Source organism: Bacteroides sp. 3_1_13, from assembly GCF_001185845.1.
Taxonomy (GTDB): domain Bacteria; phylum Bacteroidota; class Bacteroidia; order Bacteroidales; family Bacteroidaceae; genus Bacteroides; species Bacteroides xylanisolvens.
Genome location: NZ_KQ236955.1, coordinates 932,981 through 1,048,323 on the forward strand (window position 1 = coordinate 932,981; position 115,343 = coordinate 1,048,323).

Consider the following 115,343-nt stretch of genomic DNA (forward strand, 5'->3'; position numbering starts at 1 on the left):
GATTGAAAATATTCCTCCAAAAGGAGTGAGCTTCTCGGATTTTATTTGCATTTTTGCCATGCCTGATGAGGTTTTGTTTGATTATTTTTTTGCAACACTAAGTTAAGTGAATCCTCTGACATGGCAAAATCCTGAGCAACTTTTTGTTGCTCAGGTACTTAAAAAAAATATTTTATAATAGTGTTGCGGAATTAAGGTTTTAAAGTTACTAAAGATGCAGAACATCCTTTTATTGTAAAAACTGGAAATATACAGGTTCGCGTATTAGGAACGGAATTTAATGTGCGTAGCTACTCTCCTACTGACGTTCGTGTTACGCTCATTACAGGAAAAGTGGCTGTTAGCGATACTTGTGGAGTTCATAGTGTTGAAATGATGCCGGGACAAAGTGCACAACTTTCTTCTAACGGAACATTTGCTGTGAAAGAGGTGGATATTGAATCATTTTTATATTGGAAGGAAGGATTTTTCTATTTTGACGATGTTGCTCTGGTTGACATGATGAAAGAAATAGGGCGTTGGTATAATATAGATATTGAGTTCCGCAACAGCAAAATTATGGATCTTCGTATGCATTTCTTTGCAAATCGTCATCAAGACATCTTTCACTTGATTGAATTATTGAATCGAATGGAGAGAATACATGCTTATTTTGAAGCAGGAAAACTAATTATCGAATAAAAAGCAAGCAAAAAGATATAAATCTGAATAGAAATATATATTTCTGAAAAATAAATTCTTTTAAGGGTAACCATTCTTTTTTAAACTTCGTATATAATTAAAAGAATGAAATATTATTTAACTATTCGGGCTTATGAAAAAGAATCAAGCACAAAAGTTCATTGTCTTGTTCTTGTTTTTCCTTTTTGCCTATTCATGGCGTGTTGAAGCGCAAACAGGTAAGGAAAAGCAAATAACAATGGAGTTTAAAAATGAAGGATTACCCTCTATTTTTAAACGTTTTGAAAAAGTATCGGGATATAAAGTTCTTTTTATCTACGATGAAATCAGTTCTTATACTTCTACCGGAAAAGTAGAAAAAGCTACAGTCGATGAAGCATTGAAAGTGATTATCGGGAAAAATCCGTTGAAATACCACATTGACGGACAATTCATCAATATCACAAAAGAGGATTCTAAAAAGTTTTTTTCACAAGTAAAAGGAAAAGTTTTTTCCGAGGAAGACGGACTTCCTGTTATCGGTGCCACTATTATCGTAGAAGATGCCAATAATATTAGGGCTATCACGGACAATAATGGTAATTTTCAGCTTTCTAATGTTTCGAAAGATAGTCGGGTTAGAATATCGTATGTAGGTTTGGAGACTCAGTTCTTGAATCCTTCATCCTATATGTCGGTAGTGATGAAGTCTGATACAAAAGCACTCGATGAAGTGGTGGTGACAGGTATGTTTAATAGAAAGAAAGAGGGATTCACTGGTTCTGCTGTTACTATCAAGGGTGAAGAACTGAAAAAGTATAGTACGAATAATGTGGCTAAAGCGATAGCTGCTGTCGCTCCCGGGCTTCGTATCATGGATAATATCAATATGGGGTCTAATCCGAATAATCTGCCTGATATGCGTATGCGTGGCGGTGCAAATATGGATTTGAATGCACAGGCTACGGTAGATTTAAATTCTGCCAGTAATGATGTGCTGGCAGTTCAGGGCGAATATGAGACCTATGCCAATCAACCGCTGCTTATCATGGACGGATTTGAAATCAGTATACAGACACTTGCTGATATGGATCCCGACCGTGTTGCTTCCATCGTTGTGTTGAAAGATGCGGCAGCTACGGCTATTTATGGTTCGCGTGCGGCAAATGGAGTAATTGTTATCGAAAGCAAGACTCCCAAACCGGGACGGATTTGGGTGACTTATGGTGGGGAACTTCGTATTGAAGCTCCGGATATGACCGGGTATAACTTGATGAATGCAAGAGAGAAGATAGATGCAGAGTTGCAAAGCGGACTTTATACATACGGCGGCGAAACAGTTGAAAAATGGCAGCTCTATCAATCTAAATTGCGTGAAGTGCTGGCAGGAGTAAATACTTATTGGCTGGACAAGCCTTTGCAAACAGCTTTCCAACAACGACATACAGTTACGCTGGAAGGTGGTGATGAAGCCTTACGCTATCGGATGTATGTCGGATATAATAGTTCTCCGGGTGTGATGAAAGACAGCAAACGTGATGTACTGACCGGTTCACTTGATTTTCAGTATCGTCTGAAAAAGGTGTTGTTAAAGAATAGCATTACGTTGGATAATTCGGTGGCTAATGAGTCTCCGTGGGGAAGTTTTAGTGAATATACCCGCTTGAATCCTTATCTGCGTCCGTATGGAGAGAACGGAGAAATACAAAAACGGCTTGATAATTTTGAAGGAGTGGGTGGTGAGTCGAGCTACCTGAATCCGATGTACAATACGACATTCAACAGCAAAGATCAGAGTAAGAACTTCACAGTACGTGAACTTTTCAGGGTAGAATATAATCCTACTAATGAATTACGGTTTGAAGGAGCTTTTAATTTGTCCAAAAGTGTAGGACATCGTGATATTTTCCGTCCTGCACAACATACGCTTTTTGATAATGTGACCGATCCTACCTTAAGAGGTGATTACCGCAGAAGCCAGAGTGAAGCTGTCAGTTGGGGAATCGATTTGACAGGAAGCTGGAACAAGCAATTGAAAGACCATTATCTGACTGCTAATGCACGTATGAGTGTATTGGAGAATAATTCGGAGACTTATGGAAACTATGTGACTGGTTTCCCGAATGATAATATGGATAACTTGTTGTTTGGTAAGAAATATAATGAGAAGGTGACAGGAGATGAGAGGACAACGCGCTCCATTGGTTGGGTAGCTGCTGGAGGCTATTCTTATAAATATAAGTATTCGTTCGACTTTAATATACGCTTGGACGGTTCATCACAGTTTGGAAAAAATAACCGTTGGGCTCCTTTCTGGTCAACCGGATTACGTTGGGATTTGAAAAAAGAGAACTTTTTGAAAGATGTATCTTTTATTTCCGATTTCATTTTGAGGGGTACATACGGTACGACCGGTTCCCAAGGTTTTGATCCTTATCAGGCACATGGTTATTATACATATTCCAATTTACTGCTTCCTTATTACTCGTCGGATGCAACAGGTTCGGAAATCTTGGCTATGCATAATGAAAGTTTAAAATGGCAGACTACAAAAAGTACTAATCTTGCCTTGGAACTCGGGTTTTTCGATCAGCGTTTTACTGCACGTGTGGAATATTATCGGAAAATAACAGATAATATGGTTGCCAATATAAGTCTTGCTCCTTCTCTTGGTTTCAGCAGTTATCCGGAAAATCTGGGAAAGATAGAGAATAAGGGTTGGGAAATTTCTCTCTCGGCTATTCCTTATAAAAACACTGCTAAACAAGCTTATTGGACAATTACAGTAAACGGTTCTCATAATACTGACAAACTATTGAAAATATCGGAAGCGATGAAATACAGAAATGATAAAAGTGCATCAGATTTAAAAGATACGCCGTTGCCACGTTATGAAGAAGGTGAATCTCTTTCCCGTATCTGGGTAGTACGTTCATTAGGTATTGATCCGGCTTCCGGAGATGAAATATTATTGAAACGTAACGGGGAGATGACGAGTGCCGTTAACTGGAGTGCGAATGATGTAGTACCTATTGGTAATACAGAACCTAAATGGCAAGGATATATTAATTCTTCCTTTACATACAGAGGTTGGGGAGCAGATGTCAGCTTCAGGTATCAGTTTGGCGGTCAGGTATATAATCAGACCTTGCTTGACAAGGTGGAAAATGCTAATTTGAAATATAATGTAGATCGACGGGTAACTCAGCTACGTTGGGCGAAACCGGGTGATAAGGCACAGTTCCGTATTCTTAATCCTAACGGTTTGGAAACGAAAGCCACTTCCCGGTTTATAATGGATGAAAATATATTCCAGGGAAGTTCGTTGTCTGTTTACTATCGTATGGATCGTACTAATACAAAATTTATTAGTCATTGGGGATTGAGTTCCGCTAAAGTGACGTTTAATATGGAAGACTTTTTCTATTGGTCTACAGTGAAACGCGAAAGAGGTTTGTACTATCCGTATTCCCGTCAGTTTACATTTGCTCTGAATGTTGCTTTCTAATTAAAAACCTATTTGTATGAAACAGATAATATATATACTATTAACAACAACAATGCTGGGACTTATGTCTTGCAGCGACTGGTTGGATGTATCTCCGAAGACTTCTATTCCTACCGACAAGCAATTTGAGTCGGAATCAGGATTTAAGGATGCGCTTACAGGTATTTATTTGAAGTTGGGAACCACGACATTATATGCCGGAGACTTGACTTATGCTTATTTGGATGAGTTGGCAGGATTATATTCCGATTATCCGGGGTATAATACAAATGCTGTTTTCGACCAAAGTATCGTGTTCGATTATGAGAACATGTTTTTGAGTAAGAAGAATGGGATTTACTCAACGATGTATAACATCATAGCCAATATTAATAACTTCTTGGAGTACGTAGACAAAAATAAAGATGTTTTAGTTACCGAACGCTATTATGAAACTATGAAGGGAGAGGCACTCGGGCTTCGCGCTTTTCTTCACTTTGATTTGTTGCGTATGTTCGGTCCTGTTTATAAAGAACATCCTGCATCCAAAGCTATACCCTACCGTATTGCTTTTGATAAGGATGCCACTCCTGTTTTACCAGCCAGCGAAGTGGTTGACGCTATTCTCAAAGATTTGAATGACGCTGAAAAATTACTGAAAGAGAGTGATCCTCTTGATTTCTTTACCGATCAGACGGATGAAGATTTTATAGATAAAAATCATTTTCTTGTCAATCGTGAGTTTCGTATGAATCTATATGCGGTTAAAGCTATGCTGGCTCGTGTATATTGTTACAAAGGTGATGCGGAAAGTAAAGGATTGGCCACAGAGTACGCTAAACAAGTGATTGCTGCCTCTAAGTATTTTACATTGTATAAATCGCAGACTGCTTCCAATTACAATTCCATACGCTACGCAGAGCAAATCTTTGGAATAACAGTCAATGAATTCTCCAATTTGCTTATTGGAAATTATATGGATATGGAGAATACCAATACTCAGCAACATTTCTATCTGGATGGAGATAAATTTAAATTCTTCTATGAAACTGCCGATGCAGGGAATACTGACTGGAGAAAAAATACGGAAATGTTTGAGGTTATTAATGGGGCAAGTCGGACAGATGTTTTTTGTAGAAAATATAATCAGAAACCTTTGAATGGCGGATATGCTTATTCCGGTGCTGACGCTATCCCTTTGATACGCTTACCCGAAATGTATTATATTGTAGCAGAATGTGTTCCTTCTGCATCGGAAAGTGCTGACGCGTTAAATACCGTACGTTTTGCACGTGGTATCTCTTATAGTGATGAAATACCGACTACCGGATATGATGACCTTGATAATACTTCGGAAGAAGACAAAAACCAGACTAAACGTATTAATGAGATAATGAAAGAATATAGAAAAGAATATTTCGCGGAAGGTCAACTTTTCTATTTCTTGAAAGCGCATAATTATAGCACTTATTATGGTTGTGGGATTGAAACGATGACTGAAGCCCATTATCAGATGACGTTGCCGGATGACGAGTATATTTTTGGAAACAACTCTAAATGATGAAGCATTATGAAACGTATTATATATTTTGTTTTAGCTATTCTTGTTTGCGGCATTTATGTAGGATGCAGTGAAAACGAGATAGACTTATATGACCAGACACCTCGTATCAATTTCTATGGTAGCACTACGCATGTCCGTACTTTGGTTGATACGGATTATGTGAAGAAAGAACCTTATGCTGTAGACAGTTTCGAGGTAAGAATACAAGGAGATTTTTTGAAAGAGAATCGTGATTTCTGTGTGAAAGTAACTCCGAATAATGATTATCAGAATTCAGTGGATGTATTATTGGAAAGCAAGTATACATATACTGACCTTGATACAGTTTGCCAGATATTCTATTATAAAATAAATCGTCCGAAAGTAGAGGCAGGTAGAAATGTTTATGGTTGTTATCTGGAGTTTGATTTGAATAACCCTCTTCATCAGTTTGATAAAGGTCTGGTAGAAAAGAATCAAATCGTTTTAAATGTCAGATGGGAGTTGAAACCGACCGAATGGAGTGATTATGTGGGATTTGGCAGTTATAGCGATGCTAAATATATGTTTATTATGGATGTATGTCAACGTGTATGGGATGATTTGGAAGATGAAGATATTGATGTAATCAAGCAAGCTTATAGAGAATATAAGGAGGAGGGAAATCCACCGATTTTAGGTGAAGAGGGTGATGAAATAGAATATGAATAAGATTAAAAAGAAACGTTATGAGGAAATATATCATCTGTATAGTAAGTTTTATCGGAGCGGCTTTATTGCAAACAGGCTGTTACGATGACAAGGGAGATTACGATTATCATGATGTAAATACGATGGATATCGTAATACCTGAAACGAAGGTACGTATGCCTAAAGAGGAAGCAGTCGAAGTTTCAATTATACCCGAGATTTCTCAGACTTTGGAGCAAAATGAGAAAAACCTTGTATTTCAATGGAAGAAAACAATCGAAGGAAAGAAAGCGGGGTCGGACAGACTTAGTGATTATAAAGATTATTCCGTAGGCAAAGAATGTAAAGTAACAGTCGAGCCTTATGAATCCGAAAATATAGGTTTGATGTTGGTCATTACGGATAAAAAGAATGGAACAACCTGGTATCAGATAGGTGAAGTTGCAATTATTCGTCCTTTAAATCCTTGCTGGTTTGTATTGCAGGAAAAAGAAGGAAAGGGAGTATTAGGAGCGATAGAGGGTACTCCGGAAGGATATTATGTTTATCCGGATGTTTTTAAATCAGAATTGAATCAGTCATTTCCGTTAGAAGGAAAACCTTTGGCGGTAAGTGCAAGAAAAAACTATGGAGATTCGTTTTTAAGTAGTATGCTGGGTTTTTTTGGTTTTAAAGTAAGTCCGGCGTTAATGGTGGTAACCGATCGGGACTTGGCCTTGTTGACTCCAAGTACTTTAATAACGAGATATCCATCGAATAAAATACTTTTTGAACCGACTGGAAAAGGGGAACCGTTGAATATCGAGCTCTATAAGATGAGTACTCATGGTGAATTGTTTGTGAATAGTGGAAAAGCATATTGTGCTCCTATGGATGGATTTTGTGTACCATTCTCAGTAAAAAAGGAAAGTGAGTTTCCCGCCATTTCCGCTTATGGTTCGTATGGAGGAGGCTATTTGTTTTTTGATTCTGAAAATCATCGTTTTCTTGCTTCCTCTATTCTGGGTTTTAGCGATTATATGGTACCGAATTCGGCTACTCAAGATATACGTAATTATGGAACTAAATGGACTGATCAGAAACCTGTCAGGACATATTTAATGTCGTCTGATGAATCAAATGTCTTTGATCCAAATAAGATTGATCCGTCTTTAGAAGTGCATGACATTGTTACGGGAGGAAACGGGGGAAATTTTGCTTATGCAATTGCTGCTCCCCATAACGGAAAAGAGCTGACTGTGTTTAAATTCAGTGCGCAAGATGAAGATCCGATTTGTGCTGCCCGGTATACGATTGCTTTACCGTCCGAAGTAAATGTAGAAACAGCAAAATTTGCAGCTTCTTACGCGTATACGGCAAACCTTATATTTATGACATCGGGTAATAAATTATATCGCATTGATCTTGGTCGCGGAAGGGCAATTGAACTTTATACTTATGAAACTGATCCGTCAGCACAGATAGTTAGTTTTAAATTTAAGGACCCTGAAAGTGTGAGAGAGGAAGATGACGATGAGGAAATAGGCGAATATAAGGAGAAACTAGGTATGTCTCTCGGGTTGGGTATCAATACTGCTGACAAAGGTGTAGTTGTCGAATTGCAATTGACAGTGGCGGGCGATGTAGCTCGTGAAGAAAACAGCATTTGTGTTTACGAAGATCCCGATCAGCCTATTGGGAAGATTGTTGATATTAGCTATAATTATGAATAGTATAAACCGGTCTTTATGCTAAAAGGAATTATCGGTGCAGTATTTCTTGCTGTTGTCTGTACTTGTCTGTACGGGCAACAGCAAAGTATTACAACTTTTATTAAAGAAGAAGCACCAGTGGAAGTTATTCCCGGTATGTTTACTACCTACCGAAGTGATAAACATATCTATTGGGAAATCCCGGATTCATTGATTGGACGTGAGTTTGCCGTAACGACAACTATCCTGACAGCTCCTGCCCGTCCGGACCGGGATATGGAAAAGAAATTCGGATATGCGGGTGACATGATAGGTCCGGTATTTTTCAGTTTCCGTAAACAGGGTGACGAGTTGTGGATGATGGATCCACAATATGAGAGGGTGATAGAAAATCCTGAAGGAACGTATGCAAAAATCGCCGCCCAACGTGGGAATGAAAGGCTTTATAAAATATTACCGATTAAAGCTAGGAATCAGGGAAGCAGCCTGATAGAGATTGGTGAAGTATTAAAAGATTTTCCTTTGTTTACTCTTGATATTGTATCTTTTGATTTATTGATAGGTACGCGTTTAAGAGAGAAAGATTATATCAAGGAAATTAAAGGATATGACAACCGCTTGTTGATACACGCATCACGAGCTTATCGAAGTTCGTCAATGAAAATACCAGGTAAGCCTGTTGCACCTCCTTATATTGGAGACTGGGATACAGGTATCTGCATAAAATTACTGTCAAAAAGACCGTTGGAGGCAGTTGCTGCAAATACCGGAGCTTATTTTTCTATCAGCAAGGAGTGTTTTCAAGGGAATCAGCCTGCTATTCGGAAATCTGTTGTCAAACGATGGCGGCTGGAAATAAGGGCGGAAGATGAAGAAAGATACATGAGGGGGGAACTGGTAGAACCCATACAACCTATTATTTTTTATATAGATCGTAATACACCGGAAAAGTACATCGACTGTATCATTGAAGCGGTGCGTGACTGGCGTCCGGCTTTCGAGAAAGCTGGATTTAAGAACGCCATTGATGCGCGGCTGGCTCCTACCGTTGAGGAAGATTCTGATTTTAGTATTTATGACAGTACTTATCCGTTCATCTCATGGAAGATATCAGGACAAAATAACGCTTATGGACCGACTCCATGCGAACCCCGGTCCGGTGAGATTATAGCTTGCCACATCGGTATTTTTTGCAGTGTCTTGAATTTGGAACAGAAATGGTATTTTGCTCAATGTGGAGCGAATGATCCGCAGGCATGGAATATAGAGCTGCCGGACTCTTTGCAATACGAACAGATAAAACAAGTGCTGACACATGAAGTGGGTCATACATTAGGATTGGAACATAACTTTCTGGGTAGTTCTCATTACTCCATCGATCAATTACGTGATAATGACTTTTTAAGTCAATATAGTATTGGTAGTTCCATTATGGATTATGTGCGGTGTAATTATGCTTTGCGTCCTCAAGATAAAGTTGATTTGAGAAACAGGCGGGTACGTGTCGGCGAATATGATAAGTGGGCTATTGAATGGGGCTACCGTATATTTCCGGGTAAAGATGCTTCTGAAAGAGAAAAGAACAGGACCCTTTGGAATCAGGAAAAACAGAAAGATCCCTCATTACATTTTTCGGGCAGAATGGATGTACGGGCTCAGGCGGAAGATTTAGGTAATGACCATGTTATGGTTAATACACAGGGAATAGAGAATCTGAAATATTTGTGTGAACATCCGGATGTCTGGAATGTGACGGATAAAATGTCCTTGCGTGTATTACAGGGGCGTTATGAAGCGGTATTGGAGCATTATATGCAGTGGGTACAGCACGTTTTGTCTCATTTGGGTGGAAAGCGTCTTGCTGAGCCGGATGATGAGAATATTTACATACCCGAAAAAGCCGATTACAATAAGAAGGTTATGAGCTTTATACAGGCTTATATATTACAACCGCCTGTGTGGATGTTTGATGAAAAACTTACCGCTAAATTAGAAATAAACGGTAGTCGGGAGTTCGATCGCTTTTATGAAGAGCTGATGTCGGAAATGATTCGTTCCCTCCGGGAAGTGGAAAGAACGGAGAATGTTTGTGAGGATATGTTGTCTGTAGATGAGTTTTTGGAAAGCATACATAAAGAATTATTTGCCGAATGGGCTGACAATATTCCTGTAAGTGACGCCAAGTATAAAGTGCAGCTGCTTTATGTGAGTAAACTTGTTAAATTGTTGGATAGATCAGAAAAGATAACTTCGTCGAGATTATTGGTTTCCATTATGCAGGCTTTGAATAGAATAAAGGAGGAAAGTCTTGATTATAGCCATAAGATTACGGATCCGGTTACCAAAAAACGGGCAATGTTTCTTGTAGATAGTATTTTGTTTTAATGATGAAAAGTAAATAAAGAAATTCATGAAGAGAAGAAGATATGTGATTGGTATATTGTTGTGTGTCACAGCTTTGCTTCAGGCACAGGATTCCGTCAAGTCATTTGACGAGTTTTTTGTTGCCGGGATGGATAAGATCGACGGTGTGTTTCCTGTGTATGTAGCGGAAAAAGAAATCTATTTGGAAATACCCGAAAAATATATCGGGCGGGAAATTGAAGTCAGTGGACAGATAGACCGAGGGTTTGATTTGTTGAATCGTCCGGTTGACGGACTGGGAGTAGTGCGTATTATATCTCCGGATAAAGCTACAATTTGCTTTCAAAAACCGTTTTATACAGAGCGTATTTTAGATGAAAAAAGCACATATCAGCAATCTTTCTCGTTGTCAAATATGCAACCTGCCGGTAAAAGTTATCCAGTGGTGGCCTATTCAAAAGAGCAGGGAGCTATTATTCGGATAACAGAGTATCTGATGACTGGCGATGACTGGTTCAGCTATAATGATAGTTTTATTCGTTCCTTGGTTCCGGAACTGTCGGAAATAATGAAAATACATCCTTTTAAGGAAGGTGTGTCGTTTACGGTCAGGCGCTATCATGGAGTTGAAGCAGAAAGATATATGCTGTCCAGTTCTGCCGTTCTATTGCCTGAAGGTAGTATGCCTTTGGAAGTCACTTGTGCAGTACGCTTGCTACCTCTGAAAAAAGATCAGATCCGCCTGGCAGATTACAGAATACCCTACCGGACATTGAGTTTCAAAGATTACTCGCAAAATCCTTATTGTATGGTAGAAGATTCATTGATTCTTCGTTGGGATATGTCACAACCGCTTACTTTCTATGTAGATACCCTTTTTCCGAAGGAATATTTCCAGGCAGTAAAGGAAGGAGTGGAAGCATGGAATACCGCCTTCCATAAAGCAGGTATTCATGATGCTTTACAAGTAAGGTATGCAGACCGAAAGATAATTCCGGCGGAACAACGTGCTTTTATATCTTATGATTTAAGAATACCGGGGATCAAAAGTGACTTTATCTGTCATCCTCGTACCGGAGAAATACTTTCATGTCGTCTGAATATCGGACATGGATTCCTAAAAGGAAAATTAGACGACTATCTGTTAAGTTGCGGTGCCTCGGATTCGCGTATTCTGGCTGACCGTTATTCTAAAGAAGTGGAAAAAGAATTGTTGCAAAATGAAATAACGGAAGAAATTGGATATCTTTTAGGTTTGCGCAGAAGTTTATCGAAAAGTTCGTGTGGAAAGACTTTAAAAGTTGGAGATGATGATTGCCGGACTATTTATTTTGGTTATCATCCTTTCAAAGGAGACCAAAATTGTTATGATGAACGGGAGAAGCTCCGCCAATGGATAGATCATAATTTACCAGATCACATTCGTTTATTCCAACCATCAGGGAAGGAGAATTCTGATTCTTCATTTCCAGAAGATTATACGGTCAAAATATCGGATTTACAGACTGTAGTGAGTCGGTTGGACAAGATTGTGTATAAGGGGAAGAAATACGATAAAGGGAGTTCGCTCACTGATATATACAGAAAGGCTATTCGTCTGTATGGGAGTTATCTGATGGAAATGGCAAAGGTGGTGGGTAGTTCTCAACCGGCAGATGCGCAGCGTCAGGCAATGCTTGATTTGGACAACTATTTATTTCATTCTGTTAAAAAGATGGAATGTACCTATGTAAAAGAGAATTTGTTGGAAACAAGAAACAATCTTCTGTATCCGGAACTGGCGAAGTTGTTCAAACAATTGTTGAGTGTAAAGACAATTTCAGCTCTTCGATTGCAGGCGTTGCAGAGTGACCGGAAGGGGTATGACGATATTGATTTTTTCCGGGATCTTTATAAAGGATTGTTTAATGGTTTTGATCCGCAGTCTGCCGTTAGTTATGAACAGATGGATATTCAGCTGATATGTTTGGAAGCGTGGCTGGATATTATGCAGGAAGCTACTGAACATAATAGTATAAAGAAACGTTTAACGAACGAATTGCATAGTCTGCACGATAGACTGGAGGAGCTTAGCACGACACATTCCCAAAGGGAAGTACGTGATATGTATATTCTGCTTTTGAGAAGAATGGATCAATATTTCCGTGTGGTTTCTTGAGTGGCGTTAGAGTAATAATTTGTTTGGGATGATGAAAAAATGGTCGTACAGATAGAATAACCTATAAGTTTTGGGTTATCTTTGCTATGATTTATGAATAAATAATTAGAATAAGATGACTATTATTTTTCCTTCACCCATCTTCGGCCCTATTCATTCCCGCCGTTTGGGCGTTTCTTTGGGAATCAATTTATTGCCGGACGACGGTAAGGTTTGTTCATTCGACTGCATTTATTGTGAGTGTGGTTTCAATGCCGAACATCGTACGAAGAAACTTCTTCCTACCCGTGAAGAAGTCCGCACGGCTCTCGAAGAGAAACTGAAAGACATGCAGGCAAACGGCCCTGCTCCCGATGTACTGACATTTGCCGGAAACGGTGAACCGACTGCGCATCCCCATTTCCCGGAAATCATAGAAGATACACTTGCGCTTCGCGACAAGTATTTCCCAAAAGCAAAAGTAAGCGTATTGAGTAACTCTACATTTATCGACCGTCCTGCCGTATTCGAAGCACTGAACAAGATAGATAATAATATCCTGAAACTGGATACGGTGGATGAAGAATACATTCATCTGTTGGATCGTCCTAACGGAAAATATTCTGTTAAGAAGATCATCGAAAGAATGAAAGAGTTCAAAGGAAACTGTATCGTACAGACGATGTTTCTGAAAGGAGGTTATCAGGGAAAAGACATGGATAATACATCCGACAAGTATGTGCTCCCCTGGATAGAAGCAGTGAAAGAAATCGCTCCCCGTCAAGTGATGATTTATACGATTGACCGGGAGACTCCCGACCACGATTTGCAAAAGGCTACGCATGAAGAGTTAGACCGTATTGTGGCTTTATTGGAAAAGGAAGGTATTCCGGCAACAGCTTCTTATTAAAATATAATTTAAACAGGGATATATTTCTTCTTGATAATACGTAAGAAAATTAATATAAGAGGGCGAACCTATAGAATTCAGAAGTTTTATACTTCCTATTCTATTGCTCGCCCTTTTATTGGCTTCATGAGCTGTTTCAGCCTATTCTGACAAGGGTATATTCTCACTTCGATGAGAAAAAGTTCTCATTGCAGTGAGAGTTTTTTCTCATTATAATGAGTATTTTTTCTCATCGCAGTGAGAATGCTTGAGAATGTGTACTTCCCTGATAATGTTTCCTTTCTTCACATAATCTTTCGGCAATATCCCGAACTGCTTCTGAAAGCAACGGGCAAAGTACGAAGGATTATTGAATCCTACAATGAAACAAACCTCATTGATCCGGTATTTACGCCAAGTGTTATCTGCAAAACGTTCTTTATAAAGAACACTCTTTCCAGATTAAAGGGCTTATTTACCTAATTATGTTTCCTGTAAATACTCATTTTACCGAAACATAGTTAGGTAAACAAAATAAAGTTCTTATATTTGCATGAATTGAAGGTTATTAAAAAACTGATTTTGGTATGGAAAAGACCCTGATACGCCAGAATGCCCAATGGAATGGCAAAATGTTTGATCAATATGGGGAGCCGTTTTTCTATACCGGCTGTGGGTAAGGCACTGAAAAGCAATGAAAATACAGTTGCGTCCTATCTCAACTTTTTGTGTGACAGTTATATTTGCGTCGATGTACGTAACTTTTCTTATTCTTTGAAAGAGACTTCCCGTTCCCAGCATAAGTGTTATTTCATTGACAATGGCTTGGTTTCAGCCAATGTCTTTCGTTATTCTCCGCAAAGTGGTAGTGCCTTGGAGAATCTTGTTTATAATGAGCTGAGAAATAAAGGGTATATGAATATTTCATTCGACAATAGTAAGACGGAATGTGATTTTTTGGCGTATAAAAACGGGAAAGCTTATGGCTTTCAGGTTTGCTATGAACTGAATGACATGAACCTGAAACGTGAACTGTACGGATTCGAACTGGAAAATGTGATGCTCAAAAAGAAGATACTGCTTACTTACAACCAGAAGGAAACTTATGGGGATATTGAAGTTGTTCCCTTTTGGGAATGGGTTATGTCACCACCTTTCACATAATCTTTCGGCAATATCCCGAACTGCTTTTGAAAGCAACGGGCAAAGTACGAAGGATTATTGAATCCTACAATGAAACAAACCTCATTGATCCGGTATTCTCCTTCACGCAGCAGTTCTCCGGCTGTTTTGAGCCGTATCAACCGGATATAATCATTGGGTGGCATTCCGGTCAGCCCTTTCAATTTGCGCTGTAAGTTGGAACGGCTGATGGCCATTTCTTCCGCCATCTTGTCGATGGTAAATTCTTCGTTGGTGAAATTGCGGATAATGATTTCATTGATCGTGTTCAGCCATTTCACGTCTGTTTTGTTCATTAATGTCTGGTCGTATGACATATTCGGCACCGTTGAAAAGTGGTTGAACAGCATGCGCCGGTTTTCCAGCAGATTATTGATGGTGGCTTTCATGTGGCTTAGCGAGAAAGGCTTTTCTATATAAGCGTCCGCGCCATAGTCAAGACCCGCAATTTTTGAATCGATGCTGTCGAGTGCCGAAAGCAGGATAAACGGGATATGACAAAGCATATTGTCGGAACGGATGGACTTTAATAATTCGAATCCGTCCATGTGAGGCATGACGATGTCGCTGATAATAAGATCTACTGTTGTTGTCTCCAGACATTCCAAGGCTTCCTTGCCATTGGCGGCTGTATGGATGGTATAGGTATTTCCCAGATTCTTAGCCAGAAACTCCAGCATATCCGTCGTGTCTTCCACTACCAGAAGAGAGTAACCGGCGGGTTCGCTCTCTTCCTCCAGAGCGGGAACCTTGTTGGGCATGGAAGTAATGGAGGGGCTGACAGAGATGCTTTTCTCCAAATACGGAATTTCCACACATACTTCGCATCCTTCCGTATAGCCGGGATTGATATAAACCTTTCCTTTATGCTTTTCCACCAACAATTTGACGAGACTCAATCCGATTCCTACTCCCGAACCGTTGTTTCCTGTGTTTCCCACTTGATAAAACGGTTCGAAAACCTTGCTGCATTCCTCTTGCGGAATACCCGGACCGTCGTCGCGTACACACAAGAAGAGCGTACGCCCTTCTGCAGACAGATGTTCGTCCAAAATCACCATAATGCGGGTGCGGGCATATTTCATGGCATTCGTCAGCAGGTTGCTGACAATTTTAGTCAGCGCCTCCTGGTCTACATTATATTGCAGATGTTCTTTCGGCAGGGAGACACTGAAAGAGATTCCGGTCAGGGAGATGGCACGGAAACGGTCGATGATGTCCTCTATCATCCGGTTGATATCCACTTCATTGAATGAAAGCGTATAACCTTCCTTGTCCACTTTTCGGAAGTCGAGCAATTGTTTGATAAGCTCCATCAGCCGGTTGGTATTCTTTTGTATCACAGACAGGTTGCTTTCCACTTCACTGTTCCATTCATGTGTTTCCAAAATAGCTTCCAGCGGAGCTTTGATAAGACTAACCGGAGTCTTGATTTCATGTGCCACTTGGGTGAAGAATGTAATTTTCGACTGGAACAATTCCTGATTCTTGATTTGTTCCATCTCTTTCATCTTTCTTGCTTTCACAGCCTGCTGTTTACGCAAATAAAGCTGTATCAGGAAATATGCGAGGCCACACGCTATTAGTAAATAGAAAATCTTGGCATAAATGGTCTTCCAGGGTGGAGGAAGAATTTCAATATGCAGGCAACAGTCGTCATTGCTCCAATATTCATCGTTGTTACTGGCTTTCACACGGAAAGTATATTCACCCGGAGGCAGGTTGAGAAAAGATACGTTATGTTTATCCGTATATATCCATTCTTTGTGAATACCGTCCAGTTTGTAGGCATATAAATTCTTGCTGGGAGCCACATAACTAAGACTTTCGAATGCGATGTCGAACGATACCACCTGATAAGGAATCGTTACTTGTCCGCTAAGAGCAGGTATACGCTTGCTAAGGCTTACTTTGTCGTCGGGGCTGTGCATATATACCGCCGAAATAGACGCCGTAGGTCTTACCTTATTAATAGATAACTTGAACGGATAGAAACAATTAAACCCGTTCACCCCACCGAAATAGAATTTCCCGTCACTGGCTTGCAGGGAAGAGCGGAAATTGAATTGGTTGCTTTGCAATCCATCCTCGATGGTATAGAGTTGTGCCCGTTTGTTTTGCGGCTCATACCGGATCAGTCCCCTATTGGAAGAAAGCCAATAGTTACCCGATTGGTCGTCCAGTATGCCATAGATGATATTGTTTGGCAGATTCTCTTTGGTAGAGAAGTTTTCAAAACGGTCCTCCTGATAGTGATAACGGCAGATACCACCGCCTTCGGTACAGAACCATAGATGCTGTTTATGATCAATATACACACGGATTACCCAGTTGCTGCAAGGAGAATCAGGATTTGCCGGGTCGTTGCGATAGTTGTGCAATTTACCGGTTTGGCGGTTGTAACGCCAAATGCCGTCCCTTTTGCTTGCCAGCCACATGTCCCCATGTTGGTCTTCAACCATATCGTAGATAAAGATATGGCTTAAAGGTTCCAATGTTCGGAAAGAGTCACTTTCCGGGTCATACCGGCAGAATCCGGAAAGCGTTCCCAGATAAATGCTGCCATCCTTCGTTTGATAGATGGAGTAGATATGGTCGTTAGGAATTGAATGTGGGTTTGCGCGGTTATGGCGATAGTTTTTCATTTTTCCCGTTTGAGTATCCAGGATATATAATCCCCGTGAGAAACTGCCAATCCACAATTTTCCTTCATTGTATAGTAGTGCATGGATATTGTGATAACCGATGTTAGGGTTACTGCTTCTCAACAGATGGTTTTTGAACTTTTTCGTGCGGGGATCAAAGAGATTCAGCCCCCCGTCTTCGGTAGCAATCCAGATGTTACCGTCGGGATCTTCGCAGAATTGGCTGATTACATTTCCCGAAAGAGAATTTTCCGTACCATTGGGATAATACCACTCGATATCCTTATGCTTGGGAGACAGGTAACTCACTCCACTGAAATAAGTCCCGATCCAGATTCCCCCTTCCCTATCCTGATAACAGGCATAGATACTTTCTTTATTTTGTTCGTCGTCGGTAGGCAGACATTCTCCTGTCGTGGTGTTGAATGTATAAAGTCCGTCGTCGGAGCCGAGATAGAAAGAGTTGGCTGTTCGTTGAAACAAGGTGCGGATGCGCGGAATGGTAAGCGTGTCCCCTTCTCCGAAGTAATAGCGGAATTGCCCTGTCTCCTTATTGAACCGTGCCAGTCCCCCGTACCATGTACCCACCCATAATACTCCCTGCGAACTTTCCATCAAAGAGATAATCTCGTTGCAGGCAGGACGTCCGAAAGAAGTGTCCTCGGATATATACCCTGTGAAGTTGTCCGTGCGTTGGTTGTATTTCGCCAGCCCATTCCGGGTACCTATCCAGATAGTCCCGAACGAGTCGTTGTAAATCACCCATACGTGATTATCCGGCAATGAATGAGGATCGGAAAGAGAATGCAGATATTGCCTCAACGTACCTTTTTTCTCGTTGTAGACAAACAGCCCGTTGGTTGTTCCGATCCATAACTGCCCGTCATTGTCGTATGCCATTCCGAAGACGCTGTTGACTGACACCCCGTCTTCCGTCTGTTTATCGAATACGGAGAACTTCTCTTCCCACGAATCGAATAAATACAGCTTCTCCGTACTTGCCACCCAAATCTGATTGTTATCCTGATGGCGGCAAATCGTTACTATATTCATATAGCTGTTTCCGCCGTTTTCTGACGAATGTCCGTAGTTGGTGAACTCGATACCGTTGAAACGATTCAGCCCGTCCTGCGTTGCAAACCACATATAGCCGATGCTATCCTGAAGGATGCTCCGGACACAGTTGCCCGATAACCCCGATCTAACGTCATATTTCTTGTAGATATTGGCGAAGACCAGAGAAACCGATGCCAGCAGTATACATATAGATAAGATGGATCGTTTCATAATTTCCTTTCTTTATATCCCCTGTTTGCAGGAGCTATATATCCTGCGTAGTGGATCTATATGCCCAATACGTTGGATATATATACCCAACACGCTGGGCATATATGCCCAACAGATTGGATATATAGCTCCTGTAAACAGGGTAATTACCCTCTTTATAGAAGCCTTTATTTCACATCATCCCACGTATCTGTGCGGAACGGGAAAGCACTCAATCCGAAAGTATTCCGTAGCGTGATATTTCCCACATAATTACGGAAAGCATAGCGCACGGCAACCGGCTGGGCTACCTCTTCACTCCACACTTCTACTGTGTTGGTACGTCCTACAATCTTTGCTTTCGCCGGATAGAACTTCTTGTCCGCTCCCGCAATCTCAAATCCTTCCAGTTCGGAGAAAGTAGGGAACAACCCCGCAGGTGCATTATCGAATGTCACTATGGCCTTTTTGTCCGCATAGTCCACTTTGGTCATCATCGGGCCGTTGGATGGCAACCGGCGGATACCGTATGTCTTAGTCAGTGCAAGCGTAGCCAACCGAAGCCCTACTACATCCTTCTGTGGCGGATGGATGCAGAATTCATCACCGATATCCGTAGTGGGTACAATGCCCGAATTAGGGATTGTTTTCAGTGCTTCCACTTGTGCTTCACGCAGCAAGGCGGCACCTGTATTCCGGCTGTTTTCATATTTGTAAGGAGCAATCTGCACATAATAGAAAGGCATATCGGGCGCTTCCCACACATTTCTCCATAGTTGTACCATAGCAGTCATCATCGGAGCATAGAATTGATAATTGAAAATGTTCGATTCTCCTTGATACCAAAGAAATCCACGTGCTGTATAATTTTTGACAGGCCATAACATGATATCATACAGACACCCTAATCGATTACGTACATCCAGTTTAGAACTTTTGGCTGTCTCTATATCTATTCCTTGAATGGATGACAGTGTTTCTTCGGTCATCCAGGATTCAATTCGGGAACCTCCCCAGCTATTGATTACCAATCCTACCGGTAGATTTAGAGTTTCGGTAATTTGTTTGGCAAAAAAATAAGCTGTTGCACTGCAATCAATAGTTGTTTCAGGAGTGGAGACTTTCCATTTTTCTTTTTTAAAGTCCGCCCTTCGCTGTACATCTTTTATTCTTGGCACGGTGATAAACCGGATACGGTCACGGTAGTTACCTGCATTCAGCAGCGTTTCAAGTGAGTTGTCAATGGGTTGTGCCGTATTTCCCATCATACGCATTTCCATATTCGACTGTCCGGAGCAGATCCATACCTCTCCTATCAGTATATCCGAGAGAGTGACCGGAGTTCCGTCACTGATAGTAATGGAATAAGGAGTATACCCCCCTTCGGGAGTGTCTACTTTCACCAGCCAAGTCCCGTCTTTATCCGTAGATGCCTGATAGGTCCGGTTGTTCCACGAAGTGGTGACAGTTACTTTCTTACCGTCTGCCCAACCCCATAACTTAACGGAACTGTTCTGTTGAAGTACCATGTGATCTCCCATCATTGCAGGAAGTTTTACTTTGCCTTGTGCAATCGGCAGGAATAAAAGTGATAAAATAAGAAGTAGAAAATGTTTTTTCATACTGTTTTTATTAGATATTCGACGAATAGTTATTAGGTATCGGGCAAAAATACAACCTATTTTTAAATATGGAATAAAACTAGCTAGTCATTTTCTGATAAAAGCTGGTCGAAATCTTAAAAGCTTGTTTTTCCTTTTCATTCTCCGCCGAATTTTCTTAATTAGTGGCATCAATCGCCTAAACAGTATTATTAGATTGGCTAAATATCCCATTTCTTTGCAGGGTGAGTATTTAACAACCTAATTGTTTCATTAAATCTAATAAAATGAAAAAGAAGCATTATCTATTATTTTTATTGGCTTCGCTCTTTTTACTGACAGATGTGGTGTGGGCACAAACATCTGCCACGGTAAATGGAGTAGTGATCGATGAGAATGGAGAAACCCTGCCGGGTGTTTCCGTCGTCGAAGTAGGTACAACAAACGGTGTCCTGACAGACCTGAACGGACACTACACCTTAAAAACAACTTCTGCCAAACCTTCCGTTTCTTTCAGTTACATTGGTTATCAGACCACCACGCTTCCCCTGAACGGGCGTACGAAACTCGATGTACAGATGAAAGTGGAAACGAAAGTATTGGATGAAGTAGTGGTAGTGGGCTACGGTGTACAGAAGAAAGTGAATCTGACCGGCTCCGTGACTTCCATCAACTTTGCCGACCAGACGGAAGGACGACCCATCATGAGTGTTTCTTCCGCCCTTTCGGGACTCGCCGCCGGTATGAACGTCACACAAGCTTCGGGACAACCCGGCTCGGACGGTGCCACCATCCGCGTCCGCGGTAACGGTACGTTCAATACCAACTCCCCATTGGTCCTGGTGGACGGTATCGAATGGAGCATGGACAATGTGAACCCCAACGACATCGAAAGCATCTCCGTACTGAAAGACGCTGCCTCCACAGCTATTTATGGTACGCGCGCCGCCAACGGAGTCATCCTTATCACCACCAAAAACGGGAAAGGCAAACCGCAAATCTCCTATTCTTATTCGGGAGTCGTGCAGATGCCCTACAATAACCTCTCTTTCGTAAGCGACTATGCCCGTTATATGGGACTGGTGAACGAGGCTTGCGACAATGTGAATACCAAAGGTATCTTCTCACAGGAAAGCATCGACCGCTGGAGGGCTGCTTCTGCCGATCCGAACGGGTTGAACGAGTACGGAGTACCCAATTACGTGGCTTATCCCAACACCGATTGGTTCGACGAAGTATTCGACACCGGATATTCGCAAGAGCACAACCTGTCTGTCTCCGGCAGTTCGGAGAAAGTGAAATACATGCTTTCCTTAGGCTATCTCGACAATCAGGGAGTCATGAACCGCTGGAACCTCGACTCAAGTACGCAGAAAATCAATTTCCGTACCAACCTGGAAGCCAAGATAGTGAAATGGATGACCGTCGGCACCCGTCTCTACGGACAAAAGCAAGATTACGGGATGGCTAATATCAGCAACGGATTCAAGTATCTCTATCAGACCACTCCGGGTGTATACCCCGGCGAACCGAACTACTGGGGACGTGCCGCGCTGGCCAGCGAAGAATCTTCCAATGCCAATAATATCTTCGGTCAGATGGCAGGAGCTACCGGTTTCAATACCGTCTGGCGTCTCAACGCATCAGTCTACGGAATTATCACTCCCTATAAAGGGCTCAACATTGAAGGTACATTCAACTATTCGCCGACATTCACCGACAAGTCTTCTTATAGCCGCCAAAATGGTTATTGGGACTACGTCACCGACCAGCGTGTCAGCGAAAGCGCGTTGGAGAACGCTTCCATCACCAATACGAGCGCACGCACCTGGCGTCAGAGTGCCGAAATACTGGTACGCTACAATACAACCATCAAGAAAGACCACGACCTGGGCGCACTGCTCGGATATTCCGCACAGGAATATTACAGCAAGAGCTTTGCCGTTTCCCGTAAAGGCGCTACGGACTGGACGCTGAACGAATTAAGCACTTACGAGACGCTCGTCAGCTCTTCCAGCTCGGCACCCGCCAAATGGGGATTGCTCTCTTATTTCGGCCGTGTCAACTACGGATATAAAGGGCGTTATCTCTTCGAAGCCAACCTTCGTGCCGATGCCTCCTCCCGTTTCGGTGTGAACCAGCGTTGGGGATATTTCCCCTCGTTCTCCGGTGGATGGCGTATTTCGGAAGAATCGTTCATGCAGGGAGCATCGGACTATCTCTCTAACCTGAAACTCCGTGTTTCCTGGGGAAAGACAGGTAACAACTCAACGGGCAACTACGACTGGCAGGCAAACTACGCCACAGGCAATGTTGTAATCGACGGTGAAGGAACCAAAGGATTGGTACGCAAGAAACTAAGCAACGACAAGCTGCATTGGGAAAGTACCGCCACCACCGACATCGGACTTGATTTCGGCTTCTTCAACCACCGCCTGACGGGTGAGATAGACTATTATAATAAGTATACTTCGGACATTCTCTACCATCCCGAACTCTATCTTTCGATGGGTGTTGTAGGCTCTGCTCCCGAGAATTTGGGTGAAGTGCGCAACCGTGGTGTTGAATTTACCCTCAACTGGAACGACCGTATCGGAAAAGATTTCGAATACCGAGTGGGTATGAACTTCTCTTTCAACGCCAACAAAGTGATGAAGTTCAAAGGCGAACTCCAGAAATACTGGACGTATGATGCACAGGGAAACAAAGTGAGCTATGTCAACAACTTCAGTGATGTGTCTGAATCTGGTTTCGGAGGCTACATCTGCGAAGGCCGCCAACTGGGAGAAACCTATATGTATAAGGTGTACAGAGGTTCCGGCGAAGGCTATACCGGAGGTGCGGTGGATATCCATGCGGGACCGAAGGACGGAATGATACGTACGAAAGAAGATATGGTATGGGTGCAGGCCATGATTGACTCCGGTTATTCGTTCGGAGGAATGAAGACGGTTGCCAAAGACCAGCTTTGGTATGGTGACATACTCTATGCCGACAGCAACGGTGATATGAACTACGGCGATACCAACGACCGGGATTTCTCCGGACACACCAGTGTCCCCAAATTCAACCTGGGCTTCAACTGTGCCTTCTCTTACAAGAACATTGATTTCTCCATGTTATGGTCGGGAGCTTTCGGGCATTACCTCAACTGGAATACGGATTACTACAACTCGACACTGGTCAGCCACGGATATGGCATTATCGAGCATATTGCCGATAACCATTACTTCTTCGATCCTTCCAACCCGGACGATCCGCGTACCAATCAGTGGGGCAAATATCCCCGCCTGACATACGGTACTACCTATAATAACAGAATCCAGAGCAACTGGAACGAATATAAGGGCGACTACTTCAAGTTGAAGAATATCCAGATCGGCTATACGTTGCCGCAACGGATTTCCAGCAAGTTCTTTGTTAATAAGCTCCGTGCTTTCGTGTCGATGGACAATATCCTGACGATCACCAGTTATCCGGGACTCGATCCGGAAATAGGAACTGCTATCGGTTATCCGTTGATGCGTCAGATCTCTTTTGGCGGACAGATTACCTTTTAATGATGTAGAACTAAAAAAACAGAATCTGATATGAAAAAGATATTAATGATTTTAACGATGGCGCTGGCGGCTACCTCCTGCATGGATATTCTCGATGTGGCTCCGGAAGACCAGATTGCAAGTGAAAACATGTGGACCACGGAAGAGCTTGCCGACAAGGGAATGGCAGGACTCTACTTCCCGTTCTATGCCACCCAACTCTCCTCTACCCAGCTTCGCCGTGCCGACGGACTGAACCGTCAGGGAATCGAAGCTATGAGCTTTGCAACCGATTATTATTCCAACAACTATCCGGTGGAACTGCTTTCGCTGGCTACCAAGCCTGCCAATGACTTTCAGGTGTGGTATGAATGGAAGTTCTGTTACACCATCATCCATGCGTGTAACGATGCGATTGCCAATCTGCATAAAGCGGATATGAGCGCTGATAAACTGGCGCGTTACCAATGCGAAGCCCGCTTCCTTCGTGCCTGGGCGTACAATCGTCTGAATATGCTTTATCAGGGCGTCCCCGTTTATCTGGAACCCATCAATAACGAAGACTGTACCCGTGGTCAATCTTCGGTAGATGAGGTATGGCAAGTCATTCTGGATGATTTGACGTATTGCATCAACAATCCCGACTTCCCCAATAACACGCTGAATGAAAACTACGGCCGTCCTTCTAAAGGTGCCGCTTATGCCCTGCGTGGTATGGTATATATGTGGAAGAAGCAATACAAGGAAGCGGGCAACGATTTCAAAGAAGTGGAAACGTGTGGTTATGGTTTGTGGACAGGCGAATATGCCGATTTCTTCAAATATGAAAACGAAAAGGATAAAGAAATGATCTTCTCGCTCCAGTTCAGCGAAGAAACCGGTTATTGTGATAACATTCAGCAAATGACTGGCGCCCGCGATACGTATGATGGCTGGACGGAAATAAAACCTTCCGCAGACTTTGTAGATTACTATAAGAACGCAGACGGATCGGACTTCAAATGGTCGGAAGTAGACGGCCTGCAAGACTGGGACTTGCTGACTCCAAAACAGCGTGAAATCTTCTTCTGCCGTGACGGACTGGAATCCATGTCCTCACAAAAGAATGCGCTTATCAAACGGGTAGGCGAAGATATCTATCAGAAATATTACCTGAACAGCGGTAATGAAGCCCGCATCAAAAAGGCGTATGACAGTCGTGACCCGCGTCTGCAACAGACCGTCGTCACTCCTTATGTGCCAGTGGACTGCTACAAACCTAATTATGCAGGAGATGCCAACCAAATCGGTAAACAACTCCGTTGGCCGTTGAAGGAACAGGGCACGAATGGTGGAGACTTCTGGCTCGATAAACGTACTTCTGCTTTCTACTGCTATCGCAAGTACAATGAGTTTGAGAAAGGCCGTTTGATTAGCCGGAGCCGTTGCCATACCGACTGGCCGTTGATTCGCTATACCGATGTACTGTTGCAGTATGCCGAAGCATTGGCGCAGACCGATCAGTTGGGAGAAGCCATCCGCCTGGTGAATAAAGTGCGTACCCGTGCCCACATGCCTGCACTGACAGAGGGCGGAAGCGGCCCGTGCGCAGTGAACGGAAAGGAAGACATGCTCGAAAGGATACGTTATGAACGTCGCGTGGAATTCTGTCTGGAAGGAATCAATTTCTTCGATGAAGTACGTTGGGGAACCTACAAAGAAACCAAATTCCAGGGGAAAGACGTGAATGGCGGCAAGTCCTGGTGGGGTGATATGGTAGAGTATAACTGGTATTACACCGATTACATGTGGCCGTGGACTGCTCCTATCTCTGAAACGCAAAAGAACCCGAACCTGACTAAACGAAGCGGTTGGGCGTATTAATCATAAAGATTTGAATAAGGATGAAGAAAATACTTTTACTATTACTCATTTTTGTATCCGGTTGCACGGGTGTAGTTGCGCAACAGTTTGATTATGGCAAGATAGCGCCTCATCCCCGGTTGTTATTGCCGGCGGGAGGAGAAGAAGCCATCAGGAAAGCCATTGCGGAGTATCCCCCGTTGGCCACTGTTCACCAGCGGATCATGGAACTTTGCGACCGGACACTTACGGAACCACCTGTGGAACGTATCAAGGAGGGCAAACGCCTGCTGGCGATTTCGCGCATCGCATTGAAGCGTATCTATTACCTCTCATACGCTTACCGTATGACGGGAGATAAGAAATATGCTCACCGTGCGGAACAGGAGATGCTGGCCGTCAGTCGTTTCACCGACTGGAACCCCACTCATTTCCTGGATGTGGGTGAGATGGTAATGGCATTGGCTATCGGTTATGACTGGCTGTACGATTCTTTGCAGCCCGACACCCGCCGGGTAGTGCGCGAAGCAATCATCGCGAAAGGCTTCGACGCGGCAAAGAACACCCGTCATGCCTGGTTCTATACAGCTAAGAACAACTGGAATTCCGTATGTAATAGTGGATTGGCGTATGGCGCGCTGGCTCTTTTTGAAGAGATTCCGGAAGTATCGAAAGGCATCATAGAGAAATGCATGGAGACAAATCCGAAAGCGATGGTAGGTTATGGCCCCGACGGAGGTTATCCTGAAGGGTTCGGATATTGGGGGTACGGGACAAGTTTTCAGGTAATGCTCATTGCTGCGCTCGAAAGTGCTTTCGGCACAGACAATGGGCTCTCCCAAGCCCCCGGCTTCATGGAGTCTGCCCGTTTCATGCAGTATATGACGGCTCCGGGTGGAGACTGTTTCTGTTTCTCGGATTCTCCGGTAGAGGCGGAGTGCAACATGATGATGTTTTGGTTTGCAGGCAAAGCGAAAGACCTTTCCCTGTTGTGGATCGAACGTCAGTATCTCGACCGGCCGGATATGCCGTTTGCCGAAGACCGTTTACTGCCTAGCCTGATGGTGTTCTGTTCGCAGCTCGATTTGAAGAATACCGGCAAGCCGAAGAAAAACTTCTGGTTCAGTCGCGGAGATACGCCTGTGTTTATCTACCGTGGCGGATGGGACAGCAAGAAAGATACCTATCTGGGAGTGAAAGGCGGTTCGCCTTCTACCTCTCATGCGCACATGGATGCCGGTTCGTTTATCTTCGAGAGAGACGGGGTGCGTTGGGCGATGGACTTGGGTATGCAGAGTTACATCACGCTTGAAAGTAAGGGAGTAGACCTGTGGAATATGTCGCAGAACGGACAACGCTGGGAAGTATTCCGACTAAGCAATATCGCTCACAACACCCTGACGATTAACGGCGAACGCCATTTGGTAAAGAGTAATGCTCCGATCACCCGTACTTTCGAGTCGAAGAAACAGAAGGGGGCGGAAGTAGACCTGTCGAGTGTGTTTGCCAACAGCGTAAAGAAAGCCGTCCGCACCGTGATATTGGATAAGAAAGACCATCTGGAAGTAACCGACCGGTTGGAGACGGGGGACAAGGAAGCTGCCGTATCCTGGATCATGGTCACTCCGGCGGAAGCCAAAATTACAGGCAAGAACCGGATGGAATTAACCAAAGACGGACAACGGATGCTATTGACGGTAGATGCCGATACGGAAGTAGAAATGAAAACCTGGTCGAACGTGCCCCCGCATGAATATGATTTCCGCAATCCGGGAACCATCCGCGTGGGCTTTGAGACGGTGATTCCTGCCAATCGTGCCTCGCAACTGAAAGTACGACTTATTCCTTTGAAGTAGTAATACAAATAAATTCATTGAACCATGAAAACGATTCTTTTTAAAACAATCATCATAGCTTTCTTTGTAGGAACAGCCGTTAGTTGTTCCGATGAAGATGAGAACAGATTCCGTCCGGGATCTACCCATGAGAAACCGACTCCCACGGAGCCGGAGGGCGGACTGGATTATTCCAAACTGACTGCGGACAATCATCCCCGTCTGTTGATGAACGCCGAGGCCTTCACTGCGTTGAAAGCCAAAGTGGATGCCAATTCGAGTGCCAATCTGACCTTGCTCCATAATACCATTATGGGAGTGTGCAACAGCAAAGGGATGAATGCCACGGCACTGACTTATAAATTGGATGCCAGCAACAAACGTATTCTCGATGTATCCCGCGATGCGTTACTGCGTATTTTCACCTGCGCTTATGCCTACCGGATGACCGGCGATGCCAAATACCTGACTAAAGCGGAGACGGATATGAACGCTGTCTGCAACTTTCCCGACTGGAACTCGAAACGTCACTTTCTCGATGTAGGCGAAATGGCTACGGCTGTTGCGTTCGGCTACGACTGGCTCTACAACGAACTAAGTGCAGCCACCCGTACGAAAGCGGCCAACGCACTGTTGAAGTTTGCCTTCCAACAGGCGCAGAACAAGAACTGGAACCTCAACTTCTACGAAGCCACCAACAACTGGAACCAGGTTTGTAATGGCGGACTGGTCTGTGCGGCACTGGCTTCTTATGAAAACAATCCTTCCGAAGCAAAGGACATGATTGAAAAAGCATTGGAATCCAACAAACCTGCATTGGAAGTGATGTACTCTCCCGACGGCAACTATCCGGAGGGCAGCGGTTACTGGTGTTACGGCACGCTCTATCAGGTATTGATGCTTGCCGCCCTCAACAGTACGCTCGGCACGGATAACGGGCTTTCCGATACACCGGGATTCTCCAAGACGGCAGAGTATATGCTGTATATGACAGGCTTGAACAGCAAGTTCTTTAATTATTCCGACTGTGCTCCCTCTTCTACTGCGGCATTGGCTTCGTGGTGGTTTGCCGATAAATACAGTAATCCATCCTTATTATATAATGAGCTGAAAATGCTGAAGAACGGCGAATACGCTTCCTGTGCCGAAAACCGCCTGTTGCCGATGATTATGGCGTTTGCCAATAATCTGAATCTGGACGCAATCTCCGCTCCTTCCAATAAACTATGGAGTGGAAAAGGGGAAACGCCCGTAGTGATGGTACATACCGACTGGACGTACACCGATACGGATAAATACCTCGGAATCAAAGGTGGAAAGGCAGGTTCGAGCCACGGACACATGGATGCCGGTTCGTTTGTGTACGACGCATATGGAGTGCGCTGGTCGATGGATTTCGGTCTGCAAAGTTATACAACGCTCGAGTCGAAATTGTCAGCTTTGGGTGGTAATCTTTGGGATATGGGACAGAACTCGATGCGTTGGGATGTATTCCGCCTGAATAACTTGAATCATAGCACGATTTCAATCAACGACGCCCGTCACCGGGTAAATGGGGCGGCTACGCTGACTACTACCATCAATACCGCTACGGAGCTGGGAGCCACTTTCGATCTGACTGAAGTAGTGTCCGATCAGGCGGCGTCCGCTACCCGTACCGTGAAAATCGTGAACGATAAAGATTTAGTGGTTATGGATGAGATCAAGGCAAGAACGGATAAATCCGCCAAAGTGCGCTGGTGTATGGTGACGCCTGCCATTCCGACGGTGGAAAGTAACCGCATCGTACTAACGAACGGAAGCAAAGTGATGTATCTCACAGCCAGCGGAAGCGTGAAGCCTACCTACAAAACATGGAGTACCACCAGTGAGAACTCTTATGACCAGGCTAATCCGGGCACCTATATGGTCGGCTTTGAAGCAACGGTCACCGCCAATCAGACCGCCACATTTACCACAACCCTGTCCCCTAAATAAAAAGAATGGAACGTATGAGAATCCTATTAATATCTATACTCGGACTTTTGACATTGGCCTCCTGCACGAAGCAGGAGCCGATGGAGGCATTGATTGACCGTGTATTTACCGTTGCAGAGCAACAATACACGACTATGGACACCCGCTTGACAGAAAAGACACTTCCCCGCACGCTCTCTGCCGACGGTGAGTTTGTTCCCTCGAATATCTATTGGTGGTGCAGCGGCTTCTATCCCGGTTCCCTCTGGTATATCTACGAATATACCCGGAAGGACGCAGTGAAAACACTGGCCGAGAAGAACACGCTGAAACTCGACTCTATACAATACGTGACCAGGGACCACGATGTTGGTTTCCAGTTGAATTGCAGTTACGGGAATGCTTTCCGGCTGACAGGTAATGAGGCTTATAAACAAGTGCTCTATCAGGGAGCCAAATCCTTGTCAACCCGCTTCAATCCTGCTGTCGGTGTGATTCGTAGCTGGGACTTTGTGCGCAAAGGCTGCGACTGGAAGTTTCCGGTGATTATTGACAATATGATGAACCTTGAACTGCTGTTGTCCATGTCGAAAGCCTACGCCGACGATTCTTTGCAGAACATTGCCTGTACGCATGCCAATACCACTATCCAGCATCACTTCCGGGATGATTATTCCACGTATCATCTGGTGGATTATGACCCTGAAACGGGGGCAGTGCGCGGCAAGCAAACGGTGCAGGGCTTCTCGGACGATTCCTCCTGGAGTCGCGGACAGGCATGGGCCTTGTATAGCTATACGATGATGTTCCGCCTGACGGGATATCAGAATTATCTGTTGCAAGCCGGGCATATCGCCGATATGCTGCTCCGCCGTTTGCCTGCCGACGGTATTCCTTACTGGGATTTCGACGCTCCGGTAGAAGCACAGACCTATCGGGATGCTTCCGCTGCGGCTATCATGGCCTCCGCCTTTATCGAGCTAAGCCGTTATATCCCCGGCACGGAAGCCAAGGAATCTTATCTTGCCATGGCAGAAAAGCAACTCCGTACGCTTGCCTCGAAAGAGTATCTGGCAGAACCGGGTACGAACGAATGTTTCATCTTGAAGCACAGCGTGGGTGCACTTCCTGATAAAAGCGAAGTGGATGTCCCCCTGACGTATGCCGATTATTACTTTTTAGAAGCATTGCTGCGGTATAAGAATCTACAATAATAAAACTAATACAATATGATTATGAAGAACTTACATATAAATATGGCATTTATCTTCGTTCTACTGCTGATAACTGCCTCCTGTTCGGACAAGGATGATTCGGCTCCGCGTGTCATTCCCACCATGAACCTGACAGTTTCGGAGATTGCGGACAATACGGCTCTGATTACTTCCGAGCAGCAAACAGGAACTACGTTCGGAGCGAAAGTCATTGAATTCTATCCGGTGGCGGACATCGGCTTTGATTATAACATTGAAGTGAAGCTGGTGAAATTCGTAGAAGAGAACGGAGAACCCGTATCTCTGCCCTATACGCGTAAAATCACCGAAGGATTGCGTCCGGGAGTGAATTACATCAGTGCGATTATCGCCTATAATGCCGAAGGGCGTGCCGTGTGTTCTGCTTTCCAGACCTGGAAAGCATCAGGAACGGAAGGAGCATGGAGTGACGACGGTTCTGCCGGTGATCTGGAAGAGAATGAATGGTAAAAATGGTGTAACTCAAAAGAATGAATGGTATGAAAAATAGATTATTTGCAATAGGTGCAATGATTCTCATGATGACAAGTTGCATGCAGGACGAACTTATTTCGTCCGATAAGGGCAAAGAACCGGCAACGGCAGGTTCATGTCTGACATTGGTTGGGCTCTCGTCTCCGCAGACGCGTGTTTCTATCGGTGACAAAACAGGGGATGTTTATCCGGTGCTCTGGAGCGAAGGGGATGCCTTGGGCGTGTTCTCCCGTACGGCAGGTACTGACATCAATAATGTGCAGTCTTTATTAAGTGATGAGTCGATCGGACAAAACTCCGGTGTCTTTACTTCGGACGACGTGAAGATGGCGGAAGAAGGAGCTACGGAACTTCTTATTTACTATCCTTACCGGGCAAGTACGGAACTGGCTGAAAATGATAACAAGATAACTTCTACCCTGTCCGTTGAGCAGGAACAAAGCCGTCCCGGCGATAGCCATCATATTGGAAAGTATGGTTTTGCGTTTGCCAAGGCTACGGTAAGCGGTCCGGATATGCTTGCTAAATTTACGTTGAATCATGCGATGGCGTATGTGAAGTTCAGTATCTCGTCACAGGAGCTTTCTACGTACAAGCTCAAGAGTGTTTCTTTATATGACAAGGAGACAAAAACTCCTCTTTCCGGTGTGTTTACAGCTGATTTGGATACGGACGAACTGACCTACGGTACGGATGTGAAACCGTATGCCACTGTTTCACTGACTACTCCCGAACTGCTCGCTTCCGCACAGGATATATACCTGACTACATATCCTGCCGATTTAAGCGGCAAAGAAGTGTACATTGTCATCACTCTGGAGAATGACCGACAGACTGTTACAATTCCTATTCTCAAAGAAGGAAAGCAACTGAAAGCCAATGCTGTTAATACGATTGCTGTCAACAACTTGAAACTTTCGGATAACTCCTGCGAATGGTATGAGCCGGTAGAGACACGTTTATTGGCAGGAGGATGGGCTTATGGCGAGTCCAACTGTCTGTTGACGAATATTTCGACCAGTGGCGTGAGCAATACGATGAGCGTGAAAGCACGTGGTAACTTTATGGAAGTGGAAGAACCCAAGTATGCCAAGACTATTCTGGGTTGCGATTTGAACGTTAATCATAAGATGATTGCCGTGAATGGCTCTACTACGGACATCTCCCCGATTGGCAGTGATTACAATATTACGATCAATGCCTATAAAGTAAGCGGAGGCTATGACGGCGGTTGCGGTCAGGTGGCTATCTATGGAGCGGATCAGACTACCGTCATCTGGAGTTTTATTATCTGGATGACCCCTACTCCGGCAGAACATCCTTATGGTAATACGGGATATGTAGTGTTGGATCGTAATCTGGGTACTTATATGACGTGTGAAGGAGACAACTGGAAGCAAAACGGTGTTTACTTCCAATGGGGACGTCCTACGCCGGTCGGCTGGTCGGGAACCGTAGGTACTAATATACCTACCGAAGCCACCAACGTCCGCTTCTCTATAGAAAATCCCCGTGCGTTGCTTTATACCAATAATGTGGATAATACAAAATCCGACTGGTATCTGGGTGCATGGACCGGTGCACGTACCGATCGTAAAGATGACTTCTGGGGTAATCCGAACGAATCGAGCACTTATCTCAATCCTTCTGACGGTCATAAATCTATTTATGATCCTTGTCCGAAAGGCTACCGGGTTGTATCTCCCCGAGTATTGGATGAGATAGAGCAGAAAGGAGAATTTGTGAAACAGAGCGCAACTGCGGTATTTAAATATTGCTATGACGGTACGAATTACGCTTATTGGCCGTTGGCAGGTTGTAAGTGGGGTTCTAACGGCGGTAATAGTGGTAACAATACAGGATTGGATACCGCTAAGGGAGCCGCTTGTTATTGGTCTAACTCATCGGCAAGCAGTTATGGAAATGACAAGGATCAGGGAGCTACTTCTCTGTATTATAAAGTCTCCGATAAGACCTGGACACATTCCTCCGGTCGTTCCCATGCATTCTCCGTGCGTTGTATGAAAGATACCGAGAATCGTTGATTCTCTTCATGGATTCTCTTCATTGAGAATATGAAATAGAATTCCCCGTTATATGAAAGTTTCTGCCTGTCTCCGGATACAAGGTACTTTCATATAACGGGGAATCTGTTCTGTTTTTAAGAACTTCACAGAAAAAGGAAAGAAAGAAAAGGGCCAAATAGAAAATAAACTGCATGAACAATTGCAAGAATATGCATTATCTCTCTTTATCTTGTATTTATTTCCTTGAAATATGCACGATATGGTGTAACTAAACCATCCGTTTGCCGTAATCAAACCTTCCGTTTGGTTTAAACAAACCTTCCGTTTGCTATAATCAAACCATCGGTTTCTTTTAAAGGAAGCTGAATTGGGTTTTTGAAGAGGATATATTGAGCTACTTTGTCTTTTTCTACTGCCTATTTATAAATAGCAATCTGATATATCCTTTGTGATATGATAGCTATTTATGCTTTTGATTAACTGCTTTTATTGCAACTTGTTTGCTAATAATGCCTATTTTGTGTTATTTGCGAAATCTGTAACTCTAAATGGAGGGCGTTTTTCATGAAGTGCAAGGAAGGGCTCGAAATATAAAGAGCAGGATAGGTAAAATATACAATTCTTCATGTTGGCACTTCTTTCAGCAATCAATGTCTTTCCTTTATAAGCATGTATCTCTTTTAAATCACCATATATGGTGAAAAGCATGATAGTATGCTTTAATACTATGCTATTTATGTGCAAATTCACTGTATATGGTGAATTTACTTGTTTTTATACTAAAAAGATTCTATCTTTGTGAGAAAGTTTCTATATATGGTGAATTATGGATTTAATAGAGATAGGAAAACATATTCGCGAAAGGCGTAAGGAGTTGGGGTTGGATCAGTCTACGTTGGCCACTCTTGCAGGAATAGGGATTAACGCTTTGGTCCGCTTGGAACGTGGAAGTGGTAATCCCCGCTTCGATGTTCTTTTTAATGTCCTGAAAACTTTAGGACTTAGTATTCATATTCAATAATAGACACACATATGAGTCGATCTGCCAAAGTCTATATAAAAGGTATTTATGCCGGTCTGTTAACAGAAATAGATCGTGAACACTATTCATTCTGTTATGATACGGACTATTATAATAATCCACAACTCCCAGCTGTCTCACTGACCATGCCCAAGACACAGCAGGAATATACCTCTTCCTATCTTTTCCCTGTCTTTTTTAATATGACATCTGAAGGGGATAATCGGATTATTCAAGCTAGAAACCTGCATATTGATGAAGAGGATGATTTTGGTATTCTTCTGGCTACTGCCCATACAGATACAATCGGAGCAATAACAATTAAAAAAATGTGATAATGGAAACTGATATTCATATTTGTCCCTCACTTTTACGGGAGACTGGTGGAGAAAGCGGATATTCACCCAAAGCCTTGAAGCAGCTTTCTGATGGGAAAAATATATCTTGTGAATTACCTTACAGGCATTTTGACGATAATGTCGGTATTGATCTCTTCAATAACAATAGCAAACGCATATCCGTTTCTGGAGTCCAGATTAAGTATTCTTTAGTTGCCGATGACGGGATATTGCGATTGACCAAAGAGGGAGAACAGGGCGAATTCATATTAAAGCCTGTTCCCAATAATCTCCGTAACAAGGAGTTTTGTCCTGCCAACGAACATTTGACAATGCAGATAGCTGCGCAAGTATATGGGATTCCGACAGCTCCTAATGGATTATGCTTTTTTCAGGACGGAACCCCTGCTTATTTTGTACGACGTTTTGATTTGTCGGAGAAAGGAAAGTTACAAAAGGAGGATTTTGCTTCTTTAGCCGGGCTTACCAGGAAAAATGGAGGTTCCGATTATAAATATGACAATCTGGCCTATGAAGAGTTTGCAAGAATTATAGATAAATACAGCTCTGTCCCCCAAGTGGATAAATTGCGTTTTTTTGAACTTATCTTGTTCAACTTTGTCTATTCTAACGGCGATGCCCATTTAAAGAACTTTTCTTTATTGGAAGAGAAGAAAGGAAGATTCCGCCTATCTCCTGCTTACGATTTATTGAATACTCATCTCCATATAAACGATGGTATCTTTGCCATGAGCAAAGGTTTGTTTGTTAATCCTGAACCGGATTATTTCGGTGGTGCATCAGCGGTTACTGGGAAGACTTTTTATCACTTTGGCTTAAAAATAGGTCTACCCGAGCGTTTGGTAAACTCTTGTCTCGAAAAATATAGTAAGATATATGAATTGACTGATCAACTGATTGAACATTCTTTTCTCTCTAAAGAATTGAAAAAGCAATATAGACTTATGTATAAGTCAAGAGTCGGGAGCTATCTTAGTGTTATTGAGTAATAATGTGCACATTATTACTCTTTTTTTATATTAAGATGAACAAGATCCCCAAAAAGATTTGTCTAACATAAGAATCTGTTCTTTTTGTCATTCTTCTTTTCTGTTCCGATAATTGGCCGGTGATGTTCCCAAATGCGCTTTTACGTATTTCCCGAAAAAGGACTGATTGGGGAAGTTGAACTCTTCCGCAATTTCCTTGATAGACTTTTCCGAACGTTTTAATCGGTATTTGATATGCTCCACGGTAGTTTCGTTAATCAAATCCAACGGAGTTCTGCCACATGCCTGTTTGATGACTTTCGAGAAATGCTTCGGAGTGTAGCAAAGCTCGTTGGCAAAATAACTCACCGAACGGTGCATACCCTTGTCCTTCGATAACAGTTCCATGAACTTCCGCAAAATATAATTCACCTGTTTGATGCCTTCTTTCGAACCTTCCATGTTGCCGGAAGCTTCGATTTCCTTATGAAGCTGCCCCATCATTTCGCAAAAGATAGCGGAGAAGAGATGTTGTATCACTTCTTTGTGGTAACAATGAGGCTCATCGTTTATTTTCGCTATAATTAAATCCCGGTAGAATCCGAAGACTGTTTGATCCTCCCCGTTGTCAACCGACTTCACCGGATTGTTGTGGATATGAATGGCAGTATTCCACGTTTCCTTTTCCATTTTAATAATACGTTGCAGGAAACGGGTAGAGAATCCGGCAAGCCTGACCTTATATTTAGGACTTAGCATTGTATGGCTGATAATCGTGTTGGGTAGACCGAGCAGCAGCTCGCCCGCCTGCAACTTATAGGTCCGGTAGTTGACGTCTAACTGGATGCACCCTTCTATACAAACCGCGATGAGAAAACAATTCAGTTTGATTGTATCATTACTATAAGGAGTCCCCTCCAGACTGTTGACTATCGCAAAGTCATCATCGATATAATCAAGGACGTGCTGACTGTCCTTAAAATCCTCTATATCCACCGTAATAATGTTCTCTTTTTCCATGTTCTTTCCTTTTTTACTTTTTGCAAAGTTGGTGAATAATCGGGAAAACAGAATGTCCCATACTTCTTCAGATTTGTTTGATATGTCGTTTATTGCCAAATAGTTAGCTATAATAAACGTAAATGGCGAAAATAGGACATTTATGGAGGGAAATTGGTCACTCTTGCCTTGTTCTTTTCTCCTACTTTTGTCCAGGATTTAACAAAAGACCAAAAGAGAAAGTATGATTACAGTAAGCAAAAAATGGATACGGCTGATAGGGATTGTCGGTTGTACAGTGTGGATGGCATCTTGCAAGCAAGCATCGGATGCGGGAGTGAAATCTTCTTCTTATGCAGTAATGCAGATAGAAGCGGTGGATAAGGAATTTTCTTCTTCCTATTCGGCGAGCATACGTGGGCGGCAGGATATTGATATCTATCCGCAGGTGTCGGGAACGATTGAGAAACTCTGTGTGACCGAAGGACAAAAAGTGCGCCGCGGGCAATCGCTTTTCATTATCGACCAGGTGCCTTACAAGGCCGCACTCAAAACCGCCATTGCCAATGTGGAAGCAGCACGTGCCGCGCTGGGTACTGCCGAACTGACCTACAAGAGCAACAAAGAACTGTATGCGCAGAAAGTAGTTTCGGAATTCAGCCTGAAAACGGCCGAGAATTCTTATCTCACCGCCAAAGCTCAACTGTCGCAGGCCGAAGCACAAGAGATCAGTGCCCGCAACAATCTCTCTTATACCGAGGTGAAAAGTCCCAGTGACGGAGTCGTAGGTGCGTTGCCTTATCGTGCAGGCGCATTGGTAAGTGCCAATATGCCCTATCCGCTTACTACGGTCAGCGACAACTCGGATATGTATGTCTATTTCTCCATGACCGAGAATCAGTTGCTTGCCCTCACCCGCCAGTATGGCGACATGGACGAAGCGTTGAAGAACATGCCAGAAGTGGAATTACGCCTGAATGATAATTCGGTTTATAATAAGAAAGGTGTCATCGAATCCATCAGCGGCGTCATCGACCGGCAAACGGGTACTGTGGTGGCGCGCGTGGTGTTTCCCAACGAATCGCGGTTGCTTCATAGCGGAGCATCGGGCACGGTGGTAGTGCCGAGCATTTATAAAGACTGTATCGCCATTCCGCAGACGGCCACCGTGCGGATGCAGGATAAGACGATTGTATATAAGGTAGTGGACGGAAAGGCTGTATCTACCCTGATAACAGTGGCCGCAAACAATGACGGACGCGAATATGTGGTGCTGGACGGACTGAAAGCAGGTGATGAAATTGTATCGGAAGGCGCCGGACTGGTGCGCGAAGGCATGCAAGTTAAATAAGAAGGAGACTGATTATGAAAGGAAATATATTTATAAAACGGCCGGTGATGGCTATCTCCATCTCCGTACTGATTTTGGCCATAGGGCTTATTTCGCTCTTCACGCTGCCGGTGGAGCAATATCCTGACATTGCGCCTCCAACGGTATACGTAACTGCCAGTTATACGGGTGCCGATGCCGAGGCAGTGATGAACAGTGTCATCATGCCACTGGAGGAGAGTATCAACGGTGTGGAAGATATGATGTACATCAGTTCCAGTGCTTCCAATGCAGGTTTGGCTATTATACAGGTTTATTTCAAGCAGGGCACGGACCCCGATATGGCGGCAGTCAACGTGCAGAACCGTGTGGCGAAAGCACAGGGATTGCTTCCGGCTGAAGTAACGAAAGTCGGCGTCAGCACGATGAAGCGGCAGACCAGCTTCTTGCAGATTGGTGCTTTGGTCTGCACGGACGGTCGATACGACCAGACGTTCCTGGCCAATTATCTGGACATCAATGTCATTCCGCAGATTAAACGTATCGAAGGAGTGGGAGACGTGATGGAGCTGGGCGATACATACAGTATGCGTATCTGGCTGAAACCGGAACGGATGGCACAATACGGACTGGTTCCGTCGGACATAACCGCCGTGTTGGGTGAGCAGAACATTGAAGCTCCTACCGGTTCACTGGGCGAGAGCTCGAAGAATGTTTTCCAGTTTACGATGAAATATCGCGGACGCCTCAAAAGCGTAGAAGAATTCCGGAACACGGTTGTCCGTTCGCGGGAAGACGGTTCGATACTTCGCCTGCAAGATGTGGCAGAGGTGGAACTGGGTACGATGACGTATAGCTTCCGCAGTGAGATGGACAGTCAGCCTGCCGTTCTTTATATGATATTCCAGACAGCCGGTTCCAATGCTACCGCTGTCAACAAAGAAATCACTACGCAGATAGAGCGGATGGAGAAGAATCTGCCGGAAGGAACGGAGTTCGTCACGATGATGAGTTCCAATGACTTCCTTTTCGCTTCCATACACAATGTGGTGGAGACGCTGATTATTGCCATCATTCTGGTCATCCTCGTGGTCTATTTCTTCTTGCAGGATCTGAAGAGTACGCTGATTCCCTCCATCTCTATCATTGTGTCGTTGGTGGGTACGTTTGCCTGTCTGGTGGCTGCGGGTTTCAGTCTGAACATCCTGACACTGTTTGCGCTGGTGCTTGCCATCGGTACGGTGGTGGATGATGCCATTGTGGTGGTGGAAGCCGTGCAATCCAAGTTCGATGCCGGATATAAGTCTGCCTATCTTGCCACGAAAGACGCAATGGGCGACGTGACGATGGCTATTGTCTCCTGTACCTGTGTATTTATGGCTGTGTTTATTCCTGTAACCTTCATGGGAGGTACTTCGGGCGTGTTCTATACACAATTCGGTATCACGATGGCAACTGCCGTAGGTATTTCGATGATTTCGGCTTTGACGCTCTGTCCCGCTTTGTGCGCCATCATGATGCGTCCGTCGGACGGAACCAAGAGTGCCAAGAGTATCAACGGACGGGTACGTGCAGCTTACAATGCTTCGTTCAATGCCGTATTGGGTAAATATAAAAGAGGTGTGATGTTCTTCATCCGCCATCGCTGGATGGTGTGGACTTCACTGACTGTTGCCGTTGCCTTGCTGGTTTACCTGATGAGTACCACTAAAACGGGACTTGTGCCGCAGGAAGACCAAGGTGTCATTATGGTGAATGTCAGCATTTCACCGGGAAGTACGCTCGAAGAAACCACGAAAGTGATGGACCGCTTGGAAAATATCCTGAAAGATACACCCGAAATAGAACACTACGCCCGCGTAGCAGGATACGGACTGATATCCGGTCAGGGAACTTCGTACGGTACGATTATTATCCGTCTGAAAGACTGGAGCGAACGAAAGGGTAAGGAGCATAGCTCGGATGCTGTGGTGTCTCGCCTCAACGGACAATTCCAGTCTATAAAGGAAGCACAGGTATTCAGCTTCCAGCCTGCCATGATTCCGGGTTACGGTATGGGTAACTCCCTCGAACTGAACCTTCAGGACATGACGGGTGGAGAACTGGCTACGTTCTATGAAGCGGCTATACAGTTCCTCGGTGCTTTGAACGAGCGTCCGGAGGTAGCGATGGCGTATACATCGTATGCTATCAACTTCCCGCAGATATCGGTGGAAGTGGACGCTGCCAAATGTAAGCGTGCAGGAATTTCGCCGAGTGCAGTGCTCGATGCGGTGGGCAGTTATTGCGGTGGCGCGTATATCTCCAACTATAATCAGTATGGTAAAGTATATCGTGTGATGATGCAGGCTTCGCCTGAATACCGCCTCGACGAGCAGGCACTGAATAATATGTTTGTACGCAATGGTACGCAGATGGCTCCGGTGAGCCAGTTCGTGACGCTGAAGCAAGTGCTGGGACCGGAAACGGCCAACCGTTTCAATCTTTACAGCACCATCACCGCCAATGTGAATCCTGCCGACGGTTACTCCTCCGGCGAGGTGCAGAAAGTGATTGAAGAAGTGGCTGCACAGTCTTTGCCGGCAGGCTACGGATATGAATATGGTGGTATGGCACGCGAAGAAGCAAGTAGCGGTGGTGCGCAGACGGTTTTCATTTACGCCATCTGTATCTTCCTTATCTATCTGATTCTGGCCTGTCTTTATGAGAGTTTCCTCATACCGTTTGCCGTTATCTTCTCCGTGCCGTTCGGACTGATGGGGTCGTTCCTTTTCGCCAAAATACTCGGGTTGGAGAATAATATCTATCTGCAGACGGGTGTGATTATGTTGATCGGTTTGCTGGCTAAGACGGCCATTCTGATTACGGAGTACGCCATAGAACGTCGCCGCAAGGGAATGGGCATCGTAGAGTCTGCCTACTCTGCCGCACAAGTCCGCTTGCGTCCTATCCTGATGACGGTGTTGACAATGATCTTCGGTATGCTTCCGCTGATGTTTTCCTCCGGTGCAGGTGCCAATGGCAACAGTTCGTTGGGTACGGGTGTTGTGGGCGGTATGGCTGTCGGGACACTGGCATTGCTCTTTGTCGTTCCGGTTTTCTACATCATCTTTGAGTTTTTGCAGGAGAAAATCCGTAAACCGATGGAAGAGGAACCAGATGTGCAGGTGCTTTTAGAGAAAGAAAAGAGTGAAGTTGAACGCGAACGTAAATAAATGAAAGAAAGAATGAAGAAGAATATCATCACATTAGTTGCTATCAGTCTGTCGTTGAGCGGTTGTGGCATCTATACCAAATACGAACCCGCCACTGTCGTGCCCGACGATCTTTACGGCGGGGAAGTGGTGACCGAAGACACTGCCGGTCTGGGTAATATGGACTGGCGGGAACTCTTCACCGACCCTTATCTGCAATCCCTCATTGAAGTGGGATTGCAGACCAATACCGATTATCAGTCTGCCCAGCTCCGTGTGGAAGAAGCACAGGCCGTACTGATGTCCGCCAAACTTGCTTTTCTGCCCGCTTTTGCTCTTGCTCCGCAGGGAATAGTGAGCAGTTTCGATACGCAGAAGGCTACGCAGACTTATTCGTTGCCCGTTACTGCCAGTTGGGAGTTGGACGTTTTCGGGCGTATGCGCAACTCCAAGAAACAGGCGAAAGCGCTTTATGCTCAAAGCGAGGATTACCGTCAGGCAGTCCGTACGCAGTTGATAGCAGGTATCGCCAATACCTATTACACCCTGTTGATGCTGGACGAACAACTCGACATCTCCCGTCAGACGGAAGAGGCATGGAAAGAAACCGTTGCGTCTACCCGTGCATTGATGAATGCGGGACTGGCAAACGAATCGGCTGTGTCGCAGATGGAGGCGGCCTATTATCAGGTGCAGGGTTCGATCCTCGATTTGCAGCAGCAGATCAGTCAGGTGGAGAATAGTCTTGCCTTATTATTGGCGGAGACGCCACGCAACTATGAACGTGGGATGCTGGCAAAGCAGCAGTTTCCTGCTGACTTCTCGATAGGGATTCCTGTCCGGATGCTTTCTTCCCGTCCGGATGTCCGCTCGGCAGAGCGGACGCTGGAAGCGGCGTTCTATGGCACCAATGCGGCACGTTCGGCTTTCTATCCTTCCATCACTTTAGGCGGAAGCGCCGGATGGACAAACTCCGCCGGGGCGATGATTATCAATCCGGGCAAGTTTCTCGCGTCGGCGGTAGGTTCGCTTACGCAGCCGCTCTTTAACAGAGGACAGGTGGTGGCACAATACCGCATTGCCCGTGCGCAACAGGAAGAAGCGGCGCTCGGTTTTCAGCAAACGTTGCTCAATGCCGGTAGTGAGGTGAATGATGCGTTGATTGCCTATCAAACCAGTCAGGGAAAAAGAATCTTGTTGGATAAACAGATCACTTCCCTGCAAACGGCTTTGCGAAGCACTACTCTGTTGATGGAGCATGGTAATACAACCTATCTGGAAGTGCTTACCTCCCGGCAGTCGTTGCTTAGTGCGCAACTCTCGCAGACGGCCAATCATTTTACTGAAATACAAAGTTTAATTAACCTATACCGTGCTTTAGGAGGAGGTCAGGAATAAACTGTATCATACTCTCTGTTTTCTAATTTAATGAAAGAAGGGCTGCCGGAGAAGTGATTCTGTGGCAGCCCGTTTGTTAATCGGTCAATATGCGGCGAATTGGCTTGCAGCCGGAAACTTCAGCCAGCATAAAGAATAATGATGGTATTATTTATCAGCCAGACCTTTCTTTTTTCTTTCTTTATATTGACTGGGTGTTTCCCCGGTATATTGCTTGAAAGCCGTACTGAAATAACTCGGAGTGGTAAACCCTGTTTTCTCTGCAATTTCAGAGAAGGGCATATCCGTGCCGGATATCAATGTAATAGCTTTTTCTATACGGAGCTTACTGATATACTCGTTCGCTCCCATGCCTGTAAGTGCTTTCAGTTTGTTATAAAGCGAAGAACGGCCCAATCCTACTTCCTGGCAGATAAACTGGATGCCCAGGTTGGTATTATCTATATTTTCCTGGATGATACTATTCAGTTTAATCAGGAATGTTTCGTCTGTCAGGCTGATTGTACTTTCTTCCGGTGTGGGGATTAATCCTGCATTCAGATACCTTTTCTTGGTATATTCCCGGTTTTTCAACCGGTTGCGGATAAGTTCCATTAGCATTTCCACTTCGAAAGGTTTGCTTAAATATCCGTCCGCTCCATTCTTGTAACCGCTTATTTGGCTTTGCCTGTCATCTCTGGCAGTTAGCAGAATGACTGGGATGTGGCTGATATTGATATCCTCTTTAATCGTTTTACAAAGTTTATACCCGTTCATCCGGGGCATCATTACGTCACTGACTATAATATCAGGGACATGGCTTCTGACCAGTTGAAGGGCTTCCACCCCGTCTCCGGCGATAATTATCCGTTTGAAGTATCCTTCGAACGTTCTTTTCAGAAAGTCTGTCATATCCGGATTGTCATCCACTACGAGAATAGTGTATGGAGTGGTGTCGAATACCTCTTTCGCGGACGGCTGCCCGCTGTTATCATCCATCATCAATTCGTTCAGATAAGCCTTTGGCTCGCAGGTGACTTCTTCCGGTTCCTGCCTCAACGGCAACTCAAAGAAAAAGCTGGCTCCGGTTTCTTCATTATCCTGTGCGCCGATAGAGCCGCCGTGCAGTTCCACCAGAATCTTGGAGTAAGACAAGCCGATTCCTGTTCCGCTCTGTTCTCCCGTTCCTTGGTAGAAGCGGGTAAAGAGCTTGTGCGTATCCACTTGCTTCAGTCCGCATCCTTGGTCGATGACGGAGATACGCACCCGGTTTTCTTCAGGTAGCAGTTCCGAAGCAATCGTTATTTCCGTGTCCTGCGGACTGTGTTTCAAGGCATTGATAAGCAGGTTACTTAGGATAATCTCGCATTTGTCCTTATCGAAACTGACTTTCTCTATCCGTGGGTCGAGCTGATAGCGGATATGCACATTCTTTGCTTCCCCCTCACTGATAAAATCCTGCGAAACGTGTTCAATCCATTGATTGAGCGGATGAGGCTGAATTTGCAGTTTACTCTCCCCTACTTCCATTTTCCGCACGTCGAGCACCATATTAATCAAGTTCTTCATCCGTTGTGCCTGCCGGTAGATGGCTTTTAACGGCAGATATTGGCTGTCTCCGGAAGAGAGCGACTTCAAAATCTGATTGAGTGGCGCATGAATAAGCGTCAGCGGAGTCCGTAACTCGTGGCTGATATTGATAAGAAAGCGTACCTTTTCCTCGTACATCTGTTTCTCATGCTCTTTCATCGCCCATTTCAGTTTTTCCTGATTACGTTTCAATGTTCTGCGGAAAGTTTCGATGATTATGGTGGCAATGAGAATGGCACAACCGAGAATGAACCACCACGTGCGATACCACGGCGGGAGTACGGTTAGTTCCAGTATTTTCTGGTTGGGAATCCAACTGCCGTCTTTCACTGTGCATGAAGCCATAATTTTGTAATTGCCCGGTGGTAACGACCGGATTACCAATTCCGGCTGGTACGATTCGATATACTGGTCGTTCAATCCCTCTATCCGGTAGCGATAGACTTTCTTGCGGAAGATATCCTCTTCTTTCGACATGATTCGGATAGTGATATTGCTGTTCCACGGGACAGAGATTGCTGCCGGACGACTATATAGCTTGTTCTGTGCAGACTCACCGTTGACAATTATATCCAGCAGTTGTAGTTCCGGCATCTCCGATGTATTCAGCAGAAGTTGGCCGTCAATGCGCAGCATACCCTTTACGCCGCCGATATAGACATCCCCCTCATTGTTTACCAACCGGGCGTTGGGCAGATATTCGTTTTGGATAGCTCCGTTCGATTCTCCGAAAAGTACGAACTTCTGCTCCCGGATAAGCCAGGCAAAAAGCAGGTTATCTGCACCTATCCATACTTTGCCCCTTTGGTCGCATTGCACCATGTTGACTTCTGTAAACAAGTTGGTAGGGATGTGCGTCTGTTTTTGGGAAACGGGGTTGTAGTGGATAAGGCCGAAATTGCTTCCTATCCAGAAATCGCCGTGCTCGTCGTGTGATGCCGAATTGATTACGGTATCCTGATAACAAGCGAAGGTTGTTTTCAGCAAGGAATCCCCATCGTGCAGTTCGTAGATATGTTTGAAGTCGTTGATGTAAGTCCGGTTGTTCTCGTGCTTGAAGGGGACGAGCGTACCGACAATACTTTTCCCTTCTTCTCCGGTGACTTTGTCGAATTTCTTTTCTTTCAGGTGATACTGGTAGACATGGTCGCCCAGTAATAACACGGTGTTGGGGGTGTTCTGATATAAGTTGACCGATTTACCCCGGTTGCAAAGTTGTGTCGTAGTTTCTTTGTCGACAATGGTAAAAGGCTGTTTCTCCCCGGTTGCGGGGTTGAATATGAATACTCCTTTGGAGAAAAGGGAAATCAGTAGTTTTCCGGGAGTGAATCCGCTGATAAACGCTATTTTATCGTTCCAGGTAGAAAGATAATGGGTGAATTTCTCGGTACGCGGGTTAAAGAGGTTGATACCGCCGCCGTCCGTACCAATCCAGATACTGTCGGTCGATTGGCGGTAAAGGCTTCGCACGGTGCTGTTGCTTAGTCCGCGGTCGTTGCCGGGGACTACGTCGGTGTAGGTTTTCATGAACACTTCCCGGATGCTGATCAATCCGTTGCAGGTGCTTCCTGCCCATATATTGTTATTGTGGTCGTTGTGCAGGCAGAGAATGGAGTTGGCGGGGAGAGAGTAGTTTTCACGTCCCGGGATATATTCCAGTTGGGAGATTTCCCCGGTTTCGGGGGTGAGGATATTGATTCCGCCGCCATCCGTTCCTATCCACAGTTGCCCTTCCCTTTCAGCGAGGCTTAGGACGATGTCGTTGCTGAGGGCGGAGTTGCGGGTGGAGTACGAAGCCAGTAGTTTGCCGTCGTATGAATAGCAACGAAGTCCGCCGCTGTAAGGGGCAATCCATATTCTTTTCCGGCTGTCGGTCATCATGGTGGTAATTTCCGGCCCGCAGTCGAAAGGGGGGCGTCTGTGCTCTCCGGTATGCAGGTCTACGAGGTATATGCCTGTCCAACGACTGCAACAAAGCAACGTCTTTGAATCCCACATACTGAGAGCGTTGATTTTAAAAGAGTTGGCGTTGAAATATTGCAGAAGCCGGAGAGAAGAATCGTTATAACTATATTTGTAAATCCTGTCCTTGCCGCCAAAGAGGATTCCGTCCGGGACAAGGCAGAAGGAATAGGCGGTGATATTCTTCCCGTCCTCGTCCGTGGGGAACGTGAAGTCGTTGCTCTGCTGTTGGTAACGGGCAATACCTTTTTCAGTCAGTACCCAGATGTTGTGTTGCTTGTCTTCGGCAATCTGATAAATCAGGTTGTGGAGAAGCGAGTTCGGGTCGTTTGCCTGGTGTTTGTATCTTTTCAGTTCGTGCCCGTCGAACTTTCCCAGTCCCGATTTGGTACCTATCCATACGAAACCCTGCTCATCCCGGAGAATACAGCGCACGTTGGAAGGCAGCCCTTCTTTCAGAGAGATTTGTTTAAAGTAATAGTGTTCTGCCCGGAGAGGGAGAACACCGACTAACTGTATGATAAAGAAAAGGCTTGACAGAACAGCGTATTTGGTTTTCATGTAAAGCAGGTTTGTTTATGAGGACAGATGCCTTCTTTATAATACGGCTAACTTGTCCCCTTTTAAGGTGATTTCGTATTTTTTCCCTTTTACGGTCTTGAACTTGAGCGTCTTGTCTCCGTATCTTACGTTACAGGGGATTCCGGATTTGGAATGGATGATAGCTTTCTCCAGTTGTCCCTCTTTCCAGGAGATGGAAACCTCAAAATTTCCTTTGGCGCAGATTCCGCTTATTGAGCCGTTTGCCCATGCATCCGGCAAAGCGGGAAGAAGTTGGATGAATCCCATGTGGCTTTGCAATAACATCTCGGTTATTCCTGCCGTACCGCCGAAGTTTCCGTCTATCTGGAAAGGCGCATGGGTATCCCAGAGGTTGTCCAGTGTACCGTTTTTCAATAAGTTGCCGTATAGTTTATACGCATGGTTTCCGTCTTGCAGTCGTGCCCATTGGTTGAGCTTCCAACCCATGCTCCAACCGGTAGCGCCGTCTCCGCGATGTTCCAGTACCACTCTGGCTGCCTGTGCAAGTTCGGGGGTAGTCACGGGAGAGATGGTATGCCCCGGATGCAATCCGAACAGGTGGTTGACGTGGCGGTGTTCATCTTTCGGGTCGTCTATGTCGGTAGACCATTCCAACAACTGACCGTAGCGTCCTATACGGTACGGAACCAGTTTGGTCAGTACGTTTTCCCATTGTTTGCGTTCTTTGGCGTCCGTTCCGAGCACCTTGCTTGCCTGGATGGCGTCCAGTAATATTTCACGTACTACGGCATGCGCGAAAGTAACTCCCTCGTCCACCGGGCCGTGTTCGGGAGAAGTGGAAGGAGCGGCGGTGTAAGTCCCGTCGGGCTTGTGCCACAAGTGGTCTACCGCAAACTGTGCGCTGCTTTTGATAAGGTCGTAGCCGATTTCCTTTAAGAATTTCGTGTCACGGGTATAATCATAATACTCCCATATATGCGTTGCCAGCCACGGACCGGCGGTAGGATTCAGGTTCCATGCCATAGATTTGCTGGATAAGGGAGCTGTGAATCCGAAGATATTGGCAGAGATGGATGCTGTCCATCCGCGGGCGTTGAAATAGGCTTGTGCTGTCTTCTCGCCGGGTTTTACCAAGCTGCGTATAAAGTCAATCAAAGGCCATGTACATTCAGAGAGATTGGTGGGGCACGCAGGCCAGTAATTCATTTGAATGTTGATGTTATTGTGGTAATCTACCCGCCACGGGCCGTCGGTATTGTTGTGCCACAATCCTTGCAGGTTGGCTGGCATGTTGCCGGGGCGCGAACTGGCTATGAGCAGATAGCGTCCGAACTGATAGTACAATTGTTCGAGCTGATAGTCCGGCACGCCTTTCTTATAGCTAGCCAGTCGTTTGTAGGTCGGCAGGTTGGGAGTGCCGATTTCCGGATTGATTTCAAAACGTACCCGATTGAACAGCACGGTATAATCGGCTTCGTGATTACGATAAAGCTCGTCATAACCTTTTTTCAGGGCATTGTCCATCATAGCCAGAGTCGTTTGTGACGGGTCGTTGCCGACGTAGGCTTTCGGGTCTTTGAAGTCCGGGGCAAAGTTCATCTTATAATCGGTATCTGCCGTAAGCAGGAATACCACTTCGTCAGCATCCTTCACAATAATCCGGTCGTTTTCTGCTTTCAGTGTTCCCCCTTTGTGGATAGCTTTGATTCGGAAAGCGAATTTCATTCCGTTGTTATTGAGAACGCCGGTATATACTAATCCGTCGTTTCCATCTGCTTCCAGATGGCTTTTTGCTTCGTTGTTGGGACAATAGCTAAGTACAAGATTCTGTTTTCCGCCTTTGTCGGCAGTAAACTTCATGACCATAACGCTGTCCGGATAGGATATGAAGTATTTACGTTGATACCGTATCCCGTCTTTGTCAAATTGCACCACAGCCATCGCCGAATCCAACGACAGGATGCGGCGGTAATTGCTCATATTGATTTCGCTGAGTCCGGTTTCCACATAAAGCTCTCCCATCGTGGTAAAAGCGCCGAAGCGGAACGGAGTCTCGTCTTTTTCTTCATAAGCTCCCAGCCCGTTGAAGTTTTCCTGCGTGAGATACCCCGCCTTTTTAGAATCCCCGTCCAGGAAAGCCTGCCGGATTTCTTTCAGTATACCTGACGACTGTTTGTTTACGTTCCAATAATACTCGGCGCCTTTGGCGGTATTCGGCCCCCCTTTCCAGAGAGTTTTTTCATTCAGTGTGATTCGTTCTGCGGATATGGAGCCCATGATATTCGCTCCCAGGCTGCCATTCCCGATAGGTAGCGAACGGCTTTCCCATGCTTTGTCCGGATTCGCCCCTGTGCCGTTGGCACGTAGCCAGATAGCTTGTCCATCGAGATTGTTGGGAGTGTCGAACCATACGGAAAGCCCTTGAGTATAATCCACCGTCTCTATGGACGCTGCGGAAAGAGAAAAAAGTGTGCAAAGAATAAGAGGGCAGAGTTTTTTCATAATATGTGTTGTTTAAAGGAATGTGAGATACAAAGGTACTTGTTTTTTAAGATTCTGTCTAGCGGGTTGGTTTCAATTTTTACCAATAGGCTTTTAAAAATCGCTAAAAGTGCTTCTTTGTAGGTTTGGTAAGATGTTTCTAATGAAGAACCGGGTCTGGTTTACATTCAGTATATCCAACTTTCTAAGAAAAACACTCCGACGGATGATGTCCGGTCTGGAGATAAATACTACCTTTGTTTCCTATATAAAAACAAGTATGTATCTGACAGGTATGAGCCGGGAAGAATTATATGCCGAAGCATATAAGGACCTCATTGCAATATCGACCCAAATGAACATGTTTATAGATAAGGTGTGTAAGAAAGCAACGATGATGAGTCCATTTTGATCTATTGTTTCTTGCAGTACTCATGGAAGAGTATCAGGGCAGAGAACATTTTTAAAATCATTTGTTTGTGAAAGTAGCGGAAAGAGCGTATCTTTGTTTGCACTGATAAAAAGTGAACTCATAAATACACCGGATTATGGAATATGTATCATCAGAAAGAAAGTTGCTGCCATACGGCATGATGAACTTTGCGGATATTCGTCTTGATAATTATTATTACGTGGATAAAACCTCGTTCATCCCTGTAATAGAACAATCGGACAGATTCTTCTTTTTCATCCGCCCGCGCCGGTTCGGTAAGAGTCTTACGCTGAACATGTTGCAACACTATTATGATGTGCGTACACGTGACAAGTTCGATGCTCTGTTTGGCGACCTCTATATCGGAAAGCATCCCACACGAGACCGTAACAGTTATCTGGTGTTGTATCTCAATTTCTCAGGAATTAGTGGAGAGTTGCACAACTACCGTCAAGGGTTGGATGCACATTGCAATACCAGCTTCGATTATTTCTGTGATATTTATGCAGAATACCTGCCGAAAGGCATTAAGGAAGTCTTGAATGAAAAAGCAGGAGCTGTTGAGCAGTTGGATTATCTATATCATCAGTGTGAACTTGCCGGGCAGCAAATATATCTTTTCATTGACGAATATGACCACTTCACCAATGCCATCCTCTCGGATGCCGAAAGCATTCACCGATATACGGAAGAGACCCACAAGGAAGGCTACCTGCGCGCCTTCTTCAATAGGGTGAAAGCCGGAACCTATTCCAGCATCAAGCGTTGCTTCATCACCGGAGTGAGTCCCGTCACGATGGATGACCTCACCAGTGGATTTAATATTGGCACCAACTATTCCCTCACACCGAAATTCAACGCAATGATGGGTTTCACCGAGGACGAAGTCCGCGAAATGCTGACTTATTATTCTACTAAAGCTCCATTCCATCACACTGTAGATGAGTTGATAGAACTTATGAAACCGTGGTATGACAACTATTGCTTTGCGCAGGAGTGTTATGATCAGCCAACCTTGTACAACTCCAATATGGTGCTCTATTTCGTTAAGAACTATATTGATAATAACGGAAAGGCACCGCGAAATATGATAGAAAGTAACATTCGTATCGATTACGAGAAACTGCGTATGCTTATCCGCAAGGATAAAGAGTTTGCGCACGATGCCTCCATTATCCAGACTTTAGTGAGCCAGGGATACATCACCGGCGAGTTGAAAGACGGTTTCCCAGCTGCCAACATTGTAGATTCCGATAATTTCGTGAGCCTGCTCTATTACTTCGGCATGCTCACCGTGAGCGGAACGTACAAAGGTAAGACTAAACTTATCATTCCCAACCAAGTGGTGCGTGAACAACTCTATACTTATCTGCTGAATACATACAATGAAGCCGACCTCAGTTTCAACAACCATGAAAAAGATGAGTTATCCTCTGCTTTGGCTTACGATGGCGCATGGCAATCTTACTTCGACTACATCGCCGATTGCCTGAAACGCTACGCCTCTCAGCGCGACAAGCAGAAAGGAGAGTCCTTCGTACATGGCTTCACGCTTGCCATGACAGCGCAAAACCGTTTCTACCGTCCCATTTCCGAAGCAGACACGCAATCCGGATATGTTGACATTTTCCTGTCTCCCATGCTGGAGATTTACCCTGACATGAGCCATAGCTACATCATCGAGCTGAAGTATGCCAGATACAAAGACCCCGAAAGCCGGGTGGAGGAATTGCGGGCGGAAGCTATTGCCCAGACCAACCGCTATGCTGACACCGACAGGGTGAAGAACGCTATTGGCACTACGCAACTACACAAGATTGTGGTAGTGTATAAAGGTATGGAAATGAGAGTTTGCGAGGAGGTAAATTCTTGAGATACAGCATTCGATAGCTGTTAATTATCAGGAAAAGAAGTAGAGAGCTTATAAAGTAATATTCATTTCGGTATAGTACTGAATCATTACAGTATCGAATAAATTTCCCCACTGGATATTTATTTTCCATCTTTCCATCTCCCCTTTCACCTTTTCTCTGTCTCTCCGATGAATAAGGAGTTTGCGGGTGAAGTGCAATAACTTCACCATCTCTTCACCTGTGGCGATTAGTTTCAAAAATTGTTTCAAGGCTTGAAACAATCCGTTTCACACCGAGAAACACTTCGTTTCATACGGTGAAACACTTTGTTTCCCGGCGTGAAACTTTTAGTTTCAAATAGGGTTGAAACTAATTACGAAATAGCTTTACTAATCTTGCTCGATGGTGATGCGGTAAGGAATAAAACTATGTGTGGATGAACTTGTTCAAACCAGTACTGAAGTAAGCAGAGCCATGTACTTGACTTGCTCAAGTCTCTTACATCATTTCATTGTATGTAGTACTCCATCCCCCACTCAAAGGAACCCAAGCCCACATTCCACCGACTTTTGCCCACGTGATGAATCTATATACCCCGCTTGTTGGGCATATATTCAGCGTGGTGAGTATATATACCTACTACGCTGAATATATAGATCCATCAGCTAATTTGAGAAAACTGAATGCGCTGAAAGCACTCTACCTTGTTTGCAGTATCTTTCTGCGAGGGATGTCTTTTTCCGCTTTCAGCCGCTATTTCCTCCTATCAAGGCGTTTGCAGACAACACTGAAACGGCTGAAACCGGATTATAACATGAATATTCAATAAGAGGGTTTTGGCAAGGTCAGAACCGGATAGTTGGGTGTTTTAATCATTGTCTTTTTGAGATAAGAACCATTTCTCCGATGGAACGGGTTGATTTGGTGAAAAGTGAATATTTAATGGCTATTTTTTAAATATTGATTTTTGTTGTTGTACCTATTTTTGTGACGTTGATTTTAGGAGAAAAACCAATTGTTTGATTAATGGAGACTCTTATTGTCAGCGAATAGAAAATCTTAATAACTTAAATTTATGAGAAACAAATTCTTTTTATGTCTTTTCGTGTTAGTATCGCTAACAGCTTGTAAAGACACTAAATGGGTAGAAGTTCCGGGTGGAATGCCCCCTGAAGGAGCAATCACCGGACAGCCGGGAGTGGATGATCCGGCTGAGAAAACATTAATCAATTGTCAATACATTGGTGGTGACCCTTTCGAATTAAACCGTATTCCGGTAGAAAATCTGATTGTCAGCAATGATCTTATTTATTTGGCTGCGCGTCCTTATGCTAATGGAGATATAGCTTTTGACTTGCCTATAAATGATGCAACTTTTACAGGCGGGGTTTCGCATGAAGCTACTTATGAGGGACGTAGCGGTGTGATAAAATTTGACGGAACCGGAAAAATGAATGGAAAAGATGGATTATTGCATTCTACAGAAGAGACATTTAATAAAAGTTTCACTTTTGCTACCTATATATTTATAGATGAGTGGGTGCCCGGAGCATATATCTTTAAAAAAACAAGTGGAGATAAAGTGTTGGCTGCCTTACAATTAGGTGCTAACGAGCAGACTGTGAGCTGGGCGTTGGGAAATGCATCAGTGACAGCAGGTACCTATGTGGATGCCAAGGGTTTGGCTCCGGGAGCTTGGCATTATCTGGCGGTAGATTATGATGGCGATAAAAAACAATTCAGGATTTTTGTAGATGCGTGGTCTTCTACGCTTGACAAAGAAATCGTATTGCCTACTGCCCGTGCCGATTTTTATATAGGTGAAAACTTCAAAGGCCGTTTGGATGAAACTTCTTTTTGGAGTATGGCAGCAGGTACTGGTGGGAAGAATGGTATAAAATTCGATAATTGGAATATGGTAGCAAAAGTGTTGGCTTATTGGCAATATGATGATTCTACCAATCCGGGGAAGGACTCTCACACTTGGTTGGACCGTTGGAAAAAAATACGCGAAACCTTGGCAGCTCAGGTAGGTAATGACAGCCGAAAATTACGATTAGGATTCGGCAGCGGGCAATGGAGGCAAATGATGAGTGCTGATAATACGCGTACCGCATTTGCTAATAATTTGAAGAGTGTTTTGAAGGAATATGAATTTGACGGAGTAGACCTTGATATTGAATGGCCTACTACGGAGACAGAATATGCTAACTACAGTGCGACGATTGTGAAAATCAGACAGATACTTGGCAAAGACGTATGTTTCTCCGTATCCCTTCATCCGGTTGCTTATAAAATTTCGAAAAATGCGATTGAAGCTTTGGATTTTATGTCTTACCAATGCTACGGACCGGCAGTGATGCGATATTCTTACGAGCAATTTGTAAAAGATGCAGAAATGGCTGTTGAGTACGGGATTCCGGCAGATAAACTGGTTCTCGGTGTGCCTTTTATCGGGACTACCGGTGTAAATGGAGAACAAGTCTCTTACTCTGATTTTATAAATGGTGGACTTTCGGATGTTGCTTTGGATGAATTTACGTATAATGGCAAAACGTATACTCTTAATGGTCAGAATACGATTCGTAAAAAAGCGAAGTATGCTTGTGAGGAAGGCTATAGAGGAATAATGAGTTGGGGGTCCGATGTGTCGGTAAATAATGAAAAATCATTGTTGAAAGCGATACAAGAGGAGTTTGTTGCTTATGAGATTAATAATCCCAAGTAAATGTAATCTTAATTATTAAATGTAATATTATGAAAAAAGAAAAATTAATGAAGATACAAGAACGACTTGTTTTTCTTCTGATTTTCCTATTCTTATTGCCGATAGGGGTCATTGCCCAACAAAAGATGATTACGGGGCAAGTAGTGGACGAACAGGGAGAAGCTGTTATTGGCGCCAGTGTGATGGTGAAAGGTGCAAAAACCGGAACAATTACGGATTTGGACGGAAATTTTTCTGTTCAGGGAAAAGCGGGGCAAACGCTTTCTATAAGTTATGTTGGCTATACTCCATTGGATGTGAAAATTACAAAATTACAAAACAATCGATTCGTATTGAAGGAAAACACGGAAGTGCTTGATGAGGTTGTTGTTGTCGGTATGGATACGCAAAAGAGAAATACAATTACGGCGGCGGTATCTGTAGTGAAAGGAGATGATATCGTCAATCGTCCCATAACGGACCTCACCAGCGCTTTGCAAGGTAATGTAGCAGGATTAAATTTCGCATCGGATGCAATGGGAGGAGCTAAAGGAGGTGAGTTGGGTACGGATATAAAATTCAATATCCGTGGTGTTGGCTCTATCAATGGTGGCGAACCGTATGTATTGGTAGACGGAATCGAACAAAGTATGCAGAATGTGAATCCCGCCGATGTTGCTAGTATCAGTGTGTTGAAAGACGCCTCGGCAGCCGCGATTTATGGTGCCCGTGCCGCCTATGGTGTGGTATTGGTTACAACTAAAAGTGGAAATTCGGAAAAAGCTAAAGTAAGTTATTCGGGAACAGTTGGTTTTAGTTCTCCTATCCGTACTCCACAGATGATGAATTCTTTGGAGTTTGCTTATTATAATAATGCTTTGTATGATGCCGGTGCATCTGCTTCGGGGATTAATAGAATCTCAGACTCGGTTATAGAAAAGATTAAGGGATTCATGCAGAATCCATATTCAGAGGAATTTCCGGGAATAGATGTATCTAGTAACGGAGAAGACTGGGCTAGTGCATATTATGCCCAGTATGGCAATACGGATTGGTTTAAATACTATTACAAGGATAAGTCCATTCGTCATTCACATAATTTGAGTGTACAGGGTGGATCGCAGAAGATAAACTACTATATCGGTATGGGATATGTCTATCAGGAGGGCTTTCTGGATCATGTTAAGGATGATTTGAGCAAGTATAATCTGAATACAAAGCTACAGGCGAAGCCTACTGACTGGTTGAGATTCAACCTAAATAATAATATAACTTTGCAAATGATAAAACGTCCGATGCCCAACCAGTCTATTATTTATAATAAGATAGGTTCGCATCGTCCGTCACAAGTTACACATTTGCCGATTGATTCAAAATATAATATTCCCAGCTGGAACGAAACGCTTTTCATGCAAAATTCGAATTATGAAAATAATCGGCTTTCAGATGCCTTGTCAGTATCCGCTACGGCTACTCTAATGAAAGGATGGGATGTTACGGCTGAAATGAAGATACGTTTTGATGTAGAAAATAACAATATGATTCTATATGAGAATCCGCAATATGAAACTCCTTTAGGGACGCTAAAACCGGGTGATGCTACTGGACGCAGGCAAGGATTCTCTTATCCGAATATCGATTGGAAGTTAATGAAGTTCGGTTCTTATGCCCGTGGAAGTCTGTTCAATTATTATTTGTCGCCTAATGTGTCCAGTATGTATATTCAGCAATGGGGAAAACATTCTTTCAAGGCAATGGCGGGATTCCAAATGGAAATGAAAGAAGATTCCAATGAGTATATGTATAAAGATGGAATGATGAGTAATGATATCTTTTCTTTTGCAAATGCCAGCGGGAACGTCATAGCCGGAGAAGATCGTACACATTGGGCTACAATGGGGGCTTACCTTAAGTTGAACTGGAATTATGACAATATATATTTCTTTGAGTTCAGCGGGCGTTATGATGGCTCTTCACGTTTTGCAAAAGGAAACCGTTGGGGATTTTTCCCTTCATTCTCTGCTGGTTATGATATTGCCAGAACAGATTACTTCCAGAGGCTGAAACTTCCGGTGTCTCAATTGAAAGTCCGTGTGTCTTATGGTCGTCTGGGTAATCAGAATGGAGCCGGATTATACGATTATCTGGCTACTATGTCATTGGATGCTTTGGGATCTAATGGTTGGTTATTGCCTACTGCCTCTTCTGCCAGTGCTATCAAGGGAACGATAGCAAAGACCCCTAAAATGGTAAGTCCGTTTATTACATGGGAAAAAGTGGATAATGCAAACTTGGGACTTGATTTGATGCTGTTCGACAATCGGCTTTCTTTAGAAGCAAATATATACCAGCGCATGACAAGGGATATGATTGGCCCGGCCGAAGCTATTCCCGATATTAGTGGTATAGCTTCCGAAAACCGCTCTAAAATAAATAATGCTACATTGCGTAACCGCGGATGGGAGCTTTCGGTGAACTGGCATGATCAGCTGAAATGTGGATTTAGTTATGGCGTAGGATTCAATGTGTTTAGCTATAAGGCTGTCGTTACCAAATATAATAATCCGGATGGAACCATTTACAATAATCACACCGGGTATGGTCCTAATAAAGGATATTATGAAGGGATGGATCTTGGTGAGATTTGGGGGTATCAGGCTGACGACCTTTTCATGACAAACCGTGAGATTGATGATTACTTGCGAAAGGTGGATATGAGTGCGCTCAAGCCGGATGACATGTGGCGTCGTGGAGATTTGAAATATATAGATTCCAATAATGATGGGAAAATAGATGGTGGTGACGGTACGATATACAATCATGGTGACTTGAAGATTATTGGTAATACAACTCCCAAATATTCGTTCGGTATCAATTTGAATGTGGGATATAAGGGTTTTGAAGTATCTACTTTATTGCAAGGAGTGGCAAAAAGGGATTTCCCGATTTCGGGAAGTAGCTATATGTTTAGTGCAGGTAGCTATAACTTCAAGGAGCATCTGGATTATTTCAGCCCGGAGACTCCGAATGGCTTTTTGCCTCGTCTGACTAGCTGGAAAAATAATCAGGACTTTTATGTAAATACAGGGTATAATTCAACTCGCTATTTATTGAATGCAGCTTATATGCGTATGAAGAACCTGACTGTATCATATAATTTCGATAAGAAGTTGCTAAAACATATCGGTATTAGTCGACTGAAATTGTATGTAGCATGCGATAACCTGTTTACTGTAACAAAATTGCCAAAACAGTTTGATCCGGAAACGCTTAATCAGGTGAACGGAATGGCTGGAGGTACTACTACAGAGGCTCCGGGTCTAACCTCACCGGTCGTATCTAATGGTAATGGTATGGTGTATCCGCTAAACCGGAATTTTGTATTCGGACTTGATTTTACTTTTTAAATAGAGGATAATGATGAAAAAAATATATTTATTAGCAGTAGCTTTAGCCGGTACTTTATTGACTTCCTGTTCTGACTTTCTGGATAAAGTGCCTTTGGTGGTGCCCAGTAGCGAGACATTCTTGACGAATCAAAGTGCCGTGACTAATTATGTCAATGGTTTGTATATTGCTCTTCCTTCTGCAGGTGCCTATGGCATGGGAATAATGGGAGAAGAAAAGAATAGTGATAATATGGTAGCCATGGTGTATGACAGGCGTATGAACGGGGAGTTGCAAGAATCTATCGGAGGCGTAACAGAATGGCAGAAAGGATACCAGAATCTACGTAGTGTCAATTACTTCTTAGAATATTATAAAGTACCGGCAGCTGAAGAAACAGCGGAAGTATTATCTCTGAAAGGAGAAGCCTATTTCTTTCGTGCATATTGGCACTATTACTTGTTGACTAAATTCGGCAGTATTCCTGTGATGGACAAGTTTTGGGATGGAAACGCTACCGTTGGCGGGTTACAGATTCCGGCACGTGATCGTTCGGCAGTGGCACAATTCATTCTTGATGATTTGAAGGCAGCTAAAGAGTTGCTATATTCCCGCAGCAAATATCAGGGATTGCGTATTTGTAAAGAAGCTGCTATGGTTATGGCGATGAGAGTGGCACTCTTTGAAGGTACGTGGGAGAAATATCATAAAGGTACTGACTTTGCCGCTGCCGAGTATAAATCAGATGATTTTTTGCAGCAAGTACTTACTTTGGGGGATGAATTGTTTCAAATGGGTATTACATTAAACACAAAAGAGAATGATAAATCAGTGAAGAATATTGATGATGCGTATGGAAACCTGTTCAATTCAAAAGATTTGTCGGCTACTCAGGAAGTGTTGTTTTGGAAGAAATATTCAATTGCCGACAACTTGGTTCACAGTTTAAATACGAATTTATCCAGTGGAATGTGTGATGCTGAAGGACCAGCCGGACTTTCTCAATCATTAGTAGATAATTATTTAAGTGTGGATGGCAACTTTATTGATCCCACAGCCGCAAAATTTAAAGATTTCAATGAATCTTTTAAGGATAGGGATGGTCGGTTGCTGGCCACTGTAATGCATTCGGACTGTAAATACAAATCGATGACAGTGAAAGGAGCTAAGAAAATGCTGGTGAAGGCTTATTCAGAGGAAGATAAAGATTTAATCAATCCTCCTCAAATTGTAAGTACCGGAAATCAGAGTAATACTACCGGCTATCATATCCGTATGGGAATTGATACTACATTCGTAAGTGGGCAGGGAGAAACTGCCACTCCAATGATTCGTTATGCAGAAGCCTTGCTGGCTTATGCAGAAGCTGCGGAAGAATTGGGAAAATGTGACGCTGCTGTTTTGGAGAAGACTATAAAGCCATTACGCGAACGGGCCGGAGTCACTTATCTCGCTCCATCAGCTATTGATCCCAATTTCCCTGATTTTGGTTATACAATTTCTGCCAATCTGCAAGAAATCCGTCGGGAAAGACGCTCTGAACTGCCATTGCAGGGAATGCGTTTGGATGATTTGATGCGTTGGAGAGCACATAAGTTATTCCAGGGGAAACGTGGCGGAGGCGCTTACTTTGGAGCCGGCAGCGTTTTATATAAATCAATTGATCCGAAGAATGAAGAATTGGCTCAAATTCTGGTAGACAATAACGATTACTTGGATCCACTGAAAAATGTTCTTCCACGTGGGTTCCAGTTTGATGCGGGACGTGATTATCTGCTTCCGATTCCACCGAGCGAGATATCATTGAATAAAGAACTGACACAGAATCCGGGGTGGCGCAAAAATTGAGAAGCATCAACTTAAGTTCATTGATAATTATAAAGAAAAAAACATGAAGAATATATTCTACAAACTATTTTCAATATCTCTATTGGGTGTATGCTTGATGGGATGTGAAGATGAAACTAAGTATTTGCCTTTACCACAAGCTGTTCCTTTTACGATGACTGTCAATAATACGACTTTTGTAATGGGCGAAAAGTTAGTTGTCGATTTGGATATTAATCCGGATAAGGATGGAAGCGAGGTTTTGGCTAACGAAGATTTTGATATTTATTTTACCGCTAAAACTGGTACGGAGGATGTGTCCGGCGTATTCAAAGATTTTCATAACATCGTTACTTTTCCGAAAGGTGAGAAGAGTATTCGTGTTGAGTTCCCTCTGAAAGAAACTGGATTGGAAGGAAGTAAAAACTTTAATTTTGTAGCTTTTTCCCGCGGATACGAGATTGGTAACCCTAGTTTTCCTATGAAAGTGTCCGATTACTATCGGGTAAATATGGCAATACAAGGCAATGCGGACAATATAGTTACGGAAGGTGATAAATTTGTGTTGGTAGCCAGTCTGGATAAACCGAGGGCAATACCTATTGTGGTAAGTATCAGCGCAAAAGCGGAGGATGAGAGCTCTTTTGAAAATTTGCCCAGTGAACTGACTATTCCTGCAGGAGCGCTGAACGCAAAAACTGACCCTATATCTTTAGTTATGGATGGAGCGAAGACAGGAGACAAGGAGTTGACATTGAATTTCACTTCAAACTCTGAAGCTAATCCGATGAAGTCTGATAAATTAGTAATTATGATGACTGACCTCGAATCTCTTGCCAATCCGGATATGTATGATCCGACCTTGGTGTATGAACATCCGGAATATCCATTTGTATCTAAAGGCAATAAAAGCAAATTCGATGCTTGGTGGGGGAGTGACAGAAGCTTGTCTGTAGAAATAACCGGAAAAACGGGTGCTAAACCTGGAACTGATTATGCTTCGTTAACTTCGCATCCCAACCAGAAATTAGCAGAGGAAGGATGGAAATTCTGGAGTGGCGTAGAGTTCCATTTTATACAAAGCTCTTTCGGGTGGAGTATGCCGACGAAGCCGAATACGTCGTTTGGTAACTATAGGCATTGGTCTTTTAATTATATTCCAACTAAATCAATACAAGATGTGTTTGCTGCTAATCGCGATAAATGTTCTAATGTAACAGAAGACGGTACTTATCAATTGTGGGTACAAGCTGGTTCCACACCGGGAGACGGACTTGGTGCGAGTAGAGATTACGGTTCGGCTGCTGTATATATTGGAAGAGGCGGTTCAGGTGCTTCTACCCGTTTTATACACATCAATCCGGGAATGCGTATAGAAATGAGAGTGCGTGTGACGGGAGATCGTACGGGCATTGTTCCGGTCATTGAGCTTAGAGATGCACCTGGGGGCGTATTTGATAAACAAATACAGAGAATCGATATTCTTAGAAATACGAAAGGAAACTTGGTGACACAAGGTGTTTTCTCGACAATGGAAGATGGTACTAAAACAAGCCCACTCCCCAAAATTGGTGATTATAATATTTATTGGGTAGAATTGACTACAGATGGAATAAAAGTAGGAATCAATGGAAGTACGAATGTAGATGTCCCTTCGACAAGTTCTTGGGGTTTTGCTCCTGCAGATGGCTTGGCTTTGGATTTCCTTTTTGCTCCGGCAGACAATCGTCCGGACGGATGGGATAGTGTATTGAAGGCTATTTCCGAACCTAAGACCGATCCGAATACACCTATGATGGAAATTGATTGGATTCGTTTTTATACGAATAGCACGTATTCGGACGAAGGTGTGACATACTGGGCAAATGCAGGTCAATTATTCTACTAATATAGTGTTCTGCTTTCAATAGATTAATTGATAAAATGTCGGAAGTCAGGTGTTTATGCATCTCTTTCGACATTTTTCACTCTTAAAAGTTTTATTACCATGAAGAAAAAAATCTTAATTATTTTCATGCTATTGATGTCTTTGATTAGTATGCATGCCACCAACTTGACATCACCCCCTATTTCAATAGTTCCCCGTCCGGTGCAGGTCGTGCCGGGCGAGGGTAACTTTACTTTCTCTTCTCAAACGCTGTTTTCGGTAGAGAACCATGAGCAGGCTGTCATCGTCCGCAACTTTATAAACTTATTGAAGAGAAGCTCGGGGATCACCCCGCAGTTGGCAATAGGTAGCAGCGAGAAGAGCCATGTCCGTTTTACGACTGACTCTTCTTTAAAAAGCGAAGCCTATCAGTTGGCAGTTACTCCGAAGCAGATTCAGGTAAAGGCATCGGATATAAAAGGCTTTTTCTATGCATTACAGACCATCCGCCTATTGTTGCCGTCGGCTGTTGAAGGCAATCAACAGGCTAAGAATATCCGATGGAGCATTCCCGCAGTAACCATTCAGGATGAGCCGCGCTTCGGCTATCGGGCATTAATGCTGGATGCAGCCCGCTTCTTCATCCCCAAGGAAAACGTGTTGCGTATCATCGACTGTATGGGCATGCTCAAAATCAATACGCTCCATTTCCACCTCACCGATGATAACGGCTGGCGATTGGAAATCAAGAAATATCCCCGCCTGACGGAAGTGGGAGCATGGAGAGTGAACCGCATGGACGTTCCCTTCTATTTCCGCCGTAACGCCGAACCGGGTGAACCCACTCCTATCGGTGGATTTTATACACAGGAAGATATTAAAGAAATGGTCTCCTATGCTGCCGACCGCCAGATAGAAATTATCCCCGAAATAGATATGCCGGCTCACAGCAACGCTGCACTGGCTGCCTATCCGCAACTGGCCTGCCCCGTAGTAGACAGTTACATCGGAGTAATTCCGGGTTTGGGCGGAAGTAATTCGGGAGTGATTTATTGTGCCGGAAACGATAGTGCTTTTACATTCTTGCAAGATGTTTTAGATGAAGTGATGGCAATCTTCCCTTCGCGATATATTCATCTGGGAGGAGATGAGGCGCAGAAAGGGTACTGGAAAAAATGCCCGCTTTGCCAGCAGCGGATAAAGAAAGAGCACCTTGCCAACGAAGAAGACCTGCAAGGTTACTTTATGGAACGGATGAGCGACTATGTACGCAGCAAAGGACGCGAAGTGATAGGTTGGGACGAATTGACAAACAGCAGTTTCCTGCCGGAAGGCGTTATCATCCAAGGCTGGCGCGGACTCGGTACGGCTGCTTTGAAAGCCGCGGAAAAAGGACATCAGTTCATTATGACCCCTGCCCGCATCTTGTATCTGATTCGTTATCAAGGTCCGCAATGGTTCGAACCCCAAACCTATTTCGGAAATAACACGCTGAAAGACATCTACGATTACGAACCTGTGCAAGCGGACTGGAAACCGGAATATGCTTCTTTGCTCATGGGCGTACAGGCATCCATGTGGACGGAGTTCTGCAACAAGCCGGAAGATGTCGATTATTTAGTGTTCCCCCGTCTTGCCGCCCTGGCGGAAGTGGCATGGACACAGCCCGAACGCAAGGACTGGACTTCGTTTCTGAAAGGACTGGATACCTATAATGAGCATCTGACAGCTAAAGGCATCGTTTACGCCCGTTCAATGTACAACATCCAGCATACGGTAACTCCAAACGATGGAATGCTTGAAGTGAAACTGGAATGTATCCGTCCCGATATGGAGATACATTATACGACGGATGGCAGCGAACCTACGGCAACCTCGCCGCTCTATGAAAAAATAGTGCTTGTAAAAGAGGCGCTTACCCTAAAAAGTGCTACTTTTGCGCACGGCAGGCAGATGGGAAAGACATTAATACTCCCTGTCCGGTGGAACCTGGCTACTGCCAAACCTGTATTGGGAACTAATCCGACTGAAAAGCTCCTGACGAATGGAATACGCGGAAGCCTGAAATATTCGGATTTCGAGTGGTGCTCATGGGCGGACAATGATTCTGTCTCTTTCACGATTGACCTGCTGAAGCCGGAAATGCTGAATACATTGACGTTGGGATGCATCACGAACAATGGAATGGCTATCCATAAGCCGGCATCCGTGAAAGTGGAAGTTTCGGATGATAACTCCAAGTTCCGCGAAGCCGTTGTGCAGAGCTTCACGTCTGAAGAGATTTTCCGTGAAGGGAATTTTATAGAAAACCTGTCATTGAAACTGGGAGGCACACAGGCCCGTTATGTACGTGTGACCGCCAAAGGTCCGGGAGTTTGTCCTGCATCTCATGTGAGACCGGGACAGACATCGAGAATCTTTTTTGATGAAGTGATGCTGGAGTAAGACAAGCCAGGCAGGTGTGGAGGGCGGCGCATAAGCGCGGATTATTTTTTAAGTCTAGTAAGGTGGCGATTGATTAAATAGGCTATATATAGCTTGCGTGTTGGAGCTATAGATCCAACACGCAGGTCATATATGCCGTACACATTGGATCTATATGTCCAACACGCACGGTATATAGCTCCTGTAAGTGGCTGATAATTAGTGCTATTCTACCAGATTTTTTGCTCTATCCAATGCTACGTTGATATTCGGGCAGATATTCTCTTTTCCCAGCAACTCGTAGAATCCGGCTTTCTCCAGTACATTATGCACGTTATCGTTGACTCCCGAAAGAATAATGGTAGTCTTTTCCTTCTGCGACATTTCGCAGAGAGCAGTCAGGTTATGAATACCTGTGGAGTCGATGAACGGAACCTTGCGCATACGGATGATACGTACTTTCGGGCGGTCTCCCAGTTGTGTCATTGTTTCTTCAAACTTGGTAGCGATGCCGAAGAAATAAGGGCCGTTAATTTCGTATACCTCTATACCTTTGGGAATCATCAGGTTTTCTTCGTGTACGGTAATATCCGATTCTTTGTTCGGGTCAATCTCATCGGTAATCACTGAGATTTCGGTAGTCTCCATGACACGTTTCATAAAGAGGACGCAAGCAATCACCAGTCCCACCTCGATAGCGACAGTCAGGTCGAAGATAACGGTCAGGAAGAACGTGATAAGCAGTACGGTAACGTCCGATTTCGGATTCTTCAGTAAAGCTCTGAATACACGCCATCCGCTCATGTTGTAAGATACGATGACCAGTACTCCGGCAAGGCATGCCATCGGGATATATTGTGCGAGTGGCATCAGGAAGAGCAGAATCAACAGTAATACTACTGCATGAATGATTCCGGCTATCGGTGTCTTACCTCCGTTGTTGATATTCGTCATGGTACGGGCGATAGCTCCGGTGGCAGGAATACCTCCGAACAGAGGAGCTATGATATTGGCAGCTCCCTGTGCAATCAGTTCTGTATTGGAATCGTGGCGGTCGCCTATCACACCGTCAGCTACCGTTGCAGACAACAGTGATTCAATAGCTCCCAATACGGCAATGGTGATAGCTACCGGAAACAATTCCCTGATAGCTTCCCAATCCAACGCAGGCACAACGGCATCGGGCAACTCCGATTTAATGGTGAAACGGTCGCCGATTGTCTGGATGCAGTCGATCCCTCCAAAAGTTTTCATCAGGTAAACAGCTGCCGTCACTACGATGATGGCAATCAGCGAGCCGGGAATTTTCTTTGAGAACTTCGGAGTGATGGCGATAATAATAATGCTGACAATACTAACGATGGTATTCCACCAGTTGATCGTGTCGAAGTGACGGAAATAAATCAGCCACTTCCCGACGAAGTCTCCCGGCACTTTCTCGTCTCCGAAAGATAAACCGAAAATATCGGCAATCTGGGTCGTGAAAATAGTGACGGCGATACCGCTGGTAAATCCGACGATGATAGGATAAGGAATGAATTTGATGACAGCTCCCAGCTTGAACACTCCTAATAATACAAGGAGTACGCCCGCCATTAGCGTGGCTACAATCAGTCCGGCCTCGCCGTATTGTTGTATGATGCCATAGATAATGACGATAAATGCTCCCGTAGGACCGCCGATCTGGACTTTGCTGCCTCCCAACAGGGAAATGATGAATCCCGCAATGATAGCGGTGATAATACCTTTTTCGGGCGAAACTCCCGAAGCGATACCGAAAGCGATAGCCAGTGGAAGCGCTACGATACCTACGATGATGCCGGCCATCAGGTCCGCCATAAACGTTTCTTTCGAATAATTCTTTAGACAAGAAACCAGTTTGGGTTTAAATTCAAATAGCTTCATTTTTAGATGTTATTATACGTGTACTCTGTACTTTTTTGCAAAGTAGAGGTTGCAAAATTAGATAAAATAATCGAAATAAGTATGTTTTTGAACATACTATTTGTCTGTTGATAGATTTCATCAATGAGGTGATAGTTTTTATTCATTAAGAAAAGGTGGTTTATTGTGAACAAATCGTTTATATTTGCGTTATAAATAGTACGACAAGTTACGTTTGGTAATCAACCAATTTAAAATATATATAGAATTATGGCTAAGAGTATTAAAGGAACTCAAACAGAGAAAAATCTGTTGACTTCATTCGCAGGAGAATCACAGGCTAGAATGCGTTACACTTATTTCGCAAGTGCAGCTAAAAAAGAAGGCTACGAACAAATTGCGGCTATTTTCACTGAAACTGCCGATCAGGAAAAAGAACATGCAAAACGTATGTTTAAGTTCCTCGAAGGCGGTATGGTAGAAATCACTGCCAGCTATCCGGCCGGTGTAATTGGTAATACACTTGAAAATCTTCGCGCTGCCGCAGCGGGTGAACATGAAGAATGGTCACTGGATTATCCTCACTTTGCTGACGTGGCAGAACAGGAAGGTTTCCCGATGATTGCTGCTATGTACCGCAATATCTCCATCGCAGAAAAAGGTCACGAAGAAAGATATCTTGCCTTCGTAAATAACATCGAAAATATGACTGTATTCGCTAAAGAAGGCGAAGTGGTATGGCAATGCCGTAACTGCGGTTACATTGAAATCGGTAAGGAAGCTCCTGAAGTTTGCCCGGCATGTCTGCATCCACAGGCTTATTTCGAGGTGAAGAAGGAAAACTATTAATCTACGGATGAATAGATAAATCTCGAATGATTTAAATAAAGGAAGAGGCTGTCTAACATGCCCCGAAAAAAAGAAATCACCCCTGTCAGAGTCATTATTTGAACTGCTGATAGGGGTGAAATCGTTAAAAAGAGACTAATTAGACAGCCTCTTTTCGTTATCGGTTTGGTATACTGTCTTTATAAATAGTAATCGTCCTCTCTTCCGTTGAATCATTCTTGATACTGGTTACATCTCCCCGGGTCGTGAAATACACATAGTTTCCCAAATCGAGAAAACGGTACACTTTCACTCCGTCGTGCTCGAACAGATAACTGACTTCATAAGTCTGGTTATTTTCCGATTTTCCGCTTTTCAGTGGAATACCTGCATAGCAGGAAGCTAGTCCCGTTATGCAACAAACCACCCCAATCGCACCCAAGTAACAACCGCAGCAAAGAAAACGTAAATCGTTGAATTATAACAAATTTGCTCAATATCGTACCTTTAGCGAAAGACGGAAAAAGGCAAAATATAGAAGCGGTTCAGCTACCAAGTCGTTACCTGTTTTGAACAAGGATAAACGCTGAATATCAATGCTTAACAGACTGCGGAAGAATGAAGAAACATAGCCCGAAAGACAGACAGGAACAGCGGTTCTGACTTGCCCGGGTTCCGTTGCAACGTTTCGCCTAAGTTTTCATATCTGATCAAAAGCCAATTAGGAGTATTATTGCAACTAAAAATGAAGAGTATGAAAACAGAATTCAAGGTACTGCTCTACCTGAAACGAAATGGGCAGGATATGGAAGGGTTATGCCCTCTGATGGGACGAATCACCGTCAAAGGAAAAACGAACTCCGTCGCACAATTCGCATGCAAGTTCAAAGTGAATCCAAACCTATGGAATGCCACCTCACAGCGTTGCACCGGCAAGAGTAAAGTAGCGGTCTATACCAACCGAGAGATTGAGAAGATGCTGCTCCTTCTACGCCAACGGTATAACGAGCTGTTGGATATGAAGGCCGACATCACCGCTGAGGAAATCAAAAACACATTTCAAGGAATCGCTACGGCACAAGCCACCCTGCTGGGATTATTCCGGAAGCACAATGAGGAATACGCCTTGCGTGTGGGCGTGAACCGGAAAGAAAACAGTTTCTACCAATACAAGAACACCTATCACCATGTCGCCGGATACATTACGGACAAATACAAAGTGTCCGATATTCCGGTAAAAGCACTGGACGAATCATTCATCGAATCTTTCGAGCTTTACCTCCGTATTGACAAGGGGATGCAGACCGGCAGTTCCATCGGACATGTCCAACGTCTGAAACACATCGTACAGACAGCGGTATATCGTGGCATCCTCTCTTTTAATCCTTTCAAGGAGTTCACTCCCCTGAAACCGAAACAGAAGCAACTTTACCTCACCCGTGAGGAATTGGAAAAATTGATGACGACCACATTCGATACGCCCAACCGGAACTTTACCCGTGACATGTTCCTTTTTTCAGCGTTCACCGGAATCTGCTACTGTGACATGTGCAACCTGCGAGAATCTAATATAGTCAAGGCCGATGACGGCAGTCTGTGGATCGAAACGAAACGTCAGAAAACAGGTACGCCCGAAAATGTGCGTCTGCTGGATATCGCCATCACCATTATAGAAAAGTATAAAGGAATGGCACCGGACGGGAAACTGTTCCCGATGTTGCATAACACGAGCTTCAATCCCCACCTGAAGAAAATCGCCAAACAATGCGGCATAGAGCGCAACCTTTGCTTCCATCAGGCCCGACATACATTTGCCAGCGTGGTCTGTATCTCCCAGGGAGTGCCCATTGAAACGGTCAGCAAAATTATGGGACATCGCAATATTTCCACGACACAACGGTATGCGAAAATCACGCAGGAAAAGATAGACCGTGACGTGACCGCATTAAGTTTTAATATAGAGGACAAATTCACCTTGCAGGGAATCGACTCCGAGCCCTCCCACATCCTGAAAGACGTGAGCAGACGGAAATACCGTCCGAGTAAACGGCCAATGACCGAGAGTGAAAAAAGAACAATAATAACCGATAAATAATATGACCTATGCGTAGTACATTCAAACTGTTATTTTACATCAACCGCCAGAAAACAAAGAGGAACGGCAGATGCCCCATCATGGGAAGAGTGACCATTGACGGGAAGATGACTCAGTACACCACCGGACTGGAGATTGAACCGGACTTATGGAATCCTGAAACCGGCAGGGCCATGTCGGGAGGTAAACGGCTGGAGAGCCTTTCTCCCGAAGTAAGGGACGAGGTAAGGAAACTGAATATTCATCTGGACGGACTGGAAGATAAGGCAAAGAAAGCCTATAACGAAAAGGTGGAGGAAATAGGATACGTATCCGCAGAACTTATCAAGAATGTCCTCACCGGCAAGGCGCAGGCAAAAGAAACCCTGCTTGCCCTGTTTGATGAGCACAATGAAGAGTATGCCAGACGGGTGGACATGGACCGGACACATCATTCTTATGTAAGGTATCTCACCGGACGCAAGCATCTCGCCAATTTCCTCCAATATAAATATGGAATAGAGGATATTCCGCTCCGCCAGCTTGACATGCAGCTTATCGAGGATTTCAAGTTCTACCTCTCCACGGTACTCCGGTTAAAAACCGTCTCGCTGAACGACTACTTAATCTTCTTGCACAAAATCGCCCGTCGTGCGGTAAAGCAACGAACCATCAAACGTGATCCGTTCGCCGGTTACAAGCTGGAATCCGTTCCGGTGAACCATCGTTATCTTACTAGTGAACAATTTGCCAAACTGACGGGTGTGGAGTTACCTACTTACCGGCTATGCCATGCGCGTGACCTGTTCGTGTTCTCGACATTTACCGGACTTGGCAGGGCTGACCTCGCCAACCTCACTTTCGAGAATATCGTCACGGAACCGGACGGTTCAAGATGGATTCACATAGAACGTCAGAAAACGAAAGCGGAATGCCATATCAAGTTGCTCGATATTCCAAGTCGAATTATCGACAAGTACAGGGGAGAGGGAAAAGACGGAAAACTCTTCTTTGTACCGGGAACTTGCAACCTGTGCCGTAGTCTGAAGATGATAGAAGAACAATGTAAACTGGGATGTCATCTGACCTTCTACATGGCCAGACATAGTTTCGCCACGCTCATTTGCCTCGGTAATGGCGTGCCCATTGAAACCATCAGCAGGATGATGGGGCACTCCTCTATCCGCACGACACAAATCTATGCCGAAATAACCAACCAGAAAGTCAGCCGGGATATGGTCAGACTTGCAGATGCGACTAAGGACCAATACAGTCTGCCTGATGATAAAATGACACTGAGAGTTTACCAATGCGGAAGTTACAACGGCTGGAAAGAGGAAAAGAGCAAAGATGATAACCGGACATCCGGCAAAGCGATGTAGCCATGAAAGAAGAAAGAGACAGGACAAAAACAAACGGGGGACAACCAGTGAAGGCTGCCCCCGTTCTGTTATTCCAAAGCCATATGATAATTATCTTCCAATAGCTTTTCAATATCCGATGCTTTATACAAGATTTTACCACCTAACTGAATATAAGGTATCCGTCCCTGATTGCGATAATCCTGCAGGCATCTGCGGCTGATTTTCAACAACCCGGAAAGCTCCTTGTCAGTCAGAAACTTTTCTCCTCCAAGTGGAGGACGACTGTTGTCTATTATTTTTTCTATTTTCACCTGCATCTCGTTCAGTGTGCGGAAGAAACCGGCTACACGTTCATTGCTTTTGGTTATAATGTCGTCCATTGTCTGTCTGATTTTATAAGTTAACCGTTTTTCTTTTTTCTCTCAATATTTTCTCCTTGCGTTTCAGGCCGACATAAGTCACCAGTTTCTCCACATCCTCCGCTTTGTAGTAAATTTTATGCTGGATTTGCGAGTACGCCAACTTTCCGGTATCCCGGAGAGTCTGTAAAGTTCGTGGGGAGATATTAAGACGCAGGCAGACATCCTGATTGTCCATTCATTCACCGAGCTTTTTCTCTTCTGTCTTCTTACAAAGGTGATCCACATGAGTGGCTAAATTCTCAATCCGGTCCATGATGTTTTCAAAGATTCCGGCTTCAATGCAATACACTTCCATTTTTCTTGTTTATTTTAAATAGTTTTTATCAGATCCCAGATTCCTAAATACAAATTAAATGCTCTCAAAAGGCATTTCCGGATGGGAGTCGTGATTCCCGACATCCCCTCCAGAGCCGTTTTGGAAAGGATATTTCATCATACCATGACTGAAACAGTTTTCTTCTTCTTTAAGCATTCCATCATTATTGTATTAAAGTTAGACATTCTTCATTTATAAGATCTCAAGACAAAATAAGGAAATGGAATAATCTTATGAAATACTCCGTCTGTTATAGTCACTAAAAGTCAGTTTTAGTCACTCTCTCTTAATATAGGGGTACCTATGGAATATATTTAATTTCTCCTTTTGATAATGTGTAAGACCAATGAATAATTGTTTGACAACAGTGTACCGATACTGCGAATATTCCCGATACACTTGTGGAATATACTTAAATTCTCCTTTTGCAAATGTGTAAGACCAATAAATAATTATTTGACAACAGTGTATTGATACTGCGGATTTTCCCGATACACTTGTAGAATATACTTAAATTCTCCTTTTGTTAATGTGTAGGACCAATAAATGATTATTTGACAACAGTGTACTGATACAACGAGTTTCCCCGATACACTTGTGGAATATGCTTAAATTCTCCATTTGCAAAAGTATAATACTAATAAATAATTATATTACACTTGTGTATAAACAGCAAATCCCTATATAAACTTGTGGAATATCTTTAAATTCTCCTTTTGCAGATGTGTAAAACCAATAGATGACTATATATAAACCGTAAACGTCCGCATGGCATACCGGTCGAAGCATGACATGACGTATTTTCAATTTACCAAAATACCAGATTATCTAAACTTCCGAATATCCGAATACCAGAATACCCAATTATCCGAATATCTGTTTACCTAATTATCTATTGGATTATAGCTGATTATTCGGTAATTTCGGGCTGTTTTCAGCCATTTCAGCCCATTTTTGATGCCTAATTTCCGAGAAAGACTGCCTCGCTATTGAAAAATGCAAACATATATTGAGGGAGCTTGCGGAGGAAGAAGGTGCCAAGTGGAGCAGTCTACAGTTCTACTTAAAAATGTTGTCCCCGTAGAGGGGACAGCAAGTTGTGTTTTCGTTAAACGAAAACGGAACGGTTTAACGGCATCCTGCCGTCAACCGTTCCCTAAAATATAGCTCCGGAGTCGCTCAACATATCCCTTGCTCATGTTCAAAATCAGTGCTTTGTTTTATTCATGAATAGGAATTGTGCTTCTTTTAATTCATATAGAGTACTTCAGAAGTATTCCAATAAAAGGAAAATGAATGTCTTCTTCCTTTTATTTTGTTTTATTACAATTTGCTGTAAGCTAATTCTATAGTTTTGCTTTGCATAGTCTCGCTTTTTATTCTTACCTTTCCTCTAAAAAGGATATCGTATTTGGAACTTGAAAGAGTTAAAAGCCCAGTCAATCATGTGTATTTGTTTCTTTCAACTTGATAACAGCTATAAGATATTGCCTGACAACAAATCGTTGTCAGCTCTAATGGTTATTGTTTTGTTAATTTCCTCTCCGAGTTTTAAGCTCAAACTGGCATTCAATGCCTTCGAAAGCGTCAGCCTGTTTGTAAACGAGTTTGGATAACATCACAAAGGTAATGACCTTGCAATCGAAGGTATATCATAAAATGGTTTTAACCACCTATGATCCTATTTTAAGAATGTCTATATACTCCTGATCTTTTGTAAACATGTGCCAGACAGCAACAAGTATTTTACGAGCGATGGCAACCTGTACCTTCAGTTTATTCTTTTTTCGAACAGTGACTTGTGTATAACTAAACTTATTAAGGAATGATCCTTGTGTTCGGGAAGCTGCCCATGCACATTCAATCAGGGTTTTTCTCAAATATTTGTTTCCATGAGTAATTTTTCTCCCTTTGATTTTTCCGGCACTTTCTTCATTTCGTGGGCGCAATCCGCACCATGAGACCAATGCCGCAGCTGTTGCGAACATTTTCAGGTCAACTCCGACTTCTGCAATGATAGAGGTAGCAGTTCTTTCTTTTACGCCGGGGATGGTCTGAAGTTGAGACAGTTGTTTAGGATAATGCAGGCTGCAAAGGGAAGTCATTTTCTCCTGGCATTCGGCTTTATGGGTTTGAAGCATGTTGATTTCAATCATAAGCATTCTGATGATATCTGAATCTACCTCTGTTACAACTTCGGTCAATGCCGCAAGCAGGGTTGCGCGTCCATGCTTGTTTATTGTTCGCCCGTGAATACATTGTATCAATTCCTCAGGGGCCGTGATACCTTGAGATAAGAGTTGAACCACGCCCTTATAACTTTTACTATCAATGGTAGGGACATAATTACTGATACGTATATTGCAACGTTGTAAACAAGCGTCTTGCTTTACTTGTTTATGGGCGATTTCTTTGTTTAGATCAAAAATACGTCTGTCATATTGCCGAAGCTCCTGAATAATAAGCTCGGGAACATAACTACCTCTAATGAGTTCTTTATAAACGCACGTAGCTATCCACTCAGCATCCTTCACGTCTGTTTTGCGACCGGGAAGCTGCTTTATGAAATAAGGGTTGACCAACTTCTGATCGAACATCTCTTCCAAAACACGCCAAATAGGCATCCAGTAAATACTGGTACTTTCCATGGCCAACTCGGAGACACCATAATGTTGCATATCACAGGCCATTCGATCCAAATCGGGAGTTAAAACACCATATTTGGACTCAAAAATCTTGCCGGAATCGTTTATCACACAAAGAAATAAACTATCTTTGTGAACGTCAAGCCCCGCTACAGTTCTGTCTGGTCTATTCATAATGAGGAGTTTTTAAGTTATAACCTCAATATACGAATTAATGTGCTTAGAGCACGAATATTAGACCGGGAATTGTGCCGAAGGGCTTGACTTTTTATCACAACTGGCCTAAAAATCGAAGATTTTTATCTAAGTTTGTACATTGTAGTTTTTGAAAATAATGTTATGGCTATAATTGGATATCTGTTTTTCGGAATAATAATATTGGTAATTGCTGCGTATTTATTTTATATATTGCGTACAGCTATCATCATAGGGGCTTTTTTATTAGGTGTTTATCTGATATTTTTTACGGATCATCTTATGTTGGGATGTCTGTCCTTAGTTGTATGGCTTGTAATAGCTTGTGCTGCAGAAAGAGCGGCAGAGGAAAAGGAAGGGAAAACGGATGTTTCCCTTAAAAAGAACAAGAAGGAGGAAGAGGGATTTTTCTCATTCTCAAAACCTGCTACCCGGTCTAAACGGAAGGCAGCTAATAGAAGTGGTTCTAATTTGAGCTACATATTGCTGTGGATGATTCCGTTGTTCTGGCCCGTACTTATTTTTCAGACCTTCTTCCGTGATAAGCAGGCAGGCAAACTGAATGAATACGATTATGAACAGCATTTGAAATCTAATGGGAAATAGCTAATTGGCTTATTTCCCATTTTTATACAATCAAGTATTGGAATAGGTAACAACTGTCTTTTCCGTCCATAATCTTGGCTTCTGTCAGTTTTTCGAGTAACTGCGTACACGAAAGCGGACCTACCCCTTGTAGCTTTCCCAGAGCATCAAAGCCGTTCTTTTTAATGAAACGAAGCAAGTCCTCCAACTGATATATGTTGTTTTTCCGAAGTAGCCGGACAATTCTGATATCTATTTCCAACTTCTCCAGTGAGGTTAGTAAGAGCTTGGCGTCTTCAATAGGGACTTTCTGTATCCTGTTACACATACATGGAACTCCTTCTTCCACATTCTGATACTGTAATGCTGACTTATAATTGTTGCATTGAATGGTAAGTTTTAATACCTGCTTTCTGCAAGTTTCTGTTGTTTTCCAATTTTCGTGTATATACGTTGCAGCCATACTGTACAAGGCGGGAATGTTCTTGTGAGATATGTTCCATTTCCTGGCAACCGTTTCTTTGCTGGTTCCTGTTGATATGGAGTAAAATATATCCCGCATCTGTGTGTCGTCAACGTGAAAGTGATTGATTCGTTGTTTGAGGTGATAAAAGCCCAAAGCTTCTGTTTACTGGATAGACTGATGGATCGGCTCCCTTTTTGGAGAACACAGTGAGGTTCTTTACAATAACAGGTTCTTATAAGGAAAAGGTTTAGTATTAAGAGAGGCTGTAGGGTATAATCTGCCATAGATTATTAGATTTAAGATTGTTTTCAATAGAATGATGTAGGTTTCCTGCTTTCAAGCATCTATAACATCATTAATGAACAATTACTGAACAGTAATCATGTAATATTTTTATTTGGGATTTCTATATTTGTTAAATATTCTTTTTGATAAAATGATATGAAAAAACAATTTTTATTACTTGTATTTATCATGTTCAGCTTAGGCTTTCCGTTGTATGCTGATGAACCAGTTATTATTCCTCAAGGTGAATGGTGTGAGGATAACAGGTGTATCCTATCCGTTTTTGTAAATGCTCCGAATGGTGTTATAAATGTATATTTTAACACTAACAGTACAGTAGCATTCTAGTTACAGATAAAAGCGGTAAAGTTGTATATAGCGGATTTCTGACCGTTCAGGAAGGTGGAGATTATTTGTTGCCGTTGAATAATGAAAAACAGGGTGAATATATTGTTGAGATTGAGCATACGGATAATAAGCCTAAGAAGTAAAGGTGAAATTTGAGAAATAATGGAGGTTATCTCCATTATTTCTCAATAAACGCTGACTGTATGCAATATAATTAATCATTTTCCGTTAATTAATGCTCATAGAATACAGTATTAATTAATACTGATTGACAAATGAAGAATTGGATAATATTAATTATATTGAATTTGTTGTTTTGTCTGGAAGCATGTAATAACAAACCAACTCCTTCTGAACTATCAATCGCCGAAAGCATTATCAAAGAGCGTCCTGACAGTACTTTAGCTCTATTATATTCAATAGCAAACATTACGTTGTGAGAACCGGTAAATATACAGATGTACTATAACCTATTATTGGTTAAAGCACAAGATAAATGTTATCATCGCCATTTATCTGATTCTACGATACAGACTGTTGTACGTTACTACGAAAGTAGAAATGAATCGGACAGACTTATGGAGACGTACTATTATTGGGGCAGGGCCTATATGGATATGCATGAAACTCCCCGTGCACTTGAGACTTTTCAAAAGGCAATGGAAGTTTTCTGCAACACGCAGAAATATGATATATTAGGATTGATATATAGTCAAACAGCCACTTTATATGTTTATCAGGATATTTATGAAGAAGCGTTACCAATGTATAGGAATGCTCTGAAATATTTTTATTTAGCTGATGATACTTTGGCTATTCCACACGCTTTACGCGATATCGGTAGAATGTTCAAAGTCATAGAGAATGAAGATAGTACTTTCTTTTATTATAAGAAATCTTATCAATATGCAAACCAAATAGGAGATTTACGGAGAAAAAACAGTATAACCGGTGAATTGGCAACTTTGTACATCCAAAGCAACCAATATGATAAAGCAACCAAATTGTTATATATGTTATCTACTTACGACATATCACAGCGTAACTTAGCCCAATATTACAATAATTGGGGAGATTATTACCAGAAAAATGAAATGGTTGATTCAGCAGCTTATTGTTATCTAAAGAGTATTTCCTATGATAATCTATATGCAAAGCCACATTCCTACTGGAAAATATATGAACTGGAGGCCAGGTTGCACAATTATCCACAAATGATTACTTATATTAATCGTTATTGAATTAGCTCTAACAGTGTAAGATCGGCACCAACAGCGAAAACTATACGGAAACTGGAATCTGTGTATAATTATCAACGCACTGAAAAAGAAAATCATAGGCTTCATGAAGAAACAATCATCTAGCGCATCGTCATCATATCAGTTATTGCCATTTTCTTTTTCATATGTATTGTTTACTACCAATATTCTTACAGGAAAAGATGTAAATTGCATGAGCAGGAAAAGAAACTTCAAGCCATGTGTGAGGTGAAATATCAAAATAGTCTCCAATACATCGAAGACAATAAAAAGAAAATCAAGAAACTGGAAGAACTGCTTTATCAGTCGCATCAGGAAAATGATAGTCTGGAACATATATTGTTAGTTACCAGAAAACAAAAACTGGAGTTCGTTAATAGTCAGGCTGAAGCAGGACAAAGTTAAAAAGGTATTTTGGTATCTACTTTAAAAAGTAAACCTATCTATATCAAATGCTATGAAGCGACGCAAAATAATAGTATAAAACTTAGAGACACGGACTGGAATGCTCTGCAACTAACGGTGAATGCCGCTTATGATAACTTTACAGACCGCTTGTTTCTTCTTCTTTATCCAGCGATTTCTCGGATAGAACTTCGTATTTGTTTGCTCATAAAAATAGGACTTCCTGTCTCAACTATTTCACAATTGATATTTCGTACTTCGAGTGCTGTATCAATGGGTCGTAAACAACTCTACAAGAAGATCTTTAAAAAAGAAGGAACACCTTTGGAATTAGACACTCTTATATACGAACTTTAAAGTCTTTACTTGTTAAGATTGAGTCTTTGCCTGTCTATTCTTAAGTTCCTTTTCAGTTCTGCTATTCCACCTTCTAAACTGAAATTTTACTGAACAAGTTCCCGTGTCAATGAATGTCACGGCAGGCTATCTTTACATTCGATTCAACACGGTATTAACTTAGATTAGTCGGGACAGCATATCAGGGCTGTCGGACGTACAGGGACCGCAACAGGATACCACTTGCATTTTGAATTGAAAAAGAACGGAATATCGCAGGACCCGTTACAATGGGTATTGCTACTCCCTTCTAAGAAGAGCAATTAATTTCAAACTGTTACACGATGAACATTGAAGAAGCCAAACGTATTTCATTGGGGGATTATCTCCAACTAATAAAACCGAAATCCATCGTGGATGATCACACGATAAATTTCGGTTTTATCTTATTTAGATAGCGAAGCTATACAGCCTGCCATGTTTTCTAAAATCCGACCTTCAACTGTACACCGAATACGCTTGGCGAACCTGCTACATAGGTAGGCATACCGATATTATCGCCACTATTTCCCGCATCAATAATGTACTTCTTGTTGAAAGCATTCTTCCCGAATACTCCAATCTCGTAATAGACATTCTTCGGATGAAAGCGATAACCGGCTGTGAAATTGGCAATGCCATAACCCTCCTGCGAAAGATCTTCCCGGTTGTTATCTTCAAAGAATACCTGACTTTTGTATGAGTAGGACGGACGAATATATACATTTCCAGTCTTTCCGGTAGGGATATTCACATCGACTCCGGCAGAAAACGTATTCTTTGGCGTCAAGCGGAAACGATTTCCAGCATATTCCTGCGGAACACCATTTTCGTCCGTGCCATTAAATTTGCCATCAATGTAGGAATAGTTACCAAATAGGGTTAGATGTCGGCATGGTGCATATTGCACTCCGGCTTCTACGCCAAAGGTGTGCGCACGTCCGGCATCATCCGGTACGGTTTCAAGCCCCAGGGCTCCGTTGTCTTTCAGTGTTGTTGTTTGGAAATGATTCCAGTCATAATAATAGACACTCAGGTCATAGTTCAGTTTGCCGCCTAAGACGATGCCTTTCAGACCGGCTTCATAACTGGTTATGATTTCCGGTTGCAGTTTGTTCACTTCCATTTCTCCCTGTTTGCCGGAGGTGACGGCAATTACTCCTGGACGGCGTCCGCGTGAAACACTGATATAGGCATTGTTCTTATTGAATAGATAGTTCAGCGCTGCACGTCCCACCCATGAGCCGTAACTATCTGACGCCCAATATTTATCGGTGGAGGGATAATAGAGCATGACTCCGAAGGTACCGGGAACGGTTGGAGACTGGTAGCCACTTTTCTGATGTTCGTAGGTGGCACGAATACCGGCTGTGAGCGAAAGTCCTTTCACAATCTTCAGCGTACCATCCGCAAAGATTTCGGCAGCCTGATTGATGCCATAATTAGTGGAACTTTCCTCGTAGTTCGTCGCTAGGGCCTTATTGCTATAAGCGTCTATCATACCGATGACCTGTGCCTGTTCCTGCACTGTTTTGCCAGCCATTAATGTTCCAACGATTTGCTCCAACGTCATTGGGCTACCTAGTTGTTGCGAAACGGCTGCTTCAATAATCTTACGGATGTTCGGCAAATTAGTGACATATTGTGCTTTTCCATCTTGCACGGCTTGCATATCCGGGAAAATAGCCCCCATCAACCCATCCACCATCGGTTGCATAGTGGCAGGCACATCTTTCAACATCTCGCTGAATGTCTTTTTCATCTTTGCGGCAGCGTAAGCAGGATAAAGAGCCTGTTCGTTGGTGCGGGTGATAACTTCCTGCCGGGAGTTCTCGTAGAAGTAACTGATACCGGCAAAACCGGAAAACCGCCCTTTACTATCGTAGTTGATACGAAATTCCTGACTGAACTGTGTGCCCTGTTCCTTTTCCGTAGCAAACAAAATAGGCGAACAGGTACCGTCCGCATCAAAGTTTTCCTCGGACTTGAAGGCACGGAATCCAGTGATGGACGATAATTTCCAATAGTCATTAAACTGATGGTCGAGCAGGAAAGCCGCTCCTCCAACGTGGCGTTTGATGAAAAGATTATCACCTTGCTCAAGGTCAGCAAAACTGTTCGGATCGGTATTACCTCCCAGTGGGGCATACTTCCGGCTTTTGAATGATGTGCCGGGATAGTTGTCATGCTGGTAATCGAACACCAGGTCGGCAGTGGTATGTTCACCGAAGAACATGCGGGTGGAGTTTCGGACGGCAATTGCGCTTTTTCCGTTCAACTTTCCACCGGACAGGTTATCGATAAAGCCATCGTGTGCATCGTAGGAAAAAGCAAAACGATTTGCGAGTTTGTCTTTTATCAAAGGAGTATTAATAAATCCGCTTACCGCCCGCTGATTATGCGTACCATAGTTCACAGCTATTTCACCGGAGAGATAGTTTATCGGTTTATTGCGTATGACATGCACTGCGCCTATTTCTGCTCCACGTCCGAAAAGCGTACCTTGCGGTCCTTTCACTACCTCCACACGTTCCAGATCGAACAACTCCACAGCCGAAGCTCTGGAACGGGAGATGGACACGCCATCCTGAAAAATGGAGACGCGCGGCTGTGAATAAGAGGCTCCATCGTCAGAAGTGACCCCACGAATCACGTAACCCGGATTATTGGGACTCTGCATCTGTATCTGCAATCCCGGAATATATTGTGCCACTTCGTCAAACTGTTTCAGGTTAAGCCGCTTCAACGTATTTCCATTCAGTGCACTGACAGAAGTAGGTACCTCGATGCTGGTTTGCGCCCGTTTTTGGGTGGTAACCACTACTTCGCCCAATACCTGTACATCTTCTTTCATCACGATTCTCATTCTTCGTGTTACCTTCCGTTCTACCGGTTGATAACCCAAATAAGAGAAGATCAATACATCCTGTCCCGGATCTATTTGTATCGAGAAGCGTCCGTCCATGTCGGTAGTCGTACCGACGGCAGTTCCTTTTACGGTAATAGCAACTCCGGGCAGAGTTTCTCCTTTCTCATTCAATACATTTCCCGTAATCTGTCCTGTCACGGTTTCATTGATTTCTTCTGCATACAGACAGCCGATACTTCCCTCCGGCAAGATGCCGCACGAAAGTGCTGCGGCAAGCCACAGAATTTTGCTTAATTGTGATTTCATCTTTTTATCTATTGTTTCTGAATATTTGCTATTAATGCTTTCTATTTCGCATTTCAATCATAACATCGTTATCCGCCGGAGTGAGATCGGTAAGCAAAGAGCGTGATACTGCCGTGAACACCTTCGACTGCATAAAGGAATGTTTACGGATCAGTTTCGCTATCCGTTTTATCTCCTTGCGGTTATCGTCTGTCATTTGTTCATCCCCTCTGTAACTTACTACCATGTAATGTGCCAAAGTTTTCGCAGCGAGGTCTTTCACTTCGTCAGGAAGCTTGTCGGACAGCATGCCCATTATTACATTATATACTCCCGTTTCGAGAAAAGTCTTTGCATATTCCGGGAATAGCAGGTCTCCTGTATAATCCGGAATATTCTCTATAAACCGGCTCCGGATATCGAGCGTGTTTTCCCGAAGTGTCACTAGGCGGTAAGGCGACGGATAGCTTACAGGCGATCCTGTTTCTATATCATAAATCATACGTTTGCCTTTCTTGCGCAAAGTAACGTCCTGGGCATGAGAATGTCCGGTAAAGACGATTTCCAAGCCGAGTTCGGAAAATTCATCGGTGGTTCTTTCCCAATCATCCACCAAATAACCCGGTATGACACGGTTCTGATATTTCCAATGCTCCACGATGCCGTGGTGCATCATGCCAAGAACACGTATTCCTTTGTCGTGCGCTTCTTGTATCTGACTGCGAATGAAATCCATCGTAGCCGTTTTTATCCGCCCGTCGTGATGGCAGACATTCTGTTCAAAATCATTTTCTTCGTACTTGCAGGCATCCAATGCAAGGATACGGAGGGTGTCATTGATGGCATATATGTAGCTTAGTGATGCTGTGTCACGGGCAATTGCATCAGCATAACCGAACGGTGCATAAATTCCGGCAAACTCTTCTGCCGAAACGGTACGTACCCTTTCCGTTGTATCCCCGTTGAAAGCGACGGCATGGGGATTGTTTACATCATGGTTGCCGGGAATTACCAAAGTCAGAATACCTTCGGCTTTCAGTCGATTCAAACAATTAGCCACATATCTGTGAGAAACCTCTTCGCCATCTTTCGTCAAGTCTCCGGTGAGCAGGACAAAAGCCGGACGTTCGGCAATCAACTTCCCTATAAGGTCATCCAGAATTTCGGATGATTCTTTCAGCATCTTGCGATCATGTGACACATAATCTTCAAAAGCTTTTCCTTCCCGGACAAGTAGGGAAGAATCCATTACATGCACATCGGAGATGACAGCAAAGTGCATCTCCTGCGATTGTACGGAAAGGCTGCAAATTAAACCTAACAGCAGCATTATTAGTTTTTGTTTCATACTACTCATATTCGCTAAGTTCCTATACTTCACCTACCAATTCGTTCAGACATACCGAAAGATTGTCTTTCGCTTCTTCTTCCGTGTCACCAAAAGCACTACACGGCAGAGCACTATCCATAACGTAAGCAATAAAGCCTCTGTCTTCGGTTGAAGTTACTACATAATTACGTTGCATTTCTCTCATAATTCATTGATTTTAAATTATGGTGCAAATGTGACTATTGCAAGTTACATAGGGATTTAAACGGAGTTACGATGTGTTGAAACATTCTCTATTAAAAGAAATGGCATAAATCATTATCAAGATTTACGCCATATTTCCATTTCCTTGTGTCCAATTTGTTCAATCAATCATTTACAATTTATAGTTCCTAATCAACAGTTCATTAACCGATTCCCTCTTCTCCACGATGGAACAGATGGAATGGAAGATGCTGATCCGTTAGATATGGAAACTGGCATAGAGGTCATCGAAGAGGGTGTTCTCCGGATTCTTCTGTCGGTGATCAGTTCGAATGGCAATATAAAGAGCATCTGAGTGGCTACCGTATGTGGGAGCAATTGTCGCATGCCGAAAACTGGTTGCTGTTTTCTGAGGACCTGGGACTGTATTTGAGTATCGATGAGACTTCCCTTTCCAACGGTGAGTTATATACTATAATCACCAATAGAGAGGCACACGGTGGCAAAGGTACTATCGTGGCTATTGTCAAAGGAGCTAAGGCTGATGATGTTATTGCTGTTGTAGAACAAATCCCTGAAGAAACGTTTCAGACGGTGCGGGAGGTCACTCTTAACCTATTATTGAGGAGGGTATATCCGAATGAAATGAACTCTTTTCTTGGTTCTATCCGGTAGAGTTATTTTTTTTCTATATCTCCTCTTTTTCCTGAACAGCAAGAATTGTAATGGTGTTTAATAGCGATGAATATACAATTCGGTATCTTCTTTCGACCTGATAGTACATCGACGTTATTTCAAACTTTCCGATTTCTTAGTAACATTTGTTTCGTTATCGGGGATTACTTCGGTTGTTGCTGCAATTTCTTTGGCTTCGGGTTTGCTCATGGTCAACTTCTCTAATACTTCAGCAATCTTTATCAATGCCCTTTTTTTGCCGTTCTTCCGGCAATTGACTATATCTTCTTTCGTCAACGTGGTAAAGCTATTTTTTTCATCGTCCAAGCAGTTTTGTGATTTCTTCTTTTACCTCAATGAACGTAGTCTCGCATTATTGAGCCTGAATGATGGATTTTTCCAGTCGGACTTTCTGATTGAAGTACAATGTGTTATAAATGTGTCTTATTAAAATAAACCAAAGGTTTCATTTGTTTTTTCGGCTTATTAAATAAAAAGTACGCTTATTCTGGATGAATAGCGCACTTTTAGTTGTGTGTCTTCAAATAATCCATCCTCAGGGACTTGTAGATTAATTCTATTAGAATAGAAACTTTTATTTGCTCTAAATAATAAATGTATTTGTTCACACAAATAGGCGATATATGACCATTACAAAGTTAATTCATGACAAATGTAATAGGTTGGTGCTGATAATGTCAACATAGACTGGCAGTTGGATGAGGCATTTATAGTTCGTTAACTGTTGAATATCGGGCGTGTTACGACAATATAACAAATATGACAGATGAGTCCTCGCGGGAAGTGGCATTTACACTGTTGCCAGTCGATATTTACAAATATAAGACGTTTGTATCTGTTTCTTGCAACAGAGTGATTAATTTAGCCCGTATCGTTCCAATGATTTCTCTTTTGTAGTGATATCGTAACATCCGTTCATTACATTTGCCACATTAATAATCAGATACATGAAGTTATGAAAAGTCGATTATGGTCGTCTGCCTGCTTGCTACTGGCAGCAGGAACGGTGCTTGACGGATGCCAGGCATCCGTGAAAGAGAAGCTGCCCGTTGTGCATGCGCATAGGGGTGGCGCGGCTCTTTATCCGGAGAATACGATACTGGCAATGACGCATGCTGCGGCAATCGGTGTGCCGGTGATGGAACTTGACCTGCACGTGACGAAAGACAGCATGGTGGTCGTGTCACACGATGCCTTCCTGAACCATGTTAAGGTATTGACACCGCAAGGTGAAACGATTCCGGCTAGTAAAGACAGGGATTATAAGATATATGCAATGACGTATGACAGCTTGCGGCGATATGATGTGGGCAGTCTTCCGAATCCGGCTTATCCGGGACGGAAGAATGTGAAATGCTGCGTGCCGCTGGTTACAGATTTGATTGACAGCGTAGAGCTTTTGACAAAAAGCAATGGTATTGCTCCGGTGAGCTATAATATTGAGATAAAGTCTGATCCGTTGAAGGACGGGATATATTCGCCGGATTACCGGGCGTTTGCCGACTTGTGCATGAAAGTGCTGTTGAGCAAGAAGCTGGGTGACCGGTTGCTGGTACAATGCTTTGATGTGCGTACATTGAACTATCTGCATGAAAAATATCCGAATGTACGTTTGTCCTATCTGGTGGAGGATAAAAACGCCACCTTTGAGGAACTGATGTCCCGGTTGAACTTTGTACCGCAGGTTTATAGTCCGGAGAGCGATATGCTGACGGAGGAGATTGCCGTGAAAGTTCGTGAGAAGGGGATGGAATTAGCCCCTTGGACGGTGGATGACAAGCCGGAGGTAGAACGGTTGAAAAAGTTGGGGATAGATGCTATCATAAGCAACCAGCCGGATAGCGTGATGCGGTGGCTGGGATATCCACAGAATAAAGGGAAAGAATGATAAATGAATACTATTATGAGACCAGCTATTATTGCATTTTTCAGAAGCTATAACCTGCTTTTCCTGTCGGGCATGTGCCTGCTCTTTTCCGTATTAACCGGTTGCTCGGATGATGATGACGATGAGTTGCCGCCTACACCCATTTCTTACACCACACTGATATATATGGCTGCTGATAACACCATGGATAGTGACGTGGACTACAGCATCAGCCAACTGAAAGCCGGGGCAAAGCGCAGTGCAGGAACAGCCGTGGTGTATGTGGACCGGATGGACGAAGCGCCTCGTCTGTTCAAGATCACGCAGGCGGGTGAAGAAGTGGCACTGAAAAGCTATGAGGAGGAGAACTCTGCCAATGTAGAAACGCTGGTGCGGGTGATTGAGGAAACAAAAGAGCTTATTCCATCGGAAAAATTCGGATTGGTGCTATGGTCTCATTCCATGGGCTGGGTTCCGAGCGGCTATAGTCATACCCGGTCTGTGTGGCAGGATAAGGAAGAGCAGTCATTTCCACGTACACGCTACATAGGGCCGGACTTTCATCCGGGTAATGTGACAGCCGATGTAACGATAGAAATAGATGCATTGGCTGCCGGTCTGCCGGACCATGTGGCTGATTATATATGGTTTGATGTGTGCCTGATGGGTAGTGTGGAAGCTCTGTATGAATTGCGGTATAAGAGCGATTATCTGGTTGCTTCGCCTACGGAAGTACTTGCCGAAAGAAGCTATGATGCGTCGGGTATTCCGTATGCAAAGGTGTTGCCGTATATGTTTGGTGGTGTAGAGGAACTCAAACAGGCGTGTAATGCTTATTATCAGCATTATAATGGTATGAAATATGATGTGCTCCGTTCGGCAACCATCACACTGGTGGATGCGGCGCAACTGGACGGGTTGTATGATGTGGTTCATGGAGTATTGTCAGGACATCTGGCAGATGCTGCGGGAATGGATGTCAGCGGATTGCAGGTGTACCATACGAGTGACGTGCCGCAGGTGTTCTTCGATCTGAAAGATATGGTGAACAGGCTGAAAAATACGGATGATGCCCTGCTGGAGACACAATTGGGAAAGACGGTTGTCTATACCGTGGCTACGACTTCATTCAAGGACGTGGTTATTGACAGAAATAAATATTGCGGATTGAGCGTTTATGTTCCCCTGAAGAAGTGGAAAGAGAATACGGAATATCAATATTACTTTGAAAGCCTGGAGTGGGGGAGAATCTACGATTAAGAAACCTCCGGCTTTCTTTTGCTGCGGATATATCGGTTGGTGTGTTGGTTGTGGCTGTTGTGCTATGATAGGCTGCAAAAGCAGATGCACGTGAGCAGGCTGTAGTAATACCCGCCCAGTTTGAGCTGGAAGCGTAAATCCTTCATTATGATGGATACCTTTTTGTAAATGCTTTCAATGCTGATGTTGAGCTGGCTGGCGGTTCGTTGGGCAGGGTAGTCCAACTCTTTTTGGTAGATGAAAATCTGCTTGTCCAGTTCGGGATATTTGCTGAGTACTTTCTCGGTTATCTTGTGAATCTCTTCGGCGTAATAGTTGGATTCGGGCGATGAAGGGGATGCGCCATTGTCGGAGAGGTTGGGAAAATCATCCAGCGGGATTTCTTTGCTACACTTGGAAGAACGGTAGTAATCAGCGATACGTCTTGCCGCCATATTGAAGAAAAGGTTTTCAACTGAGTCTTTGTCCTCGTAAATAAGCCGGGACGCATTTAACCAGATGTTTAGCCAAAAATTCTGACTTAAATCAAAGACATCGTCTGCATTGCTCACTGCACTATAAAAATACTTTAGCAGTCTTTGGCCATACCGATTATAAAGAATTAAAAATGCATCAGCATCGGCAGATGTAGCGATAGCCTGTAACAAAATCTTGTCTGCCTGCTGCTCCTTTAGTTGTTTTGATAGATTTTTGTTCATAATTCTTTCTAGGATTTCATGTCCCAAAAGTAAAAAGAGGTTATTTCAGAGTTATGACAAGCTATTAAAAAGATTGATAGGTTGTTAAAATTTACGTGGCTGTAATGTTTGTGCAACAGAACTGTAATATTTGACGGGAGAATCGGGTGGATGCATGGAGATATGCCAACAAATTTGTATTGGAATCATATTTGATAAATTAGTTTAGAGTATTTTTGTAGATGTAACATTTTATACATATAAGGAGTTGCTATAAATCCGAATATGGCGGGAGGCTAAAAAGAAGCCCAATGCAGAAATCTTCCGAAATTAACTATTTTTAAAGGAAGGTTTTGGGGGTCTCAAACGATTTACTAGTGTAGGGGTACTTGAACGGAAATTGACATCCGGTTGAAAGTTGCCCGTTGCTATTTGAAGTTTTGACTGCCCGCTTCCCCGGAAAGTAGTCCGGAAAAGTAAAAAAACAGGGATAAATGCAGAGAACTTTCGATTTTAACTATTTTTAAAAGAAGGTTTTAGGGGGGCAAACGATTTACTAGTGTAGGGGTTCTCAAAGTGATGCGAGAACTTGAATGTAGAACAAATTAAAAAAACAGATAATTGATATGATTAAATTTTGGAGAAATAGAAAGAAAGTAACTTCCGAACAAGAAGAACGTGTATGGGATCGTATAGATTCTCTCTACTCGAAGCTTGAAGAAGGAAAAGCTACTGAGGATGAACTCAAACGGATTGACGGCATCTCCAAAATAATCATGGATGTTACCAGTAAGAGTAGTAGGGGTAAGAAAGAAACGGCTACGCCGGAAGAACTGGATGAGCTGACCAAAAGAGACTTGGATATGCTGGCACGAATGATCGGCATTGAAGGAATGGAAGGAAGAACGGGCTGTCTGACCGGGCAGGTGAAGAAAGAAAAGAGATTGCCATTCTCCCGTGGAATGAAGTATGTGGGAGCCGGAATTGCAGCAAGCGTCCTGTTGGTGTTGGGAATTTCGTTCTATATGAATGAAAAGTTTACGGATAGTACGAATGCCATGGCATGTAATGTAATCCAATGCCAGAATGATAGTGTGTTGCACTTGGCAGACGGTACGGTTGTTTACCTTGCAGGCGGCAGTAATCTGAGCATTGCGAACAACTTCGGAAAGAAGGACAGGACGGTGAGCCTGATAGGAGAAGCATTCTTTGAGGTGGCAAAGGACAAGAAGAAATCCTTCATTGTAAAGACGAAAGAGATCAATGCCATTGTACACGGAACCTCGTTCAATGTGGTAGCTTACGGTGGAACAGTGGAGAGCCAGGTTGCAGTCCGCACCGGATGTGTGGAAGTGGCGAAAGGGGAGCAATCTTTCGGAAAGTTCCATTGTGGCGACCGGGTGGTGTATGATGAAGCGGCCAACAGAGCTATGCATGACACGGTGAATCCCGATAACATCGGAGCATGGACCACCGGAGGATTCGTACTGGAGGATGCTACGGTAGAGGAGTTGAAAATCAGAGTAAAGAACCGCTTCCGCCGGGAGCTGGTGATAGAGAAAGATGCCATACCTGCGGACGCCCGAATCAATTACTGCTCGTATAAGCCGGAACAATCCGGAGTAGACAGTGTGATGAAAAATATATGTGCCATTTACGGTGCGCGATATGAAATCAGTGACAACCGGATTGTTGTAAGCCGGTAACCATATACATCCACGCGCCACCTTACGAGGACTGCACGCGTAACGAAAGAATAAAGAAAGACAAGCCTGTGGTATGCGGTGACGAGCTGCATACGTGAAAGAGAAATTTCCCTTCGTAAAGGGAAACGGCCATTGTCTTGTCTTTTCGGAAACGAGGAATGAAAGTTTAACTAACTGAAAATAAGTGATTTATTAAGTAGAATATTAACGAATTAAAGATGAAAAGGAGTAATAAGAAAATGAGATTACGAACGGGCATATTGTTCCTACTGGGAATGTTGCTGCTATCGCCGGTCTGCCATGCGAGTGACGACCAAAAGGCAACGATCTATCCGGCAGAGGCACTGGAACTACGGTTGAACCGCATCGCCAAGACGTATAAGGTAGAGGTTGTATTCGACGGGAAGAATATGAAAGCCATAAGTGTGCCCGCTACGACAAAACGCAATTCAGTAGAGGTGGATTTATCCAACAGCCTTTCAAACACCGATTATTCATATAAGAAAGTATCAGCGGAATCTTATTCCGTGTATCAGGACGATAATAAAAACAAGAAGAGTTCCGGGAAAGGGACTATCACAGGAACAGTGCTGGATAAAGACGGATTTCCGATACCGGGTGCCACGGTGGTAATTGTGGGGAGCAATACCGGTGCAGCAACGGACATCAGAGGAAACTTCACATTGAAAGATGTATCAGCACGTACCTATACAGTGGAAGTGAGCTGTATCTCGTATCAGAAAATGCGCGTCAGCGATGTGAAAGTAGCAGGGGGAAGAACTACTCCATTGGATGTAATCCTGCAAGATGAGACAGAGATGCTGAATGAAGTGGTGGTAACTGCTACCTATAACAAGGCGTCTGCCAATGCGCTATACTCCAAACAAAAGACAATGGTTGCGATGAGTGACGGACTTAGTGCGGATTTGATAAAGAAAACCAGTGACAACAATATGGCACAAGTACTTCGCCGTGTGTCCGGTGTGACGATTGATAACGGCAAGTATGTAAATGTGCGCGGTATGGGTGAACGCTACAATAACGTACAGTTGAACGGTGCATCTCTGCCAAGTACGGAACCGAACCGCAGAAACTTTGCTTTCGATGTGATTCCGAGTGGTTTGGTGGATAATGTGACTATTGCGAAGACCTTTACTCCCGACCTGCCGGGTGAATTTACCGGAGGATTGGTAGAAGTAAACACACTCGCTGTTCCTGAAAAGAAATTTGTTAATATCAGTCTGGGTACAGGTATGAATACTCAAAGTACGGGAAAAGACTTTTTGAGTAACAAGCGTTTCAAATCCGATTATCTTTTCGGTGAAGTGAATGATCGTCAGTGGTTTGCAGGGCGTGAGTCAGGTGAGCTTAGTGGACAGAATGCTGCATTGAAGAATACTTTCGGTATGCAAAGATTTACAGCGGCTCCGATACAGAATTATTCAATAACTATTGGTGCTCCTATAGAATTGGGTTACGGACACAAATTGGGAGTGGTTGCCGCATTGACTTATCGCAATGAACAGACAATAGAAGACTATGTGGAGATGACATCTATTGATAAGGACAGTTTGAACGGACCGGGGAAGCGTTATAAGTTTGTGACATCTACAGGTGCTGTTGCAAATGTAGGTTGGGAGACACAAAATCATAAGATAACATGGAGAAACATGTTCAATAATCGCTACTCGCATACTAACATGGAACGTTATATCCGTAAATATACAACAAGCTTCGATACTTATGAACAATATAGTGTACCTCTGCGTAGTCGGCTTTGGCAAACACAGTTGGAAGGTGAACACAAATTGTTCAATGAGAAGTTGATAGCTACATGGAACGCTTCATATAATCAAGTAGAACGTACAAATCCAGATGACCGTTATGCATTAGGTAATGTAATGGGAAAGGTTGAGGACGGCTTGGTAAGTTGGGCTTCATCTATAACCAGTAGCCAGTTTGACATAAAGGATGGTCACTTGATGTATAGCAACCTGGAAGAGAAGAAAAAGAATATAGGGGTAAATCTTGAACATCCGTTTATTGTGTCGGGAAATAGACAGGCTGTGAAAGCCGGATATATGGGGACATTCCGTACTTCTGCTTATGACCAACAATATTTGCACGGAATGTTTAACAGAGAGGGTGAAGGATATGATGCTTGGGTACAATTGCGCCAATCTAATTCTGAATTAAATGAATTGTATGATCCGAAAAATTTTGCCAGTGGAGCTATCTTTTATGAACTAGCAGGATTATCTTCTGTAAGTAAAGCCGATTATTATGAGGGCAAACAGGATATACATGCTGCTTACCTGATGGGAGAGTTCACCTTCCTCCGTAAATTCCACCTCACAACAGGTGTGCGTATGGAAAATGCCAATACAGAGGTGTTTACTCAATTTTATGAACGGAATCAGCAAAAACTAGTAGATAGTCTGGTTACAGTGAAAAAAACAGATTGGCTGCCTGCTGCTACGCTGGTATATAATATAACAGATAATATAAATGCCCGCTTTGCTTATAGTCGCACAATTGCCCGTCCTGATTTTCGTGAGTTGACACCATGTAACTATTACAATGTGGATGACCGCGTGGAAGTGAGAGGTGTCGGTGGACTCCGACAATCACATTCTGATAATTTCGACTTCCGTTTGGAGTGGTATCCACAAGCAGGGGAGGTACTGTCTGTGAGTGCGTTCTATAAAAAATTCAAAGATCCGGTTGAAATGGTGACCAGAGTAACTTCAGATGGAAATTATATCCTTTATCCATTCAATATAGATAATGCTAATGTAAAGGGGATAGAGATTAATATGCGTAAATCACTCGGTTTCTTTGCACCCGCTTCTTTTTTGAAAAACTTGTACCTTAGTGGAAATGTAACTTTCCTAAAAGGAGATGTGACATATAATCTTGATAAACTTTATGGTACAACGCAAGAAATTAAGACTCAAGACCGTAGTCGCCCATTGCAAGGTTTGGCTCCTTACACTGTAAACGTGGGATTGACTTATCAAGATAAAATGTTTGGTGCAGCCTTAAATTATGGACGTAGTGGAAGGAAACTGGTATTAGCCGGGAATTACGCCAAGTTCGATCAGTACGAGGCTCCACGAAATGTGTTGGACTTACAGCTTTCTGCCCGGTTCTTAAAGGAACGGCTAGAGGTGAAGTTTAATGCCAGTGATTTGTTGAATCAGGATATAATCGTTTATCGTAATTGTGGAAATGACCCATTGGTAGAAGACCCGAATGGCGGTGCTTATGAAGACCTCACTTCGGATATGAATTACAACTCCGGTGATTGGGTACTGAGCCGCATAAAGAAAGGGATAAACCTTTCCCTCTCAGTTGGATATAGATTTTAGTTTTTTGAGATATAGTTTTTTATTAATTAATCCTTTAAAATTATTCGGTATGAAAAAATTTAAGTTTAAGAATGTTTTAGGCGTAACAAGTTTGGCAGTTGCCTCTGTAGCCGCAGTATCTTGTAGCCAGAATGATGAAGTAGTGCCCATGGGTGACAATACTCGTGCAGCTACAGTTGTAAACGTATCCGGTATTATTGATGCCAATACGAGTTGGAATGCTGCTAACGAGTATCATTTGAATGGTAAGGTTTATGTAACTAACGGAGCTACATTATCTATTGGAGCCGGTACAAAGATTGTAGGTAAGTACAATGCTGATCCGGCAGAAGCATCTGCTTTGATTATTACCCGTAATGGTAAGATTAATGCAGTAGGTACTGCTAGCAGTCCGATTGTGATGACAGCAGAAGCTAATCATCAGACTCCTGGTGGTTGGGGTGGTTTCGTTGTATTAGGTAATGCACCTATCAACCAGACAGAAACTCAATACATTGAAGGAATCGAAGTAGGTTCGGTACCTGCAGGCGTAGATGTTTCTTATGGTGGTAATGTTTCAAATGACAATTCCGGTACTATTCAGTATGTACGTGTAGAGTATGCTGGTGCTAACGTATCACAAGACAATGAATTGAACTCATTTACCTTTGGTGGAGTTGGATCTGGAACTACTTTTGACCACTGTCAGGCATATTACGGTGAAGACGATGCATTCGAATTCTTCGGTGGTACAATTAATGCCAAATATTTGGTATCTACCAGTACTCACGATGACGCTTTTGACTTTGATTTCGGTTTCACAGGTACACTTCAGTTCTTGGTGGCTACTGTAGATGCAAAGAGTACTTTTTATACCAAGGACCCCAATGGCATTGAATGTGATAACGATAAATCAGGTAGCCAATTGACTCCGTTCACTCATCCGAAAATCAGTAACTTGACGATTGTAGGTACAAGTAATGGTAAGGTAGCAGAATCTGCTATGGATGATAAAGTGTCAATGAAGTCGGCTGCTAACTTCCGTAGAAACTGTAAATTCACTTTGGTGAATAGTATTCTTTATGGATATCCTACCGGTATATTGTGCGAAACAACTAATGACCATATTTTCAAGAACAATGTTGTAAACGGTGTTAACTCAACATTCTCTGGCATTGCTGCTGATGCATCAAATACTGCTGCTGCAAGTGTTACTGCTATTGGTTTGACTTTACCTTGGGGAACCGCTTACAGGGGAGCTGCATTGCAACCTAAAACTACATCTTCTATTGCTACAGGTGCAAGTTTTACGGGCTTATCTGGATTTACTTCTGTAGAATATCAAGGTGCTTTGGCTCCTGCAGGTCAAACAAACTGGTTGGCTGAAGGAACTTGGGTTAAATAATGACTCTTAGGTGAGTAAGTTTTAAATATTAGTAGACTGAACTCTTCCCTCTGAGTGAGGTGGGATCGTTCAGTCTGCTTTTAATAAATGAACGAATGAAAAATATTTCAATTCTATTTTTCTTTTTTTTCATAGTTTCTTTTTCCAGCTGTGAAACTGAAGGGGAATTTGCTGTAACATCTTATAATACGTATTCAATATTCTTTTTCTATCCAAGTAATATTGATGCAAATTACGAATTTGTATTGGAAGGAAACAAGGGAACTTCCGGTTATATATCAAAGAGTAAATCAGAAGTAGAACTAAATGTGTTTAAAAAGGATAATCAAGAATCTGTTTTTTCGGGAAGAATAGCAATAGAAGATTTAGAATATGTAAACAATAACCTGATTATAAAGCTTATAGCATTGGATGATAAAGTCGATATTTATAATGAAAGTAATTATATATCTTTTATCCCTACTATACTTTATACAATAGGAACTGAGGATGATTACGTTTTATCATTTAATAATCAAACATTAGAGAATGGAAAATCCAATTACATTCCTAAAGAAAAGACAGAAGGTTTAATTCAAATTAAAAAGGATAATGAATCTACAGACCTTTGTTATGCATCTGATCCGATAACTATAACAGAAGGTATGAACTTATCTTTGATGCAGTTGGCAGAGAAGGAATTTTTGGAACTCCCGGAAGATACTGAAGTGGAACCAACCCAGCCTAATACAGCCAAAGTTCGCTTTTTCTATATCCCGGACGAGACATTAACAATGGATGAGATTCGTGTGGACTTTTATAGAAGTGATGCAAATTGGGATTGGAGTAGTCCGCTACCTATTGCTGAAACTTTGACGCTAAAGAAGGGTGAATTATCCCCATATATTTTATTTGATTTAAGTGATCCCTTTACTGATTCTTACTTTTATGATATAACAGATGTAAAGACCGGAAATAAGATTGTTAATTATATGGAAACCTTTTTGATGGTTAGCACGCCTCTTTTGGAAGAGACTGGAGATGCTGTTAAATACAAAAAAGCTACAGAACAGTTTATTAGTGGTGGTTTAGACTTTAAGATATGGGATAGTTTAAGTACAACATGGTAATAGACGATAAAGCCCTTCGGCATTACTGCAATTTCAGACATGTTTAAATGTCGGAGGTGCTTTCCTTAAAACGATACATAAACCGATTAAAAAAAGAAATATGAAACACACCCTAAAAGGTTGGTTGGTAGACAATGCTGTCACCGTCGACAATAAAGAAGACAAAATCCTGATGCTGGAATCAGCCGGAAACCTTACGCTGGAGGATATACTTAGCGAAATGAAGAAAGAATACACAGGTCTTCGTGAAGAAACCATTGAGCACGCAGTGAAGCTATACCACCGTGTGTTATCCGACTTGATATTAAGCGGCTATTCGGTGAATACCGGACTTTTCCGAGCCGTACCCCAATTCCGTGGTGTCGTAGACAACGGGCAGTGGGACCAAAAAAAGAATTCAATCTACGTCTCCTTTACCCAGGACAAGGACTTGCGCGAAGCCATTGCGCAGACTTCAGTCAACATCTTGGGAGAGAAACGGGACGCCATGTATATAATAGGTGGTGAAGATGCCGCCACCCGTGCCACGGACGGCATGGCAACCGCCGGACGCAACTACACCCTGAACGGACGCTTGATAAAAGTCGTCGGTGAACATGAATCGGTAGGTATCACCCTGACTGATGCTTCCGGCAAGGTCAGCAAGCTACCTAATGATATGCTGGTGGTGAACAACCCCTCGCAACTCATTATCTTGCTTCCCTCCGATTTAACGGACGGTCACTACACGCTGACGGTCACTACGCAATACAGTGGTACAAATACATTGCTGAAAACTCCGCGTAGTACGAGCAAAGTGATTACCATCGGGCAAAGTGGTGGTTCCGAGGGTGGAAATACCGGTGGTGGTGGAGGTGAAGCTCCCGATCCTACTATCTGATACCGCTTTCTGGTCTCTTTAGACAGAACTGTCTAAGGAGGTTAGAGGGCTATCTAAAGTTCTTCGATAAAGCGATTTCAGACATCAGAACAAATTGGAGAAACTTTCTTTCATAGAATAATTTGAAATAACAAAAAATGATAGACATTATAGCAAACATAGCTTCTATTTTGGGTTTTACCATGCAGATGAACGACAAATCCAAAGCAATAAAAGAGATAGATCAGAAGTATCTTCAATACTGTCGTTGCAAGTGTTGGTGCCATTGGTTTCTCCATGGGGCTGTTGCTACTGGATTGGCTAATAATTGGCTGACTGCAGCATGGATTAGATAAGTGATAATTTGGGTATAAAACTTCTGATCTTCAAAAATGATTAAGATAATTTTTAATAAGAATAAATCTATGAATGATTATAAAACACGTAATATAGCGCACAACAGATTTGATTTGATTGGTGACAACCAGCATTATATTGAGACTATGGATGAAGAAGAATTTCTCCAGTTCTATACAGTATGCTGCAAGGTCTGTATTTCACAGGATTTACGGCGTGTACGTCAACTGACTTGTAGATTGGCAGTTGCAGATGATCAGGAAATGGCATACCTGCCTTTTCTGGTGGAGAGCTTCAATGAAGTGCTGTATGATATACCTAAGCGCCGATACGCTGTTACGGGTAGAATAAACAGGAAGCAAAGCAAACGGGGGCTGTCGAAAAGAAAAAAAGTGGTATGCAGATTATCCCGGGATGCTGAAGCAAAATGCAGAAAGCTGTTTATGACTGACAAGAGCCAAAATGAACGTAGAAAAAAAGGGATAGGCGATTTTTACCAACTTTGTAGATTTAAGTATCTGACATTTCCCCCTTCGATTATCTCCCAATATAGATATGATGATTTGATGCAGCAGGATATTTTGACTAAAGAGGAGAAGGACGAGTTGAAGGCCGTGTATGAGCCTGTTGAAAACGGGAAATATTCCTGTAAAGGAAGAATAGGGAAAGATAATTTTATGCGGATTAGTGAAATCATGTCAAAGGAGAAAAATGACTTATGAGACTAAAGAAGAACATACAGGAGACTCTCAAGCGGAATTTATTTATCGCCCCTAATCCTCCTCAGAACAGAAGTGAGTATATGGCACTGCGGGATGAAATATTTCCGGATAAGAATCTGTTTTTAGAATTCCTGGATGAGGAAAACTATGAGAAACAGTTGCATCTGGCTAATGAAATATTGCTGCGGTTAAACTATGATATGCTTTTTGCTCCTCCTACCAGATTATTATTCAATCTGCTGAATATGGAGATGCAACCGGCTTCCCAGGATAAGAACAGTTGTTATTTTGGAAGAGACCATGTAATACACCAGGTTCATCTTTACATGTTTGGGATCTATGTGTTTTTCTATCATGAGATATTTGAAATAAATATCATTTCGGCATTTAGGAACCAAAGAAGAAACAAGAAGTCGTTTAATGCCAAAACTAATACAGTCATCAAGGACTTTATTGTGGCATGGCGGGCATTTGTATTGTATCATGACTTAGGATATCCGATTGAGCTGTATGTAAAAAAACGCGGGTTAGTTTCAGAAGCAAACAAAGAGAACAAAGCGGAAAAAAACAACGAGGGGAACAACGACAACAAAGAGAAAAAAGAACAATCTCCGGCAGAAGATTATTTAGCCGCTTTCCAACAAATACCGAAATTTATCGGTAAGGACCTTTCAATGCGTTGCATCTCAAAAATTATAGCAGTATCTAAGTTGATTGAGGGCAGTAGAGAAGAAGAGTCCAATGATGAGAATGACAGTAATAAGGAAAGTCGTAATGATTATCGGTTTGTGGATTTAAACTCTATAGAATTGAAGGGATGTACTGTTATTTCTGGTATTTCAAAAAGGAAAGAAATGCCGAAAATACCCGAAGAAGAGGAAAGAATCAATGAAAGTGCGTTGAAAAAACTATTGAGTGATTATTCCAACTATGTTCTGATTGACAAGGTGTATGGCATAGATACGGTACGTACTATAACATCTATTTACGGCAAGGAGAACTTATTCGCTGTTTTGGGTAACAAGGAAGGCATGCTTTATTTGATTTACTTGCCTGACGGACAGATTATCTGTACAGATAACTGTCCTAAAGGAAAGGTAGTGAAAGAACTGAGGAATAATGTCAATGCTCCTTTTGAGAGAAATAGTTTTTTATATCCAAACCTGCATTGGCAATACTATATCAATAAGAAGAAAATAAATATAAAGAGCATCATAAACATCTTATTTGATCTGAAACCCAATAAGAGACTGAAAGACAGCAAAAGCTTAAAATCGTCTTGGGGTGATGCATTCGATACCATAGTTAAGACTGTATATGAGAAAACTTCCGCGAATTATGCAATGGTTATTTCAGACAATAGCTTTAAACAGTATTGTTTTGAAGTCTATTTAGCTTTGTATAATACAATCGGTTATAATAAACTGAACCGGGACGATCTGAGAAACTCGTATATCTATCACTTGGACGAACAGGTCGACAAATTAAAGACGGATATACCGGACGAGATCGCAAAGGCTATCAAGAAATGTTTTAAGGATCAGAATAGTGATTACCTGGATAAGGATTTAGATACCATTGTGACAGAGTTCTTAAAATCTGTTGAGCATTTTGCGGATAAGATTATCACTGATATGAAAGAATCCATAAATGCCAATTTGGAAAAGCAATGTAGATTCAAGGCTTATTTTGAAACTCTTAGATACTTTATGGGAGAAAAGATTAAAAATTCTGGTATTAGTTGCGGGGTATCTTTTAAAGAAAAGGCTGGCAAAACAGACTACTCCCTATTTGAATACCCTATCATTAACGAATCTGACAATGATTTGATAGAGGGAATAAAAAAGAAACTAAAACTCAGTAAGTTATTGCTGGAAGATGATGTTGCTAAATATCATCCGAAACATTCAGGCTATGATCATGGGGTGTGCGGAGGAATACTTGCATCTGCAATTGTAGATATTTATTGCAAATTCTATACTTTTTCCAATGAAAACTCCGGAAAGAAAGAGTATCCGTTTAAGCAAATACTGAATATTTCTTTAGGATTGGATTATGACTTGAATAAGAAAAATATAGAATTCATGCTTCAGAATACACTGGTTGAAGCTTTTTATGCGATTCTTATTCATAATATATACCCTTCGGCGTTCAGTGGACATGAGGAATTCAGAACGAAACTGGAAACTACCCCTTTTGCCTATTTTGCAACATTGATGGATTGCCTGCAATTCTGGGACCGAAAAATCAATATAAACCAAGCCATAAATGACTTGCCTTATGCTACGTATAGCAAAAGCCTGAATATTGAGGTTAAAGACAATAAAATAAGGATTACGGAAGCAGACAGAAGGTTGGATATTGCAAGAGCAGTCAGAGACCGGAAAGATGTATTGGATGAGTTTCTTGAAAATGCTTCAAATTATATAGAGTTGGGACTTTCTGAATATTAGGGAGGAAAGAAAAGTTTTATATAAAACGACTACTGGTGTGAGTAGCTGGTTGGAGTAAACATGAATATGGTAGATTATTGAATATATCACTATATAAAAAGTACAAAAATGAAACTAAGAACTATTTTTTTAAGTTTGATTTGTACGTTAACAGCATGTACAAATGATGAAATTCTGGAGAATGAAGAGCTGGGACAACGACCTGTTGGTGTGACCAGAAGTGTTGAAGTGGAATCATGGGACTGGACCAATTCCGCAAACTATACCTATGCCTATATACAAGGTAAGGGAAGCATACCTGTCAGTAGTCCGTTCACCACTGCCTCAAGTGCTAATAAGGATATTTCTTTGATTATCCAAGGAAAAGATTATCTCCCTGCTCAGGGGTGGGTATTATTGGATAAAGTTTTTGGTAGTAAAGAGCAATATGCTGAAACGGTGTACCCTTATTTCATGCTATATAATAAGTACAGAGGTATTGTGCGTTTGTTTGTTTTTAATAACAGCCAAGAGTCTCATAGTTCTGCAATGGTGACATTGAATTGGTTGGGTAGTAAGACCAATGCCTTGTTAGCGAGCAATTTCAGCTATACCTTGCCGGCTAATAGCACTCAAGCAAAAAGTACTGATACTAAAGTCGTGAATTATGTTGATGACTACTATTCTTCCTCCTGGTTTGTAACAGACTTTATCGTATCCTTTGACCCTAAGACAGATGCGAAGAATAATTATACTCTTGAATTTAAAATCTATTCAGAAGTAAAGTCGGAAGTTGATTTACAAGGTACATTGCATTTTGAAACACGATCAGCTACCATGTTAGGGAATAATGCTTCGTCCCCTTCAATCGGTTCTCCATTTGCAGTAGCAGGAAAAGTACTAAGTAAATTACCAGATGAAAAAGCTATAACTGATGCAGTCAAGGCAGTTAACACTTTGACCGGCACAGGTGGCGCGGGTGGAAAGGAATTGAAAGATAAGTTGAACAATACCCAGTCGGAACTGGAATCAAAGGGATTTGTTTCTTTTATAAGCAATATAACCAGTGCTGCCAAAGGGCTTGGAGGTATTATTGGTTCAGTGGCAGGTATTGCTGACATCTTTATAGGAAAAAGTAGCCCTATATCGAAGGTTGAAATCATGCCAACGGTGTCCGAAGGAACTACGACAATGCAGGGTAACATAACGACTAAAACGAATGCGGCAAGATATGTATTACAATTGCCGGGAACCAATCACGTGTATGCTGACGGTAGTGTGAATGCAGACGGACTCCCTGTATATGATAAACCATTAGGGGTCTTCTGTCTTGAAGAAGAACCGCAGATCGACCGGTTGAGAGTCATTGACCGTTACGAGAGAAGGCATGGTGATGATGAGTATTACGTGTCCTATAAATATAGAAGTTTTAAAGTTACCGGGAATATAAAAATAGCTATAAATAAAGCTTCCGGTCTGGAATATGTAGCGGGGACGGCTCAATTGTTAACCTCTTCGTCTTTAAATAGCAGACATGAGGAAGTTTACGATCCGGTGGATGATGATGAATATATGACATTATTGAGAAATGATGGTACCGAATGGTATGGAACTTCTCCAATAGCATTGGAAAAATTTAAAAATGTTTCACTCCGTGGAGAAACAGATAATCTTTATTTGAAAATAACATTAGTTCTGAAAGTTGTAGATGGCGTAGGAGAAGATACTCCGGTAGTCGTATCAAATACATATAAAATAGAAAATGCGACAGACAAGGGGGAATCTGGTAGTGTATGGGATAATCCTATGTCAGGTCGTGAACATATAAGTTGTGGTACTCCTTACGCTTTTAGCCCGTATCAAAAAAAGAATAATGCGGACCCGGCTACTAGTGAGAGTAATGCACTAACAATTAAATACTATTGATCATGAGAAGACTAACCGTACTACTGTTCCTTGCTTGTCTATTCTCTTGTCAGAACGATGATAATGAGAAAGCGACACAACCTGAAGAGAAAGAAAGCGTATTCAGGTTTATTGATAAAGCTAATATCACAAATACGGATACTTATGAGAAGGCCGAATTTTGTTTAAGAATATACTATCCGAAGGGAGACTATACCAAATTTATAAATGATTTTATATATGCGGATAATATCCCTGATACTTTGGATTACACAGTGCCGGAACTATATGAAGGATGTATCTATGAGTATCGTATCTTTTTGAGTAACAAGTCATGGGATGCACCCAAGAAATCAAAGGAATATCGATTTGCGGAGGTCAGAGTGGAACATTCATGTGATTCCGTACATTTTGAATATCCTAAGGATACGATAAATGCAATTGAGGCATTGGAAATAAGCAGACCATGAAATTTAATGTATTAACGGCAATAAAATGAGATATATGGTAACACGTAAGGAATAGAAACCAAGAAGAGAATTCACTGGGATAATCTTTTTAAATGACTTTAAGGCAGAGCTGTCTATCGTAATTAGAGAAATAGTTTTCGCCTTGAAAAACAATCGCTCTTTGACATGCTGGGTTGTAGAAAATGATGATAAATGTCTATTTACTCTATTTAATTATGTTACTTTTGCAGTACACTTAATTGAAGAATCTTAGAATGGAGAATATACATGCCAATGGCCAACAAGAATCATTTGAACTTTTAGCTCAAAACATTCATTCTGTCAATCAACTATTGCGCCAAAGTGCGGCAAATGCAATCAACAAACATGTGACTTGTCATAATTGGCTGATAGGTTATTATATTGTTCATTATGAGCAGAACGGAAGTGATCGGGCTAAATATGGTGAGATGCTCTTGAAAAAATTAGCGGAAAATCTAAGAGAGAGTAGTTTCTCATATCGAAATCTAAGATTATACCGCCAGTTTTATCAGACTTATGCACGACTTCTTTTACCCGTAAAAGAGTATTTTACGCAGTTGCTTTCAATTGGACAATCACCGATTGCCAAATTACAGATAGCTGATATTCAAAACAATGAGATTTGGCAATCACCGATTGCCAAATCAGAAGAAGAATCATGCAGCGTTTCGGAACAAATGCTCTTTGAACGGTTATCTTATACGCATTTCGTTCAATTACTTCCCCTTGAGGATGAATTGGAGCGAACTTTTTATGAAATGGAGTGTATCAAAGGAATGTGGAGTGTGCGTGAGCTGAAACGTCAAATCGGTAGCCACTACTTTCAGCGTAGCGGATTAAGCCGTGACAAGTCGGCTCTCAGTGCGTTGGTTAATCAGAAAGCGATGCAAACTAATCTTCAAGAGGTCATCAAATCCCCTTTCACATTTGAATTTCTGGGATTGAACGCAAAAGATGTGGTTGAAGAATCCGATTTAGAATCGGCTCTGATGGATCATTTGCAGGAGTTTCTGCTGGAACTTGGGTCCGGGTTTTGTTTTGAGTCTCGTCAGAAACGTATTTTGATTGATAGTAACTACTACTATTATGACTTACTGTTCTATAATCGCCTCCTTCATTGTGGCGTGATTTTAGAATTGAAATCGCATGAACTTGACTATAAGGATGTGGCGCAACTGAATATGTATCTTGCATACTACCGTAAGAATTTGATGGCACCGGGGGATAATCCTCCTGTTGGCATTTTGCTCTGTACGAATGCCGGAAAAGAAATGGTGGAATATGCCACTACCGGCATAGATGAAAATTTATTTATTTCGCAGTATATGCTTAAACTTCCTTCCAAGAAAGAACTGGAGAAATGGTTGCGGAATGAATTGAAGAAAATGGAATAATAAAGTTTTCCCAAAATAGGTATCATTGTTTTGTCCTGCTTTTCTCTCAAACAGAGAAAGGCGGGACGATTTGTTTTTTCCTACCCCCAGCTTGCCATATAGAAATATATTAAAATGGATATAATTTTAATCAATATCAATAATAAAAATGCTTATGGCAACAATTAGAAACAAAAAAATCAGTAAAACAGGCGGTGTATGCCTGTCATTCGTAGCTGTGCTGGCAATAGCGGCAGCAACTTTATTTACCAGTGGAAAACCGATTGAGGAGTTATCCGAAAATGCCGCTGTGGGTCGTAAATCGGTAATTACCGCCGCCGGAGCCACATTGCCGTTACCTTTCTACAGCGAGGCGTTCAAGATGTACTGGGAGAAGAACGACATCCCCGTTACTTATGCCGGTATCGGTACGGAACGCGGATTCAGAAGCCTGAAGAACCAACAGATAGACTTTGCAGGTGTGGACGTTCCACCTACCAAAGCGGAACTGGACAGTCTGCCGGCAAAATCTATCCTTGTACCTACGTGTATGGGGGCAGTGACTATCGCCTATAACTTGGAAGGTGTGGATAACCTGCGCCTGACGGGAGAGCTGATAGCAGATATCTATATGGGTAAGATATTGAAATGGAATGATGCAAGGATTGCAGCAGTGAACGCTGGTAAGCAACTGCCCGACAAGGAAATCTATCCGGTTTTCCGTCTGGACGGTAGCGGAACGACTTATATCTTCAGTGACTACCTGACGAAAGTGAGTACGGACTGGAAGGTCAAGATTGGTACGGGAAAAGCACTGACCTTTCCCCGTGGAGTAGCGGCTGCGGGAAATACGGGCGTAGCAGGACTGATAAGCAAAGTGCCGGGTGCCATCGGATACGTGGCTTCGGAGTATGCGGTGAGCTTCCACGCACAAAGTGCCTGGCTGAAGAACGCCGACGGTAACTTTGTGCAGCCCACTTCGGAAAGCGTTACCGCTGCCGCAAGCGTGGGGGATGCTACGGGCATGATTACCGATTCGGAGGTTGCCGATGCTTATCCTATCAGTTGTTTTACATGGGTGGTACTCTATAAAGAGCAGAACTATGTCGGACGTAGTCGCAGTGAAGCGGAAGAAACCGTGAAGCTGCTGGAATGGCTGATTAGTCCGGAAGCTCAGGCTATCACTACCCAGGTGCAATGTTCACCGCTGCCGGAAAAGGCTGTGGAATATGCCAAGAGCATGTTGAAGGAGATGACATACGACGGAAAAGCATTGAGAAAGTAATATAAGAATACGTTCGTACATAACAAGGAGGAACACAGCGTGATAACAAAAACAATGTCTACATCGGAGAAAAGAAAGGGGATGCAGGCTGATATGCCGGAACTGCAAGCCATGATATCACAAAGAATCCAAGAACTGAACTACCGGGAAGTACTGAAAGGAGTGACAGCCTTCCCGTGGTGTACGGATGATCCGTGTGTCTTTCAGACCACATCGGGAAACCTGTGGATAGCTGCTGGGCATGTGAACCGGAAGTCGGAAGTGCCCAAGTTCAGTTATAAGAACTTCCTCTGCGCCTATCTGCTGGGTAATGCAGAAGATGGGGTGGCTGCTTATCTGGACTTGCAGACTGCCGCCTGGAAGGGGGTGGAACTGGTGATGTTCTCTTCCCATGCGGATGGGCTGTCCGCTTTGTACGGAGATGGGAGAGCGAATGATCGGGATTTGTTGTACCGTTTCTTAGGACGAAACTACGTTTTTGCTGTCGGCTTCCAGAAAAAGGAAGATAAGGAGCAGGCATCGGCTGGTGATAAGATATTCATTGCCTCCGTGGATGCGGTTGGATTCGGGGAAATTGATAAGGACGGCAAACTGGCGGTCATCAATAAGATAATGAGCTATGAACATTTTTTTGATGATGAGGACTTGAAACCGATGTGGGGAGCGCTTGCCGTGAAACTATTCATCTTGAAGTGTAACGGTTATCGGGAATCGGCCAAAGACCGGAAAGCATTGGATATCCTGCTGCATGACACGATGAAGCTGTGCAAATCAATGGAGTTGATTGCCGGATTGGATGACCAGAAACGGAAACATCTGGAAAGTGCCGGGATGAACCCACAGATGGCTCTGCTAAAGAATGAGGCAATGGTAAAGGTGCATAACGGTATGGATGAAAAGGTGAAAAGTAACTTGCCGCTACTGGAATGGGCCGTCAATCACTTACCGGCTAAGTTGCTTCAGGAGTTTGGTACGTTCGTTGAATCAATTCCTCAGGTAGAGAAGCCTACACCATACGATAATTTGATGTCGCTGGAGAGTATGCTGAAAGAAATGGACCGGCTGTTCAAAAAGGCAGTGGAGGAAGAAAAGTAGTCTTTAACTAAAAACAACATGACAGATGGGTAAACAAGAAACGAAACCGGAGAAGAAGCCCATGCGGATGGTAACATCCAAGATGAGCATTGAAGAAACTATTGAGGTGCTTCGCGAGGATCTTAAGACTAATGTACGTTCTAAAGCATGGAGAAAGCATATCCTGCTGAATCCGAAGGTGGAGGAAATGACCAGATTTCCGTCCGGGGTTGATTCTGTTTTAATCAACACTCCCGTAATGGAATGGGGGGTGAGATTCTATACTCTCAGCAAGCAGGAATGGAAGCAACAGACTATAGATAGATGCGGTCAGTTCTATTGCCTGGTACCATCGAATGCCGGTTTCCACGTTTATCTCTTTGTCACGATGGATACGGGTGAGAATGTTGTTTTTGTTTTCCCACCCCATTTCTTTATACGTTACCGTGAACGGTACTGGGGAAAACACAGTACGCTATCCGGCAAGATTTTGAGAAAGACTTATTTGAAGGATAACCTCGTGATGCGCTACGGCCTGCAACCGGGCAGCGAGGAACGGGTGACCGGGGCACGGATATACGGCGCATCCTCCCATGGCGTTGCGCTGGGGATTGTGTTGAATGACGAAGCGTATCTCTTCAAGACATTCATCACCTACGCAATGACGAAAGGGGAACAGATACCGCTGTACATGCAAGAGAGATTGAGCATGGAAAGGGCACAGGTGGAGTATTACAATACCGGCAGGCTGGCTGACCCGGTGGAACTGGAAGAACACGACAGGAAACGAAAGGAAATGCTGATGGCCGAGGAAAGACGGCGTGAGGAAGAAGAGAGGCGCAAGGCTGCCGAGCCGGGTAGTCCGTACTTCTATGTGAGCGGTCCCTTGAACTTAGTGCAGGCTGATGAAGAAATACTGGAAGAAAATAATGGATTCTGGCAACGAGGAACTGCCATGTTCAGTGACTCCGAACTGATTGAAGAATCACAGCGAGAGATGCTGAATCTGGTATCGGTTGAAGCCCGGATTCTGGAACTAAAGAATACACCCCAAAAAAAGGAAGAGAAAAAGGGCGTTTTTAAAAGATTGTTTGGCTATTTTTTCTGAACAATCCTTGTTGATTGACAGATATTTGCCAGTGTAAGTTTAAACTAAAAAATATTGTTATGACAAGAGAAGAAATAATTCTTTGGTGGAAAGCGCTTGTTGCTTTTCTCTTTATGGTGGCTACCATGTGCTTAAGTATGCTTACGTCTTGCACCGATGAAGATGAACTGTTTGATAGGGAGAATACAGAGGCATTGCCTTCGGTGATTAGTGAGGATAAGACATTGTATTCTGATACGGAATACCTGATGAGTAAACCTGTATTTGTGACCAATGGTGCTACGCTGACTATACAGCGAGGTGCTTTGTTGAAGGCGCTTCCCGCATCGGGCCAAGGAAAAGCGGCACTTGTCATCACCAAGGGGTGTAAGATTGTTGCCAATGGCACGGAAGATACTCCTATCATAATGACGGCATTGGTGAAAGAACCCGGAAGCTGGGACGGTGTGATTGTATTGGGAAAGGCTCCTGTCAGTTATGAGTGTGAGACTATATATAGTGGAGCTGTTGCTACGGACATCTCTTATGGAGGTTCTGAGGAAAATGATGATTCCGGTTCCCTACAGTTTGTCCGGGTGGAATATGCCGGAGCAGCCGGAGGAGCAGTGACCTTTGACGGTGTGGGCTGGGGAACTGCGATAGACCATTGCCAAAGTTATTATAGCGGAAGCGATGGGTTTATGTTTAACGGGGGGACGGTCAATGCCCGGTATCTGATTAGTACGGGTGCAAGCCGGAACGGGCTGTGCTTCAATGAGGGATATACCGGGAAATTGCAGTATGTGATGGCTACTGCTCCTACCCCGAAGAGTGTGTGGAGTGTGGTTAGCTGTAATGGCAATGGAGAAAGCGAAGAAGTGGCGTTTTACACGCATCCGGTCATTGCTAACTTGTCGACTGCACATGATAACAAACCTCATGGACAACAGTATCCGATTGCGGTTTCTGCACGTAGCCGGTTGACTTTGGTAAACAGCAGTACCCGTGAGGCTGTGGCTGATGATGATATTCCTGTTCAATTGATTGGCGGTCAACCGGAAACGTTGCCGGGAATTGATTATATATTGATTAACGCTACGGGTGAAGTGAGTTCCCTGACCCCTGACAAATTTGTGCTGGATGCCTTTTTTGAGCGGACGGATTATGAAGGTGCCGTAGCTCCGGATGTGGAGAAGGACAAGGATTGGACTAAGGCTGAATGGGTGAAGCGGAAATGAGAATAGGCAAGAAGTTTGCGGAATGGATTGTGAAATTATGACTATGGTCCTGACTTACATAATATGAGTTAGTTAGGGTGTGGCGAAAGTAGCTTGTTGTGAAGCAGGCTGCTTTTTTAATAGGATTTTTAAATATATGAATGATGATACAATATAACGGAATAACCTTGCTGCGGGATGAAGACGGAAATCCGCTGCAAGTAAATATCGATCTGCGGATACACGGCACGGAAATGGATTCGTTCATGCGTGCCCACGGGTTAGCCTCACTGGAACAGAACGAAATGGCCCGTTCGGTGACGGGGGAAGATGTCTCTCCGACTTATGCGGAAAGCGGAAAGGCACAACCGCATGTACATTACCTTCCGGCAGTGAAAAAAAAGATACAGGTGGAAATAGACCGACTGTTCGCCAGCCGGAAGACAAAGCCCGCGGGAGTGACAAGAAAGGAGTTCCTGGACTTGCTGCTGCACCGCATCGACCGTGCGCTGACCCCCATCCCCCGGACGAAGGCGGCAACTCCGAAAGCGTTTGAACGGCATTGCGGACGGGACACCTTCTGGACGCGGTTCAATATGCAGTCCATGATGAACGTCACCTGGTGCGTCTTCTTCACAATCCATGACGAGGGGATCGTACTGGTGAGGCATCTTGCCGGGACGGGCGAAAACGACGAAGACCTATGAACTGCCGGATAATCATTGCCGTATTGTCCGTCTGCATTTTCTTGAGTATTTTCGTTACCCTTGTATGCATAGGGGGCAGTGCACAGGGCAGAAAAGCGTATGAGGACGAGGAATAGAACCAAACGATTGAAAGAATGGGATTGAAATTTAAAATATTCATAGGATACGCCATGCTGATACTTCTGTTGGGGTTTATTATCTATCTGTTCCGGGGGGAACGTGCGAAGCGGGATGAGTTGAAACGCGAGATGAAAGAACTGGGCATGATGTGCGACCTTACACGGGAAGCCTACAGTGATTTGCTGGAACTGACATCGCAGGGAGAAGTGGCGAGCATCTGGAGCGAAGGCGATTTGAAAATCTATCGCAGAGAAAGAGAGAAAACGTGTGCCGTCCTTGGAAAACTCAGGCAGTTCGTCCGCATGCCCGAACAGAAAACGCGTATCGATTCCGTCTGCCTGCTACTTGAACAGAAGGAAATGCTGCTGGTTGCCGCCATGCAGACATTCGATGAGCTGGGAGCAATTGGTGAGGCGGTGGATGAAAAGCTGCCCGCCATCGTCCGCCAAGTGCGCCGGATGCCGGTAAAGGAAGCTCCTGCCATACCGAAGAAGGAAGATGCGGCAGACGCAGATACCATAAAAGACGAACCGGCAAGGGAAAAACGGAATTTCTGGAAAAACCTTTTCAGCAAGAAAGAGACAAAATCCGTCTATAAGCAGCGGCAGGAGCAAAAGAGATTGCAGGAAATAAAGAACAAATCCCGGACATCCATAGCAAGAAACGGCAGCGATAATGCCGCTGTCCATCTGTTGCATTCCCTGAGGCATGAAGTAACTGCGAAACAAATGCGACAACGGAACCGGCTGTTCCTGCAGATGGACAGCCTGTATGCCGACAGCCGGATGCTGAATATCAGACTGAACACGCTGGCAAACGACTTTGAACGGATTGCCGACAACCGTCTGACAGCCGGATACAATGCCATGACGGTAGACAGAGAGAAGGCACTCGATGCCGTCACCGTCCTTTCCCTCGTCATGTTTGCCCTTGCCAATCAGATAATCTGATGGTTTACAGAAATCCGTGTATTCCCCTTACAGAAATGTAAGGCAGGATGAATAAGAGAGATTTAACAGTTGAAAAACGGATTAATCATTGTTATTCAGATAATGTTTTATATCTTCGCACCAACCTAATGAGTTGTTTGACAGACTGAAAATAAGGCAAAACGATGCAGACGGGTGGTTTCTAAACCGTTACCTATTAATCAAAAACTAAAGCGTAAGTATTTGATTTAAAGAGCGGTATTTATTAGTGCAACAAATGTATAGCAGAAGAAAAGAATAAAGGTCCGAATCAATGTTTTCATAATCATTTCTTCACGTGAGGATAATCTATCGTATAATGTAATCCGCGGCTTTCCTTACGCTCCATTGCTTGGCGCATAATCAGATAACCCACATTCACCATATTACGCAATTCGCAGATTTCTCTGGACGCTACGCTGCGTTTGAACAGGCTTTCAGTCTCTTCGTAGATAATATCGAGTCTGTCCCAGGCACGTTTTAGACGGAGGTCGCTGCGGACAATACCTACATACGTACTCATAATCTGGTTCACTTCCTTCATACTTTGCGTAATGAGCACCATTTCTTCCGGCGAACGGGTTCCTTCGTCATTCCATTCGGGAATATTTTCATTATAAGAATATTGATCGACCACTTGTAGACTGTGTTTGGCGGCAGCGTCGGCATATACGACTGCTTCTATCAGTGAGTTGGAAGCCAGGCGGTTGCCTCCATGCAATCCTGTGCAGGAACATTCTCCCACGGCATAAAGACGTTCGATGGAAGATTGTCCGTCCAAGTCGACAAGGATACCTCCGCAGAGATAATGGGCGGCCGGGGCTACCGGGATATAATCTTTCGTGATGTCGATGCCCAGGCTAAGACATTTCTCGTAGATATTGGGGAAGTGTTTCTTTGTTTCTTCGGGATCTTTGTGGGTGACGTCCAGATATACATGGTCGTCTCCACGGTTCTTCATCTCGTTGTCGATGGCGCGTGCCACGATGTCACGGGGAGCGAGTGAAAGACGGGGATCATATTTCTGCATGAACTCTTTGCCGTCCATTGTACGCAGTACACCTCCGTAACCACGCATTGCTTCCGTTATCAGGAAAGAAGGGCGGTCTCCCGGATGATATAGGGCGGTAGGGTGGAATTGTACAAACTCCATATCCTTCACCGTACCTTTGGCACGGTAAACCATGGCGATACCGTCTCCGGTAGCGACTAGCGGGTTAGTGGTTGTTTTATAAACGGCTCCTACTCCACCGGTAGCCATCAGCGTCACTTTAGCAAGATAGGTATCTACTTTTCCCGTTTTCGGATCGAGGATATAAGCACCATAACATTTGATGTCCGGTGTCTGACGGGTTACAGTCACTCCCAGGTGATGCTGTGTCAGGATTTCAATGGCAAACTGGTTTTCGATGACCGTGATATTCGGATGGCGTTGTACGGCTTTAATCAGGCTGTCCTGAATTTCCGCTCCCGTATTATCTTTATGGTGAAGAATACGGAACTCCGAGTGTCCGCCTTCGCGGTGCAAGTCAAATTCGCCTTTCTCGTTTTTGTCAAAATCCACTCCCCACTTAATCAGTTCTTCAATTTGTGCGGGAGCTTCGCGCACTACCTTTTCTACTGCGGCACGGTTACTGATCCAATCGCCGGCAATCATTGTGTCTTCAATGTGCTTGTCGAAATTATCCACCAGAAGGTTGGTGACGGAGGCTACACCTCCCTGGGCGAAGTACGTATTGGCTTCTTCCAGCCCACTTTTACAGATAAGAGCAACTTTACCTTTGTGCGCCACTTTCAGCGCAAAACTCATACCGGCAATTCCGGAACCGATAACGAGGAAATCGAATTTTCTTACCATAATCTTGTTATTTCTCACCGCAAAGCTACAAAATAAGTTACTTCGTTGTACTTTTCGTTGTCACTAATTCATAAAATTGCTACCTTGCAGGCAAAAATCTGACAAAATGAATCGAATTTTTCATGCCCGCATCGCCTGGTACCAATATTTCCTGTTGGTGGTGCTTACTGTGAATGCCGTCGGCGCATTGTGGTGTAAGTATATCTTAGTGGCGGTACTGTTTATGTTGATGCTGATTGTAGTGATCGAACAAATTATACACACTACTTATACATTGACAACAAACGGTGATCTGGAAGTCTCACGTGGTCGTTTTATTCGCAAGAAGATCATCCCGCTTTCCGAAATTACCGCAGTCAGGAAATACCATTCCATGAAATTCGGCCGCTTCTCGGTGACGGATTATATCCTGATAGAATACGGAAAAGGGAAGTTTGTTTCGGTGATGCCTGTCAAGGAACAGGAATTTGCAGAACTACTCGAAAAGAGAATGTTCGCAAAGAAAATAAAGGCCACAGAGGTAATAGACTCTGTAGACTCTCAAGCGGATGAATCGTAGCATGTTTTGATAATAATGAAAAGATTAACTGATTATATACTATGAAATATCAAGTAATTATCATTGGTGGCGGTCCTGCGGGATATACGGCTGCCGAAACTGCCGGTAAAGGCGGTTTGAGCGTATTGCTTATCGAAAAGAATAGTCTGGGTGGTGTCTGTCTGAATGAAGGCTGTATTCCTACGAAAACATTGTTGTATTCGGCAAAGACTTATGACAGTGCAAAACATGCATCAAAGTATGCAGTCAATATCCCGGAAGTCTCTTTCGATTTGCCTAAGATAATAGCGCGTAAAAGTAAGGTAGTGCGTAAACTGGTGCTGGGAGTGAAAGCGAAGCTGACTGCCAACAATGTTACAATTGTATCAGGAGAAGCGCAGATCATTGATAAAAATACGGTTCGCTGCGGGGAAGAGACTTACGAAGGAGAGAATCTGATATTATGTACGGGTTCGGAAACCTTTATTCCTCCTATTCCGGGAGTGGACGCGGTGAACTACTGGACGCACAGGGATGCTTTGGACAGTAAAGAATTGCCGGCTTCTCTGGCTATTGTTGGTGGCGGGGTAATCGGTATGGAGTTTGCGTCGTTCTTCAATAGTTTGGGAGTACAGGTGATAGTGGTTGAGATGATGGACGAAATCCTGGGTGGAATGGATAAGGAGCTTTCCGCTTTGCTCCGTGCGGAATATGCCAAACGAGGTATTAAATTCCTGCTTAGTACGAAAGTGGTCGGCTTGTCGCAAACGGAAGAAGGGGCTGTTGTTTCTTATGAGAACGCGGAGGGAAACGGCAGTGTCATTGCAGAAAAGCTGTTGATGAGTGTCGGCCGTCGCCCGGTGACGAAAGGTTTCGGGCTCGAAAACTTGAATTTGGAGAAGACAGAGCGTGGCGCTATCAGAGTTAATGAAAAGATGCAGACTTCTGTGCTGGGCGTGTATGTTTGTGGTGACCTGACAGGATTCTCTTTGCTCGCCCATACGGCTGTTCGTGAAGCGGAAGTTGCCGTACATTCCATCTTGGGAAAGGAAGATGCCATGAGTTATCGGGCTATTCCGGGCGTAGTCTATACCAATCCGGAGATTGCCGGAGTGGGTGAAACGGAGGAATCGGCGTTGGCAAAAGGTGTCACTTATCAGGTTATCAAACTTCCGATGGCTTACTCCGGCCGTTTTGTGGCGGAGAATGAAGGCGTCAACGGAGTCTGTAAAGTACTGCTGAACGAACAGCAACGGGTGATTGGAGCCCATGTATTGGGCAATCCGGCTTCGGAGATTATCACTCTTGCGGGCACTGCCATTGAGCTCGGATTGACGGCAGCGCAATGGAAAAAGATTGTTTTTCCGCATCCTACGGTAGGAGAGATTTTCCGGGAAGTGTTATAAACGGATTCCGATATCTGCGATCGTTCATTGATGCGGGTATCTTACTGATAAAATCAAATATATGATGAGAAAATATATAATCACTCCGGCCTTATTGGAAATAGTTTGTATGGTGATGTGTCATTGTACATTTGTTGATGTCATAAACTGTATTGTATGAAAAAAAGTCTTTTGTTGGTCGCCCTTTCAGTTTGTTTGTTGCCACTTTGGGGACAACAAAATTTCTCCCGGATAGATTCGCTTATCAAGAAGATGCTCCCCGAAGCATCCGAGGTCGGCATATCCGTCTACGATCTGACGGCTAAGAAATCGCTTTATAACTATCGTGCGGAGAAACTTTCCCGTCCTGCCTCTACCATGAAGCTGCTGACGGCTATTACCGCACTCTCCCGCCCCGAAGCTGCCGAACCTTTCCGCACGGAAGTATGGCACGATGGCGTGATAGAACATGATACTTTGCAAGGCAACCTGTATGTGGTAGGCGGCTTCGATCCTGAATTTAACAGCCAGTCGATGGATTCATTGATAGAAGAAGTTATCACTTTCCCTTTTTCGGTGATTAACGGACAGGTGTACGGCGATGTTTCGATGAAAGACTCTCTTTATTGGGGTAGTGGATGGGCATGGGACGATACCCCTGCGGGCTATCAGCCCTATTTGTCTCCACTGATGTTTTGCAAGGGGACTGTGCAGGTTTCTGTCGTTCCTTCTACGGTGCAGGGAGATACCGCGAGTGTTTCCTGTCAACCTGTATCCTCCTATTATACAGTGACGAATCAGACGAAAACACGTACCTCTTCTGCCGGAAAATTCTCTTTCACGAGAGACTGGCTGACGAATGGAAACAATCTCCTTGTTTCGGGAAATGTCACTTCGATCAGAAAGGACGATGTAAACATCTATGATTCTCCCCGTTTCTTTATGCATACTTTCCTGGAGCGTCTTCGTGGGAAAGGAATCACGACTCCCCAGTCGTATGGCTTTGCCGAATTGCCTCGTGATAGTGTGACTGTAGAACGGATGGCTTGCTGGAATACTTCCGTGCAGAAAGCGCTGAACCAGTTGATGAAAGAGAGTGATAATCTCAATGCGGAAGCATTTCTTTGTCGCTTAGGAGCCCAGGCTACGGGAAAGAAGCAGGTAGCTGCCGAAGATGGTATTGTCGAGATTATGAAATTGATCCGCCGCTTGGGGCATGACCCGAAAGATTATAAGATTGCCGATGGTTGCGGACTGTCCAATTATAATTACCTCTCTCCTGCCCTACTGGTCGATTTTCTGAAATATGCGTACTCGCAAACAGAGGTGTTTCAGATGTTATATAAATCCCTTCCCGTTGGCGGGGTGGACGGAACATTGAAATTCCGGATGAAAGGTACTCCTGCCTTCCGGAATGTTCATGCCAAAACAGGCTCGTTTACGGCAATAAATGCGCTTGCGGGCTATCTGAAGATGAAAAACGGACATGAAGTAGCCTTTGCCATTATGAACCAGAATGTGCTTTCGGCAGCTAAGGCACGGGCATTTCAGGATAAGGTGTGTGAGGTGATTATTGGGAAATAGATGGTGTCATAATACTCAAATTGAAAGACTTACCCCTGCTAAAGCTCTGTGCAACAGAAGCACTTTCCTAAAGAAAAGTGTTTTGACCCCCCAAAACAACCCAAGTGGAATTTCGTTGTTGAATCCGATTTCTATGTTGTCATAGGTTAAGTTTCTACTCTTTATGGAGGGCTTATTGATTCTTCTATAACTTATTGATTTTTCTATAAAAAGATAATTGTATTCTCTAATAAGCAAAAATCGTTAGATTTTGTTTACCAGAGAATACAATTATACTTGTTTAGAATCGAATATTGTAAATCCTATATTCTATATTACTTGGCGTATTCAGCCCAATTGGTATTCTTCATATCGCCACTTTTAGCCAACTCTGCGTGCATACCAAGTGCAGCCTGAATAGCGTGTGGAGTCTGCGCGCGGTTGCCGGCCAGTTTGAGGTAATCCCAAAGAAGCTCTTTGTAGTCAGGATGAGCACAGTTTTCGATGATGGCTTGTGCACGTTCTTTCGGACTCTTGCCACGAAGATCGGCAACACCTTGCTCGGTGATAACGATATTGACATCGTGCTCCGTGTGGTCGTGGTGGGATACCATCGGTACGATTGCACTGATCTTACCTTCCTTAGCCACAGACGGGCAAGTGAAGATAGAGATGTAAGCGTTGCGGGTAAAGTCTCCTGAACCACCGATACCGTTCATCATTTTTGTTCCGCCGATATGGGTAGAGTTTACGTTGCCGTACAGGTCGACTTCGATGGCTGTATTGATAGAAATGATACCGAGACGACGTACTATTTCCGGGCTGTTTGAGATTTCCGACGGACGGAGAACCAATTTATCACGGAAGAAATCCATATCGTTGTAAATGCCTTCCAGACAGTCGTTTGTTACAGTCAGTGAGCAGGCGCTACCAAATTTGATACGTCCTTCGCGAATCAGTCCGATCACGGAGTTTTGTATTACCTCTGTGTACATTTCGAATGGAGGAATCGTTTTATCACGTCCCAATGCACCGAGAACGGCGTTGGCGATGTTTCCTACACCCGATTGCAGGGGTAAGAAAGTAGACGGGATGATACCACGTTTCATGTCGGCAGCGAGGAAGTCGGCAACATTCTGTCCGATTTTGTCGGTCAACGGATCGGCAGCGGCGAAAGAACGGGCTTCGTCCGGCCAGTTGGTTTCTACTACGCCAATAATCTTTTTCGGGTCTACCTGAACGTAAGGGAGCCCGATACGGTCACTCGGTTTATAGATAGGAATCTCGCGGCGGTAGGGAGGGTCGAGCGGTTCGTATACGTCGTGCATACCCATGCCGGATTTGCTGTGTGCGCTGTTCAACTCCACGATGATCTGGTCGGCCAGACGGCAGATCGTCGGGGAAATACCACCGGCGGCAGTCAGATAAATCTTTCCGTCGGGAGTCACTTCGCAGGCTTCAATGATGGCTACGTTCACTTTGCCCATGAATCCGTAGCGCACTTCCTGTGCCATTTGTGAGAGGTGTATGTCGTTGTAGGCAATCTCTCCGTTGTTCACAGCTTTGCGGAAATCAGCGTTGGTAGTATAAGGGGCGCGGTAGCGGATCGCTTTGGCACGTGACAGTACGCCGTCGCAGGACTCTCCTGTCGATGCTCCTGTAAAAATTCCTACTTGAAACGGGTTTCCTTTCGCATGTTCTGCTTCAGCAATTTTTGCGAGTTCGGCTGTTACAGCCTTGGCCGTTCCGGCGGGAGTAAATCCGCTTAGGCCGATGTTGTAGCCATGTTT

General features: G+C 43.5%; 80 protein-coding genes and 2 pseudogenes (1 of these 82 cut by a window edge). 62 read left to right on the forward strand and 20 right to left on the reverse strand.

What is annotated here, in order from left to right:
• Nucleotides 1–198: 198 nt before the first annotated feature.
• The 8 genes and pseudogenes from HMPREF9009_RS03405 to HMPREF9009_RS03440 form a co-directional block, all read left to right on the forward strand.
• Nucleotides 199–681 (forward strand): annotated as a pseudogene (locus tag HMPREF9009_RS03405) (FecR family protein); the annotation flags it as partial.
• Between the two features lie 133 nt (nucleotides 682–814).
• On the forward strand, nucleotides 815–4,168 hold the full coding sequence (locus HMPREF9009_RS03410; protein WP_049701437.1) for a SusC/RagA family TonB-linked outer membrane protein: 3,354 nt from the start codon (nucleotides 815–817) through the stop codon (nucleotides 4,166–4,168).
• Between the two features lie 16 nt (nucleotides 4,169–4,184).
• Entirely contained in the window at nucleotides 4,185–5,708 is a 1,524-nt protein-coding gene (locus HMPREF9009_RS03415) for a RagB/SusD family nutrient uptake outer membrane protein (RefSeq protein ID WP_004316103.1), read from the forward strand.
• Between the two features lie 9 nt (nucleotides 5,709–5,717).
• Nucleotides 5,718–6,401 carry a DUF4843 domain-containing protein gene (locus HMPREF9009_RS03420; RefSeq protein ID WP_004316104.1) on the forward strand — a complete coding sequence of 228 codons (684 nt, stop codon included), beginning with the start codon at nucleotides 5,718–5,720 and terminating at the stop codon, nucleotides 6,399–6,401.
• Nucleotides 6,402–6,418: 17 nt separating this feature from the next.
• Nucleotides 6,419–8,092 (forward strand): PKD-like family lipoprotein, encoded by a 1,674-nt coding sequence (locus HMPREF9009_RS03425; protein WP_004316105.1) that lies wholly within the window; start codon nucleotides 6,419–6,421, stop codon nucleotides 8,090–8,092.
• Nucleotides 8,093–8,107: 15 nt separating this feature from the next.
• Complete coding sequence (locus HMPREF9009_RS03430; RefSeq protein ID WP_049701438.1) at nucleotides 8,108–10,456, forward strand: zinc-dependent metalloprotease; 2,349 nt, start codon at nucleotides 8,108–8,110, stop codon at nucleotides 10,454–10,456.
• Nucleotides 10,457–10,481: 25 nt separating this feature from the next.
• On the forward strand, nucleotides 10,482–12,593 hold the full coding sequence (locus HMPREF9009_RS03435; protein WP_049701439.1) for a DUF5117 and DUF5118 domain-containing protein: 2,112 nt from the start codon (nucleotides 10,482–10,484) through the stop codon (nucleotides 12,591–12,593).
• A gap of 115 nt (nucleotides 12,594–12,708) precedes the next feature.
• Complete coding sequence (locus HMPREF9009_RS03440) at nucleotides 12,709–13,482, forward strand: radical SAM protein (protein ID WP_004298756.1); 774 nt, start codon at nucleotides 12,709–12,711, stop codon at nucleotides 13,480–13,482.
• A 210-nt stretch (nucleotides 13,483–13,692) separates the two neighbouring features.
• On the opposite strand, the pseudogene HMPREF9009_RS26360 reads toward HMPREF9009_RS03440, so the two are convergent.
• Nucleotides 13,693–13,872: pseudogene (locus HMPREF9009_RS26360) on the reverse strand (helix-turn-helix domain-containing protein); the annotation flags it as partial.
• A 213-nt stretch (nucleotides 13,873–14,085) separates the two neighbouring features.
• Between HMPREF9009_RS26360 and HMPREF9009_RS03445 the strand changes: the two are divergent.
• Nucleotides 14,086–14,625, forward strand: coding sequence for a DUF4143 domain-containing protein (locus HMPREF9009_RS03445; protein WP_225450558.1), 540 nt, complete (start codon nucleotides 14,086–14,088; stop codon nucleotides 14,623–14,625).
• Here HMPREF9009_RS03445 and HMPREF9009_RS03450 read toward each other — a convergent pair.
• Nucleotides 14,565–18,575 (reverse strand): hybrid sensor histidine kinase/response regulator transcription factor, encoded by a 4,011-nt coding sequence (locus tag HMPREF9009_RS03450; RefSeq protein WP_049701440.1) that lies wholly within the window; start codon nucleotides 18,573–18,575, stop codon nucleotides 14,565–14,567. The genes HMPREF9009_RS03445 and HMPREF9009_RS03450 overlap by 61 nt on opposite strands.
• A 167-nt stretch (nucleotides 18,576–18,742) precedes the next feature.
• Nucleotides 18,743–20,176, reverse strand: coding sequence for a sialate O-acetylesterase (locus HMPREF9009_RS03455; RefSeq protein ID WP_049701441.1), 1,434 nt, complete (start codon nucleotides 20,174–20,176; stop codon nucleotides 18,743–18,745).
• Between the two features lie 266 nt (nucleotides 20,177–20,442).
• Here HMPREF9009_RS03455 and HMPREF9009_RS03460 point away from each other — a divergent pair, with 266 nt between their 5' ends.
• The 10 genes from HMPREF9009_RS03460 (at nucleotide 20,443) to HMPREF9009_RS03505 (ending at nucleotide 35,450) form a co-directional block, all read left to right on the forward strand.
• Entirely contained in the window at nucleotides 20,443–23,715 is a 3,273-nt protein-coding gene (locus tag HMPREF9009_RS03460) for a SusC/RagA family TonB-linked outer membrane protein (RefSeq protein WP_049701442.1), read from the forward strand.
• A gap of 30 nt (nucleotides 23,716–23,745) precedes the next feature.
• On the forward strand, nucleotides 23,746–25,557 hold the full coding sequence (locus tag HMPREF9009_RS03465; RefSeq protein WP_049701443.1) for a RagB/SusD family nutrient uptake outer membrane protein: 1,812 nt from the start codon (nucleotides 23,746–23,748) through the stop codon (nucleotides 25,555–25,557).
• A gap of 20 nt (nucleotides 25,558–25,577) precedes the next feature.
• Nucleotides 25,578–27,392 carry a heparinase II/III domain-containing protein gene (locus HMPREF9009_RS03470; protein WP_049701444.1) on the forward strand — a complete coding sequence of 605 codons (1,815 nt, stop codon included), beginning with the start codon at nucleotides 25,578–25,580 and terminating at the stop codon, nucleotides 27,390–27,392.
• A gap of 24 nt (nucleotides 27,393–27,416) precedes the next feature.
• Nucleotides 27,417–29,348 (forward strand): heparinase II/III domain-containing protein, encoded by a 1,932-nt coding sequence (locus HMPREF9009_RS03475; protein ID WP_049701445.1) that lies wholly within the window; start codon nucleotides 27,417–27,419, stop codon nucleotides 29,346–29,348.
• Between the two features lie 14 nt (nucleotides 29,349–29,362).
• The gene (locus HMPREF9009_RS03480) at nucleotides 29,363–30,541 is read left to right on the forward strand and encodes a glycoside hydrolase family 88 protein (protein WP_049702234.1); all 1,179 of its coding nucleotides are present in this window, start codon (nucleotides 29,363–29,365) and stop codon (nucleotides 30,539–30,541) included.
• 15 nt (nucleotides 30,542–30,556) lie between these two features.
• Complete coding sequence (locus HMPREF9009_RS03485; RefSeq protein WP_049701446.1) at nucleotides 30,557–31,030, forward strand: hypothetical protein; 474 nt, start codon at nucleotides 30,557–30,559, stop codon at nucleotides 31,028–31,030.
• A 29-nt stretch (nucleotides 31,031–31,059) separates the two neighbouring features.
• Nucleotides 31,060–33,099: a fimbrillin family protein gene (locus tag HMPREF9009_RS03490; protein ID WP_049702235.1), complete on the forward strand. Its 2,040-nt coding sequence runs from the start codon at nucleotides 31,060–31,062 to the stop codon at nucleotides 33,097–33,099.
• Between the two features lie 808 nt (nucleotides 33,100–33,907).
• Nucleotides 33,908–34,102: a helix-turn-helix domain-containing protein gene (locus HMPREF9009_RS03495; RefSeq protein ID WP_004316118.1), complete on the forward strand. Its 195-nt coding sequence runs from the start codon at nucleotides 33,908–33,910 to the stop codon at nucleotides 34,100–34,102.
• Nucleotides 34,103–34,113: 11 nt separating this feature from the next.
• Nucleotides 34,114–34,437 (forward strand): HipA N-terminal domain-containing protein, encoded by a 324-nt coding sequence (locus HMPREF9009_RS03500; protein ID WP_004308471.1) that lies wholly within the window; start codon nucleotides 34,114–34,116, stop codon nucleotides 34,435–34,437.
• A gap of 2 nt (nucleotides 34,438–34,439) precedes the next feature.
• Nucleotides 34,440–35,450, forward strand: coding sequence for a type II toxin-antitoxin system HipA family toxin (locus HMPREF9009_RS03505; protein ID WP_049701447.1), 1,011 nt, complete (start codon nucleotides 34,440–34,442; stop codon nucleotides 35,448–35,450).
• A gap of 87 nt (nucleotides 35,451–35,537) precedes the next feature.
• Here the strand turns inward: HMPREF9009_RS03505 and HMPREF9009_RS03510 are convergent, their stop codons facing one another.
• Nucleotides 35,538–36,449: a helix-turn-helix domain-containing protein gene (locus HMPREF9009_RS03510; RefSeq protein WP_004313768.1), complete on the reverse strand. Its 912-nt coding sequence runs from the start codon at nucleotides 36,447–36,449 to the stop codon at nucleotides 35,538–35,540.
• A 223-nt stretch (nucleotides 36,450–36,672) separates the two neighbouring features.
• Here HMPREF9009_RS03510 and HMPREF9009_RS03515 point away from each other — a divergent pair, with 223 nt between their 5' ends.
• Genes HMPREF9009_RS03515 through HMPREF9009_RS03525 form a run of 3 tightly spaced genes read left to right on the forward strand, consistent with a single transcriptional unit; the run spans nucleotide 36,673 to nucleotide 42,350 of the window.
• The gene (locus HMPREF9009_RS03515) at nucleotides 36,673–37,779 is read left to right on the forward strand and encodes an efflux RND transporter periplasmic adaptor subunit (protein ID WP_008023669.1); all 1,107 of its coding nucleotides are present in this window, start codon (nucleotides 36,673–36,675) and stop codon (nucleotides 37,777–37,779) included.
• Between the two features lie 14 nt (nucleotides 37,780–37,793).
• Nucleotides 37,794–40,973 carry an efflux RND transporter permease subunit gene (locus HMPREF9009_RS03520; RefSeq protein ID WP_049701448.1) on the forward strand — a complete coding sequence of 1,060 codons (3,180 nt, stop codon included), beginning with the start codon at nucleotides 37,794–37,796 and terminating at the stop codon, nucleotides 40,971–40,973.
• 12 nt (nucleotides 40,974–40,985) lie between these two features.
• Nucleotides 40,986–42,350, forward strand: coding sequence for a TolC family protein (locus HMPREF9009_RS03525; protein ID WP_049702236.1), 1,365 nt, complete (start codon nucleotides 40,986–40,988; stop codon nucleotides 42,348–42,350).
• A 147-nt stretch (nucleotides 42,351–42,497) separates the two neighbouring features.
• Here the strand turns inward: HMPREF9009_RS03525 and HMPREF9009_RS03530 are convergent, their stop codons facing one another.
• Nucleotides 42,498–46,442 (reverse strand): hybrid sensor histidine kinase/response regulator transcription factor, encoded by a 3,945-nt coding sequence (locus HMPREF9009_RS03530; RefSeq protein ID WP_049701449.1) that lies wholly within the window; start codon nucleotides 46,440–46,442, stop codon nucleotides 42,498–42,500.
• A gap of 36 nt (nucleotides 46,443–46,478) precedes the next feature.
• Nucleotides 46,479–48,926: a glycoside hydrolase family 95 protein gene (locus HMPREF9009_RS03535; protein ID WP_049701450.1), complete on the reverse strand. Its 2,448-nt coding sequence runs from the start codon at nucleotides 48,924–48,926 to the stop codon at nucleotides 46,479–46,481.
• Nucleotides 48,927–49,068: 142 nt separating this feature from the next.
• Between HMPREF9009_RS03535 and HMPREF9009_RS03540 the strand changes: the two genes are divergently transcribed.
• Together HMPREF9009_RS03540 and HMPREF9009_RS03545 are read left to right on the forward strand one after the other, a co-directional pair.
• Nucleotides 49,069–49,317 (forward strand): hypothetical protein, encoded by a 249-nt coding sequence (locus HMPREF9009_RS03540; protein ID WP_232313563.1) that lies wholly within the window; start codon nucleotides 49,069–49,071, stop codon nucleotides 49,315–49,317.
• Between the two features lie 136 nt (nucleotides 49,318–49,453).
• A complete protein-coding gene (locus HMPREF9009_RS03545; protein WP_009040686.1) occupies nucleotides 49,454–51,211 on the forward strand; it encodes an AAA family ATPase in 1,758 nt (585 codons plus the stop codon).
• Nucleotides 51,212–51,259: 48 nt separating this feature from the next.
• Here HMPREF9009_RS03545 and HMPREF9009_RS03550 read toward each other — a convergent pair whose 3' ends face one another.
• The gene (locus HMPREF9009_RS03550; RefSeq protein ID WP_225450101.1) at nucleotides 51,260–51,460 is read right to left on the reverse strand and encodes a hypothetical protein; all 201 of its coding nucleotides are present in this window, start codon (nucleotides 51,458–51,460) and stop codon (nucleotides 51,260–51,262) included.
• Between the two features lie 311 nt (nucleotides 51,461–51,771).
• On the opposite strand from HMPREF9009_RS03550, the gene HMPREF9009_RS24985 reads away from it, so the two are divergent.
• The 6 genes from HMPREF9009_RS24985 (at nucleotide 51,772) to HMPREF9009_RS03575 (ending at nucleotide 63,424) form a co-directional block, all read left to right on the forward strand.
• Nucleotides 51,772–52,020, forward strand: coding sequence for a hypothetical protein (locus HMPREF9009_RS24985; protein WP_232313581.1), 249 nt, complete (start codon nucleotides 51,772–51,774; stop codon nucleotides 52,018–52,020).
• Between the two features lie 246 nt (nucleotides 52,021–52,266).
• The gene (locus HMPREF9009_RS03555) at nucleotides 52,267–53,919 is read left to right on the forward strand and encodes a glycosyl hydrolase family 18 protein (RefSeq protein ID WP_049701451.1); all 1,653 of its coding nucleotides are present in this window, start codon (nucleotides 52,267–52,269) and stop codon (nucleotides 53,917–53,919) included.
• A 29-nt stretch (nucleotides 53,920–53,948) separates the two neighbouring features.
• Nucleotides 53,949–57,305, forward strand: a complete 3,357-nt coding sequence (locus HMPREF9009_RS03560) for a SusC/RagA family TonB-linked outer membrane protein (RefSeq protein ID WP_004312870.1) — start codon at nucleotides 53,949–53,951, stop codon at nucleotides 57,303–57,305.
• Between the two features lie 13 nt (nucleotides 57,306–57,318).
• Nucleotides 57,319–59,133, forward strand: a complete 1,815-nt coding sequence (locus HMPREF9009_RS03565) for a RagB/SusD family nutrient uptake outer membrane protein (RefSeq protein WP_008023680.1) — start codon at nucleotides 57,319–57,321, stop codon at nucleotides 59,131–59,133.
• 43 nt (nucleotides 59,134–59,176) lie between these two features.
• Nucleotides 59,177–61,000, forward strand: a complete 1,824-nt coding sequence (locus HMPREF9009_RS03570) for a DUF5006 domain-containing protein (RefSeq protein WP_049701452.1) — start codon at nucleotides 59,177–59,179, stop codon at nucleotides 60,998–61,000.
• Between the two features lie 99 nt (nucleotides 61,001–61,099).
• Nucleotides 61,100–63,424 carry a glycoside hydrolase family 20 protein gene (locus HMPREF9009_RS03575; RefSeq protein WP_049701453.1) on the forward strand — a complete coding sequence of 775 codons (2,325 nt, stop codon included), beginning with the start codon at nucleotides 61,100–61,102 and terminating at the stop codon, nucleotides 63,422–63,424.
• Between the two features lie 204 nt (nucleotides 63,425–63,628).
• Here the strand turns inward: HMPREF9009_RS03575 and HMPREF9009_RS03580 are convergent, their stop codons facing one another.
• On the reverse strand, nucleotides 63,629–65,308 hold the full coding sequence (locus HMPREF9009_RS03580; RefSeq protein ID WP_049701454.1) for a SulP family inorganic anion transporter: 1,680 nt from the start codon (nucleotides 65,306–65,308) through the stop codon (nucleotides 63,629–63,631).
• 249 nt (nucleotides 65,309–65,557) lie between these two features.
• Here HMPREF9009_RS03580 and rbr point away from each other — a divergent pair, with 249 nt between their 5' ends.
• A complete protein-coding gene (gene rbr, locus HMPREF9009_RS03585) occupies nucleotides 65,558–66,136 on the forward strand; it encodes a rubrerythrin (protein ID WP_004298806.1) in 579 nt (192 codons plus the stop codon).
• 157 nt (nucleotides 66,137–66,293) lie between these two features.
• On the opposite strand, the gene HMPREF9009_RS03590 is transcribed toward rbr, so the two are convergent.
• The gene (locus HMPREF9009_RS03590) at nucleotides 66,294–66,542 is read right to left on the reverse strand and encodes a DUF4884 domain-containing protein (protein ID WP_232313564.1); all 249 of its coding nucleotides are present in this window, start codon (nucleotides 66,540–66,542) and stop codon (nucleotides 66,294–66,296) included.
• A 327-nt stretch (nucleotides 66,543–66,869) separates the two neighbouring features.
• Here HMPREF9009_RS03590 and HMPREF9009_RS03595 point away from each other — a divergent pair, with 327 nt between their 5' ends.
• Entirely contained in the window at nucleotides 66,870–68,210 is a 1,341-nt protein-coding gene (locus HMPREF9009_RS03595; RefSeq protein WP_049701456.1) for a site-specific integrase, read from the forward strand.
• Between the two features lie 8 nt (nucleotides 68,211–68,218).
• Entirely contained in the window at nucleotides 68,219–69,571 is a 1,353-nt protein-coding gene (locus tag HMPREF9009_RS03600; protein ID WP_049701457.1) for a site-specific integrase, read from the forward strand.
• 68 nt (nucleotides 69,572–69,639) lie between these two features.
• Here the strand turns inward: HMPREF9009_RS03600 and HMPREF9009_RS03605 are convergent, their stop codons facing one another.
• The 3 genes from HMPREF9009_RS03605 to HMPREF9009_RS03615 form a co-directional block, all read right to left on the reverse strand.
• Nucleotides 69,640–69,933, reverse strand: coding sequence for a helix-turn-helix domain-containing protein (locus HMPREF9009_RS03605; RefSeq protein ID WP_049701458.1), 294 nt, complete (start codon nucleotides 69,931–69,933; stop codon nucleotides 69,640–69,642).
• Between the two features lie 13 nt (nucleotides 69,934–69,946).
• The gene (locus HMPREF9009_RS03610; RefSeq protein ID WP_005807241.1) at nucleotides 69,947–70,150 is read right to left on the reverse strand and encodes a helix-turn-helix domain-containing protein; all 204 of its coding nucleotides are present in this window, start codon (nucleotides 70,148–70,150) and stop codon (nucleotides 69,947–69,949) included.
• A gap of 1,814 nt (nucleotides 70,151–71,964) precedes the next feature.
• Nucleotides 71,965–73,110, reverse strand: coding sequence for an IS110 family RNA-guided transposase (locus tag HMPREF9009_RS03615; RefSeq protein ID WP_049701459.1), 1,146 nt, complete (start codon nucleotides 73,108–73,110; stop codon nucleotides 71,965–71,967).
• A gap of 165 nt (nucleotides 73,111–73,275) precedes the next feature.
• On the opposite strand from HMPREF9009_RS03615, the gene HMPREF9009_RS03620 reads away from it, so the two are divergent.
• Nucleotides 73,276–73,737: a hypothetical protein gene (locus HMPREF9009_RS03620; RefSeq protein ID WP_157446465.1), complete on the forward strand. Its 462-nt coding sequence runs from the start codon at nucleotides 73,276–73,278 to the stop codon at nucleotides 73,735–73,737.
• Nucleotides 73,738–73,759: 22 nt separating this feature from the next.
• Here the strand turns inward: HMPREF9009_RS03620 and HMPREF9009_RS03625 are convergent, their stop codons facing one another.
• Nucleotides 73,760–74,278, reverse strand: coding sequence for a hypothetical protein (locus HMPREF9009_RS03625; RefSeq protein ID WP_049701461.1), 519 nt, complete (start codon nucleotides 74,276–74,278; stop codon nucleotides 73,760–73,762).
• A gap of 345 nt (nucleotides 74,279–74,623) precedes the next feature.
• Here HMPREF9009_RS03625 and HMPREF9009_RS26105 point away from each other — a divergent pair, with 345 nt between their 5' ends.
• The 5 genes from HMPREF9009_RS26105 (at nucleotide 74,624) to HMPREF9009_RS03640 (ending at nucleotide 76,836) form a co-directional block, all read left to right on the forward strand.
• Nucleotides 74,624–74,815, forward strand: coding sequence for a hypothetical protein (locus tag HMPREF9009_RS26105; RefSeq protein WP_232313565.1), 192 nt, complete (start codon nucleotides 74,624–74,626; stop codon nucleotides 74,813–74,815).
• Nucleotides 74,816–74,853: 38 nt separating this feature from the next.
• On the forward strand, nucleotides 74,854–74,958 hold the full coding sequence (locus HMPREF9009_RS26365) for a hypothetical protein (RefSeq protein ID WP_369798458.1): 105 nt from the start codon (nucleotides 74,854–74,856) through the stop codon (nucleotides 74,956–74,958).
• A gap of 315 nt (nucleotides 74,959–75,273) precedes the next feature.
• Nucleotides 75,274–76,056, forward strand: a complete 783-nt coding sequence (locus HMPREF9009_RS03630) for a tetratricopeptide repeat protein (RefSeq protein ID WP_049701462.1) — start codon at nucleotides 75,274–75,276, stop codon at nucleotides 76,054–76,056.
• A 237-nt stretch (nucleotides 76,057–76,293) separates the two neighbouring features.
• Complete coding sequence (locus HMPREF9009_RS03635; protein ID WP_157446466.1) at nucleotides 76,294–76,479, forward strand: hypothetical protein; 186 nt, start codon at nucleotides 76,294–76,296, stop codon at nucleotides 76,477–76,479.
• Between the two features lie 9 nt (nucleotides 76,480–76,488).
• Nucleotides 76,489–76,836, forward strand: coding sequence for a hypothetical protein (locus tag HMPREF9009_RS03640; RefSeq protein WP_049701464.1), 348 nt, complete (start codon nucleotides 76,489–76,491; stop codon nucleotides 76,834–76,836).
• 463 nt (nucleotides 76,837–77,299) lie between these two features.
• On the opposite strand, the gene HMPREF9009_RS03645 is transcribed toward HMPREF9009_RS03640, so the two are convergent.
• Genes HMPREF9009_RS03645 through HMPREF9009_RS25660 form a run of 3 tightly spaced genes read right to left on the reverse strand, consistent with a single transcriptional unit; the run spans nucleotide 77,300 to nucleotide 81,543 of the window.
• Nucleotides 77,300–80,029 carry a TonB-dependent receptor gene (locus tag HMPREF9009_RS03645; RefSeq protein WP_049701465.1) on the reverse strand — a complete coding sequence of 910 codons (2,730 nt, stop codon included), beginning with the start codon at nucleotides 80,027–80,029 and terminating at the stop codon, nucleotides 77,300–77,302.
• A 31-nt stretch (nucleotides 80,030–80,060) separates the two neighbouring features.
• The gene (locus HMPREF9009_RS03650; RefSeq protein WP_198154742.1) at nucleotides 80,061–81,356 is read right to left on the reverse strand and encodes a metallophosphoesterase family protein; all 1,296 of its coding nucleotides are present in this window, start codon (nucleotides 81,354–81,356) and stop codon (nucleotides 80,061–80,063) included.
• Between the two features lie 22 nt (nucleotides 81,357–81,378).
• Complete coding sequence (locus HMPREF9009_RS25660) at nucleotides 81,379–81,543, reverse strand: type II toxin-antitoxin system HicB family antitoxin (protein WP_198154743.1); 165 nt, start codon at nucleotides 81,541–81,543, stop codon at nucleotides 81,379–81,381.
• Between the two features lie 365 nt (nucleotides 81,544–81,908).
• Here HMPREF9009_RS25660 and HMPREF9009_RS03660 point away from each other — a divergent pair, with 365 nt between their 5' ends.
• Nucleotides 81,909–82,217: a DUF2795 domain-containing protein gene (locus HMPREF9009_RS03660; protein WP_232313566.1), complete on the forward strand. Its 309-nt coding sequence runs from the start codon at nucleotides 81,909–81,911 to the stop codon at nucleotides 82,215–82,217.
• A gap of 114 nt (nucleotides 82,218–82,331) precedes the next feature.
• On the opposite strand, the gene HMPREF9009_RS03665 is transcribed toward HMPREF9009_RS03660, so the two are convergent.
• Nucleotides 82,332–82,544, reverse strand: coding sequence for a hypothetical protein (locus HMPREF9009_RS03665; protein WP_049701467.1), 213 nt, complete (start codon nucleotides 82,542–82,544; stop codon nucleotides 82,332–82,334).
• Nucleotides 82,545–83,193: 649 nt separating this feature from the next.
• Here HMPREF9009_RS03665 and HMPREF9009_RS03670 point away from each other — a divergent pair.
• Entirely contained in the window at nucleotides 83,194–84,126 is a 933-nt protein-coding gene (locus tag HMPREF9009_RS03670) for a glycerophosphodiester phosphodiesterase family protein (RefSeq protein ID WP_049701468.1), read from the forward strand.
• 15 nt (nucleotides 84,127–84,141) lie between these two features.
• Complete coding sequence (locus tag HMPREF9009_RS03675) at nucleotides 84,142–85,365, forward strand: clostripain-related cysteine peptidase (RefSeq protein WP_049702239.1); 1,224 nt, start codon at nucleotides 84,142–84,144, stop codon at nucleotides 85,363–85,365.
• 62 nt (nucleotides 85,366–85,427) lie between these two features.
• Here the strand turns inward: HMPREF9009_RS03675 and HMPREF9009_RS03680 are convergent, their stop codons facing one another.
• Nucleotides 85,428–86,063, reverse strand: coding sequence for an RNA polymerase sigma factor (locus tag HMPREF9009_RS03680; protein WP_049701469.1), 636 nt, complete (start codon nucleotides 86,061–86,063; stop codon nucleotides 85,428–85,430).
• 605 nt (nucleotides 86,064–86,668) lie between these two features.
• Between HMPREF9009_RS03680 and HMPREF9009_RS03685 the strand changes: the two genes are divergently transcribed.
• From HMPREF9009_RS03685 to HMPREF9009_RS03765, 17 genes are all read left to right on the forward strand, one after another.
• The gene (locus tag HMPREF9009_RS03685; protein ID WP_049701470.1) at nucleotides 86,669–87,748 is read left to right on the forward strand and encodes a FecR family protein; all 1,080 of its coding nucleotides are present in this window, start codon (nucleotides 86,669–86,671) and stop codon (nucleotides 87,746–87,748) included.
• A 239-nt stretch (nucleotides 87,749–87,987) separates the two neighbouring features.
• On the forward strand, nucleotides 87,988–91,119 hold the full coding sequence (locus tag HMPREF9009_RS03690; RefSeq protein WP_232313567.1) for a TonB-dependent receptor: 3,132 nt from the start codon (nucleotides 87,988–87,990) through the stop codon (nucleotides 91,117–91,119).
• A 49-nt stretch (nucleotides 91,120–91,168) separates the two neighbouring features.
• Entirely contained in the window at nucleotides 91,169–92,503 is a 1,335-nt protein-coding gene (locus tag HMPREF9009_RS03695; protein WP_049701472.1) for a membrane protein, read from the forward strand.
• A 95-nt stretch (nucleotides 92,504–92,598) separates the two neighbouring features.
• Nucleotides 92,599–93,612 (forward strand): hypothetical protein, encoded by a 1,014-nt coding sequence (locus HMPREF9009_RS03700; protein ID WP_049701473.1) that lies wholly within the window; start codon nucleotides 92,599–92,601, stop codon nucleotides 93,610–93,612.
• Nucleotides 93,613–93,712: 100 nt separating this feature from the next.
• Nucleotides 93,713–94,492: a DNA-binding domain-containing protein gene (locus tag HMPREF9009_RS03705; RefSeq protein WP_049701474.1), complete on the forward strand. Its 780-nt coding sequence runs from the start codon at nucleotides 93,713–93,715 to the stop codon at nucleotides 94,490–94,492.
• A 137-nt stretch (nucleotides 94,493–94,629) separates the two neighbouring features.
• Nucleotides 94,630–94,827, forward strand: a complete 198-nt coding sequence (locus HMPREF9009_RS03710; RefSeq protein WP_049701475.1) for a hypothetical protein — start codon at nucleotides 94,630–94,632, stop codon at nucleotides 94,825–94,827.
• 69 nt (nucleotides 94,828–94,896) lie between these two features.
• Nucleotides 94,897–95,550: a hypothetical protein gene (locus tag HMPREF9009_RS03715; RefSeq protein WP_157446467.1), complete on the forward strand. Its 654-nt coding sequence runs from the start codon at nucleotides 94,897–94,899 to the stop codon at nucleotides 95,548–95,550.
• On the forward strand, nucleotides 95,547–98,003 hold the full coding sequence (locus HMPREF9009_RS03720) for a hypothetical protein (RefSeq protein WP_049701477.1): 2,457 nt from the start codon (nucleotides 95,547–95,549) through the stop codon (nucleotides 98,001–98,003). Before HMPREF9009_RS03715 ends, HMPREF9009_RS03720 begins: the two co-directional genes overlap by 4 nt.
• Before the next feature lie 108 nt (nucleotides 98,004–98,111).
• Complete coding sequence (locus tag HMPREF9009_RS03725) at nucleotides 98,112–99,908, forward strand: hypothetical protein (RefSeq protein ID WP_049701478.1); 1,797 nt, start codon at nucleotides 98,112–98,114, stop codon at nucleotides 99,906–99,908.
• Nucleotides 99,909–99,910: 2 nt separating this feature from the next.
• Nucleotides 99,911–100,357 carry a hypothetical protein gene (locus HMPREF9009_RS03730; RefSeq protein WP_049701479.1) on the forward strand — a complete coding sequence of 149 codons (447 nt, stop codon included), beginning with the start codon at nucleotides 99,911–99,913 and terminating at the stop codon, nucleotides 100,355–100,357.
• A 254-nt stretch (nucleotides 100,358–100,611) separates the two neighbouring features.
• The gene (locus HMPREF9009_RS03735; protein WP_049701480.1) at nucleotides 100,612–101,772 is read left to right on the forward strand and encodes a PDDEXK nuclease domain-containing protein; all 1,161 of its coding nucleotides are present in this window, start codon (nucleotides 100,612–100,614) and stop codon (nucleotides 101,770–101,772) included.
• Between the two features lie 154 nt (nucleotides 101,773–101,926).
• Entirely contained in the window at nucleotides 101,927–103,036 is a 1,110-nt protein-coding gene (pstS, locus tag HMPREF9009_RS03740; RefSeq protein ID WP_049701481.1) for a phosphate ABC transporter substrate-binding protein PstS, read from the forward strand.
• A gap of 54 nt (nucleotides 103,037–103,090) precedes the next feature.
• The gene (locus HMPREF9009_RS03745) at nucleotides 103,091–104,131 is read left to right on the forward strand and encodes a hypothetical protein (protein ID WP_049701482.1); all 1,041 of its coding nucleotides are present in this window, start codon (nucleotides 103,091–103,093) and stop codon (nucleotides 104,129–104,131) included.
• Between the two features lie 25 nt (nucleotides 104,132–104,156).
• Complete coding sequence (locus tag HMPREF9009_RS03750; protein ID WP_049701483.1) at nucleotides 104,157–105,218, forward strand: hypothetical protein; 1,062 nt, start codon at nucleotides 104,157–104,159, stop codon at nucleotides 105,216–105,218.
• A gap of 59 nt (nucleotides 105,219–105,277) precedes the next feature.
• Nucleotides 105,278–106,435, forward strand: a complete 1,158-nt coding sequence (locus HMPREF9009_RS03755; RefSeq protein ID WP_049701484.1) for a hypothetical protein — start codon at nucleotides 105,278–105,280, stop codon at nucleotides 106,433–106,435.
• Between the two features lie 143 nt (nucleotides 106,436–106,578).
• Nucleotides 106,579–107,121 carry a hypothetical protein gene (locus tag HMPREF9009_RS03760; RefSeq protein WP_049702240.1) on the forward strand — a complete coding sequence of 181 codons (543 nt, stop codon included), beginning with the start codon at nucleotides 106,579–106,581 and terminating at the stop codon, nucleotides 107,119–107,121.
• A 134-nt stretch (nucleotides 107,122–107,255) separates the two neighbouring features.
• Entirely contained in the window at nucleotides 107,256–108,191 is a 936-nt protein-coding gene (locus HMPREF9009_RS03765; RefSeq protein ID WP_053095298.1) for a hypothetical protein, read from the forward strand.
• 304 nt (nucleotides 108,192–108,495) lie between these two features.
• Here the strand turns inward: HMPREF9009_RS03765 and nadB are convergent, their stop codons facing one another.
• Complete coding sequence (gene nadB, locus HMPREF9009_RS03770) at nucleotides 108,496–110,067, reverse strand: L-aspartate oxidase (RefSeq protein WP_049701485.1); 1,572 nt, start codon at nucleotides 110,065–110,067, stop codon at nucleotides 108,496–108,498.
• Nucleotides 110,068–110,173: 106 nt separating this feature from the next.
• Between nadB and HMPREF9009_RS03775 the strand changes: the two genes are divergently transcribed.
• The 3 genes from HMPREF9009_RS03775 (at nucleotide 110,174) to dacB (ending at nucleotide 113,574) form a co-directional block, all read left to right on the forward strand.
• Nucleotides 110,174–110,626, forward strand: a complete 453-nt coding sequence (locus HMPREF9009_RS03775; protein WP_049701486.1) for a PH domain-containing protein — start codon at nucleotides 110,174–110,176, stop codon at nucleotides 110,624–110,626.
• A 41-nt stretch (nucleotides 110,627–110,667) separates the two neighbouring features.
• Nucleotides 110,668–112,011 (forward strand): dihydrolipoyl dehydrogenase, encoded by a 1,344-nt coding sequence (lpdA, locus tag HMPREF9009_RS03780; RefSeq protein ID WP_049701487.1) that lies wholly within the window; start codon nucleotides 110,668–110,670, stop codon nucleotides 112,009–112,011.
• A gap of 156 nt (nucleotides 112,012–112,167) precedes the next feature.
• Nucleotides 112,168–113,574 (forward strand): D-alanyl-D-alanine carboxypeptidase/D-alanyl-D-alanine endopeptidase, encoded by a 1,407-nt coding sequence (dacB, locus tag HMPREF9009_RS03785; protein ID WP_049701488.1) that lies wholly within the window; start codon nucleotides 112,168–112,170, stop codon nucleotides 113,572–113,574.
• 314 nt (nucleotides 113,575–113,888) lie between these two features.
• Here dacB and HMPREF9009_RS03790 read toward each other — a convergent pair whose 3' ends face one another.
• Nucleotides 113,889–115,343, reverse strand: the 3' portion of a protein-coding gene (locus HMPREF9009_RS03790) for an acetyl-CoA hydrolase/transferase family protein (protein ID WP_004312851.1). It continues 45 nt past the right edge of the window; 1,455 of the gene's 1,500 nt are visible here — the last part of the coding sequence; the start codon falls outside the window, past its right edge; the stop codon is at nucleotides 113,889–113,891.

Excerpts from the sequence above, each read along its gene's own strand:
- HMPREF9009_RS03410 (WP_049701437.1), top strand. The coding sequence starts at position 815 with ATGAAAAAGAATCAAGCACAAAAGTTCATTGTCTTGTTCTTGTTTTTC.
- HMPREF9009_RS03415 (WP_004316103.1), top strand. The coding sequence starts at position 4,185 with ATGAAACAGATAATATATATACTATTAACAACAACAATGCTGGGACTT.
- HMPREF9009_RS03420 (WP_004316104.1), top strand. The coding sequence starts at position 5,718 with ATGAAACGTATTATATATTTTGTTTTAGCTATTCTTGTTTGCGGCATT.
- HMPREF9009_RS03425 (WP_004316105.1), top strand. The coding sequence starts at position 6,419 with ATGAGGAAATATATCATCTGTATAGTAAGTTTTATCGGAGCGGCTTTA.
- HMPREF9009_RS03430 (WP_049701438.1), top strand. The coding sequence starts at position 8,108 with ATGCTAAAAGGAATTATCGGTGCAGTATTTCTTGCTGTTGTCTGTACT.
- HMPREF9009_RS03435 (WP_049701439.1), top strand. The coding sequence starts at position 10,482 with ATGAAGAGAAGAAGATATGTGATTGGTATATTGTTGTGTGTCACAGCT.
- HMPREF9009_RS03440 (WP_004298756.1), top strand. The coding sequence starts at position 12,709 with ATGACTATTATTTTTCCTTCACCCATCTTCGGCCCTATTCATTCCCGC.
- HMPREF9009_RS03445 (WP_225450558.1), top strand. The coding sequence starts at position 14,086 with ATGGCAAAATGTTTGATCAATATGGGGAGCCGTTTTTCTATACCGGCT.
- HMPREF9009_RS03450 (WP_049701440.1), bottom strand. The coding sequence starts at position 18,575 with ATGAAACGATCCATCTTATCTATATGTATACTGCTGGCATCGGTTTCT.
- HMPREF9009_RS03455 (WP_049701441.1), bottom strand. The coding sequence starts at position 20,176 with ATGAAAAAACATTTTCTACTTCTTATTTTATCACTTTTATTCCTGCCG.
- HMPREF9009_RS03460 (WP_049701442.1), top strand. The coding sequence starts at position 20,443 with ATGAAAAAGAAGCATTATCTATTATTTTTATTGGCTTCGCTCTTTTTA.
- HMPREF9009_RS03465 (WP_049701443.1), top strand. The coding sequence starts at position 23,746 with ATGAAAAAGATATTAATGATTTTAACGATGGCGCTGGCGGCTACCTCC.
- HMPREF9009_RS03470 (WP_049701444.1), top strand. The coding sequence starts at position 25,578 with ATGAAGAAAATACTTTTACTATTACTCATTTTTGTATCCGGTTGCACG.
- HMPREF9009_RS03475 (WP_049701445.1), top strand. The coding sequence starts at position 27,417 with ATGAAAACGATTCTTTTTAAAACAATCATCATAGCTTTCTTTGTAGGA.
- HMPREF9009_RS03480 (WP_049702234.1), top strand. The coding sequence starts at position 29,363 with ATGAGAATCCTATTAATATCTATACTCGGACTTTTGACATTGGCCTCC.
- HMPREF9009_RS03485 (WP_049701446.1), top strand. The coding sequence starts at position 30,557 with ATGATTATGAAGAACTTACATATAAATATGGCATTTATCTTCGTTCTA.
- HMPREF9009_RS03490 (WP_049702235.1), top strand. The coding sequence starts at position 31,060 with ATGAAAAATAGATTATTTGCAATAGGTGCAATGATTCTCATGATGACA.
- HMPREF9009_RS03495 (WP_004316118.1), top strand. The coding sequence starts at position 33,908 with ATGGATTTAATAGAGATAGGAAAACATATTCGCGAAAGGCGTAAGGAG.
- HMPREF9009_RS03500 (WP_004308471.1), top strand. The coding sequence starts at position 34,114 with ATGAGTCGATCTGCCAAAGTCTATATAAAAGGTATTTATGCCGGTCTG.
- HMPREF9009_RS03505 (WP_049701447.1), top strand. The coding sequence starts at position 34,440 with ATGGAAACTGATATTCATATTTGTCCCTCACTTTTACGGGAGACTGGT.
- HMPREF9009_RS03510 (WP_004313768.1), bottom strand. The coding sequence starts at position 36,449 with ATGGAAAAAGAGAACATTATTACGGTGGATATAGAGGATTTTAAGGAC.
- HMPREF9009_RS03515 (WP_008023669.1), top strand. The coding sequence starts at position 36,673 with ATGATTACAGTAAGCAAAAAATGGATACGGCTGATAGGGATTGTCGGT.
- HMPREF9009_RS03520 (WP_049701448.1), top strand. The coding sequence starts at position 37,794 with ATGAAAGGAAATATATTTATAAAACGGCCGGTGATGGCTATCTCCATC.
- HMPREF9009_RS03525 (WP_049702236.1), top strand. The coding sequence starts at position 40,986 with ATGAAGAAGAATATCATCACATTAGTTGCTATCAGTCTGTCGTTGAGC.
- HMPREF9009_RS03530 (WP_049701449.1), bottom strand. The coding sequence starts at position 46,442 with ATGAAAACCAAATACGCTGTTCTGTCAAGCCTTTTCTTTATCATACAG.
- HMPREF9009_RS03535 (WP_049701450.1), bottom strand. The coding sequence starts at position 48,926 with ATGAAAAAACTCTGCCCTCTTATTCTTTGCACACTTTTTTCTCTTTCC.
- HMPREF9009_RS03540 (WP_232313563.1), top strand. The coding sequence starts at position 49,069 with ATGAAGAACCGGGTCTGGTTTACATTCAGTATATCCAACTTTCTAAGA.
- HMPREF9009_RS03545 (WP_009040686.1), top strand. The coding sequence starts at position 49,454 with ATGGAATATGTATCATCAGAAAGAAAGTTGCTGCCATACGGCATGATG.
- HMPREF9009_RS24985 (WP_232313581.1), top strand. The coding sequence starts at position 51,772 with ATGAATCTATATACCCCGCTTGTTGGGCATATATTCAGCGTGGTGAGT.
- HMPREF9009_RS03555 (WP_049701451.1), top strand. The coding sequence starts at position 52,267 with ATGAGAAACAAATTCTTTTTATGTCTTTTCGTGTTAGTATCGCTAACA.
- HMPREF9009_RS03560 (WP_004312870.1), top strand. The coding sequence starts at position 53,949 with ATGAAAAAAGAAAAATTAATGAAGATACAAGAACGACTTGTTTTTCTT.
- HMPREF9009_RS03565 (WP_008023680.1), top strand. The coding sequence starts at position 57,319 with ATGAAAAAAATATATTTATTAGCAGTAGCTTTAGCCGGTACTTTATTG.
- HMPREF9009_RS03570 (WP_049701452.1), top strand. The coding sequence starts at position 59,177 with ATGAAGAATATATTCTACAAACTATTTTCAATATCTCTATTGGGTGTA.
- HMPREF9009_RS03575 (WP_049701453.1), top strand. The coding sequence starts at position 61,100 with ATGAAGAAAAAAATCTTAATTATTTTCATGCTATTGATGTCTTTGATT.
- HMPREF9009_RS03580 (WP_049701454.1), bottom strand. The coding sequence starts at position 65,308 with ATGAAGCTATTTGAATTTAAACCCAAACTGGTTTCTTGTCTAAAGAAT.
- rbr (WP_004298806.1), top strand. The coding sequence starts at position 65,558 with ATGGCTAAGAGTATTAAAGGAACTCAAACAGAGAAAAATCTGTTGACT.
- HMPREF9009_RS03595 (WP_049701456.1), top strand. The coding sequence starts at position 66,870 with ATGAAAACAGAATTCAAGGTACTGCTCTACCTGAAACGAAATGGGCAG.
- HMPREF9009_RS03600 (WP_049701457.1), top strand. The coding sequence starts at position 68,219 with ATGCGTAGTACATTCAAACTGTTATTTTACATCAACCGCCAGAAAACA.
- HMPREF9009_RS03605 (WP_049701458.1), bottom strand. The coding sequence starts at position 69,933 with ATGGACGACATTATAACCAAAAGCAATGAACGTGTAGCCGGTTTCTTC.
- HMPREF9009_RS03610 (WP_005807241.1), bottom strand. The coding sequence starts at position 70,150 with ATGGACAATCAGGATGTCTGCCTGCGTCTTAATATCTCCCCACGAACT.
- HMPREF9009_RS03615 (WP_049701459.1), bottom strand. The coding sequence starts at position 73,110 with ATGAATAGACCAGACAGAACTGTAGCGGGGCTTGACGTTCACAAAGAT.
- HMPREF9009_RS03620 (WP_157446465.1), top strand. The coding sequence starts at position 73,276 with ATGGCTATAATTGGATATCTGTTTTTCGGAATAATAATATTGGTAATT.
- HMPREF9009_RS03625 (WP_049701461.1), bottom strand. The coding sequence starts at position 74,278 with ATGCGGGATATATTTTACTCCATATCAACAGGAACCAGCAAAGAAACG.
- HMPREF9009_RS26105 (WP_232313565.1), top strand. The coding sequence starts at position 74,624 with ATGAAAAAACAATTTTTATTACTTGTATTTATCATGTTCAGCTTAGGC.
- HMPREF9009_RS03630 (WP_049701462.1), top strand. The coding sequence starts at position 75,274 with ATGTACTATAACCTATTATTGGTTAAAGCACAAGATAAATGTTATCAT.
- HMPREF9009_RS03635 (WP_157446466.1), top strand. The coding sequence starts at position 76,294 with ATGTGTGAGGTGAAATATCAAAATAGTCTCCAATACATCGAAGACAAT.
- HMPREF9009_RS03645 (WP_049701465.1), bottom strand. The coding sequence starts at position 80,029 with ATGAAATCACAATTAAGCAAAATTCTGTGGCTTGCCGCAGCACTTTCG.
- HMPREF9009_RS03650 (WP_198154742.1), bottom strand. The coding sequence starts at position 81,356 with ATGAAACAAAAACTAATAATGCTGCTGTTAGGTTTAATTTGCAGCCTT.
- HMPREF9009_RS25660 (WP_198154743.1), bottom strand. The coding sequence starts at position 81,543 with ATGAGAGAAATGCAACGTAATTATGTAGTAACTTCAACCGAAGACAGA.
- HMPREF9009_RS03660 (WP_232313566.1), top strand. The coding sequence starts at position 81,909 with ATGTGGGAGCAATTGTCGCATGCCGAAAACTGGTTGCTGTTTTCTGAG.
- HMPREF9009_RS03670 (WP_049701468.1), top strand. The coding sequence starts at position 83,194 with ATGAAAAGTCGATTATGGTCGTCTGCCTGCTTGCTACTGGCAGCAGGA.
- HMPREF9009_RS03675 (WP_049702239.1), top strand. The coding sequence starts at position 84,142 with ATGAGACCAGCTATTATTGCATTTTTCAGAAGCTATAACCTGCTTTTC.
- HMPREF9009_RS03680 (WP_049701469.1), bottom strand. The coding sequence starts at position 86,063 with ATGAACAAAAATCTATCAAAACAACTAAAGGAGCAGCAGGCAGACAAG.
- HMPREF9009_RS03685 (WP_049701470.1), top strand. The coding sequence starts at position 86,669 with ATGATTAAATTTTGGAGAAATAGAAAGAAAGTAACTTCCGAACAAGAA.
- HMPREF9009_RS03690 (WP_232313567.1), top strand. The coding sequence starts at position 87,988 with ATGAGATTACGAACGGGCATATTGTTCCTACTGGGAATGTTGCTGCTA.
- HMPREF9009_RS03695 (WP_049701472.1), top strand. The coding sequence starts at position 91,169 with ATGAAAAAATTTAAGTTTAAGAATGTTTTAGGCGTAACAAGTTTGGCA.
- HMPREF9009_RS03700 (WP_049701473.1), top strand. The coding sequence starts at position 92,599 with ATGAAAAATATTTCAATTCTATTTTTCTTTTTTTTCATAGTTTCTTTT.
- HMPREF9009_RS03705 (WP_049701474.1), top strand. The coding sequence starts at position 93,713 with ATGAAACACACCCTAAAAGGTTGGTTGGTAGACAATGCTGTCACCGTC.
- HMPREF9009_RS03710 (WP_049701475.1), top strand. The coding sequence starts at position 94,630 with ATGATAGACATTATAGCAAACATAGCTTCTATTTTGGGTTTTACCATG.
- HMPREF9009_RS03715 (WP_157446467.1), top strand. The coding sequence starts at position 94,897 with ATGAATGATTATAAAACACGTAATATAGCGCACAACAGATTTGATTTG.
- HMPREF9009_RS03720 (WP_049701477.1), top strand. The coding sequence starts at position 95,547 with ATGAGACTAAAGAAGAACATACAGGAGACTCTCAAGCGGAATTTATTT.
- HMPREF9009_RS03725 (WP_049701478.1), top strand. The coding sequence starts at position 98,112 with ATGAAACTAAGAACTATTTTTTTAAGTTTGATTTGTACGTTAACAGCA.
- HMPREF9009_RS03730 (WP_049701479.1), top strand. The coding sequence starts at position 99,911 with ATGAGAAGACTAACCGTACTACTGTTCCTTGCTTGTCTATTCTCTTGT.
- HMPREF9009_RS03735 (WP_049701480.1), top strand. The coding sequence starts at position 100,612 with ATGGAGAATATACATGCCAATGGCCAACAAGAATCATTTGAACTTTTA.
- pstS (WP_049701481.1), top strand. The coding sequence starts at position 101,927 with ATGGCAACAATTAGAAACAAAAAAATCAGTAAAACAGGCGGTGTATGC.
- HMPREF9009_RS03745 (WP_049701482.1), top strand. The coding sequence starts at position 103,091 with ATGTCTACATCGGAGAAAAGAAAGGGGATGCAGGCTGATATGCCGGAA.
- HMPREF9009_RS03750 (WP_049701483.1), top strand. The coding sequence starts at position 104,157 with ATGGGTAAACAAGAAACGAAACCGGAGAAGAAGCCCATGCGGATGGTA.
- HMPREF9009_RS03755 (WP_049701484.1), top strand. The coding sequence starts at position 105,278 with ATGACAAGAGAAGAAATAATTCTTTGGTGGAAAGCGCTTGTTGCTTTT.
- HMPREF9009_RS03760 (WP_049702240.1), top strand. The coding sequence starts at position 106,579 with ATGATACAATATAACGGAATAACCTTGCTGCGGGATGAAGACGGAAAT.
- HMPREF9009_RS03765 (WP_053095298.1), top strand. The coding sequence starts at position 107,256 with ATGGGATTGAAATTTAAAATATTCATAGGATACGCCATGCTGATACTT.
- nadB (WP_049701485.1), bottom strand. The coding sequence starts at position 110,067 with ATGGTAAGAAAATTCGATTTCCTCGTTATCGGTTCCGGAATTGCCGGT.
- HMPREF9009_RS03775 (WP_049701486.1), top strand. The coding sequence starts at position 110,174 with ATGAATCGAATTTTTCATGCCCGCATCGCCTGGTACCAATATTTCCTG.
- lpdA (WP_049701487.1), top strand. The coding sequence starts at position 110,668 with ATGAAATATCAAGTAATTATCATTGGTGGCGGTCCTGCGGGATATACG.
- dacB (WP_049701488.1), top strand. The coding sequence starts at position 112,168 with ATGAAAAAAAGTCTTTTGTTGGTCGCCCTTTCAGTTTGTTTGTTGCCA.